Here is a 115343-nt window from a genome sequence, read left to right on the forward strand (position 1 = left end):
AAATGTGTGTCGTACGCCCAGCGCTTCGGGCGCGGTCCCGACGAGCAGGTAGCCGAATGGCATCGTGCCGTTGTAGGCCATCCCGTACATGCCGACGAGCCCGCCGCGCACATGTTCCGGGCATTGCCGCTGGATGGTCGCGTTCGTCGACGTGGCTGCGAACGTGAGGCTGAAACCGAGTGCGTAAAACGCCGGCACCGTGGCTGCCGCCTCGGATGTCGCGGCGAGCGACGCGAGCGCGCCGACGGCCGTCCACGGCGCCCACGCGATGAATCTTCGCGACGCCCACGTGCCGATCGCTGAAGAAAGCAGTATTGCGGCGCTCAGCGAACCCGCGCCCGCGCACGCGAAGAACACGCCCGTAAAGCGCGCCGCGTCGTGAAACCCCTGGTCCGCGAGCAGCGGCACGAGTGTCTGGTAACTGCCGGCGAACAAACCGATGCACGCAAGAATGGGCAGATAGCGCGCGGAAAACGCATCGGACATCACGTAGCCGACTGCGTCGCGCAGGCTGCTGTCCGCGCGCGCGGGCCGAGCCGCCGAGGCCGTTCTGATGGAACGCACGCAGGTCGCCATGAAGCAGAGCGCCACCGCATAAATCACAAACGATGTTCTCGGTCCGAGCGTCGGATAGACGAAACCGGCAATCGTCGGACCGACCATCCGGCCGACGTTGTAGACCATCGTGTTCATCGCCACGGCGTTTGACGTATGCGTCGGATCTTCGAGACTCGTCAGCAGCAGAACCTGGCGCGCGGGCGTCTCAACGGCGCTCGATACGCCGATGGCGAGCGCATGCGCGAGTATCAGCTTCACGCCGAGCACGCCGACCAGCGACAGCGTGAAGAGACTGGCCGTCAGCACCAGCGACGCCGTGAGTACGCACAGCGTCGCGCGCTTCGCATTGGCCGAACTGATCCGCGAGCCGGCGATCGGTGCGACGATCAGTTGCGGTCCGTACAGCAAAAAATTGAGCAGCGCGAGAATGGCCGCCGACCCCGACAGGTGATACACGAGCAGATTCAGCGTGACGTTCTGCGTCCAGCTACCGAGCACGGACGCGACCTGTCCGCTCAGATAGCGTCGCAGCGACGCCTCGGCAAGCGCCGGAAACAGTCTGCTGACGAAACCGGTTTGCGCGACCATGCTCATGACAACGCCTTGCCGCGCGTTTCGGGTGCGAAGAACACGACGACGGCGGCGGCGACAAACGCGACGATGGTCGTCGCGAGTCCGAGCACGAATCCGCCAGACGTCGATGCGAGCGCGCCGATGATCAACGGCGCGATGAAGCCACCCAACCGGCCGCCGTTATACGCGAGGCCCATCAGAAATCCGCGCGACGCAGTATTGCCGATGATCTCCGCGAGGAACGGACCGGCTCCCGCAAAAATACCGTTGACGCTGAAGCCGGTCAGGAAAATCGCGACCATGAGCAGCAGCGCATTCGATGACACGATGTACACGCCCACGGCGGCAGCGCCAACGAGCAGGTAGGCCAGAAACATGGGCCGTCGGCCAAGCCGGTCGACGAAAACCGAGAACAGCAGGAAACCGGTGATCGCGCCGAACTGCAGCGCAAGCACGAACTTCAGGCTATGCACGAAGTCGAGATGCTTCACCGTGACGAGGAACGTCGGTGTCCACGTAAAGACGCCCCAGTACAGGTACTGCAGAAAGAAGATGAAACCGAATGCCGTCAGCAGTCCGCGTACGTTGAGCTTGTCGCCGCTAGCCGCCGCAGTGCGCTGTATCGACGCCTTCGCGTGCTTGCGCTCCAGCCAGATCGGCGATTCAGGCGTTTTTCGCGTGACCCAGAAGAGGATAAAGAACGGCAGGGCACCGATCAGAAACAGCAGGCGCCAGCTATTTCCGCCGAGCCCATTGTTCACGCCGCTGACCACACCAGAGACGGTGATCGCGAGGATTGCGCCGATGGGCAAGCCCATCTGCATCAGCGCGCCGCCCTTGCCGCGCCGGCTCGCGTGCCATGTCTCGGCGATCAGCGCGGCGCCCGCCGTCCAGGTGCCGCCCATGCCCAACGCGCCGAAGAAGCGCAACGTCGCGAACCAGTGCTCGTTCGGCGCAAATGCAAGCAGACCCGAGAACAGCGAATAAATGCCAACGCAGAGCAACGCGGTTCGCACGCGCCCCAGCCGGTCCGACACATATCCGAACAGAATCCCGCCGACGATCTGCCCGGCCGCCGTGATGCTTGTGAACAGACCGAGTTGCGCCTTGCTCAAGCCGAACTGAAGGGCGAGCGTCGGCAGCAGAAGCGAAAGCAGGAACGAGTCGTAGCTTTCGAACGTCCAGCCGAGTCCCGCAAGTGTTAGCGAACGCCACTCGGTACCTGTGATATTCCTGACTCCCCTGGCATCCGCAGCGTCCTCGAATTCGGTTGCTGCAATCGTTGGACTCGTCTTCATGTGTTGTCTCCGGCAATCGCGAGGCGATAGGTTGCCGCCGCAGTCCGGCTGAACAGGGCGGCTTTTTCATTGGCGGACATCGCGGACGCGAGTCGTTTGAAGGCGTTCCACAGCACGCCGTAACTGAACATCCCTTTGTCGACCGGAAAGTTGCTTTCGAACATGCAGCGATTCACGCCGAACAGTTCGACGCAGGTGTCGAAATACGGCCGCCATGCAGAGGCCAGTTCCTCGGACGAAGGCGGCACTTCGCGCGCGGCGAAGTCGAAGCCGAATACGTTCATGCCCGCGCCGCCGAGCTTGATGCGCGTGTTGGGCAAACTCGCAAGGCGCGCGAGTTTTTGCTGCCATTCGGCGTGAACCGCCGCGCGTTGACCGGCGTGCGGACCCACGCCCAGCGGTCCGCCAAAATGATCGATGACGACCGTCACGTGATCCGCAGCACGCGCGAGTTCATACAGATCGTCGAGTTGCGTGTGATAGACCCATGCGTCAAGCGCAAGCCCGAAGCGGCCGAGCGCCCCGACACCTTGCCGGAAAACCGGATTCGTCATCAGATCGCGCGGCGGCGTCACGGGGCTCGAACTCACTTCCGGGCTCGCATGCCACGCGAGCGGATTACGGATGCCACGAAGGCGTCCGCCGGATACCTGCAACATCGCTTCGAGCACCGCATCGAGTTCCGCACCAAGCATCAGATCCGCACCGCCGACGATCGCTTCGCAGCAGCGCGCCCGTCCGTACGCGCCGCTCGCGAACATCGCGGCGATGCCGTTGGCGAACTCCACTTCGCCAACGGGCTTCATCGCCTCGGGACCGTCCTCGCGCAGCATCGAACGGCATTGCACGTAGACCGTCGACACGACCCGGTGCCCGCTCGCCACGTCGTTGCGGAATTCGTCCGCGAGGTACCGCCCGGTCTGGCGGTCCCACAGATGATGATGCGCATCGACAATCGGCAGATCAGGCTCGAGAACAGGCTCCTTTCGCAGGGCAAGCCACTTTTCTCGAACCGGCAGATGGGGCGCATGGACTATCTGCACAACGCCCTCCCGTCAGAACTTCTGGCGCATGCCAATCGTGATGCCCGTCTGGTTATATCCGGGCGCGACCGTACCGTAGCCATTGACGCCCAGCGTGGATTTGTCCTTGTTGTGAGCGAAGCCCGCGGTTGCGTAAAGATCAGTGCGCTTCGACAGGAAATAGTCCGCGCAGAGCACCGCGAGCCATGGGTCGGCACCCGTCGAATGCACGTCCTGGTAGTAGCCGGTGGCCGTCACAACGAAAGCGGGCGTCACGTTGTACTGCGCACCCGCCCAGTAGAGGTTTGCAGCGCTGGCTTGCGAGCCGTTTGCAACGACGATCGGGTTCACGGGCAGGAACGCATTTGACGCACGCAGATAGCGATAGCCCGCGAAGCCTTTCACGGGTCCGATTACATACGAAGCCGCTGCCGTTGCGCGACGCTCGGTGCCCGTGTTGGTCGCGATCGTGTTGCTGTTGCGCTGCTCGTACGACACGCTCGCCGCGAACGGGCCTTGCGCATAGGTCACGGCCCCACTGAAAAAGCGCCCCGTGATTTCCGCGCCCGGCACTTCGGCGCCGTAGCCCGTGTCGTAGCGCGTGCTATACATCGCCTGCGCGGTCAGCGGGCCGAACACGCCCGTGTACTTCGCCGAGTTGTCGATGCGTCCGGCCATCGCGTAGTCGAGCGACAGCGCGGAGTAGCGCGACGATGCGCCCATCGGATCGAACGCAACGGCCTGTTCGTAGAGCAGCGAGTTCTGCCGGCCGAACGTCAGTTGCTGACCTTTGTACGAAAGACCGACCCAAGCCTGTCGGCCAAACAACCGGGTGGTCGTTGCAGCGTTAGCGCCGAGACCTTTAGTTGATTGAGCGGTCGTGCCGTCATTGATGTTGAAACCGCTTTCCAGCTGGAAAATGGCCTTCATGCCGCCGCCGAGATCTTCAACGCCCTTCAGTCCCCAGCGGGAACCGGACAGGTTGCCCGACACTTCGCGCGTTTGTGCGCCGCCAGCGCTCGTATTGTTGATGTGCTCGATCCCAACGTCGGCAATCCCGTACAGCGTGACGCTGCTTTGCGCATGTGCAGCGCCGCAGGTCAGACTGACGCCTGCGGCAGCGACTGCGCCGAGCATGAAACGGACGTTCGTGTTGACGTTGTGGCTGGCTTTTTTGAACAGCATGGAGTCTCCAAACAGAGTTTTATGGATTGGTTTTGAATGCGTGGATCAAACTTTGTGGGCCGACGGCGCTTCGCCTGCGTCGGCGCCGGGATCACCGAGCCAGGCGATGGTGAGCGCGCCGAGCAGCAGCACGCCCGACACGGCGAGCAGCGGCACGGTGAACCCGCCTGAGAGTTGCTTGAGCGCGCCGATCATCGACGGACCGACGAAGCCGCCGAGGTTGCCAACCGAGACGATGAGCGCGAGGCCCCCGGCCGCGGCCCGTCCCGTGAGAAAGCCGGACGGAATGGCCCAGTAGGTCGCCTGGAAAGCGAGGATGCCGCTCACCGTGAAACAGAGTGCGATCAGCTTCAGCACGGGCGCGTCGATGAAGGTGCTTGCGCACAGCGCGGCGGCCGCCACGACCAGCGCACCGGCCACATAGGGAATACGGTTTTGCGAGCGATTCGCGACGCGCGCCCACCAGAGCATCGCGACTGCGCCGATTGCATAGGGAATCGCCGTGAGCCAGCCCACTACCGTGTGCGTGACGCCGAATTGCTTGATGATTTGCGGCATCCACAGGCCCACACCCAGCGACCCGACGATGCCGCAGAAGTTGACGAACGCGAGCACGAACACGCGCCCGTTGGTCATCGCGTCGCGCAGCGTGCTGCCGTGACGTGCGCCGATGTCGCCCTGTTCAAGCGCAAGACGCTTCGCCAGAGACGACTTCTCTTCATCGGTGAGCCATTTTGCTTTTTCGGGGCGGTCGGCCAGCACGAACAGACAGGCGATGCCGAGCAACACGGCCGGTCCGCCTTCGATCAGCAGCAACCACTGCCAACTGCGCAGGCCATGCAGGCCGCCGAGTTCGAGCAACGCGCCCGAAACGGGAGAGCCGATCATATTCGCGACGGGGATGCCGACCAGGAACGCAGCCGTCACTTTCGCGCGCCACTTGCCCGGGAACCAGTGCGTGAAATACAGGTAGATCCCGGGCGTGAAGCCCGCTTCGGCGATCCCAAGCAGAAAGCGGGCGGCGGCAAAGCTCTTTGGGCCGACGACGAACGCAGTCGCCATCGAAAAGAGACCCCACGTGATCATGATGCGTGCGATCCACACCCGCGCCCCGACCTTATGCATGATCAGGTTGCTCGGAATCTCGAACAGGAAATAGCCGATAAAGAACAGTCCTGCCCCGAAGCCGAACTGTTCGGACGTCAGACCGAGGTCCTTGTTCATCGTCAGCGCGGCGAACCCGACATTGGTCCGGTCGAGATAGCTGATGACATAGCAGATGAAGATGAACGGCAGGATTCGCCGGAACGCCTTGGCGAGCGTGCGCTCACTGGCCGCGTAGTCCTCGCTGGCGATGCCGGCGACGGGCGGCGTTTCTGTCTGGCGCGTGGCACCGTCGGCGCGCAGGGTGTGCGACATGGTCATGCTTGCTCCTCCATCGCGCTTCTGTCGGCGCAAATGTATTGATGTATCGCGGGCGTTCGCGCCCGCTGCGCCATCAGACGGTTCGCCCGGCCTGCTTCGGAAGCGGCCCCGCAACCGTCATTTCAGCTTTGAGAACCGTTCCCGAAACGGACTCGGTCATGAACAGCGTCTTCATGTCCGCGCCGCCGAAACAGAGATTCGTGAGCGAAGCGCCTTCCGGGCTCGTCAGAATTTCGACGGGTTCAGCGCGATGGTTCAGCACCCACGCGCGACCAAGCCCCGGATTCGCGACGAAGAGTCGCCCTTGCGTGTCGATGGTCAGTCCGTCCGGACCGCTCGGGCCATACGACGTGAAGAACTGCCCGACCTTACTGACGGAACCATCCGCCTGAAGCGGCACGCGCCACACGCAGTTGCCGCGCGTCATACCGACAAAGAGAATCTTCTCGTCGGGCGACAGCACGAGTCCGTTGGGACTCGGGCAGTTGCCGAGCAGCAAGTCGAGCTTGCCGTCCGCGGACAGCCGGTACACACGGCCCGTCGGATCGTGCAGTCCCGTTTGCCCCTGATCGGTGAAGTACAGGTTGCCGTTCGAATCGAACGTGAGATCGTTCACGCCCCGGAAGCGCTCGGAATTGCGCCGCTCGAGAAACGGGCGCACTTCGCCGCGCGCGATATCGAGCAGCATCAGGCCGTTGCGATAGTCGGTGATGAGCAGATGCGCATCGTCGAAGCGCTTCATTCCGTTCGGCTCGCCGTCGTATTGCACGACGAGTTCCCACTCGCCCGACGCCGAAATCCGGAAAATGCGGCCATGCGGGATGTCCGTGACGAACAGATAGCCCGCCGGGTCCCACACGGGGCCTTCGAGAAACGAGTCCGTGGCGAGGCCGCCGCGATTGGCGCGCGCCCAATCGGTCTGGACGTCGGCTTTGCGGAATTTGTCCGGCATACGCGTGAAGACTTCCGCGGTGCGTACTTCGGGCGAGAGGAGATAGAACATGATGGAGCTTCTCGTGCGGCCGTCAGGCTGCGTTGCGGGCGTGTTCCTCGACGACGGCGAGAACATTGGCGGCGGCGCCCTTACCCATGTTCACGTACGCGGCATCGCTCACGCCGCCGATATGCGGCGACAGGATCGCGTTCGGGATCTGCTGGAACGGATGCGGGTGCGTTATCGGTTCGACGTCGAAGCTGTCGAGACCGGCAAAGCGCAACTGACCGCTGGCGAGCGCCTCGGCGAGCGCCGCTTCGTCGATCAGACCGCCGCGTGCGGTGTTGACGAGAATTGCGCCGCGCCTGAATCGCGCCAGCGTGTCGCGGTTGAGCATCCGGCGGTTTTCCGCTGTCAGCGGGCAGTGCAGCGAGACGATGTCGGAAGCGGCGTACAACTCGTCGAGCGACACCAGCTTCACGCCGGCGGGCGCTTCCTTCGCATACGGATCGAACGCGAGCACGTTCATGCCGAATGCCGCGCCGATCGCTGCGACGCGCCGGCCGATCGCGCCCAGTCCGACCAGGCCGAGGGTCCGCCCGTCCAGTTCGACGGACTTGTGCGTGGATTTGTCCCAGTGGCCTTCGCGCATGCGTGCATCCAACTGCGGCACCGACTTCGCGCACGCGAGAATCAGCGCCCATGCATGCTCCGCGACGGCGGCCGCGTTGGCGCCAACGGCGGCGCGCACCGCGATACCGCGCGCGGCCGCCGCTGCCTGATCGATCACGTCGATGCCGCTGCCATGCTTGGAAATCACCTGGAGGTTTTCGGCGGCATCCATGATGCGGGCGCTCACCTTGCCGTATCGGACGATGATCGCCACCGGCTTGTGCTGCTCACAGAGCGCCACGATGTCGTCTTCGGTCGGCTGCTTGCCCGCGAATACGACGTCGAATTGGGTCAGCATATCGAGCGCTTGCGGCGCGAGATCGGCAGCCGTCACGAGGACGACGGGTTTATGCGAGGCCGTCTCCATCACAGCGCCTCGCCTTCGGCCAGCATGCCCGTTGCACGCAGTTCTTTCTCGACCCAGCCCGGACGCACGTCGCCCCTGTGAATCGCCGCGATGCGCGCCGTTTCCATGTCGAGCTTTTTCTGCGCGAGATCGATGATGCGTGCGACGTCGTTACGCGGAATCACGACTACGCCGTCCGCGTCGCCAACGATGAGATCGCCCGGGTTGATGGCCGTGTTGCCGGCCGAAATTAGCGTGTTCACGAGGCCCGCGACGCTTTTGGTCGGGCCGCAGGGATTCAGGCCGGCCGCGAAGATCGGGTAGCCGCCGTTGGCCAGTTCGTGCGCATCGCGTACGGCGCCGTCGATGACGATGCCCGCGATACCGCTCGCCTTTGCCTGCGCGGCCATGATTTCGCCGATCAGCGCGCACGAGAGATCGCCCTTGCCGTCGACGACGATCACGTCGCCCGGCTTCGCGATGGACAGCGCGGCGTGAATGGCGAGGTTGTCGCCGGGACGCACTTCGACCGTGACGGCCGGACCTGCGACTTTCATCGTCGGCGACAACGGCTTGACCCGGCCATGCAGCGTGCCGCGACGGCCAGCGACGTCAGCGAGGATAGCGGCCTGAAAGCGCGCGGCCGCCTGGACCAGTTCTGGCGACACCCGTTCGATATTGCGATTGATAGCGGAAGAACCTGCAGGATTGGTGCTCATGGATTTCACCTCAGCTCGGGAAGTTGTACGGTGTACAACGATGGTGTACAGAATGAAATCACTATAGCCAGCAGGGGCGCGCCAAGCCACTAGCGTTTACCCTTTTACGGTATAAACCAGTGTTTTACTGTGTACAATTTCGGGAAACGAATTGCGGGAGGTAGGAATGGGAAACGAAGGAGTTGTCGCAGTCGAGAAGGCGCTTTCGCTGCTGGACTGTTTCAAGCCGGGGGCGGAATCACAGTCACTGGCGATGCTTGCGCAAGCATCCGGCATGCACAAGACGACGGTCTATCGACTGATGAACTCGCTGGAGCGGATGGGCTATGTCGTGCGCGCTCAATCCGGCAACTATTCGCTCGGTCATCGCGTGCTGTACCTGGGCAAGCTGTACGAGCAGTCCTTCCATCTTTCCACGGTGGTGGAACCGGCGCTGCATGCACTCGCCGCGGTGACGAAAGAAAGCGCATCGTACTACGTTCACGACAACGGGCAGCGGCTGTGCCTGTTTCGGGTCGAGCCATCCGAAGGTCTGCGTGAAACGCGGCTCGCCGGAACGGCGCTGCCGCTCGACGACACGGCCATTAGCCAGGTGATCCGTTTCTGGGGACTCGGTGAACCGATCTACGACAAGCCGCCGGCACTGCCCATGTTCACCGCGGGTGCGCGCGACGTGCACACAGCAGCGTTCGCTCTACCGATCTTCGGCGCCGGGGACAAGTTCATGGCGGCGCTGACGCTTTCCGGTCCCGCGTCGCGGCTCAGCGCGGCGCACACGTCGGGCGAGTTGGATCGGCCGCAACTGGATGCGGCCGCTGATCTGTCCCGGAAGCTCGGCGCCAGTGTTGCATTGTGCGAGAAGATCTACGCCATTTGATCCTCGCGTCGGCGGACGGTGGTTTCCGCTGCGCGGGAACCGGTTGTTGGGACGCCGCGTCTGTTTATGCGTTCGTTGTGGGCTTGGCTGACGTATGTTTGCTCGGGCTGCGCTTCGTGGCTGCTGGCGTTTCCTTCGTCGCTATTTGTGATGCCTCGGCAAGTAGGCGCATTGCACGGTTCGCGGTGATGCGGCTTTGAGGGATGCCCTTCGCATCGAGTGCGATCACCTGATATAGCTCACGGTCACACTCCAACTCCCGCTGATATTGCTCTGCTGTGTCGACGAGCAATTCAAGCATGGTCTGCTGACGTCGTCTTTCGTCACTCGTGATGGCAGGATTTCTACATATTGAGGACCCAAGTGTGATCAATGTGTTGAGCTGGCTCAACTGCCGGTTGCATAGATCGAAGGTGGAAAGCGCAAGCTTTTCGTACTGAAGCGCGTCGACAGGCGGGCGTGAAGCGGGTTGAGATTGTTTTGTGGGTTTGCTGCTCATGGTGCGACCTCCCTGGTACTTCCTGGATCGCCCGACACTCGCTTGCTTGGGGAAAGGGGTGAGCGGGCACGTGGCGGGTTTGGAAGACCGGTGTTCTAACGAGCCGGCGAGCCTTGCGGCTCCCCCACCACAGCCCGCCCATTGAAAACAACAGACGTGCAGGGGTAGACGCACTCCCGCCTAAGCGGGTGTGCGGTTAGAACAACAGGCTTCCACACCTGACCGTCGGGTGTTTTCCGACGGCTTGATGATTATAAGTCATGGCAACGTTGAAGCGATCAACCAGGCGGGCTAAGTGTTTGCGTTTGGCCAATTGGATAAGACATCGGCGGGATGCGATGGCTTGTCGCTAAGCCAGGGATCGCGAATGAGCGCGCGGCTAGTTGCTTTAGGGCTGACGGTTGGCACTAACCCGTACCGGGTTTCGTCAATGCACGGGCCTGACAGTCGACGGCGGTTCGTCGGCCAAAGCGGTCGTTTAATCCATGAGTGTTTCGACCGGCTGCGAGTGTCCGCTTTGAACTGACGTGATCGACCGTAGTCGACCCTGAGGAGACATACAGCTTCCTCGATAAGAGACGTTCGTGCGGAACTAGCGAGGGTTACGCCTCGTCGCAATCTTACATCTAGAGCAACATCGGGTGGGTCAACCACGCAACAGCACGTTGCGTGGCAACGGGATCCTCCGCGACGACTAGCCCTGTTTAAACAATTCCAATGACAAGTGTAGTCTTGGAAGCTGGAACGCCTCTTACGATCAAATCGGGCAGGCGTTGTGGATCAGACCAGTGCGCGCCCGATCAGACGAACTCGCGACACCCCTCCGTCCGGCAGAATATTGAAGCGCACATGGGTAACCCGCGTTATCCGTTCAGGCGAGAACGAACGTAAGCAGTCCATTTCCAGCTTCTGCTCGTCGAGCAACACGGGCCAGAACATCGATTGGGTAATGAGCGACTCGTCGGTGCCTGCCGTAACGAATGCGCCTTGAAGCGAGCAACGGTCCGCGAAATTGCCTTTGAAATGCGCGGTGTCGACATCGATCCTGCTGATTTCGCCAGCCACCGCGAGTTCGACGATGCACCAGTCACAGCCCGGTTCGCGACGCCGACGGGTTTCCCAGCCTTCGCCCATGTTGGCTGCACGCGTGGGCAAAAGCAGATTTGACGCGAGGCCGTAGTGCTGGTTGTTCGCCGCAACGATCCGCGCACCGTTCATCGCTGACGCGAGATCGAGTTCGGCGCCCGGCGCGAGTTCGCGGCGCGGCCGGCCGAACACGCGCAATCGCGCGATACCGCCGTCCGGGTAGATATTCAGGCGTACGTGCGTGTAGACCGCGCCCTCGGCCGCCTCGATTGCGCGAAAGTGATGCGCGTTTCCGTTCAGCGCCATCGCGGGAAGCACTTCGGTCCATTGCGCATCGGCGGGCGGAATGTCGTCATCCGAGCGACACGCGTCTATCGATGCCGCCGGAGGAAAGTTGCCGGTGAAATGGCTCGTGTCGATATCGACGCCCATCAGTTCGCCCGCCGTGCCCAGCTTGACGATACAGAAATCGTGGCCAGTCACGCGCTTGCGACGCGATTCCCAGCCGTCCATCCATTTGCCGTTGTCATCGTATTTGCCGGGTATGAACACGGCCGGCTCCGGATTGAGCATGCGAGCCATCGGCGCGAAAAAATCATCACTGGTAAGCACAGCTTGCGCGCCGAGACGTGGGTCCGCGAGATTGATGCCTGTGCGCGTAAAGGCCGGCGCGTTCGGGTCGAGAGTGGGAATGGCCATGTGTGTGAGCGTCTATCTGAGATTGTTGAAATGATGAACGCTCAGGCGTCCGGAACCCACGGTTGCGTGCCTTGCAGATCGGATACGAAGTCGTCGAGCACGGCGATGTCAACCGGTTTCGGCGTGTTGTCGGCTTGCCCCTGAATTTTGACGATGTCCTGCGGACACGCAGAAAACGCAACGAAGCAATCCATTTCGGCGCGCAGCGTGATGTACTCGCCAGGCTTTGTCACGGTAGGCAACGTATGCAGCGTGATACCGTCCGGTTGCACGCGGATATTCATGAAGATGTTGAACGAAGCGAGGTTCTGGCGCGGCGGCGTTATGCCGAGTTCGAACATACCTTCGAACATGTTGTCGCAACAGTTGCGGTGGTAGCCGCGCACGCCCAGCAGCTCATAGCGTTTGCGATCGCAGGCCGCCATGAAGGTGTCATGGACACCGGGCGTCGTGTCTTCCACGACGGTCAGCACCGGATTACGCTGGTTGGTCACGAAGCTGTCTCCAACCACCGGATTGAGCCGCTGGTTCCAGACGCGCGTGGTCTCCATGCACATGTATTCGTTCAGGTCGTACGCGTTCCAGGCCCAGCAGTCTACGACTTGCGTGCCATGGGTATTGATGACCCGTACGGCCTGGCCCGCTTTCAGTCGGACTGCTTTGCCGTGGCCGGCGGGAACGGTTACTGCAGGTTGATCTGTATAGCTCATGAGCGTGATTTTTCCGGAGTAAAGCGATAGAGAAATTGCTGGAGTCGTGGCGACGAGGGTGTGTCGAGCACCTGCGCGGGCGGACCTTGTTCGACGATGCGTCCGCCGTCCATGAAGACCACGCGGTCCGCGACATCGCGCGCAAAGCCGATTTCATGCGTGACGACAATCATCGTCGTATCGTTCGCAGCGAGTCCGCGCATCACCGTCAGCACTTCGCCGACCAGTTCGGGATCGAGCGCGCTGGTCGGTTCGTCGAACAGGATGACTTCCGGCGCCATCGCGAGTGTGCGGGCAATGCCGACACGCTGCTGTTGGCCGCCCGAGAGGTTCGCGGGCATCGACGTGTGCTTGCCGCCCAGCCCAACCTGGCTCAGCGCTTCGACGGCGAGGTCAGCGGCGGCGAGACGGTTCATCCGTTTGACCGACAGCAGCCCTTCCATCACGTTTTCGAGCACCGTCATATGCGGCCACAGATTGAAACTCTGAAACACCATGCCGATGCGGCTGCGCTGCGCCCGTATCTCGCGCTCAGGCCGCGGGCTCGTCGCGCCGTTCGGATTCTCGCGCAAGCCGATCCGCTGGTCGCCGATCCAGATGGCGCCTTCGTCGGGCGGCGAAAGCCAGTTCAGGCAGCGCAACAGCGTCGATTTTCCGGAGCCCGACGGACCAAGTACGCAGACCGTTTCGCCGCGCGCTACGGTCAGATCGACGCCGTCGAGGATGCGGTTCGCGCCGAACCACTTGACTATGCCGCTCGCCTTCAACGCTACGGGCGGCGTGCTGTCGGATAGGTTCATGCTGATCACCGGGGCTGGGCGACCCGATGGTCGCGGCCGAGGCGGCGCTCCCAATGACGGGTCGAAAAGTGGATGACGGACGTCGCGGCCCAGTAGACCATCGCGACGACGAAATAGACTTCGAGCGGCGCGTACGTGTCGGACACGACGGCCTTCGCGGCGAACATGAATTCGTGCACAGAGATCACCGATAGCAACGCGGAATCTTTGACGAGACCGATCAGCAGACCCGTCAGCGTGGGCAGCAGCAGCGGCAGCGCTTGCGGCGCGATGATGCGGCGCGCGATCGCGACCGGCGACATGCCGATCGCGACTCCCGCTTCGACGGTTCCAGCGGGCACGGCGGCAACAGCAGCCTGAATCACTTCTGCGACGTACGGGCCGTAATAGACCGCGAGCGTGACCGTGCCGACCAGCGGCGCGGGCAGCAGCACGCCGAAATCCGGCAGTACGAAGAACATGACATACAGCAACACGAGCAGCGGCAAGCCGAGCGTCAATGCCGTGTAGCCGCGAATCACCGCAGCCAGCCACGGACCGCCGCGTCGCTGGCCGACCGTCAGCAGCACGCCAAGCACGCCCGACATTCCTGCGCCGGCCGCACACAACCAGCCCGTGCTGCCGAGCCCTGCTGCAAGCTCCGGCCAGTAGCCGGACAGAACGCTGAGATCGAAGGTCATCGCGCAACTCCCGTCGCGACCTGCTCGACGCCTGGCGCGCGCGGCGAACGCTGTGCGCGCCGCGCGGCATAGATAACCGGCAACGCGACCGCCAGATAGCCGACGCTGACCAGCAGCATCACTTGCGTCGACGTGTAGGTTCGCGCGATCACCATCTGTCCCGCGTACGTCAGTTCGGTGACGGCGACGACCGACGCGAGCGGCGTGGTTTTCAACAGGATCGTAAATTCGCTGATGAGTGCGGGCAGGCTGGCCTTCAGCATCTGCGGCAGCGCGATCCTCAACGCGATGCGCCACGGCGCCATACCGAGCGCAGTCGCGGCTTCGTACTGGCCAGGCGTGATCACCCGCAGATTGCCTCGCACGATTTCCGCTGTGTAGGCGCCGCTGTTCAGGCCGAGCGTGAGCGCGGCTGCCAGCATCGGACGGCCGCCCAGCCCGATCAGCGGCAACGCGAAGAACAGCACGAACAGTTGCACGAGGGCGGGTGTGCCGCGCATGAAGCTGATATACAGTCGCGCGGCCCAGCGCAACGGCGCAACGCGTGTCAGTTGCATCGCGAGCGCGAGATGGCCAAACACGAGACTGCCGGTTGCGCCGAACAGCGTCAGTTCCACGGTCAGCAACCAGCCGTCGATGAGTGTCGGCAGGCTGTGGATCACTTGCGGGTCAAAGCCCATCACGGCTGGTTCCCGGAATCAGAGTTGGTCGAGGTCTTCGACCGCCGACAGTTCGAGCGCGCCTGGCACGTCGTTGCCCGCAATGCCGGTGCAGCACGCCGATACGATGAACACCATGTCCGTCACCACCCGGCACGCGACGAAATCGCCGGCTCGCGTGACGTTGGGCAGCGGTTCGATGCGGCCATCCTGATGCAACGCCACGTGCATGAAAAGGTTGATCGGGTCGGGCATTTTGGGCGGCTTCAGGCCCAGCGATTGAATCACCGCGCCGACCGATTCGACGCAGCCGGTCTGTCCCGCGTAGCCTTGGTCCGCGAGATACACGGTTGTCGATGCCGGGAGCAGCAGATCGTGTTTGCCGTTCGAATCCTTACCGAGCACCATCAGCGCGCGGCGGCGATTGCTGACGATCCGCATGCCCGCCTGCAGAACGTACGAATTGCTGAACACGCGTGTGTGATGAACCGACATGTACACATCGTCGTTGATCCGGCTGAAGCCGAACATCGACGCGACCGCGCCCGGTTCTTTCGCCTCGATACGCAGGATCTGGCCTGCCTTGACGTCGATCGCGCGCGATTCGCCCGCAGGCACGGCGACGGTTCGCGGGGGCAGCGGTGCGCGCGAAGGCGGTTCTTTGAGAAGCAGCATGTTGAGTCCGTTCAGGCGGCGACAGGCGTCGCGGGCAGGATGGAAATGGCGATGTCGGTAACCTTCAGGCCGTTGCCGGGAATGATGTCCTGTGGACACGAAGACACGGCACACACCAGGTCTTCGAGCACGTCGAACGTGATGTAGTCGCCCGGCTTGCTGGTCGGATCGGTGACCTGCATTCGGCAATCCCGCGTGACCGGGCCGTTCTGAAACAGGTTGAACGGCTCCGGTACATCGAACGGCGACAGCCCGTACAGAGCCAGACCCGCGTGCATGTTGTCGAGGCAGTTGCGATGCCCGGTCACGTTGAAATCGACCGTGAAACGCGTGTCGTCGCAGGCGGGCACGTTGGCATCGTGAATGCCGACGGTGTCTTCGACTACCCGCAACAACGGGCGCCCCAGCGATGAATACAGCGCGTCGCCGACGTTGAAAAACAGCGTCCGAAGCTGGCGGCGCGTATGCGTCGGCGACAGCTTCTCGCCATGGTTCGACTTGAGCACCGCGACAAAGTCGGCGGCCTGCTGCCCCTCGACGTCCATGATGGTCAATCGTTGGCCCGCCTTCACTTCGAAGGTACGTCCATGTCCTGCCTTGACGGTGAGAGTCTGTACTGGATCTGTCATGTGATTCGGTCTGCTCTGTTTACTGCGCGGGGATGAAATCGGACGTTGGTGTATCGAAGCTCACGCCCAGGCTGGCCTTTTGCAGGCGAGCGAGTTCGCCGGACTTTTTCATCGCGAGGATCTGGTCGCTGATCGCCTTGTTCAGACGTATATCGTCCGGGCGAGTCGCCCAGGCAATCCATTGCGAAGGTCCGAGCTCACCAGTCGATTTCAGCTTGCCCGGATTCTGTTTGATAACGCCCGCGAGCACGGTCATATCGTCGAACACGAAATCGGCGCGACGCGTCATCAATGCAGCCACTGTCTGATCGACGCTATCCACGCTGATCAGCTGGATCGGCGCAAGACCTTTGGCTTTCAGCGTCTCGTTGAACTGCTTGAGGATCTGCTCGGGCGCGCTCGCGCTCTTGACCGCAGCGGTCAGTCCGGCGAGAGACTCGATGGTGGCCTGCTGCGGAATTTTTTTGAAATCGGCGCGCACCAGAGCGCCATTCACGGTCTTGCTGGTCGGCACTATGTAAGCGAGACGCTTTGCACGTTCGGCGGTTACGTTCAGCGCAGAACCTTCGACATCGAACGAATGCGCGAGCAGGCCCGGGATGATTCCGCTGAATGCCATGCGCTGATACTCGATCTTTACTCCTAGACGCTTCGCGACCGCAGCCATGACGGCCGGATCGAAGCCAACAATGTTGTTGCTGGCGTCGGTGTATTCATACGGCGCAAAGGTCGGATCGATCGCGACGGTCATCGTGCCGCGACTCTTGATGTCGTCGAGTGTATCGGCATTTGCGGCTACCGAGTGGACCAACGCGCCGCACGGAAACAACGCGGCGAGGACGATGCTGGACAGGCGGCGTTTTGACATCAGGGAACTCACGTAGAGAGGTGGACGAACCCGTCTGAAGGCATGATCCGTGCCAACCTATGCGTGAAACTTAGGTTTCACGAAGCAAACGATGAAAACACATGTTTCTACGAGGACTTTAGAGAAACAAAAATTTCGCGATCCACGGTACGATTTATAGTGACGTCATCGCAGGATGACGACTGACCGCACCTGCTGCGTGCAAGAAAATAGCGATGCACGTTCGCGGTGCCGACGCTGCACCACGGCGGGCGCTCCACTTACTCACAAGCATCGAAATGTCAAAACCTCAAACGAAACAGCAAAAGCGCGCACCGCAGTCGATCGAGAGTCGCATCGCCGAATGCTATGACGAACTGTCCGAGATCGATCAACGGTTGGCCGATGTCATTCTCAGCGCTCCGGGGCAACTGGCGATGCAAACTGCTACGGAACTGGCGGCGACCGCGCAGGTGTCGAAAGCGACTGCGACACGTTTTTTTCAGAAGCTCGGATATACGTCTTATGACGACGTGCGTGCGATTGCGCGCGCGGCACAGGTCGGCGGTTCACCGTTGTATCTACAGAATCGAGGTCGCAAGAATGCGAGTACGAAACTCGACGACGTGATTCAGGCGCATTTGCAGCATGAGGTCGAGAACCTGGCAAATACGTACCGGTCGCTCGACACGCGCGTGCTGAGTGAGGTGGTCGAGGCAGTTGCACACGCGAGGCGCGTGGTGATCATCGGGTATCGGCATAGTCACACAGTAGCCACGATGATCAGGCGCGAACTGATTCAGGTGCGCTCCGACGTCATGTTGTTGCCTGCGCCGGGCGACACCATGGGGGAATATCTCGGCGACCTGACCGCGAAGGATGTCGCGATCATCGTCGGCTTACGGCGCCGTGTGCCGGCGGTCGGTCTTGCCGCAGTTTCACTCGCTGAGGCCGGCGTGCCGATTGTGTATATGTCGGATGTCATTGCAGGGAAGCCGGCGCGATTGGCGCGCTGGGTAATCCGTTGCCACACGGATGGCCTGATGCTGTTTGACAGCAACGTCGGCATGACGGCGGCCGTCAATCTGATCTGCTCACTGGTTGCCGAGCGCCTGCTCGAAGGGGGCAGCAACCATTTACAGCGGGTCGAAATATTGCACGAAAGTTTGCGTGAGTTCGAGTGAAGACGTAGAGAGTTATCTAAAGATCCTGCCGCACCTGTTAGGCAGAGGTAATATTTCCACGAGTAATGTTGAGGGGATGAACACCGATCGTTGACAATTTTCGTCGCTTGTCGAACGTCTCAAGCTGGCCGATCACGATCCCACGCTAGCTGCATATACCGCGTGCCAGAGATCGATTTGCATCGGACCGTGGTCGACCCTGAGCGGTCAGTCGAGTTTCGGCAGCCCCGTGTTCCGATTTTCGAAGAGAAGCGGCCAGTCGATGACCCTTCCGATGAAGATGCAAATGGCAGCGCGAGGCCGGGAAGCAAAAACCGCTGAGCCGGGGCGATCTGGTCCATCTGTGCGAGCCCGACATTGAATGACGGATGCAGCCGCTCTTTTATAGCCTTGCGTTCCGATCCCACGGCGGTTCATCGCCAAACGTCCCGGCAAGGTAATCGACGAACCGGCGCACTTTGAGCGGTATGCGCTGCGCGCTCGGATAAACCGCGTGAATCGCCAGATCAGCCGCGCGGTAACCCGGCAGCAGTGCCACAAGTTCGCCCCGCCGTAGATGCTCGCCGAATACGAAGGTCGGACCGTACGTAATACCAGCCCCCGAGAGCGCGGCGGCAAGAAGCATCTGCGTATTGTTGGCTGTCATCCGGCATGGTCCGTCGATCACATGCGCGCGGTTTCTCGCATCGAGCAATGTCCAGTCGCCAGACGACACGGCTTCGCTGAAGGCAAGCCGCTGCGCGAGTCGTAAGTCTTCGGGTTTGCGCGGCGCTCCGTGGCGCTCGAGATACGCGGGAGACGCACATACGACCATTCGGCAGGGCGCCAGCCTGCGCGTCACCAGTCGTGGGTCCGTCAACCGTCCTATCCGGATTGCCACGTCAACGCCCGCATCCATGAGATCGACATAGCGGTCTCCGAGCAGCACTTCCACGTTAACGTGCGGATGGTCCTCCAGATAGCGGGCAACAACGTCGCCCAGGTGCATGGCGCCGAACGTGACCGGCGCAGCGACGCGCAGTACACCATGCGCCGTGCCTTGCGAATCGCCCGCTTCCCGATTCGCCTCGTCGAACGCTTCAAGGATCCGCTTACAGCGCTCATAGTAAGTGTGGCCGGCATCGGTCAGACTCAACCGCCGCGTAGTGCGCTGCAGCAGTCGCGCATTCAGATCGGCTTCGATTGCGCTGACATGCTTGCCGGCCATCGCTGGCGATAGCCCGAAGCGGCGCGCCGCAGCAGCAAAGCTGCCTTCCTCGACAGCCGCGACGAATACGCCAAGGCTCGTCAGTCGATCCATTATATGTACTCCAATTCGATAGCCCCATTATCGACTGAATACACCAATCCGGCAATTATCAAACTGGCGACATGAATCTACCATTGAGCCACTAACCAACCGGCAGGTGGCATGGAAATGGACATCGACTCAAACGGTACGCGGATTCACGTCAAGCAGCGAGGCAGCGGCGAGCTGGCGCTGGTGTTCCTGCACTACTACGGGGGCTCGTCGCGTACGTGGGACAGGGTAGCAAGCGAATTGTCCGACCAGTACCGAATCGTTGCCACCGATCACCGCGGCTGGGGCGATTCCGAGGCGCCCGCCGACGGCTACCGCATCGCCGATCTTGCCGCCGATGCCGAAGGCGTCATCGAGGCGCTAGGTCTGCAGCGCTATGTTCTGGTCGGTCATTCGATGGGCGGCAAGGTCGCACAACTCATAGCATCGCGTCGGCCACGCGGGCTCGAAGGCCTTGTGCTCGTCGCGCCGTCGCCTCCGTCGCCGATGCTGCTGCCGGACGAGCAACGTGCGACGTTGACCGGCGCGTACCAGTCGCGTGAATCGGTCGAATTTGTTATCGATCACGTCCTCACCGGAAAATCGCTTGACGCTGCTCTTCGGGAGCAGGTCATCGAGGACAGCTTGAAGGGCGCACCGCAGGCCAGGGCGGCCTGGCCAAACGTGGCCATGCGGGAAGACATTACTGCGGCGGTGGCATCAATCGATGCGCCGACCATCGTCATCTCAGGTGAGCTTGACCAGGTGGATCGCGTCGCAACGCTGCAGGCGGAATTGATGCCTCGTATTCCGCACGCGGCAATGCATATCCTGCCTGGAATTGGACACTTGTCGCCGTTAGAGGCACCGATCGAGGTGGCGCGGGTTATTGCGCGCTTCGTCGCTGCGATCGCAAACAGGTCCGCCGTGTGCAGCACGCCCGAGCAGGTCCCCATCGCTTTCGACGCGGCGCTCAACGCCGGCGATCTTGATTCCCTGCTCGGTATGTTTAGCAATAAAGCCACGATGCGGATGACGGACGGCAAGGTGGCGCAAGAAAGCCCCGCCTATTTGCGCAACGGCCTGGCTCGGCTACTGACACTGCGCCCGCGCCTTCACAACGAGGTGCGTCGCGTGTTGACCAGCAGCAACATAGCGCTCGTCCTGCTCGACTGGACCTTGAACGTGACGCTACCGGACGGCAAGGAGCACGAGGAGCGCGGCACCGCCACGCAGGTCATGGAAAAGGGCCTCGACGGCGGGTGGAGGCTGCTGATCTCTAATCCGCTTGGGTTGAACTGAAGGGTACAGGGGGAACGACGCCATGAACAACCGACAGGAAGCACATCATGAATAAGCCTACCATCATTACGGTTCCGATCCTGCCGTTCGGCATGGTCCACTCCCACCTCATCATCGGTGCAAAGGGCTGCGTCCTCGTGGACACCGGCACGCCGGGCTCTGAGAACAAAATTGAGCGCGTCCTGAAGAAGCACGGTCGAAGCTTTCGCGATGTCACCTTGATCGTGGTCACTCACGCGCACACGGATCATGCCGGTTCGGCTGCGCGACTGCGCGAACTGACGGGCGCGCCAATCCTTGCTCATGCCGGAGATCTGGACTACTACGAGCGGCGCAAGGAAATGACGTATTGCGTTACGCATTGGTGGGGGCCGCTCTTTTTACGCTCCGGCCTGCCCGGCGAGCCATACTTGCCGTTCACACCGGACATCCTGCTTCAGGACGGCGCCACCATCGATCTAAGCGGTTACGGAATCGAAGGCGTGGCTAGGCACACGCCAGGCCACACAGCCGGCTCCGTGTCAGTTGAACTGGGCAGCGGAGATGCGTTAGTCGGCGACCTCGTCGCCTCGGGTGTCTTTCTAGGCGGATTGATACGTAAGGGGCACGCCATGCGCCCGCCGTTCGAGGATGACCCGCAGGCTGTCAGTGGTGAATTGATGGGTATGGTGGAGGCCGGCATGCAACGCTTTCACATGGGTCACGGTGGTCCGCTGGCCGCGAAAGAAGTGCGCCGGCACGCTCTCTCACTGCGGAACGTGAAGCCCGGGCGCAAATATGGGATGCAGGCCATCGGGTGTGCCTGCTCTGAGCCCAAGCTAGCTGAGCCGGTTAAATAAAGCATGGCGCGCGGTTCAGGCGCGTTTCTCCCATGAATTAATTGAAGTCGGTTCCGCTTCGCTAACCAGGAATGGATTGCCATGCCTCTCGTTCATCCGAAATATAAAGTCGCTGTTGTTCAGGCTGCTCCAGTCTGGCTCGATCTTGACGCCGGCATCGACAAGACCATTGAGCTGATCAACGAGGCCGCCGGCAACGGCGCCAGGCTGATCTCCTTCCCGGAAACCTGGTTGCCTGGCTATCCATGGCATATCTGGATGGGCGCGCACGCGTGGCAGGTAAGTCGGGGCTTCGTACAGCGGTACTTCGACAACTCGCTGGACTACGACAGCCCAGAGGCATTGCGGCTCAGCACCGCTGTCCAGCAGGCCGGGATCACCGCGGTCATCGGCGTTTCTGAGCGAAGCGGCAGTAGCCTTTATATGGGGCAGTGGATTATCGGCGCCGACGGCAGGACCATCGCTGCCCGCCGCAAGCTGCGCCCCACTCACGTCGAGCGCGCCGTGTTCGGCGAGGGCGATGGTTCGGATCTGGCAGTGCATCAGGTTGAGGGTCTGGGAAGGCTCGGCGCGTTGTGCTGCTGGGAGCATTTGCAGCCACTGTCGAAATACGCAATGTATGCGCAGAATGAGCAGGTGCACGTCGCAGCGTGGCCAAGCTTTTCTAACTATGAGCCATTTGCCCCGGCGCTCGGAAGCGAAGTCAACAATGCCGCGAGCAGAATCTATGCGGTGGAGGGGTCGTGCTTTGTGCTGGCACCTTGCGCGGTCGTGTCCAAAGCGATGATTGACGAGTTGTGCGATACACCCGAAAAGCGTGAGTTGAACCACGTTGGTGGTGGTCATGCTGTCATCTACGGGCCTGACGGAAGCGCGCTAGTTCCGAAGCTGCCAGAGGACAGTGAAGGTATCCTGTACGCGGACATTGATCTTGCCACCATTGTCATGGCCAAGAACGCCGCCGATCCTGCCGGCCACTACTCCCGCCCCGATGTCACTCGGCTTTTGATCAATAAGACCCGTATGCAACGCGTAGAAGCTTTCGCGCTGCCTATCGACAGGTCCGAGAATGACGATTTGGCGCACCGGGAAGAGATGTAGGCACGCCGATGTACCTTCGTCGCGCGAAACGCAACGAGCCCTCGCACTGCAGAACCTCAAGCATGGACGCAAATAGGGGATGCAGACCGTCGGATGCGGCTGCTCGAGGCGCAAGCCGGCTGAGTTGGGTGAGTAAGGCTAGTCTTGGCCGATTGCTTGTCGGGCTGCTCGCATCCAAGATGAAGGAAAAACGTCGCTATCAACCCTTCCGAAACTCTCGAGGCGTTTTGCCGAAGGCCATTTTGAATGATTGACTGAAATGCGTGAGATTGTTGAAACCCCATGAGGAGGCTATATCGCCAATGGCGCGATTTACCTGTCCCGGGTCTTCGAGATCGCGAGCACACCTGGCCAATCTTCGCTCCCAGATGTACCGTTCAACCGACTGGCCGTCACTGGCGAATACCGAACTCAGGTAGCGCTTCGAGATTCCCAGATGCTCAGCAACGTCGGCGGGCGCCAACGAATGATTTCGCAAATTCGTTTCGATAAAAGCGCGACCACGATAGGCGAGCATAGCTCTCGTCACCGTGTTCGTCGGCGCTGCTGTAGATTTGTCCTCCGGTCGCGACATGAATGCCATCATGGCCATGTCTATCGCCTGTGCGGTTAAGCGTTGCGCGATATCCGCACTGAAGCTCTCGAAGTTCTGGGCCAGCGAGTTGACAAAATCCCTTGTCATATTGCACAGCGGATTATCTGTCGTGACGATGGTCGCCGTGAGGTGTTCGATGGCGCCAACCTGCTTGCGCACGAGCGTTCGTGGAATCTGCAGAACTAATTGGGATGTTGCCTCGGGAAACTCGGCGCGGAATGTCTTCGATGTATCCAGAAAAGTGATATCGCCTTGACGAAGAACATTGCGCCGGTTGTCCTGTTCGACGATGGCCTCTCCTGTCACCTGTATGCAGACGAATACCTGCTCTTCTCCGATCTGTGAGATTTTCGGCTTGATCCGAGCTATCGTATGCGATGCCGCTACGATTTCGATCAGGTTGATTGGACTCGAAAGATGAGCGGTAATCGACCCGGAAAAGCCTTCATCGACAGCGCTCGAACATTCCAGATGAGTCAAAAGATTTGCGACGTTGGTTTGCCAGAAGGCTAGTCTGGCGTTAGGCGCCACGCGCTCAGTGGAAATTAGAACGGGGGCTCTGTTCATCGTCGTACCGGTCATGCGTGTCCGTCAGAAGAATCATCCCCGTGGCAGGGATGCACCGATCGTCTTGTTGTGCAGCCGCTCAACGCATTGTGATGATAGCCGATGTCAAATTTCCGCGCGACTGACCCGAAACTTTCTTGAAACGGAATAAAGAATGTAGTCAAGCGGCACAGGCATCGCACAGCGTGCGCGCTCCGTTACACTTCGAGCACGTTGCGATTCAAGGTTGGTCTCGACCAGCGCAAGACCAGTTGCACAAATATCAGCACACGCGATACACAGCGCCAACCGCCATTCGCGCTTGAACACATAGAACACAGCATTAACGCGGACCGCACATATCGCGAGAATGTGCTCCGCGCGTCCTCTCAGCCTGACGAGCTCTGCGCTGCAATCGTCCGGCCGCAGATCCAAAAAAGCGAAGCAAGCAAAGTGCGCACGAGCAATGGGCTGCCATGCGCGTGTTGTGTGCCCGAATCACCATCCGTTCAATGCCTTGATGTTCTTTCAGCGTTCGAAGAAGAAACGATGGATATGCATGCGTCGAGGTCCCGGGTTTCATATTTCAATGGCAGGTTGGGCCAATCGCTCAAGGGCATCAATACTTGCCTGGTTGTTTGCTTCAGAAATACCCCTGTTTTTCCGCTTGTAATTCGCGTCTTCTCTCAACTGCATGTTCAACAGCATTCGTTAAGGAAACGACCATGAGTCAATCTGTTACCGCCGTACTCGTCCATGGAGCATGGGCCAACGCCGCGTGCTGGTCCAAAGTCATTCCGCTACTGCAGGCGGCCGGATTATCCAGCGTCGCCGTGCAATTGCCGTTGACCTCGCTCGAGGACGACGCCGCTGCAGTCAATCGGGCGCTCGCTTTGATTGAGGGGCCGGTGGTGCTGGTCGGCCACTCCTACGGTGGCGTCGTCGCGACTGCTACAGGCAATGATAGCCACGTGCAAAGCCTGGTGTTTGTTGCGGCTTTCGCGCCGGACGAAGGCGAGTCAGCAGGCTCGCTCGGGGCCGGGGCGGACCCGGCACCACTCGGTGCAGAGATCCGGCCCGATTCACAAGGCTTCCTCAAGCTCACGCGAACCGGCATTGATGAGAGCTTCGGTCAGGACTTGACGGAAGATGAACGGTTGCTGGCCTTCGTGACACAGGGCCCGACGGCCGCAAAAGCGCTTGGGGACACTGTATCCAAGCCCGCATGGAAATCGAAGCCGTCCTGGTATGTAGTCGCCGAACAGGATGGTGCGATTCAACCTTCGTTGCAACACAAAATGGCCGACAGGGCGAAATCGCAGAAGGTGTCCGTGGTTTCCAGTCACCTTGTCATGCTCTCTCACCCACAGAAAGTGAGCGAGGCGATTCTGGCGGCGGCCGAGTAGGCATCACGCAACGGAGTAGCCCGGCGCACATGTGGTCGAACCACGCGCCGGCTTCCGTTTTTCGCGCGCGCTGTGCTGCGCTCTCAAGCCTTACCGATACCCCACGGAGAATGCAATGAGCAAACTGACGACCGCGTTTGGAGCCCCTGTACCTGACAATCAGAACACGCAAACGGCTGGACCACGGGGGCCGGCGCTACTTCAGGATGTTTGGTTTCTCGAGAAACTGGCCCACTTTGACCGCGAGGTGATTCCGGAGCGTCGTATGCATGCCAAGGGCTCGGGCGCATTTGGCACGTTCACGGTCACACACGATGTAACTCAGTACACTCGCGCAAAAATTTTTTCCGACATCGGAAAATCGACCGAGATGTTTGCCCGGTTCTCCACGGTTGCGGGGGAGCGGGGCGCTGCGGATGCGGAGCGGGACATTCGCGGTTTCGCGCTCAAGTTTTATACCGAAGAAGGTAACTGGGATCTCGTGGGGAACAACACGCCCGTTTTCTTTTTGCGAGACCCGCTGAAATTTCCGGACCTCAACCACGCGATCAAGCGCGATCCGAGGACGGGACTCCGCAGCGCGGAGAGCAACTGGGATTTCTGGACGCAATTGCCGGAGGCGCTTCATCAGGTCACCATCGTGATGAGTGACCGCGGCATTCCTCGCACGTTCAGAAACATGCACGGATTCGGCAGCCACACTTTCAGTCTCATCAACGCTGCCGGCGAGCGCTTCTGGGTGAAGTTTCATATGCGCACGCAGCAAGGCATCGAGAACATGAGCGACGCGGAAGCGGTAGAGCTGGTTGGCTCCGACCGCGAAACCCATCACCGTGACCTATACGAGTCCATCGAGAAGGGGGCGTTTCCGCGCTGGACCCTGTATTTCCAGATCATGCCCGAGAAAGAAGCCTCGACATACAAGGTGAACCCGTTCGACCTGACCAAGGTCTGGTCAAAGAAAGACTATCCGCTGATCGAGGTGGGCTACTTCGAACTCAACCGCAATGCGGAGAACTGGTTTGCCGACGTCGAGCAGGTGGCTTTCAATCCGGCAAACGTTGTCCCCGGCATCAGCTTCTCACCGGACAAGATGCTGCAGGGCCGCCTGTTTTCCTACGGTGACGCACAGCGATACCGTCTTTCCGTCAACCATCACCAGATTCCTGTCAACGCGCCGCGTGGTGCCAGCCACTACAACAGCTATCACCGCGACGGCGTCATGCGCGTCGACGGGAATCACGGCGGGACAACGCCTTATAACCCCAACACAAAGGGCGCCTGGGTCGATCAGCCCGACTTCAGCGAACCTCCTCTTTCTATCGAGGGCGCGGCTGACCATTGGAATCACCGTGTCGACGACGATTATTTCTCACAGCCGGGTGACCTGTTTCGGCTGATGTCGGAGGCGCAGCGTCAGGTTCTGTTCGAGAACACGGCGCGTGCGATGCACGGCGTTTCCCAGGCAATCAAAGACCTGCATGTCGAGAATTGCAGCAAGGCTGACCCGGCATACGGGGCCGGCGTACGACACGCCATTGAGAGTCTTGAAGCGCCGGGGACGACCAGCGAATAAGTGCATCGCAACCCAAGCCTCACCCAACCTGATTAACTAGAGATAAAAAATGAAAATGACGTCCCGCCTCAGCCGTATCGCCAACGCGCTCACTCTTTCGACCGCGGTGTTTGGGTCAACTGCTGCTATGGCAACGCCGATCAGAAATGTCGTCCTCGTTCATGGCTACTTTGCGGATGGATCAGGTTGGCAAGCGGTCGCAAAGATCCTGACGCGCGATGGCTATAACGTCACCGTCGTTCAGGAACCGGAAACGTCCTTCGCCGACGACGTCAAGGCAACAAGCCGAGTCGTTGACGCACAAGACGGCCCGAGCATTCTTGTTGGCCACAGCTACGGTGGCGCTGTGATCACAGAAGCTGGTAGCGATGCAAAGGTTGCGGGACTGGTTTATGTCGCCGCATTCCAGCCTGATGCGGGCGAAAGCGCAATGGATCTGGCCAGGAAAATGCCCGGAGCCTCCAAGGCAATCAAGGCGACCGCTGATGGCTATCTATATCTGGACCCGGCAAGCTTCCACGCCGATTTTGCGGCAGACGTTCCGGCTGCTGAAGCACAATTCATGTCGGTGTCCCAGGTTATGCCGGCAGCAGCGTCCTTTGGAACGCCCATCTCGACACCCGCCTGGAAAACCAAGCCGAGCTGGGCAGTTGTCGCAACTGCTGACCGGGCCATCAATCCCGACCTCGAACGGTTCATGGCGAAGCGTGCCGGTAGCAAGACCATCGAGCTTAATTCGAGCCATGTGGCGTACATCTCTCACCCGAAGGAAGTGGCGAAGTTGATTGAGCAAGCAGCAGAGAATTCGGGCAAGTAACAAAGAATCAAATACATTGCGCGGGAATGGCTCTGATGAGGAGCTATTCCCGCGTGGTTGTCCCTTTACACGGATAGTTCTATCCGATCGAAACACGGCAAGATTCGGAGGATTTCAGTAACAAAACTACCAAGTGACGCGGAAGAGGCAATGTCAACGGGATGGCATATGGGCGATTACTATTCCGGCAAAGATCCTTGGGCTCACATAGTGAAAAATCTTCCCTTATCGACCCTGAGCCGCCATTCGGACCCGCGCAGTCGTAACGGCCGGTCCCGAGGGCGTAACTGCCTTTGAGCCGGCTAGTCTCTCCGCTCGGAGCTTCATGCACTCAGGCGAAGGGCCGTCGATAGGAGCGACGTGTATCGCGAGAGATCTCGTTGTCCTTATGCTTTCTGGTGGCGGTGCTCACCTTGCGACAAGCGCCAGCGGAGCAGATCGTCTGCACCGGGACCTTCCGTGATAGCCACGTCTGCGGCGCTGAGCTGCTCACCTGTCTCTTGATCGATAAAGCTCCACCGCACCTCAGCCCCGGTATTCCGATTTACGAACTTCATCGGCGGCGCCGACGCTCCGGAAACGCCCAGGTTGTCCCCTATCTCGGCGAGCACCGGCATCACTGGAGCGATCTGCCAGCCCTTCCGGGTCAAGCGATATTCAAATCGATCCGGATTTACCTGATAGCGTCTGCGCTCGACGAGGCCATTGGCCTCCAGATGCTTGAGTCGATCGCTGAGCGTCGCGTTGGTGATGCCCGACGACTGGCGAAACTCATCATATCGGCTGAGGCCGAGGACGAGATCGCGCAGGATCAGCAAACCCCACCGGTCACCGATCGCCGCCATGGCTCCGGCGATCGAGCAGACCATTCCGTCAAAACCCTTCGAACGCATGTGCTGTGTCCCTGATAGTCCGACGATTGTCGCCGGGTAAATCTCATTATAAGAGTGGCGATGGCCACGCAGAACCATTCCACGAGGCGGCACGGGCTCGTCCTTGTTCCGGGAACTGGAAAATACTTGCCGGGCAGGCCACTAACTCTTATTATAAGAGTTAGTGGCCTGCCCGGTGATGGACGCTGCTGGTCCGGATGCCCGTTCAACTCAACTTGAGGAAACAACCATGACTTCTCACGCCGCGTCCCGGATTTTCGTCGTTGGCGGCACTGGCGCCCAAGGCCTGCCCGTCGTCAGCGCACTCGTCGCCGATGGCAAATATTCTGTCCGGGCTTTGAGCCGGGACCCAGATTCCCGGCGGGCCAAGGCGTTGCTCGCACTCGGCAACGTATCAATTGTGAAAGGCACATTCGCCGACGAAGCCGTCCTTCGGGAAGGCTTCCGTGGTTGTGATGGGGCATACATCAATCTCGACGGATTCAACACCGGCGAGAAAACGGAGATCTATTGGGCGATTCGTTGCTACGAAATCGCGCTGGAAGAAGGCATCAAGTTCTTCGTGTACGGCAACCTCGACTACGCACTCAAGAAAGCCGGCTACGACTCCCGCTTCCGCGCCGGCCACTATGACGGCAAAGGCCGCGTAGGCGAATGGATCCTGTTCCAGAACCAGACGAACCGGGACCGCATGGGCGCGGCCGTATTCACCACAGGGCCGTACATGGAGATGGCGATTTCGGCCATGACGCCAATGATGCCGATGGTGGAGGACGGCGTGCTAACCTGGCGCGTGCCACTCGGCAACGGCTCTGTGCCCCACGTCGCATTGGACGATTGCGGCTACTACGCACGCTGGCTGTTCGACCATCCCGAGCGCTCGAACGGCATGGATCTCGAAGTTGCGATCGAGCAGGTCGAGTACCACAAACTGGCCGAGGCGTTCGAGCAGGCGACCGGGCATCCGGCACGCTATATCGACACGGGTCTGGACACGTACTGGAACGGCCCGCTCAAGATGGCTGCGAGCCTGCCTGCCGGATACAACGCGGATCCGAACGACAAGAGCACGATGAGCTTCCGAGACAATTTCACCGGGTTCTGGAACATCTGGAAACACGGCGTGATCCAGCGTGACTACGCGCTGCTCGACGAAATCCATCCGAACCGCGTCCGGACCGTCGAACAGTGGCTCCGGCGTGAAGACGAGCGCGGCCGGCAGCAAGGTAAGGGAAGCCTCTGGGAGCGTATGCAACCGGAAAACCTGTTCAGGTCGACGCCGCTTCTGAAACTATCCGAAGACGGTAGAAAGGGCGAACTGTAACGCTCCGACATCGCCTCCAGAAGGTGCCGCAAGCGGACCAACAATTTAGTTTAACTAATGGGTATTGACGATGAATCAGGTAGTTGAAATCGGAAAAAGCAGCGGGCCGCGCGTTTTGCTGGGGGTGCTGGTCGTCTGGGGACTGGCTGTTGCCGCCGCTGCCGAGGCGGGTGTCTATCGTGCCGTCTACCCGCTGTCGCTCGCCGGTCTCATCGCTTTGGGAATCGCGGCGCCGGTCGTCGTGTACGCACTGTCCAGAAGGTTTCGCGCATACATCGAGGCCGTCGGGCTGCGGACGCTGACAGCATTCCACATCTGGCGCATCGCGGCCGCGCTGGTGTTCTTCTGGTACGGCGCGCATGACCTCCTGCCGGAGGCCTTCGTGCGGAACGCGGGATGGGGCGACCTCATCGCAGGATTGCTGGCGCTCGGCGTCACGCTGCTGCCGAAAACGCGCAACCGGTATCTGGTGTTCCACCTGTTCGGGTTTGCCGATTTCGTCGTGGCAGTTGGTACCGGGTTGACCTACTTCCTGCTTAACGATCCCCGCATGTCCGGCATCCAGACGCTGCCGATGGCCTTGATCCCGTTCTACGGCGTCGGAATTTCGGGGGCGAGCCACATCATGGCGTTCGACCTGCTGCGTCGCCGGCCAGGCCTGTCCAACGCCAGGTAAGCATGCTGCTGTAATGGCATGAGCCGAATCGAGGCGCACACGCCTTTCCCACCCAAGCAAGGAAATCATCATGAAGTCTCGTTGTACCCGTGCCGCAGCCAGCGCGCTGTTTGGCTTGCTGGCGTTCGGCCCCATGTTCGCGGGTATCGCATCGGCCCAATCCAATGCACCGTCCGCCGCATCCGCCAATGCAGCTGCGCCGTGGGACCAGCGCGTGAATCCGGCGGCTGTTCAGGCCGATGTCTGGTTCGACAATTACACATTCCGGGACGGCGAGACGCTGGCCCGGTTGAGGCTTCACTACGCAACGCTCGGCACGCCGCATCGCAATGCGCAGGGGACCGTCGACAACGCCGTCCTGGTCTTGCACTGGACGGGGGCGGACAGCCGCACGCTGCTGAGTCCCACCTACACGAAGGCGCTGTTCGACCCGGGCCGTCCGCTCGACGCGAACCGCTACTATCTGATCTTTCCCGACAACGTAGGCCACGGCCAGTCGAGCAAACCTAGCGACGGACTGAAGGCGAAGTTTCCGAACTATGATTACGGCGATATCGTCGATCTCCAGCACAAGCTGGTGACCGAAACATTGGGCATCGGCCATCTGCATGCGATTCTGGGTATGTCGATGGGTGGCATGAACGCATGGCAATGGGCCGAGACGTATCCCGACATGATGGACGGCGTGATGCCGGTGGTCTCGCTGCCGATTACAGTCTCGGGCCGCAATTTGCTCTGGCGGCGTATGGTGATCGACGCGATCCGCTCCGATCCTGACTGGAAGAACGGGGACTATACGCAAACGCCGCGCGGCTGGATCGACGGTTTCAGGGTACTGCGGATGATGATCGACAGCGCGCCCGCGCTGCAGCAGGAAATTCCCGACGGCGCGGCGGCGGACAAGTTCCTCGCGACCGCCCGCTTTCAGGCCGAACACGTCGATCCGAACGACATCCTGTATTCACTCAAGTCGTCATTCAGCTACGATCCCGAGCCAGCGCTTTCGAGGATCAAGGCCAAACTCTTCGCCCTGAATTTTTCCGACGACGAGTTCAATCCCGACACGCTACAAGTCCTCGAGAGACTTGTTCCGACGCTTCAGCAAGGCAGGTACGCGGTGCAGAAGGGCACGTCTTCGTCGCCGGGACATTTCACCATGACGCGTCCCGACCTCTGGGCGCAGCATGTAGGCGAATTCATGCGGTGGCTTGGCGATGTGCCCTCACAGGCAGGCAGTACCAATACCCAGTGACCCAGGTTATGTCCACGATGTACGGATCTGTAACGCCCGATTTTGAAAGCCTATGGGACAGTTGAACGTGGCGATAGAAAGGTCGGCCAGTGGCAGGTACTGGCCGACGCCGGTCCTGCTGTAAGTGCTAGCGAGCCCGGGCGCTACGTATCATCGCAGCCAGGATATATCCGGCAATTCGCGGATTCTCCTTAATTCGCCGCGTGCTGTAGCCATACCAGTCATGACCATATGGCACATAAACGCGGACGTGAAATCCTTGCGCAAGCAAGGCGTCACGCTGCGGTTCGCACACGCCTAGCAACATCTGAAACTCGAATTGCGAGCGGTCAACTCGCTCGCGTTGCAGCCAACTGGTCAACGCATCGATCAATTGTGCGTCGTGCGTTGCGATGCCCACAAACGATCCCGCACGTATCGCGCTCGATACGTGCCGAACGAAGTGCGCATTGATCGCGGCCCGATCCCTCGACGCACCGTCGACGAGATGCTCGGTTGACTCTGCATAAATGCCCTTGCAAATTCGCATGCGGCTCTTGCGCGCCTGCAGGGGAACGATGTCGTCATTCGTGCGCGTCAAATAGGCTTGCAGCGCGATCCCGACTGGATAACCGTCGGCTTCGAACTCCTGGAACGCGTCGAGCGTTTTCTGAGTGCAACTGATGTCTTCCATGTCGATGCACGCGCCGATTCCGTGCGATGCTGCCGCTCGCAAAACCATAGAGACGCGTGCCATGCACGCGTCTTCGTCGAGATGCAGTCCGAGGGCGGTCAATTTTATCGATAGCTCGGTGGGTTGATTTTCTGCACCTAGCGCTTCGACGAGATTGAGATAGTCGCGAGCCATCGAATCCGCCTGCTCGGACGACGAAGCAGTCTCGCCCAGCACATCGACGGTTGTACGGAAGCCTGCTGCGTGGAGCGCGCGGATGCGCGTGCGAGCATCGCAGAGCGTTTCACCAGCGATATAGCGGCGGGAGATTTTACGGATTAGCGAACGGGGAACGAGCGGGATGGCGCGAGCCGCCATCGTATTGAGAATACGCATGTTGTGGTCTCATGAAAACGCAGTCGCACGAATCTGGATACAAGAAGTCGATTCGAGCAACATCACCGGACTGCCTATCACAACAGGTCCGGGACGAATGCCAAAGTGGATGCAATCACTGCATCGACACAGGCTTTCAGTGCGTTTTCGAGGGAGGCCAGGCAGCTGCGTACATTGTTCGAGCGAAGTCTTTTGCAGTTAACCACGGGGTGAGTCAAAGCCCGATTTCTCTACGTCAGTCAGGCATCGGGGATCGTAGCATGAACGAACAAACGGCGGTGACGAACCAATCCGGGCTGCACCGAAGCTTTGATTGTTGACGATTGGCGCATCCCTGTCGAGTGTCTCGAAGGCGCCGGTTGCAACCGCCGGGAAATGACGCTACTAAGCCGCCGCTGGCCTGGGGTGCAAGCTTTTGAACGGCGGCTCACGGTGAATGGGCCGAACGCGTAAGGTCGGCCAATAGTTGCCGTTCGCGCAACACACGAAGCCATCATTCCAACGGCCGGTCCACTCGGAACCGGCCATAACTGAAATTGAAGCAGGCCAGGTTTTACGCCACCTATGTGGTGGATCGCTTGCCCGTGGCGTTGTCGCGCAGTCGGCCGGCTGCTTCCCCGGTCAGTGCCATGCCGCTTTCGACCCCCATTCGGCAACTGTTCTATCGATCGTGTCCGTCGCTTCAATTTGCGAGCTGCCTTATCGCGGCATCGCCACCCAGCTAACTACCCTGATAAATATCGCAGGAGAGGCCCACTACGCACGGTTGACCGTCTCGGGTTTTGCCGTAACCGTTTCGTCCGCCCGGTTGGGCTCCAGAGTCCCATGTACTGCCGCCACCCATCGGCATCGCCTGCTGTGAGGAAGGGATTGGCTGCTGACTGGATGACTGGCTAGTGACGTCTGACGGTTGCATCTCCTGAGCGTCGGCCGCGCCGGCCGCGGTGAGCAGGAACAGCACGACGGTTGCGGCCGAGGGTTGTACTTTCATTTCTTCACCTTTTCATCATCAACGGGTTGCATGGCTCTCGTGCCCTCGGACCTTGGTTAGCTCCCGCCGAAAAAAACGTTGCATTGTGGGTCCATCCGGCACGGTCTGGCATTTTTTGCACCAGCTTGTACCCGTGTGTCGGGCGTACCGCCGTATGCTTCCATCCCGGCAGTCGGGTCGGATGCTTGTGTAGCGGCGTTTTCTTGGGGCGCGGGTTGAGAGGCTTGCGGTGTGCCTTGCGAATGCGCAACGCCGGCCATGACAAGCAGCACGACAGCGGATGCGACTATCAGTGGAGATTTCACGTTGGTTCCTTCATCTACGTTGAGTTTTCCATTCGTGCGATTCGTTATTCGCGTTGCGCACGAGTCAGGGCCGGTTCAGCTCATCACGACGAGCAACCGCTCCGGGTGCATTCGACGAATGCCCCTCGGCGTTGCTGTCATATTGATTCTTGATCAGGCGAAGGGCCGTCGCAACGCACATGTGTAGGCGGTGGACAGCAAAGGTCGGCGAAAGATGTAGGTACTGTGATCGGCCGATCCCGGTGACATGCCGGGTCGCGATCGATGGAAAGCAGGCTGACCGAAGTCAGTCGGTTGATTGTCCGCCGGCAGCCGGCAAGCTTCGGTCAAGCACCGGATCCGTGACCGGCGGGACGCCGAGCTTGATCCCTCTATCCGCCAGCATGACGATGAGTTCGGTACGGCGCCGCAGATTGAAATGCGCAAGCAGATGACTGATGTATTTCCGTACCGTAATGTCTTCGAGCCCCATTCTCAGGGCAATCGTCTTGGACGGAAGTCCGCGCACCAGCCACGCCAAGGTTTCGAACTCTCGCGGTGTGAGTCCCAGTTCGGATGCATAGTTCGTTTCGGATTTAACTCGCGGCTGCGCATCCTCAGGTCCATTTTCGGCAGCCTTGTCAGTGTTCATATCACGACTGAGGCTGGCAATGCTGGCGGCTGGCAGGAACACGCCGCCGGCAAGCACCGCGCTTACCGCCGCACGAAGCGCTTCAGGCGGCGACGATTTGGGCACGTATCCCATGGCGCGAAGCTGGATGCATCGACTGATCGTTTCCACTCGCTCGTCGGCCGATATCACGATTACCGGTAACGACGGTCGCGACGCTTTCAATTCGGCAAGCGCATTGAAACCGTTGCCGTCGGGTAGGTCGAGATCGAGAAAAACGATATTCAGTAGCTCGCCAAGCGCATGACCCACGCCTTGGGACAATGTGCTCGCGTGCAGCAACTCGATGTTCGGAAAGAGCTCCGTGAGTAGAAGCGCCAATCCGGCTCTGAACAGTTCATGGTCGTCGACGATCAGTACGCGCACTCCATCGTCTCCTGGAACTGTCTTCGCGCCGAGCTGCGATTGCGCATCGGAGGATGGCTAAACCGGTCGTGATCGTCCGATGTCTTCAGATCAGATAGTACACAGTGGCGGTGGATCTATATGGCGTCGCCTGAAAAGTGGCGGTTTTCGCCTATCATTAGACGAATCAAGCGTAACACGCGTACCAGCAGGACCACCGCGCGCAGGACGCTTGCAGTTACTGAACCTTCGCGAGATCGAGCTTCATCTTCCGCTGAGCGCTCATGTACCGGCTGACGTCCGCCAGCAGGTCGTTAGGGGGGGATGACTTACGCAATAGTACGAACGGTTCCGGGAAGTCGCGAAGGACCCGATCGGACAGCAGCTCACCGGTGATGAATGCGACGGGGATAACGCCCGCCCACGCGAAATGACGCCTGATCCGATTCGCAACCTCCTTGCCGGTAGCTCCGTCGCGCAGACGAATATCGGCGACGATGAGATCGGGAGTGCGACTGTCATCGGCAAGGATGGCCTCGAATCCATCCATCGACTCTGCGGCGTACACGAGCGCGCCCGCGCTTGAGAAAAGACGCCTCAACCCTTCGAGGACAGTAGGGTCATCGTCGCATAGGAGCATGAACGTGCCAGTGAGATCGGGTGTGTAGACGTCGCCACCCTGAACATGAGCGCCGACGCTCGGGGTTGATGTCGAAACCGTCGCGTAAAGGGAAAAGCGCGATCCGCGCCCTTCCACGGAGGCGAGACTCATGCCGTGTCCCGGCAGGATATGGATCGCACGCTGCACAATCGACAGCCCCAGTCCCAGCCCTTTCGAACGGTCGCGCCCCGGATTGTTGATCTGATAGTACTCGGAGAAGATCGCGTCCCGATGGGCGGGCGCAATGCCGATGCCGGTATCCCATACATCGACGCGCAGCCGTTCATTCAGTTGCACCCAGCCAAGCACAACGCCACCCGATGAGGTGTTCTTGATCGCGTTCGATACGAGATTCGATACGGACCGCTTGAAGAGCGATCGATCGGTTTCGATGGACGGCGGGTACCTTCGCCGCCCGGCGATTCTTAGATCGATGCCGCGCAATCGCGCCGTCTCCCTATATTGCTCGAAGACCTCGGTCAATAGACCGTGGGTATCGACCGGTACGACATGGGGAACATATGAGCCCAGTTCACTGTAGTCCTGAATGTCCTTGAACATTTCGAGGATGTCGGATGCGGTCTCCTCGATGACATCGAGCTCGCGATCCACGGCGTATCCGTCCCTCATCCTCGTCCGGGCGCTTCGAATGAAAAGATTGATTGCGGCGAGAGGCTGCTGGATGTCGTGATACGCCGACGAAAAGAATCGCTCTTTCTCCTTGACGAGCTCTTGCATGCGTCTGTTCTGCTCGTTGACCGCGCGCGAGGCCGCTTCGACGCGCGCCTTGGCCGCGCGCAAGGTGCGCCGGTACATGAATTCGCGCCTCGCGGCACGTTCCAGCGGGATGCTGAGCAGCACGCCGACGACAGCCATCAACGGCACCATCGTGGCGTGCGCAGCCACCGACTCCATGCGCAGTTCGACACTCCCGCCGACGGGTTTGAAATAAAGCATGACCAGATAGCTGCAGACGCATATCCCCATTAGCCAGGCCGCCGTGATGACCCGAAGCCGAAAGGCCATGAATATCAGGAAAAGGGAAAACAGCAGCACCGGATAGACTTCCCGCCAGCCAAGGTCGCCCGGATAGAACTGCAGCATTCTGAGGGTGGCGAACCAGCAACTGATCGTCCAGACACTGAGCAGCCCGACGGCCCAACGCTCATCGAGTGCGCGCGGGGTCCAGAACAGCACGGGAATCGCCATGCCGATCGCTGCGGCGACTCGCAGCAGAATGAGCTCGTTGTGATGCAGATGGGCGGGATCGAGTACGTTTAACCGGGGGAAGTCGCGGATGGAAAATAGGATCCACAACGCGGTGAAGATTGCGATAGCGAGTCTGCGCTGTCCAGAGAAGCGCCGTGCGTAGTCCCACCGGAACGCGCGTTCCTGAGCCCCCGATCTGAACTTGCGCACCCTGAGGCCTGACGATCTCATGACGACGCTCGATCAGGAAATTCGCCGCCTGCGGATAGGGGCAGCGTGCAATCGACACAGAATAGCAGGGTGTCATCCGAAGTTATATACACAAATGTAGCGTCTCGATGTGCCTGCCTGATCAGGAGCGCCTACATTCTTCCAGACTCGACTCAGGCACCCGGTCGGCCCTGACGCCGTGGCCACCCACGGCGTTCAAGGAGATGCTTATGAAAACAGTGCTCGATACGCCGGTGCGACCTGCGCGCCGACTATTCCGTGCCGGCTCAGGGCGGCAGCAACGAAACCGGACCGTTTCATTTCCTCGACAAAGTCGCACAGCACTTTCGCCGCTTCGGCGCCGCGCGTCTTTGGTGTACCCATCGCTTGCTGGATGACCATGAAACGCTCGTCAAGCAGCCGTAAGCCGGGCGTGACGCTGGCATCAGCCTCGAGTTGCTGCTTGACTCCGGCCGCAACGTCGAGATTCTGCTCAATGAAGGTTTGAACGACCGCCGGCGACGTTGGAGCACGGACGATCTCTGCGGACTTCAACGCTCGCGACAGGAACAGGTCATAAGCACTACCTTTGCCAACTGCTACGCGAATGCCGGGTCTGTCCACGTCTTTGTTACTCACAATCGGCGACGTCTCGCGAACGAGATAGAAGCCCTCGATCAGCACGTAGGCCGCAGTGAAGGCGATTGCCTGTCCACGTACCGGATCAAGCGCAAAAAAGCCGATGTCGGCACGGTCGTCATTGACCGTCTCCACGGATTTGCCGGCCGCATCGTGGACGGCCAGTTCCAGCTTTACCGACAGCCTTTCCGCAAACGCACGCGCAAGATCGACTGATACGCCGGTGACTTCGCCTGTCACCGCATCGCGATTTGCGAGGATTGGATTTCCCAGATTGATCGACGCGCGCAGCTTTCCCGTAGGCGTGAACGCGTCGATGACAGAGTGATTGATGTTCATTGGTTTACCGATTCTGCTGCCTTTGTCGACGGCTGTTTTGTCCACCGGCGGTTTCCATGCGTCTCGGGCATCTTGACATAGACGATTAGCGAGATCGCAGCCCAGACGGATACATACCAGTAAAAATAATGTTCGTGTCCAATCGCTTTGAGCCGCAGCGCGACAAATTCCGTGGTTCCACCGAGAATGGCGGTCGTCAGCGCATACGGCAATCCGACTGCTAGCGCACGGATGCGCACGGGAAACATTTCCGCCTTTGCCAACATGTGGACCGAAGTAAATCCGCTCAGCATCACGAGTCCAGCAAACGCGAGCGTGAATGCGACCCATGGGCTATGGGTCACGCTTAACGCGTTGAACAGAGGCACGGAAAACAGCGTCGTCGAAAGTCCGAAGCAGATCAACACCGGACGTCGACCGAAGACATCGGATGCGTAGCCGAACAATGGCTGCAGGAACATGTAAAGCAGCAAGGCGCTAGTCGACGCGAGCGCCGATGTTTCCTTCGATAGTCCGACCGTGTTAACGAGGTACTTCTGCATATACACGGTGTAGGTATAGAAGGCGACCGTTCCACCGACCGTGATGCCAATTGCAAGTGCAATTCGACGCCAATGGGCCAGCAGTTGCATCGAAATCGGCGGCGCAGCCTCCTGCTGGCTGGCACGAAAAGCATCCGATTCCACGACGTTCCTTCGCATGTACCAAGCGAAGAGAGCTAGCGCTCCGCCGACGAAGAATGGAATCCGCCAGCCCCACGCATCGATTTGCGCGGACGACATTGCGTGCTGCAGGACGAGCATGAGCGCGAGAGCGACCAGCTGTCCGGAGACAACGCTGACCTGTAGAAATCCCAGATAAAAACCGCGCCGGTTGGCCGGCGCAATTTCACTCAGATAGGTCGCGCTTGTGCCGTATTCACCGCCCATGCTCAGACCTTGCAGCAGCCGGGCGACAATCAGGATGATCGGCGCGAATACACCGATAGCGCTATAGCCCGGCGTAAGAGCAATCATCAGCGAGCCGACACACATCGCAGCGACCGACCGCGTTAGCGCTGACTTTCGGCCGTGTTTGTCAGCCCACAACCCCACGAGCCAGCTACCGAGCGGCCGAGCGACATAGCCGACGGCGGCAATTGCCGCGGTGTTCATCAATTGCACAGTGGGCTTGTCGCTCGGGAAAAATGACTTCGCAAAGTAGATCGAGAAGATGCTGTACGTCAGGAAGTCGTACCACTCAATCAGGTTCCCTCCCAGTCCAGCCGCGATCGATCGCATATGCGGTCGAGTCGCGCTATGGGTTGCCTCGAGTGCATCGCGGCCAATACTGCTATTGTGCGCAGGCGTCATATTGTCTCCAGCATGTAATGAGTTATTGTTGGATTGGCGAAGCGAGTCAGGAAAGGTGTAGTTCAGCGCTTTGGGCCTGCCGGGCGAGCCGGTCACGCAGCACGTACGGCAGAATTCCACCATGCCTGAAGTAGGTTTCTTCGATCTCCGAATCGATACGCGCTCGCAGGCGAACTGTTGCCGTTTCACCGTTGCCGCGATGAACCACGAGATCGAGCATCTGTCCTGCCCGGATTGCGCCCAGATCGCCGGGCAGATCGAACAGTTCGTCCCCCGTGAGGTGGAGGCTTTGCGCGCTGTCACCTTCTTCAAATTCCAGCGGCAAAATCCCCATCCCAACCAGGTTGCTTCGATGGATACGCTCGAAACTGCGTGCAATCACGGCGCGAACGCCTAACAGACGGGGTCCCTTCGCCGCCCAATCGCGACTTGAACCATTGCCGTATTCGTTTCCCGCGAACACAATCATCGGGACGTTTTCAGCCGCGTATTTCGTCGCGGCCGCGAAGATGCTCATGCGCTCCCCGTCCGGCTGGTGTAACGTCACGCTTCCTTCCTCACCCGGAACCATCAGGTTGCGAAGGCGGACGTTCGCAAAGCTGCTTCGTACCATCACACGGTCGTGGGCGCGCCGGGAAATGTAGCTATTGAAGTCGCGCGGCTCAACACCAAGCGAGATCAGGAATTTCCCCGATTCCGATTCGGGCGGGATCGCACCGCCTGGATTGATGTGATCAGTCGTGACCGAATCGCCCAGGATCGCGAGCGCGCGCGCACCGCGGATTTCCCCGGGCTGCGGGATTTCGCGTGTTACGCCGTCGAAAAATGGCGGACGTTGCATATAGGTGGAATCGTCGGTCCACGTGAAGAGGTCGCCTTTAGGCGCCGGCAGCGATTCCCACAGGTTTTGCTCTGCGGTTGTCGCGTAGAGATTGAGTACATTTTCTGCGTCTTGCGCAAATGGCGTGACCTCGGCCATGTCATCTGCGCTCGGCCAGATATCGCGCAAATAGACGTCCTCGCCTTGCAAACCCTTCCCCAACGGCTCGGTTTCGGGATCGAAGCCGATTTTCCCGGCGATAGCAAACGCCACAACCAGCGGAGGGCTCATCAGGAAATTCGCCTTGATAGCCTGGTGGATGCGCGCTTCGAAATTGCGGTTGCCCGAAAGCACTGCGGCAACGCTCAGGTTTCCGTTCTTGATCTGTTCGAGAACCTCCGGCGCAAGTGGCCCCGAGTTGCCCATGCACGTGGCGCATCCGTAGCCAACCGCGTTGAATCCGAGAGCATTCAGATATTGCTCGAGACCCGCCGACTTGAGATACGCGCTAACGACCCGCGACCCCGGCGTGAACGACGTCTTCACATGCGCCGCAGTTCGCAGTCCCTTCTGCACGGCATGTTTTGCGAGGAGTCCCGCAGCGAGCATCAGACGAGAATTGGACGTGTTGGTGCAGGACGTAATGGCAGCGAGCACAATATCGCCATGCTGCAGGCCGGTTCTGTCTTTATCGTCTCCGGTTTGAGAAGACGCAGCGCCAGGTAAAAGCGCGTGGACTGTTTTCTTCAGATTCGACAGCGGGATCCGGTCTTGTGGTCTCGACGGGCCTGCAACGCTCGGTACCACGGAGCCAAGATCGATACTGACTGTTTCGGTGTAGTCGATGTCGCCCCGAACGGGAATGCCGAACATGTTCTGCGCTTCGAAATAAGCCCTAAGCGAAGCCAGCTCGACGTCGGTTCTGCCGACCGATTTCAGGTACTGCAAGGTGTTGTCGTCGACAGTGAAGAAGGCGACGGTGGCGCCATATTCAGGCGCCATGTTGGCAATCGTCGATCGGTCGGGTGCAGCAAGGCTTGCCGCGCCTGGTCCGAAGAACTCTACGAATTTGCCGACTACTTTTTTTGCGCGTAACGCTTCGACGACGGTAAGTACGATGTCAGTCGCCAGGATTCCGGGAGCGGGCGTCCCCGTCAGTTCTACGCCAATCACGTCTGGCACAACAACGCAAACGGGCTGTCCGAGCATCGCCGCTTCGGCTTCGATGCCGCCCACCCCCCAACCAAGCACCCCGATGCCGTTGATCATCGGAGTGTGACTGTCGGTTCCAATGAGCGTGTCGAAGTACGTAATGCCGTCCTTCTGATGGACGCCACGAGCAAGCCATTCAAGATTGACTTGATGGATGATGCCGGTACCGGGCGGAAAGATACGGAACGATTCGAACGCGTTGTCGGCCCATTTCAGGAACGAATATCGTTCGGCGTTGCGTCGATACTCTACTTCCATATTCAAGCGGAGTGCTTCTGGCGAGCCTGCGTGTTCTACCGAGATCGAATGGTCGACGACCAGGTCAACCGGCACCAGCGGTTCGATGGTCGCGGGCTCGATGCCAAGTCCCGCAGCAGCTTCGCGCATCGCGGCGAGATCGGCCAGAAGCGGAACGCCGGAAGAGTCGGGCGCGACGATTCGGGAAACGACAAATGGCACTTCGTTGGTACGTTTGCCATGCGGCTTCCACCCTGCGACTTCGTGAAGATGGTGTTCGTGCACGGTCGTTCCGTCGAGATTCCGTAACAACGACTCGAGAATAATACGAACGGAATGTGGAAGTCGCGAAATGGTGCCGAAGCCTAGCTGTTCGAGCGCGCTGAGCGAAAAAAACTTGCTGTCGGGAAGTCCCGCGAGGGGCAGGGGGCGCAATGCGTCTTTAGATTGAAAGCTCATGTATGTGCTCGTTGAGTGGGTCCAGGTGCTCGCCAATACCGGGATCACCGATTCAGAGTGGTGTCGGTCGAGTTGCTACGGCGTGGTCGGCCATCCGAAGGACATGATTGAGCAGTCTAGGCAAAGACCTCCCTGGCGTCTAATATATTGAAATTGCACTCTCAATACATAATATGTATGGACCTACGGCATCTCCGGTATTTCGTGGTCGTGGCAGAGGAGCTGCATTTCACGAAAGCAGCGCAGCGCATCGGTATCGCGCAGCCGCCGCTGACGTTCCAGATCAAGGCGCTCGAGGCTGAACTGGGCGTGCAGCTGTTCGACCGCCAACCGGGGCGGGTTGCGCTGACAGAGCCCGGCAAGATTTATCTAGAAGAAGTGCGCGCAATCCTGGAGCACGTGCGGATGGCGACGCTCCGCTGTCAACTCAGTGCACAGGGCGTGACCGGCCGGCTCAACATCGGCTTTACCGAGTCCGCGTCGTTCCGCGGAGAAGTAACAAGCACGCTTCATCGATACCGAAGTCTTTTCCCCGGAGTCGATATTTCACTCGAGGAAAATCGCACTGGACCGCTTCTGGATTCGCTGCGGCAGGGACGTATCGACATTGCTTTCGTGCGTCCGCCGACCAACAGTGATGACGAAATCCGCTTTGTTCTGCTTTCGACGGAGCCTATGGTCGTTGTCGTTCCGAAAGGCCATCGAATGGAAAGCCGCGATGCCGTTTCGCTGGAAGAACTGCGCGACGAGCTGTTTGTGCTTTATTCGCGCACCACGCGCTCGGGGCTTCCTGAGATGGTGCTTTCGGCATGCGAAGCCAGTGGCTTCAATCCGAAAGTGGTGCAATACGCCCCGCAAATCTCGTCGACGATTAATCTCGTTGCCGGTGGGCTCGGTATTTCAATTGTTCCTGCCTGCATGCGCAGCAGCCGTTCCGACGACGTTTGCTACATCCCGCTGAGTGGCGATGGTGCCAACCTGGTTGCGAGCCTGGGATTGGCGCATCGGGTCAAGGGACTATCGCCGGCTGCACAGAATCTGTTGAAACTGATCCCCGGCGTTGGTGTTCACGAAAGCCACTAGCCATGTTCACAGGAATGTTAGCGGCCAAGACGCCGGGATGACGCGCTAACCATAGCGAGCGCGCCGGCAGTCGAGCACCGGCAGCGACGCGCCGCACCGCGCTCAACCTACTGATTCACGCTCAAGCATATCGCCTCTTGCGCGCCGTTTCGCCAGCCAATGCGACAGACGGTCGAACCACAGATGCACGACCGGCGTCGTGAAGAGCGTCAACATCTGCGAAACAATCAGGCCGCCGACAATGGCGATGCCAAGCGGCACGCGCAATTCCGCGCCTGCACCGTGGCCAAGCGCGAGCGGCAGTGCGCCAAACAGCGCGGCGAGCGTTGTCATCATGATCGGCCGGAAGCGCAGCACGCACGCCTGACGGATCGCCTCGCGCGGCGATAGGCCTTGCTCACGCTCGGCCACCAGCGCGAAGTCGATCATCATGATGGCGTTTTTCTTCACAATGCCGATCAGCAGAATGATGCCTATCATCCCCATGATCGAGAGATCCTGGCCGCACAGCATCAGCGCCAGCAATGCTCCCACCCCCGCTGAAGGCAGCGTCGAAATGATGGTGAGCGGATGAATCGCGCTCTCGTACAGGATGCCGAGAATCAGGTACACCACGACGAGCGCGGCCGCGATCAGATACGGTTCGCTCGAAAGCGAGGCCTGGAAGGCCTGCGCCGTGCCCTGGAACGAACCCGTCAGACTGTCGGGCTTGCCTGCTGCGACTTCGGCCTGGTGAATCGCCGTCACGGCATTGCCGAGCGATTGCCCCTGCGCCAGATTGAACGAGATCGTTACAGCCGGGAACAACCCCTGGTGATTCACAGAAATTGGCGAGACGTTGTTTTCGATCTTTGCGAGCGTGTTGAGCGGCACAAGTTCATTCGTCAACGGTGAACGAACGTAGAGATGCGCGAGCGCGTCGGTGGTCAACTGGAAGCGCGGATCGACTTCCTCGACGACGTGGTACTGATTTAGCTGCGTGAACAGCGTAGCGATCTGCCGTTGGCCGAACGCATCGTAGAGCGTGTCGTCAATCGCTTGCGCGGTAATGCCGAAGCGTGAGGCGGTACTGCGGTCGATCACGAGCGTCGCGCTGGTCGCGGCAGCTTGCTGGTCGGACGTGACGTCGGCGAGTTGCGGCAGCTTCGACAGCTTGTCGGTCAGTACGCCCGCCCAATGATTGAGTTCGTTGATATCCGGGTCTTGCAGGGTGTACTGATACTGCGCGGCGCTGATACGGCCGCCCACCTGAATATCCTGGCGGACCTGCATCGACAGGGAAATGCCCATTACCGTTGCCAACTGCGGCTTCAGGCGATTGAGCACCTGCGCGGCGCTGTCCTTGCGCTGACCGAACGCTTTCAGGTTGATCATCACGCGGCCCTGGCTCACGGTCGGATTCGCACCCATCCAGTAATAGACGTTATCAACGGCAGGATCGGCTTCGATAATGTTACCCAGTTGCTGCATTTTCAGAGACATTGCGCGCGGGGAAATGTCCGGCGCGGCCTGCGCGACGCCCATGATCAAACCAGAGTCCTCCTGCGGAAAGAAACCCTTTGGGATCGCGATAAACAACGCAACTGTCGCGACAATCGTTGCGATCGTCACACCAAGCATCAGCCTCGCCCGATCCAACACCCAGTCGAGACCTCGCTCATAACGCCGCTCCACCGCGACGAAGCCTTTTTCGAGCCACGCTTCGAGCTTGCGCATGCGCGCTGCTTCATCGGGCTCGGGCAAACGGATCAGCCAGCCGCATAGCATCGGCGTAACCGTCAGCGAGACGAGCGCTGACATCAGGATCGCCGCGCTCACTGTCACCGCGAATTCGCGGAAGAGGCGTCCAACAATGCCGCCCATCAGCAGGATCGGAATGAACACCGCGATCAGCGAGGTCGTCATCGAAAGAATGGTGAAGCGCACCTCCATTGCGCCGAGCAGGGCGGCTTTCATGCGGGGCACGCCTTCTTCGACATGCCGCATCACGTTTTCGATTACGACAATCGCGTCGTCCACCACGAAACCCACCGCGATGGTCAACCCCATCAGCGAAAGATTGTCGAGGCTATAGCCGAGCAGATACATCACGCCGAACGTGGCGACCAGAGACAGGGGGATCGTGAGGCTCGGAATGATCGTCGCCCATACGTTGCGCAAAAACGAGAAGATGACCATGACGACGAGCGCGATCGTCAGCATCAGCGTGAACTGCACGTCGTGCACCGATGCATTGATGGTCTGCGTACGATCACCCACCACGTGCAGATGCGCAGCGGCAGGCAGCGTTGCTTCCAGCGCAGGCAGCTTTGCCTTGATGTTGGCGATCGTCTGCACGACGTTGTAGCCGGGCTGCTTGTGAATATCGAGGATGATCGCGCGTTCGTGCTGAAGCCATGCGGCCTGCTGGTTGTCTTCGGCGGCATTCAGAACAGTGCCCAGATCGGCAACGCGAATCGGCGCGCCGTTCTTGTACGCGACCACCAGATCGCGGTACGCCGAGGCGGTCGTGATCTGATCGGTCGCGTTGAAAATCACCGAACGGTCCGGGCCGTTCAGGCTGCCCTTCGGCGCATTCACGGTCTGCAAGCCGACGATCGAACGCACGTCTTCCAGCGTGAGGCCGCGCGCGGTGAGCTTGTCGGGATCGAGCTGAATGCGCACGGCTGGCCGCTGCTGGCCGTGGAAATCGACGAGACCGACGCCTGGCATCTGCGAGATCTGTTGCGCCAGATAGTCTTCGGCGTAACTGTCGAGTTGCGTGAGCGTGAGCGATGGCGATGTCAGCGCGAGCGAAAGCAAAGTGAAGTCGGCGGGGTTGACCTTTTCATAGGTCGGCGGGTTCGGCAGATTCTTCGGTAGAGTGCCGCCCGCCGCATTGATCGCCGTCTGCACATCCTGCGCCGCGCCGTTGATGTCGCGCGACAAGTCGAACTGCACCGCGATGTTGGTCGTGCCCAGCGAGCTCGACGATGTCATCTGCGTGATGCCCGCAATCAACGAAAGTTGACGCTCGAGAGGCGTCGCCACCGACGTCGCCATCGTCTCCGCACTCGCGCCCGGCAACTTCGCCACGACCTGAATGGTTGGAAAGTCGACTTGTGGCAAGGGCGCGACCGGCAACAGGAAATACGCCACCGCGCCCGTCAGCAGCACCGCGATAGCAAGAAAACTGGTTGCAATGCGCCGGTTGATGAGCCGTTCCATGAGGCTCATGACGGATTGTCCAGGTTGGCCTGGCTACCGGCTGTCTCAGCGGTGCCCGGTGCCTGGGCCACGGTCGGGACCGTGGTGGCCGCCACGCGCACGCCCGGGTTCAAGCGGCTTTGTCCGTCGAATACGACCAGATCCTTAAGGGCGATGCCGCCGCGAATTTCCGTCATTCCGTCGACCGTCACGCCCGTTTGCACCGGACGCATCTGCGCCGTGCCATCCGCGTTGATCACATAGAGCTGCGTGCCGTTCTGCGTGTTCACCACCGCGCGGCTCGGCACGGCGAGCCGCATCGTATCGGTGCGCAGCAGCACGCGCGCATTCACCAGCTCGCCCGGCCACAGCTTGCGGTCCTTGTTGGTGAATGAGGCCTTGAGTTTGATCTGGCCCGTGGTGGGATCGACCGTACTGTCGACGAACACGAGCGTGCCGTCAGCAAGCGCTGTGCTGCCGGAACGCGTGGTGACGTTGACTGGCAAAGGTGCGGCCGCCTGATTCGTGAGCAAGTCGGGGAGCACATCTTGCGGCACGGAGAACAGCACGGTAATCGGCTCCATCTGCGTCACGGTGACGATACCGGTCGTATCGGTGGGATGCACGATCGCGCCGATGTCGGCCTCGCGCGCACCGACGCGGCCGGTGAACGGTGCAAAGAGGGTGGTGAAGCTCAGTTGCAGGCGGTCGCTCTGCACCAGCGCTGCATCCGCCGCGACAGTGGCGGCGAGTGCCTCGACTTGCGCCTTCGCGGTGTCCACAGCTTGAGCGGTTGCCGCACCAATGCCGACGAGCTTCGAGTAACGCGCCAGGTCGAGTTTTGCGTTATCGAGCGACGCCTGATCCTTGCGTTGCGCCGCTTCCGCCTGATGTAGTTGCGCGGTGAGCGGCCCCTGGTCGAGCTGGGCGAGCAGCTGTCCTGCCTTCACATCCTGCCCTTCAGTGAAGGCTACGCGCTGCAACTGGCCATCCACACGCACTTTGACGTCCACGGTATTGAGCGGGAGGACCGTACCCACCGCCGCCACTCGAATCGGAAAGTCACGCTTCACCGGATGGCCGGCGTTGACCGGCACCGCAGCCGCGGGCTTCACCGCCTGGTGCTTCGGCCAAAACCACGCGATAAGAATCGCGACAAGGACGGCGAATACCACCACGAGCGGCGCGTGACGGCGCCCGCGGAGCGCTTCGTGGTTCGGAGAGTCAGCAGGTTTCATGAGTGGGAAGGCGCAGGAGTGGAAGCGGTGTTGCTATCGGTCACGCCGAAGCCGCCGCCGAACGCGCGAAACAGGCTCACCGAAGCTTGCAGGCGCGCGAGCCGCGCCTGTACCAGCGTGTCTTCGGCTTGATAAAGCGTGCGTTGGGCGTCGAGTACGGTCAAGAAGTCGATCGTGCCGAGCTTGTATTGGGTTTGCGCGAGTGTGGCGGCTTTACGGGCGGCATCGGCGGCGGTCTGGTCGGCGGCCTCCGCGAGCTGCTGCTGTTGCGCTGCCGAGAGCGAATCTTCGACGTCCTGCAATGCAGTTATCACGGCTTGCCGGTAATCGGCGACGCCCTTGGCTTCGGCGGCTTTGCTTGCGTGCAACTGGCCGCGCAGCGCGCCGCCGTCGAACAGCGGCGCGGCCAGAGACGTGGCGAGGCTCGCAAACGGACTCGACAGGAAATGCGAAAGGGACTTGCTGCTGAGGCCGCCGTCGGCGGTGAGCACGATGTTCGGCAGGAAGGCCGCGCGCGCCGCACCGACGCTCTCGTTAGCCGATTGCAGCTGCGCTTCCTTCGAGCGGATATCGGGGCGTGTTTCCAGCAGGCTGGCCGGCAGATTCGGGCGCGGCTGCGGAATGGTGATACTGACGAGCGCGGTGTCGTCGACTGTGAACTGCTCGGGCGCGGTGCCCACCAGCACGGCGAGCGCATGGATATTGATGTCCAGTTGCTGTTGCAGCGCCGGCACCGCCGCCTGGAAGGTGGCGAGCGCATTGCGCTGCTGCTGCACCTGCAACTCGGTCGCGACGCCCGCCGCCTGTTGCGCGAGCAACAATTGCAGAATGTGCGCGGCATCGTCGGAAATGGACTGTGCGATCGCCAGACGGCGGCGCAGGCTCTGCACCTGGAAATACGTGTCCGCCACCGACGCGGTCAGCGTCAAAGCCACCGTATCGCGATCGAATCCGGACGCGCGCGCAAGCAGGTCGGCCGCGCTGGCGTTGGCGGCGTTGAAGCCCCAGAAATCGACCTCGTAACTTGCTTCGGCGAAGAGGCTCTGGGTTTTGGTGGTCGAGCCACGCCCCTGGTGAGCGCGGTCGAACGTGGCGCCGAGCGTCAGCGACGGATACTGCGGCGCCCCGGCTTTTTCGGCGTTGCCGCGGGCCTGTTCTACGCTCGCAATCGCGGACGCCAGTGTGAAGTTGTTTTGCAGACTCCGATCGACCAGCGCATCGAGCGCGGGGTCGTGATATTCACGCCACCAGCCGCTTCTGACGGGGACGGTATCGGCGAGCGGCGAATTCGCGACGCCGTCGAAGCGCGGCGCGAGCGGCGTACCCGGCCGCTGATAGGTCGGCACGACGGAGCACCCGGCTAGCACGGTGAAACCCAGCGCACATGCTGCGGCATAGACGGCGGCGCGTACACCGGGATGAGGTGCACGAGGACTGACGACGCGCGAGAATGACGCCGAACGGGACAGTCCTGACATTGGAGAACGCTCCGGCAACATGGGAATGCCACCAGATTAATCAGCGGGTCCTGTCAGTGCTTTCGCCCAATGATTAAAAAAATTTAATGCGCCGCAACCCGCCTTCGGAGCGGGTGTGCGCGAGGTCATCCCTGTCGCCGGGAACATACTAAGGCGCCGGGTTCAGCACATAACCGGCACCCAGCACGGTATGAATCAGCGCCACCGGAAAATCGCGATCCACCTTCGCCCGCAGCCGATGCATGTGCATATCGATGATATTGCCGCGTGGCTCGAAATCGTAGTTCCATGCCGCCTCCAACAGCATGCTACGCGTCACGACCTGGCCCTCGCGACGCGCCAGGCATTCGAGCAACAGAAACTCGCGATGCTGCAGGCGCAGGTCGCGGCCGCCCCGGGTCGCGGTTCGCGCTCGGGTATCGAGTATCAGATCCGCGCATTCGAGCCGCTCGCTCATTCTGCTGCGATCCGCGCGCCGCGCGAGCGCCTCGATTCTCGCCAACACTTCGACGAAAGCATACGGCTTCACAAGGTAATCGTCGCAACCGACGCGGATACCCTCCACGCGTTCGTTCAGCCCGCCAACCGCGGACAGCATCAACACCGGCGTGGTATTGCCACCCGCGCGCAATTGCTGCACGAGGGCGATTCCGTCGAGCGCCGGCAGGAGCCGATCGGTCACAATCACGTCGTAAATGCCCTCACGCGCGTAGGCTAGCCCGGTCGCACCGTCGGCTACGGTGTCGACAATGAAACCGCTCTCGCTCAGGCCGCGCGCAAGGAACTGGCCGGCGCGCGTATCGTCTTCGATCAGCAGAATTCGCATACGCTAAACGGGTTGATGAAGGCTTGCATTAAAATTCTTTAATGTTGGCGCGAAACGCCTGTACAGCTTCGCGCGGCATACTCGGGACATCAAAGGTACGAGCGTAGTGTATATGGCCGGCTCGTACAGGCTCACAGCGCGCTCACTTCTGGAAGAAACGCATGTCGAACGTACTGATCGTCGAAGACGACGAGCAAACCTTCGCGGAGCTCGTTGAAGCACTGACCGATCACGGTTGCAAGGTGCAGGGCGCGCGCACGGGCCGCGACGGTTTGATGCTTGCGGTCGCCAACAGTTACGACGCCATCGTGCTCGATCGCATGCTGCCGGGTGGACTCGAAGGGCTCGGCATGCTGGCGGCGTTGCGCAGTGCCGGCGTGCTCACGCCCGTATTGATTCTGAGTGCGCTCTCCGCGGTCGACGAACGTGTGCGCGGTCTGCGCGCCGGCGGCGACGACTATCTGACCAAGCCGTTCGAGTTCATCGAATTGACCGCCCGCCTCGACGCGCTGATGCGACGGCGGGGAGCGACGCCCGGCGTGCAGGAGTATCAGGTCGGCCCGCTGCGTCTTGACCCGCTCAAGCGTGAAGTGAGCTTTGCCGGCCGTCCGGTTCTGCTCCTGCCACGCGAATACCGGCTGCTCGAATACCTGGTCCAGCACGAAGGGCAGGTGGTGAGTCGGACCATGCTGTTCGAAGCGGTATGGGATTACCGGCTCGACGAGCGGACTAATGTGATCGACGTGCACATCAGCCGCCTGAGGAAGAAGCTCGACCCGGACGGGACGGCTCCGATGATCGATACCGTGCGCGGTTCGGGGTACATGCTCCATGCGCCTGGCTGATCTGCACCGCACCACCGGCTTTCGGCTCGCGACACTGTTCCTGATGCTGTTCGGCGTGATCGCGATACTGCTGTTCGGCTACCTGTATCACGAGATCACGGGCTTCGAACAGGAGCGCATCGACGATTGGCTGATACGCGAACACGCGCAGTTGACACGCGAAGAGCCGGACGAACTGGTGGCGCGATTCGAACATCAAAACCAGTTCGATCCGCGCCACCAGCGCCCGTTCGGTCTGTTCGACGCAAATGGCAAACATCTAGCCGGTGGCTACGCGGGCGATCAGCCGGCTATCCCAATCTTCGACCAACCGTTTTCCATGCGGCTCGCGAGGCTGCCCGGCCACCCGCCCGCACGTTGCATTGCCGCTCGCGTGCCGGATAGCCGCGTCGCATTGCAATGCCAGAACACCCGCGAACTCGACCACTTCGACGAGGAACTGCTGCACGCGCTGCTGTCCACCGCGATGATCACGCTCGTGATCGGTCTGGTCGGGGCGAGTCTGATCGGCATATCGGCGATGCGGCGGCTGGATGCGGTGACGGCCTCGATCGAGGAAATCGTGGCCGGCAATCTCGGCAGGCGTTTGCCGGTGCAATCGAGAGGCGACGACGTGGATCGCCTCGTCGGCGTCGTGAACGGCATGCTCGACGAGATCGAACGACTCATGAACGAGGTCAAGGGCGTGTGTGATGCGATTGCGCACGATCTGCGCACGCCGCTCACCCGGATGCTTAGCGGACTGGAACGTGCGCAGCGCCGCGCCAAATCCGAAGAGGAGTATCAAGCGGTAATCGATGAAACCGTTATGGAGATCGGTGGACTGCTCCGTACTTTCAACGCGCTGCTGCGCATTTCAGAAATTGAAAGCGGTGTGCGCCGCGCAGGATTCACGACGGTCGATCTGGCTGCGGTTGCCAACGACGTGTTCGAGTTTTACGAGCCGACAGCGGAAGACAACGCGCTCAGGTTTGAACTTCAGAAAATGACGTCCGGGCCGCTCGAGATCCAGGCCGATCCGAGCCTGCTGTTCGAAGCACTCGCCAATCTGGTCGACAATGCAATCAAGTTCGCGCCGCAAGGTGGCCTTGTGACGGTGACACTGCGGAACGACACAAGCGGTATCAGCGTCTCAGTCACCGATAGCGGCGCCGGCATCAATCCTGCGGAGTATGAGGCCGTCGTTCGTCGCTTTTATCGCGGTGAAGCGAGCCGCCATACACCCGGTAGCGGCTTCGGCCTGAGCCTCGCGGCCGCGGTGGCAAATATGCATGGTATGCGGCTGCAGTTCAGCGATACAACCGATGGCTTCGAAGCCTGTCTATTCCTGCCGCGCGATCGCGATGCCCAACACCTGTAACGTGGGCCAATGGACTTGAGTAAAGCGGTTTTCCTTATGAGAGTCTGAAGGGTGTTGCTGCGTCAAATTGTTCGCGACGCAGCAATGGTGGTGTGCAGTCACATCAGGATCATGCCTACATCAGTCTGATTTCCTTAGCAACTATTCGGTGATAGGCCGGATCGACGTGCCCGCGGGCCAACTGAAAGCCATGCCCATCGATCATGCGACGCACCGCCTGTTCGTGAACATGCGCGACAAAAACGAAGTTGGCGTGATTGATCTGCGCACGCGCAGATTGACGGCCGTCTGGCGGGTTCCCGGCCCGAGCCGGAATTCGGCCATGGCCTTCGATTCGAAGAGCGGGCGCCTGTTCATCGGTGCGCGCGACCCCGGAAAATTGTATGTGATGAATGCGAGCGACGGCTCGATCATCCAGTCGCTCGACATCGTCAACACGTCGGACGACATGGCCGTCGACCCGGCCCATCATCACCTGTACATCACCGGGTCGACCGGTCTGGATGTCGTCGACCCTGTCGGGGCGGACCAATACGCGGTCAAACAGCATGTCGACGCGTTCGGCGGGAAGACCTCGGTTTACATCCCGTCGCTCCAGCGGTTCTATGTCGTTCATACGAAAGGCCGTGACGCGGCGATGGCGGGGCTTCAGGTATTCAGTGTGCGCTAGCATGCCAAGTCGCTCTGCGGCTCACGAGCGGCGAGACGTCGCTCGCGATTCAGAAAAATGAGCAGGTTGCATTTGATACCCCTTTGAGTGTCAAGCCAGTATTAAAGTCAGCGAGCCGCATCACCGCTCAGAACATACGCGCCCCAAAAATACGGATGACGATAAAGCGCCCCATCTTTGCCGGCGGCCATATCGCGCTCCGCGCGCGCAAGTGCATCGGCCTTTGACAGCGACGGATCGCCGGCATAGGTTCGGAACACGCCGGTTGTGATCTCGGTTGCTGAGCGCGATTCAACGGCCCATTGAGTGACGAGCATCGAACGCGCGCCTGCCGCGAAAAAAGCGCGGGACAACTCCGAGATTGCATCGCCAGCGGTGCCGGTGACAAATCCTGTATTGCAGGCGGACAGAACGACCCAGTCGGCGTTCAACCGCAACGTCACGATATCGTCCGCAGTGAGAATGGAATCGGTCAGCCCGCTTCCCTCATAGGCCATGGCGAGACCCGCCTTGCGCCATCCCGGCACTTCACCCGCTACGATGCCGTGTGTCGCGAACAGCACGACGCGGTCGTTCGACAGGTCAGCCTTCATCGCCTCACTACGGGAAGCGCGCGTACCCCGAAGCACACTTTGGTCAGAGGCACCGAGCGCCGTGGCGATAGAGTGCGCCTCGGCCATCGTTTCGGGCAACGGCATCACGCGATGGTAGTCGAACGCCGGAGCATCTGTGTCGACAGGAAAGGCGCGCGCAACAACGCTGCCGGCTGGCGTGCCGACAGCTTGCGAGTCGTGGCCGTCGAAACTTGGGTCGGCGAAAGCGATCAGCGGTTCGTTTGCGTGCGCGGCCGGATGACTCCGCGTGAGTGCGAGCGCAGAGGCACTCGGTACACGCACGGGTGTTGCCGTGTCGATCCACCAGCTGGCGTCCGCGAGACTCGACGCTGTACGCGTAGTCAGCACGTCAAACGGGATGCTCGCGAGGACTCCACTTGTTGCGATGTAGACCGTTGTCGCCGCGTGAATATCGTCGTGCAGCGGGGCAATTAGCGCCTGATACAGGCTTGCCGCCGCGCCTAGATCGAAGCCTGCCAGATCGCCCGCGTGCTGCGGTGGAACCCCTGCATCAAAACCGGCTCGCAATGCCTTCACCTGTCTCGCGAGCTCGGCACGTGTCACGCTCAGGCGGACCGCGCGGAAGGCCCCACCCGGACGAACCACGAACGCGTAGCTGGCATCGCGCCCCGCGTAGAAATCCACATAGACTTCGCCTTCGTGAAGTGACTTGCCGAAGGCGTCGGGTGTCGGAATTTCTGGCGACACCAATTGACGATAGAGCGGAAATTGCGCGGCGATCTGCTGACGCAGACTGGCCAGCTTTCCGTCAACCGCCTTGATGGCGTTCTCTTCATGTTCGACGTTTGCACTGGCAACATTCTGCCGCCCTTGTGAGCCGCCTTGCGTTTGCTCCGCTTCGAGCCGGTTGGTCGAGCGTGCCAGCGCCAGGTGTGCGGTGTTCTGCTCGTGGCGCAGCAATTGTTCCTGCTCGATCAGCGCGCGCAACGCTGGCGTCGAAGCCGCGAGGCGCGCCGCGCCATCGGCCATCGCGCCCTGGGTTGCGTTCATATGGAACAGCTCGGCGATCTGAAACGCGAGGACCTGGCCCTGCTCACCTTCGCTCATCGCGCGGTTCAGCGATTGGGCCAGCGCCCCGTCTTCGTCGTAGGCGCCCCGCGTACTCGAGTCGTTCCAGTCGTCCTGCGTGCCAACGAGGGGTTTGACATAGGCGGCGATGTCCGCCTCGCCAACGTTGCTGGCGGGATCTTCCAGCCGGTACAGCATCAGCATTGCGGCCTGGTACTTGTAAAACGGGCTTTCGGGCCCTTGCCTCAGCAGATTCTTGGTCATCGCTGCCGTGATCCGCCTTTCGGCCTCCTGCCAGTTTCCATGTGCGGCGAGTATCAGGGATTCGCGTTCGTCGTCGGTTACGGTGTGGGCCACTACGGGATTGACGCTTGCCGCGTACTCCCAGGCGTCCGCGTCCGCCTGATAATCGCCGATGTGTTTTATTGCAAGCGCAAACATCAGACGAAGCCGCAGTGCTCCCGCCAAGTTCCATGAATACGGAGCGACATTCTGCTTGCGGAAGGCTGTGATCGCGGCGTTGACGGCCGCAATCGCACCGTCGTAGTCGTCGTTCGATGCAAGCGCTATTGAGCGGCCGAGCTCAATCTCGGCACGCTGGATAGGACTCGGCTTCATGTCGGACCGGTTCTCGATATCCCATCGAATCTCGTTCGCATAGCTCAACGCCTCTGTCCGGCGATTGTTCTGGACCATCAGGCGGATCAGTTCGGAGGAGTTGTCGAGCAGTTCGTTGACAGCGGCCTTCCGCCGTCTAACGCTGAGTGCCGGGTCGTTGATGTTACGCCAGGCAAGTTCCGCGCTCTCCCGGCGCTTGAGCAGCCCGAGGTCATGCCGGTTAAGGTACCGACGGTCGATTTCCGCTTCGGCGGAGAAGTAAGCATAGGATGGCTCCCGCGGCAATGTCTCGAGTTCCGCCGGAGTTGTGTCGCGCGCGAGCGCCCGGGCGCGTCCGAGCAGGCGCTCGCTGCGCGCGTAGTCAAAGCCCTGGGCATACCCTCCGGCTAGCGACGAAGCGATGAGCGAGCGTCGGCCAGCCGGAATACGCGAATCCTCGACGATCTGCTCGCGGATCCGCATCGAGTCCGCCACCATTCCCGCACGGAAATAGTCCGACGCCAGACCGTCGAGCAATGCGTAACGTGCGTCACCATCAGTCGTGTCGCTCAACTGATGTAGCACCACCTGTTCACGGTCCCGTAGCGTTTGTTGTTGGGGACCCTGTGCAGCCGACGACCCGGGCGCCGATGACGCGAGGGAGTTGTCGGTTTGGGACGCCCGGTCCGAGCCGTCCGACGCCCACGACAGCTGTGCCAGCGCGAGCGGGATCAGCGGGATCAGAAGGATCATCCGACGGTAGCGCATCTCCATGTCCCTGTCTCCATAGGACTGGTCCGGCTTCGCTATACAAGACGATGGTCGGCCGCTCTAGCGGTGCTTGTATTGAAGCAGCAGTAAAGTAGGGATGCAAGGCGTAAAGCGCGCTGAATTGACGGGTACTCCTTCCGACGGGCACCACACTACTTGGATTCGTCAGCAGGGCCGGATCGCGGCCACGGTTGCGTTGGGTCGACGCTGGGATGAGAGCCATTCGGAAAGATGCTGCGTGTGGCGGGCGGCGCGCCACCCTGGTCAGGGTTCGAAGCGGCACCGCTTGCTGCGGATGCCGGTTGTGCATACGCGGCGCTGGACGGAATCGGCGCGCCTGCTTTTCGAGCCGCCGCCTTTCCTGATGTAGAGGGATTTGTTTCGGGCACCTCGGCCTGCGTGAGAGCCGACAAGCAAAATAGCGCAGGTAGCAAGACAAGAATGCCTCTGCTGTGTTTCTTGACTATCATTATTTTGCTCCGCACGTGTACGGGGGAACCATGGAACGCGAGAACCATCCAGTCTGGGCAGTTTATGACAAGCTTCGTACTGCTCGGCTCAATGTTCGATATTACAGTGAACGGCTGCGCCGTCTGGAACTTCTGGATAAGGCGATGGATCTGGCGCTCGTCATCGCGGCCCCGACATCGGCCGTCGCCGGCCTATGGTTTTTCAAAACTGACATCGGCAAGCACGTATGGCAAGGCCTAGGAACGGTTTCCGCCTTCATTGCTGCCATCCGGCCGGCCATTCAGTTCAGAAAAACGCTGAAAACGTATGAAATGACGATCGTTTCTTATCAAGCCCTCGAGTACGACCTCGAAACGATACGCCGCAAAGTCGAACAGCGCGGGGTTTACGACGAGGAGTTAAAGGCTGACTTTTTGCGTGCGCTCGAACGACAGCGCCACATCGACATTTCCAGTCCGGACAAGATCGCCAATTCACGGCTTCTGAAAACCTGCACGACCGCAGTGCTTTCTGAAATGCCATCGAGTGCTTTTTTTATTCCGGAACGGTAATGGCGACGCTACGGTCTTCGCGCTGACAGAAATCCGGTATTAACGCCAGGCCGGATGATCGGCACGTCCCGTGCCATTGCGAACGTCGGCTGGGGTACAACGGGCCAAGGTTCAAAGCGCAAGTAAAACGATGACAAACAACAGAAGCTGGCCGATAACGTATAGCTTTGTTTGTCTGTTGCAAGCTAATGTTCGTCCTTGAACGGCTAATGTCAGATTTCCGCCTCTGTGCTGGGTGCTCCCTGGTCAGCGGGACGTGAAGCGGAGGCAAGGATGGCCATCGGATCCGGGAATACATCGCATGTCGTGGGCCGGTGTCTAAGGACTATGTTGTGCTTCTTGTCGGCGGCGATTGTCGGGTCCTTTTGCGGGTTACCCCGGACTTCGATGGCGGGTGAGCTTCAAGGTGTGAATGGGTCCGTCGAAAAAGTCTACACGGCGTCTGGGCAGCCCTCCGTCGCCGATGAAGAGAGGGCCATTCGCAAGCGACTCGAACAGACTTCGGACGGAGACACGCGGCTTGCACTGCTGATTTCACTCGTTCAGGATTACTACAACGCTGATGATGCCGCCGGCGCAATGGGGGTCTTGGAGAGCATTGTGTACGACGGGCAGATTTCGCCTGGCCAGCGCTCGCTCACCGCATCAGGACTTGCCATAGCGTATGCGGTTCAAAACGACTTCGTGCGAAGCCAGAGGCTGGTGAATCAGGCGAAGAAACTGGCCGACCAGACGAGCGCTGCCGAGCTTGAAACCCTTCCGGAAGAACCTGCCTACGGGTATCTCTCTGCCGAGGCGGAGCTTGCGCGCCGCGCTTTGAATCAACATGACACGGCGTTGTTCAAGGTGCGCGAGGCGGCCGATCTGGCGAGAAAAAATCTCGATGATCCGTCGCTCAGTGAACATCGTCACCAGGAAGCCGCTAACCAACTGCTCGATGAAGTCGATCATCTCGTGCGCTTGCAAACGCAGAACAATCGGCGCACCGAGGCGTTGAACTACGCGAACGGGATGCTTTGGGACATCGACCACGATCCTCGACTCAAACCGACCCCCTCACAGCGCGCCCGCGTTGAGGTCGCAATGTCGATCGCGCTCATGTCCAACGACGACTACGATGGCGCACTCGCCTGGACAGACAAAGCCATTAAGGGGTATCAGGATGCCGGCGTGCTCCCCTATTCGTTCACCTACGCGGATGCGCTGCGCATGCGTTTGATGGTCGCGCTTGCGACAAACCGCCTTGCCGACTTCAAGGCCGACGCTGACGGTTTGGAATACGCGGCTTCGATCAATCCGGTCGCGGCTAAAACACCGAGTTCAGACGAGCGCGAATCTGTGATATTCGGGACGCAGGGGAACTGGTCGGCAGCCGAGTCGAAGCTTTCACGCGTGCTGGCGTACAACGTGAAGGGCCAGGGTGCGCAGAGTCCGTTCGTCAAGTATCAGTCTGCAATGTTGATGCTCTATCGCCTCGAGGATCCCGAGAAGAAGGTCAGCGAAAGCGAGATCGCCCGATACGTGACGCCCATGCTTGGCCAGAACGACGACTGGGACGCCTCCAGTACCGCGGGCGCTTATGTCGAGGACGGTGCCCTTGCAATGTGCCTGAGCCGTCTCATGGACGACGGCGCAGAAGGTCAGGCACTCGCCTTCCGCATCGCCGAGTTGTTTCACATGAATGCGACCCAGGGCGCGATGAGCGATGGTGCTGCGCGATTGGCGGCGGTCACACCGGAACTGCGCAGCCTGGTTGAGCAGGAGCAGATGGCGCGTCGTGCCCAAAATATCGAACGGATGGGACTCTCGGGACTGAGCACACGCCTTGCCAAGGTCGACACGGAAAATACCGGAGATAAAGGGAGTGCAATCGCTAGTGTCAAAGATGCCGAGAGGGCCATGAATGCCTCGGCCGAGGATCTGGCCGCGCTCCACGAGCACATCAACAAGCAGTTTCCGGAGTACCGGCAACTTGTATCGCCCGCCGTTCCCACGCCGGAGCGGGTGGGTGCGGCCCTGCATTCGGGTGAGGTCTATGTCGATTTCTACGTCGGGCGCGATGCGACCTACGCATTCGTCGTCAACGCCGAAGGCTCGCTGCATGCGACACGACTCAACGTAACGCGTGCAGACCTGAGAAAGAAGATCCTGACGCTTCGCAACGTGTTTGACGCGGGCGTTCCGCCACGTAAGGCGGGTGAGCTGACCGGGTTCGACACAACAGTGGCCTCGGATCTCTATCGCTTGTTGATCTCTTCGATCCAGCCCGACCTCGAAGGGGCGACAACCGTGTACATCGCCACAAGCGGCATTCTCTCGAGCCTGCCGTTCAATGTGCTCGTGACGGCACCCGCAACGGATCTTGCGAATGCACACTGGTGGATCGCGAGGACAATGCCCGTACGTATTCCGAATGCCGCGGCCCTCATGCTCGCCCGCAGTCATCCGGCAGCGCACGCCGGCGAGGCGCTGATCGCGTTCGCAGATCCGAGCTTCAATGGCCGCGACTCAACCACGATTGCGGTCCCACCCGTGGATAGAACTCCCGCGCGAGCCTTTCCGGTTGATGCGAGTACGGCTTCGTTCGACTACCATCGCGTCGCACCGTTACCTGAGACGCTCGACGAAGCGACCTCAATCGCGAAGACGCTCAATGCTTCCGAGCACAGCGTGCTGTGGGGAACGAGCGCCTCGCGTAGCGAAGTCATGAAGCGGGATCTGTTGAACGATCGGGTTGTTCTGTTCGCTACGCACGGCATCGTCGCGGGCGAAGTGCCGGGCTGGCACAAAGCGGGACTCGCGTTGGCCTATGAGGGAAACGGGCTGCCAGATTCGGTTCTCACCGCGGACGACATCGTGACCTTGCGGTTGAATGCCGACTGGGTGGTACTGTCCGCCTGCAAGACGGGACTCGTCACCGGTAACGCGGGAGATGCGATGTCGGAGCTGTCCCGCGCCTTTTTTGCAGCGGGGGCGCGCTCGATTCTCCTCACCCAGTGGGCTGTGGAATCTCGATCGGCTACAGAGGTGACAACAGGTGTATTCCGGACTTATGCCAGTGATCCCTCGCTGTCAAAAGCCGAGGCTCTGGCGCGTACAGAGCGCGACATGGCCAGCGGCAAGGATGGAGAACTCTACCGTCACCCGTATTTCTGGGGTGCATACGTTCTCGCCGGTGACGCGGCCCGCTGACCTTTTACACTGTGTCCTTAGTGGGAACTTCAGGCTGCACCCCGTGTGATCAACAGTAATCGCATGACGAGTAACTGTCGTAATTCACCCTTCAGCCGCCGCGCGGCTGCTGCTCGCGCGTAGCGACCCTTCATGCTTTTTTGCCCGCGCGGGACACAGACCTCTTGCTAGCACCTTTCGAAAAGCGATGACGATTACCGAGCAGCGCAACCAGCCGCGTCTCGCATTCGGAAAACGAGTACCCACGCCGCTGCGAGATCATGAAGGTGAGGGCGCGCATATGCGAGGCGCGCCGTTGAAGTTCGACAAGTGTTCCGTCCGCGAGATCTTGCGCAACCACATGATGCGGCATGTGCCCCCAGCACAAACCGCCCCTTAGCAAATCGTGCTTCGCGCCGAGGTCATTGACCAGCCACTGGCGTCCACTGGCGACGCCCTGTTGTGTCTTTTCCGCATCGGGCTGATTGTCGGTGACGACGAGCTGGATGTGCCGGCCAAATTCCTCCCGCGGGATCGGCCCCGCGACCGCGGCCAGAGGATGCGATGGCGCACAGACGGTCACCATTTGCGCTTCACATAGATGCTGCCGTTCTATGGTAGCCGGGCTCAGCTCCGGCACGTCGCTGATCGTCACCGCCAATGCGCACGTTCCGTCGAGGACCAGGTGCTCGCCGCCTTGCATGGTCGTCATGCGCAGATTGATTGCAACGGTTGGAAAGTCCGACTGCAGCCTGCGCAGGCATTCAATCAGGTGCGCGCGCGGAAAATAGGTATCCACTGCAATCGAGACCTGTGGCACCCCGGCTTCAGCAATCGCAACCGCGCGCATCTTCATTTCCTCGGTGCGTGAGATCACCCCACGAGCATCGGGCAGGAGGCTACGGCCCGCCGCTGTCAGCGTGGCTTTGCGGGCGTTGCGTTCGAACAGCAACACATCAAAGGCACTCTCGAGCGCGCTGATCGCGTGACTAATCGCTGACTGTGCGCGCCTCAGTTCCCGTGCGGCCCCGGAAAAGCTTCCCTGGTCACACACGGCAACGAAGGCACGAAGTTGATTGATGGTGACGTTGTCGAGCATATATCTAAAAAGTAGATGGTACCTATAGATATTCGGTCAATTGGCTTCATGGATCAAGAGGGCCAAAATTGTCTTTCTCGCTTCTGTTTCGAAGGATGAATGACATGCATAGACTGAATGGAAAGACCGCAGTGATCACCGGTGGCGCTACCGGCATCGGTTTTGCCGCAGCAAAACGCTTCATCGAGGAAGGCGCGTTCGTCTTCATCTTCGGCCGCCGGCAGGACGCACTCGATGCCGCTGTCGCCGACCTCGGGCCCAATGCCCGCGCAGTCAAGGGTTCGGTTTCCGATGAGGCCGACCTCGACCGGCTCTACGCGGCGGTGAAGGCCGAGCGCGGCACTCTCGACATCGTCTTCGCCAACGCCGGGGCGGGAAGCCCGCTTCCGCTCGGGCAGATCACCGCCGAGCACATTGACGAAACCTTCGACACCAATGTGAAGGGTACGATCTTTACGGTCCAGAAGGCGCTGCCGCTGATGAGCGCGGGCGGTTCGATCATCCTGACCGGATCGAGCGCCGGGACCACGGGCGCCCCGGGATTCACTGCCTATAGCGCGAGCAAGGCAGCGGTGCGCAACCTCGCGCGGTCATGGGCGCATGACCTGAAGGGCACGGGCATCCGGGTCAATGTGCTCTCGCCCGGGGCGACGGCGACCGAACTGGCGAAGAGGTCGCTGGGCGAAGAGGGCCAGAAAGCCTATGGCGCGATGACTCCGCTCCTGCGTATGGCCGATCCGGCAGAGATCGCAGCGGCGGCCGCCTTTCTCGCGTCGCCGGACAGCAGCTTCATGACCGCCAGCGAGGTTGCCGTCGACGGCGGCCTTGCGCAACTCTGACACGCTAAGCCCGCCGGTCACTCCGTTCGATATTCGGAGCCGGTAGGGCGTCGCACACCCAAGGAAACTATATGAGCTACGCAATTATTGGCTTCGGCAAGATCGGCCAGGCGCTTGCCAAGGCGTTTGCACGAAAAGGCATCGAAGTATCCGTTGCAACCACTCGCGACCCGGAAAGCTTTGCATCCGCTGCGGCCGCTATCGGACCCGAGATCATTCCCAAAACTCTGGCGGAAGCGGTCAAGGCGGACATCGTCTTTCTGGCTGTTCGTTTCGAGTCGCACAAGGATGTCGCGAAGGCGCTGCCGAGCTGGCAGGGCAAGACTATCGTCGATGTCACCAATGCCTACGGCGTGCCCCCTGAGGAAGTGGGTGGGCAACCTGCTTCCAGGGCCGTCGCGCAGGCCTTCACGGGTAGCAGGCTGGTCAAGGGCTTCAATCACTTGGGCGCTCGCGTCCTTGAGCAGGACCCGGGCGTACACGGTGGCAGGAGAGTCGTGTTCCTGGCGAGTGACGATGATGGCGCCGCAGAGGAGATTGCTGCGCTTGCCGAAGATCTCGGTTTCGCGCCGGTCAAACTTGGCGGCCTGTCGGAAGGTGGACTGCTTGTGCAGGGACTGGGAGATAGGTGGGGTCAACTGATCTTTAAGGACCTGGTCAAATTCGACTGATTAAATGTGGTCGCAAGTTTCGATGCGATCCTGTCTCGTGGACCAAAGGCCAGCCGAGCAATATTGCTAACGACTCGTACGTCTATCGGCCGCTGTGTACTTGACGGCGAAACTTACGCGAAGGGGAGTGGACCTTCGAAACGTTCGACGTAACACAAGTGGGAGACCGCCGGCTGACCTCGACCTGTCCACCGATGCAGCATGTATGCGGGTGGTTCGAGAAAAGAAGCGGGCTGCGCGTCCGCTTCGACGCGCAGCGCGATCTGTGTGGTCGTGCTCGGGCACGTGAGGACGGGAACGTGTCCGAGACGCGTCTGCATCGACCGATGGACGTGTCCGGCGAGAATTCGATCTACGTTGTTGTGGCGTGCAAGAACCGTTGCGAATGCATCCGCGTTTCGCAACCCGTAGATGTCCAGATAAGGAATGCCCGTCATGAACGGTGGGTGGTGCATGACGATGACCACCATCCGATCTCGATGCTCAGTGAGTTCGGTGTCGAGCCAGGTTAAGGTTTGGGCGTCCAGTTCACCGTGATGCAGTCCAGGAACGGAAGTGTCCAACGCCACGAGGCGTAGTTCGCCCACGTCCAGCGCGAACGAGAGTGCGCCCTCGTTCGGAAGCCACGCGTGATCGGGAAACGCGGCCCGTAGATTGCCACGGTCGTCGTGATTACCCGGCAGGACCACGAACGGTCGTCTCAGCCCGGCAAGTAATTCGCGAAGCTTTTGATACTCATCCTCGGTACCGTAGTCCGTCAGGTCGCCGGAGATGACGACCAGGTCCGGCTCGGGTTGGATGCGGTTCAGCGAATCGACGGCTGCCGAAAACATTGCATTCGAGTCCACGGCGTCTTGATACAGGATGCCGTGAGGACGGACATGAATATCTGAAACTTGCGCGATGACCGTCACTCGGCTCTCCGTGGGATTCGACCGGCTCGTATAGGGACCGGAACGATTCTAGACCGGACAAAAATCGCTTATCAACGGAGCTCGTATTAGGCTGACTTCGTTTGGGTTTGTAGGATGCCTGCCCACATTTGCTTGTGGCGCTCGCCTATGCTCGTGACGGAGGGCAGGCATCCTGCAAATCTGATCAACTTACGTTGTTCGCCTTCTTGATGGTTAGTGCTGCGCGCGGGAGCCCTTTGTTGGGGCGCCGCGTCCGTTTATGCGTTCGTCGTGGGTTTGGCTGACGTTTGCTTGCCCGGGCTCGGCTTTGTGGCTGCTGGCGTTTCCTTCGTCGCTATTTGTGATGCCTCTGCAAGAAGGCGCATTGCACGGTTCGCGGTGATGCGGCTTTGAGGGATGCCCTTCGCGTCGAGTGCGATCACCTGATATAGCTCACGGTCACACTCCAGCTCCCGCTGATATTGCTCTGCTGTGTCGACGAGCAATTCAAGCATGGTCTGTTGACGTCGCCTTTCGTCACTCGTGATGGCAGGATTCCTACATATTGAGGAGCCAAGTGTGATCAATGTGTTGAGTTGGCTCAACTGCCGGTTGCATAGATCGAAGGTGGAGAGCGCAAGCTTTTCGTACTGGAGCGCGTCGACAGGCGGGCGTGAAGCGGGTTGAGATTGTTTTGTAGGTTTGCTGCTCATGGTGCGACCTCCCTGGTACTTCCTGGATCGCCCGACACTCGCTTGCTTGGGGAAGGGGTGAGCGGGCACGTAGAAGGGTTAGCAGACCGGGATTTCACCAAAACCGGCGAGCCTTGCGGCTCCCCCCCTACGACCCGCCCATTGAAATATAGACGTGCAGGGATAGACGCACGCCCGCCTGAGCGGGTGTGCGGGTGAAATCACAGGCTGCTAAACCCGACCACCGGGTGTTTCCCGATGGCTTGATGATTATAAGTCATGGCTGCGGTGCAGCGATCGCGTGGGCGAGTTAAATGGCCGAAGTTCGCTCATTGGATAAGGCGTGGCTCGACCAGCAGGTCGATCGTGACAGTTGGCGTTGGACTGTCTACTAACAATCGAGTACGTCGTCGGTGATCTCCCAACCGCAGCGCTGTTTGTGCAGAAACACCAACACATTGATTTGTTTTTCGAGCCGAACGTAAACGGACGATCGCCCGGTGTGTTGCAATGTTGTCAGATCAGTTTGTTCGTCTAGTCCTGAACCTTCGCGAAATAGTCAGCCTCGCAAGGCAGCCTTTTACGGCGATACGCCCCTTGCGGGGCGGGTGCGGACTTCGCTAAGGTAGCTGGCCTGCGCAGAAAGCCACACCGTGCGTCCTCATTTTGCTTAACTTGTCGAAGCCTGCTCGCTAGTTTCACTTGCAGCCTGTTCTAGATTCCACTCCCGGACGCTTTGTATAGGGCCTCCGCCTGCCACCTCGTCAACAAGCCCTAGAATCTGCGCGTCGCGCGGAGAAATCGAGTGTTCGCCGTTGAAAAGCTCCCGGCACAATAGTACGCAAAAATGCCAAAAAAGACGCGCGGTAGGCAACGCTTCGTCAAGAGCGGCCTGTTTGATTTCCGGATCATCACTGTTTAATCTAGTCAGTCCGTCTTCTGTGAAAAAAGTCCGCTTATAGCGAAGCAAGTTTTTCGTGGCGGTTTGAAAATGTCGTTTGTGATTTATCGATTCCATCAATTTGTAGTCGTCGATGGATTTTTCTAATATTTCTGAGAAGTTAAGATCGCTTGATTTTTCGGTCAGGACGAGTTTTTCCGTCAAGATGGTCAAAATTAACTTTAAGTGCGGTCCCGCTTTTTCCAGAATATCCAAGCCGTTGTCACGATGGCTGATTTTGCGCATCGATCCAAATAGTGCCTTTGTCCCGTCGAGCATCCCCGGTCGTCTCGATCCCTTGGCGCGGAATTCCGGCGCACTCTCCGCAAGTGCACTCATGATTCCCCATTGCCCTAGGTGATCCATCGCATTGTCGATTAGGGATTCGGCAGCCGGCGAAACAGATGCAAACAGCGCAGTTGCAAAGCCTGCAACATCTGCCTTGCTGGTTCCTGGTGCAACGCGACAGCACTTCTGTATCAGATGAGTATATTTTTCGTTAACTCGACGAAATTTTTTATTAATTGATTCGAAATTTGATTCAAGCTGAATGTAATTCCATGTTAGTCGCCGAAAAACGTAATTCGCTAGTCTTAAAGAGAATCGCTCATTGGCATTTTGCAGTTCGGCGGCGGCAATGCGTGCGGTTGTCGGCGTGACATCTTGTATGCCGCCATATCTAACGTCGTGGAAAAGGATCTCGCTATGTGGCAAGGCCACCGAGTATTGACCAAAGGCGAGGAGATTTGCCGCTGCGCTATATGCGTTTTGTACTGCAACCGTAATTGCTCGACATCTTTTGTTGTCTTGGTCAGGACCAGTGACAAGGCCTAAGAGGGTGTCGAGTGATGTTAGAGATCCGCCGGGGCTATTGATCGCTATCGTAATCGGATCGTTACTCAATTGTCGGAGCGCTAGGATGTCGGGGGTCAGCGATCGAACCAACTGGTCATCTATGACGGTGTCCACATGAATGCAACGATTCCAGTTAATCGTCATCTCGAAAATTTCGGTCGGCATGGTCTCTCTGGCCTATGTTACGACGAGCAAATATTATCAAACGTGACCTTTGAAGGAACGATTTACGCACAAGATGGCATAAAACCGTTCGTGAGTCGTTTTCTAACAGAAAACGAATATTACAGCAGGCACACACGCAGAACCGATGTGATACCGGCGAGATACCTCTAACGCCCGTTGCCCATGGAAAAGTATTCAATCGCAACAGCTGACGAATGCCGCAAGAGGAGGACTTTCGCCGCGTAATCGATATTCTGGGGGCTACTTGTCGGTGCACCTCTGTAACTTCATACAGATTCGCTAGGTTACTTAAGGTTTCCCTTCAGCCGTCGAACGAAGGGTGGGCGCTGCAGCCTTTGCTTCCTGCTGCTCCTTCGCCCTCGCCTCATCCATGGATTTCAATGTTTTCAATGTATCTTCAAAGGAGGAAATATCTTGGGCTTTCAGTAACCCAGGTAAGACTTTATCGCCCGTTTGATTCGGTAGGTAGGCGGAAATAGTCCCCACAATCTGCGGAGGTTTCTCATCAAAGTCACGAAACACCGGACCACCACTGACGCCGTTAATCGCCACGCCATCAATGAGATACGAATCGTCTTTTGCTATAAATGCACTGACGTGCCCTGCGAAAAAACACAATTCCGGATAAGCGACGGACGGGAAGCCAACCCAAGCTAATTCAACTCCTACCTTCATAAATTTCGAAGAATCGATGAGCGTCAATACTTTCTTCGGAAAGGGCAGCAGCTTCGCCTGGATCAAGATGCTGGCTGAATCGCGCTCACGATCCAAGAAAATTGCCCTCTCGGCGTCGGTCAGAAAGATGTCTTTCCCGGTTTCGTAGTGAAGAATTTTAATTGGTTGTTTCCAGTCGTGGGCCTCCTCCACCACGTGCGAGGCCGTAGCTATTGCTGCAATAGAGTTATTTTCATTATATGCAAATAGAAAGCCTGTCCCCGATCCTGTCTGGGTTTCAATTCTAACAATGTACGGTTTTATTTGATTATGAGCGGCGTGCCAGGTCATTATTCATCACATAAATCAGGTTACTTGCGAAATTTTTCATACTTGCTTCTGATTTCCTGTAGTGTCTTCCCTGCAAGGGAGCTGACGGCGGCATTCACTTCTACGTCATCTCTTTTTGCACTAAGATCGACAAAGGCAGACCCGCGAAGGACTAGATTTTTCTTTTCCATCTTCATCGTCAGCCTCCCGGGGCGGGAGCTTTTGCTCTTCATCGAGGAAAGCTTTGCGTTTGCACTGGCATCGCGTCTAAAATCGACTTTTTGGTTATTTTGTTTGACCATATTACACCTCACCGATAAATATGCGCAGGATTTTCCTTGGGACCTTCAATGTACGCGGGCACGGAGCCTTCCGTTGACACCGCCCCAACAGATTTCCAAGTCGATTCGTCTCTTGTATAGTAATAGGTAACGATGGGATCGTTACTATATCCATCGAATACTAAAGAAATTGGCACATATCGCTTTGTGCTGCAAAACCGCTTAAGGGCTCTTTGGGTCGCAGAAAGTCTATCCACTCGAATGAGCGTCAGATGCACATCGTATTTATGACTAATAAGGAGGTCGCGGAGAGTTTTTATTGAGTCAACGCTGGCGCCAATCTTGGGTATGACAAGATTGATGCCCTCGGCAACGCAATATTCCAATACATTAGGTTCGTCGGAGTACTTCCTTCCTGTATGGCCGAAAGTTATTAATGTGGACTCCTCGTGAACAACGGCTGCGCCGTATTCTTCCGTATATTCTGGAAACTTTCGCTTTGCATAATCTGAATCAATAATATAAGCGCCGTACATATCTGCAATCTTGTTCGAGATCGAAGATTTTCCAGATGCTGGAAGTCCGATGAGCAGAAATGCCTTTTTCTCTCGTTTAACCCCACCCTCGGTCAGTGGAAGCATGCCTCCGACAGTAGGCGCTATGTCGTCATCATTAGGCGGCCGCGGAAGTGTTATTAATTCTTTGAATATTTCCTCTCGCAACCGGGCGCGCTCGGAATCGGTGCAATAAGTCGGGTGTCGATATTTTCGGCTGGTTAGCGTATCGTCACCGGTCATAACAGACAGCAAGACTTCAGCTTTCGCGACTTTTACAGCGAGATTGCTGGTATCCAAGCACTCTTTATAACCAAGGACCCTTGTGAGGAACTGAACGGTCAACTCGTTAGTAGCGAGAGGTCTCGCATAGTTTGTACTCACACTTTCCCCACCGCAGATTAGCAAATCAAGTTTTATACAAGCAGCCACGAATAGCTAGTGGGAAGGTTGAGCAAGTCCGCAACGATAGCCTCAACTATGATTTCCAACCCTTCGTTCGATCGGCTGATCACGGAGCTGTTCCCCTAGCGTACGTCCATTTTATCGCGTTGAAGAGCGCGCCGGCGTGAAATTTGTGCATCTGTCGGCTTCGTCTACAGCGGATTGGCGATTGGAGAGGCAGCGGTCAAGCTGCGCGAAGGCCGTCAACGTCAGGGCTACATGTCTAATCCGGACGAGGATGCGGCGCGCTTGCTCACGACGTTGAAGACGATCCCCGTGAACCGTTCTGCAATGGTCTTGCGTGAACCGATCCAAGGCGCAGTGGTCGCAGCATTCTTCAGCGCTTCAGATCGGGTGGGGGATGCGTTTTGCATATTCGGCACCGGCAGGTGTATCACCGATGGGCGGCCCGTAGGTTATTGAGTTTAGTTAGATGCGGGGTAAGAAACCTTCGGTAAATGTTTGGGCTGCAGGCGCAGCAGGCTACTTCACCGCCCCCAACGCCAACCCCTTCACCAAGAACCTCTGCAACCAGGCAAACACAATAGAAACCGGCAAAGTCGCACAAAGGGTAGCGGCCATCACCAGATGCCACTCCACAACATACTTCCCAGCGACCATATCCGTCACCTGCACGGTCAAAGTCTTATTCTCCGGCGACCGAATCAACGTATAGACCACCGCAAACTCATTCCACGCATTAATAAAAGTAAAGATCGCGGTAACAACAATCGCCGGCACAGCCAACGGCAAGAACACCTTAAAAACAGCCCTAGTCCTCCCACACCCTTCCAACCAGGCCGACTCCTCAAGATCCCTCGGCACAGTCTGAAAGTACGAAGACAACATCCAGACCGCGAACGCGATGTTAAACGCCGCATAAGAAACGATGACGCCAATCTTGGAGTCAACCAGATTCCCATCCCCATAAGGAATCATCGCCGCCAACCGGAACAACCCAACAACCAGCAGGATCGGCGACAGCATCTGCGTCACTAAAAGAAACTGCGAATAAAACCCCTTCCCGCGAAACGGAAACCTCGCCAACGCATAAGCCGCCGGCAAGCTCACCGCCAACGCCAACGCAGTCGACAAAAAGCTGATCACACAGCTATTCCGCAGCGCCACACCAAAGTTAGCCGCAACCCACATATCCGAAAAGTTGCTCCACTGCCAATGCACCGGCAACCACCGCGCCGGATAAACAAAAATCTCCGTAGCCGGCTTCAAAGCAGTAAACAGCATCACAGCAAACGGAAACAACACCGCGACAATCAGCGGCGAAAGTGCCAACCAGCACCACAGCGAGCGCTTCATCTTGACGCTGAGACTCATGACGTCTCTCCTTCTTTCGCGGGCTGCAGGCGCAGATAGATCATCGAGAAAACGAACAGCATGACGAGCATGATCAGCGACACCGCCGCAGCTTCGCCCGGACGTCCCAGCCGGAACCCAAGCTCATAGAGATACGTAACGAGAATATGCGTGCCGTTATCCGGCCCGCCTTGCGTCATCACCCAGATGATCGGGAAAGAATTGAACACGTAGATCACGTTCAACAGAATCGTCATGTTGATGAACGGCCGCAAGAGCGGCATCGTCAGCTTGCGAAACTGCTGCCACGCACTGGCGCCATCCATGCGCGCCGCTTCGTAAATGTCACCCGGTACCGATGACAAGCCGCCCAGCAGAATCGTCACCGTAAACGGAATCGACACGAGAATACCCACCGCGATCTCAACCGGAAACGCGAGTTCCGGCGTAGCGAGCCAATGAATCGGACCGTTGATCAACCCGAGCCGCTGCAACGTGACGTTGACCATGCCGTAATCATCGTTGAAGGCCCAGCGCCACACCACGGCGGTCATCGTCAGCGAGACGGACCACGGCAGCATCACAATCGTGCGGGCCACGCCACGTCCATAGAAATCCTGATTCAGGATCAGCGCAACCGGCACCGAAATCAGCACCGTGCCGCCCACCACACACACGGTCCAGACAATCGTCCGCTTGGCGGCAGCGAGAAACGCGGGGTCGGTGAAAATCGTAATGAAATTCTGCAGACCGGTGAAATCGCGGATCGCGCCGAAACGCGAGACATCGTGCAGCGATTGCCACACGATGTTGAAAATTGGATAGCTGATGATGAAAAGCGCCAGCACCAGACTCGGCGCAATCAGTAACCAGGGCGCCTGCAGGCGCGAAGAAGCGGAACGGCTCATGCGTGCTCGATCGTAAGACGCGTCCCCATTAGAAAAGAGGCGCGACGGGATGGGCCGGATAGTGCGTTACATCCATGACAACCGAAACGCGCGCCGCCTTGGCAACGGCGGCGCGCGTTCCGTGTTCAGCAGATCACCTCGTGACTACGCGTTTCACTTACCGAGCGACTTGTTCGCTTGCGCCGCCGCGGCATTCAATGCGTCCGCCGGCTTCGCCTTGCCCAGGTAGATCGATTGCATTGCATCGGTCACGGCCTTCGCCGTGTCTTCCCAACCGGTCACGGTCGGTGCGAAGTGAGCCGTCGGCAGCAGCGCGACGAAAGCTTTGGTATCCGGATCGTTGAACGCCGGATCGGTCGCCTCAGCCTTGGTGGTCGGCAGGAAGCCTTCGGTCGTCGTGAACTCGACACGCGGTTCCTTCGTGAACAGATAGTCGAGGAACTTCCAGGCCGACTTCTTCACCTTCGAGTTCTTGAACATCACGATCGAGTCGGTCACCGCATACGTGGCGTGCGTCGTGCCCATCGGGATCGGATCGATGCCGTACTTCAGATTGGGCGCTTCCTTCTTGATCTGCTTGGCGAGGAACGGGGCGGAAATCATCATCGCCACGCGGCCTTGCTTGAACAGGTTCTGCACGTCTTCACGGCTGTAGCCGGTCACGCCAGGCTGCGTCAGGCCCTCGTCGATCATCGTCTTGTAGAGCGTAGCGGCCTTGATGCCGGCCGGCGAATTGAACGCCGCCTTGCCGTCCTTGCCCACTACGTCGCCGCCATTGGTCCACAGCGCGTAGTAATAGTAGACGTCGGTTTCGATTTCCTTGCCTTGCAGACCGAAGCCGGCAACGCCCTGTGCCTTCAGCTTCTTCGACGCGTCGATTACGTCATTCCACGTTTTCGGGCCGTCGGGATAGCCGACCTTCGCGAGCAGATCCTTGTTGTAGTAGAGCGCGCGGGCGGACGCGGCGATCGGCAGGCCGTACACCTTGCCGTTGATCTCGCCCGGTGCGAGGAACGGGCCGATGAAGCGGCTCTTGAAGCTCGCGTCCATGTAGCCGTCGAGCGGCTCGGCCACGTCGTCCTTCACGAAGTCGAGCAGCCAGCGCGTGCCGACGATCGCCAGGTCGGCGTTGGCGCCGCCGGAGATGTCCGTTTGCAGTTTCTGTTGCAGCGTGTCCCAGTTCACGTCTTCGATCTTGATCGTCGTGCCGGGATTGGCTTTCTCGAAGTTGCGGGCCATCTTTTCGAAGTACGGCGCGGTCGCATCGCTGTAATGCGCGACCGTCACGCGAACCGTGTCGGCGTGCGCCGCGACGGCGATACCTGCAAACGCGAGCGCCACGGCAACTTTGCCGAGCGCGAGTGAAGCACGGGCATGCAACGACATTTCTCTCTCTCCTGTGTCGATCGGAGTTAGCGTTTTAGCGCGTAGTCCGGTCCCATCCGATGATGGTGGGGGGTGGTCTGCTGCCGTCGCCGGCCGCGTTGGTTGAATTGTTTGAAAAAATCCTACATGACGCAAAATAGCTTGTCACGTAGGGTCTGCCATATTTTTTCCAAGCGAGTTTTGTGCATAAGATGCTGTAAAGCAGGGGTATTCTGCGTAACGCGAAGTCACGGATACCCAATCTTCGGGATGACTAGACAAGTGCGCGGCGGCCGGTTTGTAGGAAACTTACACGCCGGAATGACGGTGCGGCGCGGTTAGGAGCGAGGGCGGACATGAATCGTGTGGTGTTGGTGACGGGCGCTTGCGGCGGGATTGGCAGCGTGCTCTGCAAGCGCTTCGTGGAGCAGGGCGACACGGTGCTGGCGCTCGATATCGACGCGGCCGCGCTCCGTGCGCTGGTGGCGCAACTCGGTGAGGCGCACGTCACGCCGGTCGCGGTCGATCTGGGCGATGCTGCCGCAGTGCAGCAAGCCGTTGCCGACGCGGTGAAAACGCGGGGTCCGGTGGACGTGCTGGTTGCCAACGCGGGCGCCGCCAAAGGACTGACGCTCGCCACCACCGATGCCGCAAGTTGGCAGCGCGATATCCATCTGAATCTGAACGGCACGTATCACACGGTGGAAGCGGTGCGTGCGTCGATGATCGAACGGCAGAAGGGCGCACTGGTGCTGATCGGCTCGGTGAACGGCATGGCCGCGCTCGGGCATCCGGCGTACAGCGCCGCGAAGGCCGGGCTCATCAGCTACACGAAAGCGCTGGCGATCGAGCTGGGCCGCTATGGGATTCGCGCCAACATCGTCTGTCCGGGGACGGTGAAGACGCAAGCGTGGCAGGCGCGGGTCGACAAGAATCCGCAGGTCTTCGAAGATCTGAAGAAGTGGTACCCGTTGCGCGACTTCGCGACGCCCGACGATATCGCCGATGCGGTGATGTTCCTCGCCTCGCCGATGGCGCGCGTGATCACCGGCGTCGCGTTGCCGGTCGACGGTGGCCTGATGGCCGGCAACCGCCTGATGGCGGAGGAGCTGACGCTGGAATCGCTTTGAACCGGTTTGAACCCGATAGCGCGCCGTGCTCCTTGCCCGAACACGCAAGACGGCACGGCAGCAAGACGATGCAGTAAGACGATGAGGACAGCATGGCAGCAGTGCAACTGAGTGGCATCTTCAAACGCTATGGCGACACGCAAGTGGTGCACGGCATCGATCTCGACATCGACGACGGCGAGTTCGTCGTGCTGGTCGGCCCGTCGGGTTGCGGCAAGAGCACCTTGATGCGGATGGTCGCGGGGCTGGAGGAAATCAGCGGCGGCGATCTGATGATCGGCGGCACGCGCGCGAATACGCTTGCCCCGCAGCAGCGCAATATCTCGATGGTGTTCCAGAGCTACGCGCTCTATCCGCATCTGTCGGTCTACGAAAACATCGCGTTCGGGCCGCGGATTCGCAAGGAATCGTCCGCGAGTTTCAAGCCGCGGATCGAAGCCGCCGCGAAGATGCTGAACCTCGGCGGTTATCTGGATCGCCTGCCGCGCGCGCTGTCGGGTGGTCAACGTCAGCGGGTGGCGATGGGCCGTGCAGTGGTGCGCGAGCCGTCGTTATTTCTGTTCGACGAACCGCTGTCCAATCTCGACGCCAAACTGCGCGTGCAGATGCGCACGGAGATCAAGGCGCTGCATCAGCGTCTGAAGAATACGGTGATCTACGTCACGCACGATCAGATCGAAGCGATGACGATGGCCGACCGCATCGTCGTGATGAACGCGGGACGGATCGAGCAGATCGGTCGTCCGCTGGAACTGTACGACCATCCGGCAAACCTTTTCGTCGCGAGCTTTCTCGGCTCGCCGTCGATGAATTTCGCGGAAGGGGTGCTGGTCAATCGGACGGAAGGGCGCGGCCTGGCATTGAAACTCAGCGACGGTGGCGAGATCGTGGTGGAAGGCGCGCCGGCGTCGGCGGTGCCCGGCGCGAAGGTCACCCTGGGTATCCGTCCCGAACATATCGAAACCATGGCTGACAAGCCGGACGCCACGATGGAAGTCGAAGTGGTCGAGCCGACTGGCGCCGAGACCCACTTGTACGGGAAAATAGGCGGCAGCACGTGGTGCGTGACGACTCGCCAGCGCTCGAAAGTCGAGCCCGGCCAGCGGGTCACGCTGCGTCTGCCGGCCGGCCATATTCATCTGTTCGATACGGAGAGTGGACGCAGGCTGGTCTGAACCGCGTGTTGCCGCTTGAAGTCGATTCAAGCTGATTGAAGGATTGAAGCTGCGACGCGACGCGGATTCATTTAACCCTTAAGGAACACCGGGTGTCCGCACCGAACTTGATTCCCCACATCCGCGGCGCACTGGCCAATTTGCGGCCCGCCGAGCGCAAAGTCGCCGACATGGTGCTGAGCGACGTCGACTTTGCGATGCGCGCGAGCATCACCGAGCTTGCGCAGCGCGCGGACGTGTCCGAGCCTTCCGTCACGCGCTTTTGCCGCGCGATCGGCGCGCATGGGCTGCGTGACTTCAAGATGCAATTGGCGCAAAGCGTGGCGGGCGGCGTGCCGTATGCATCGACCGCAGTGGCGCGCGACGACGATGTGCGCACGTTGATGGACAAAGTAGGCGAAGCCGCCGTCGACGGGATTACCCATGCGTGTGCCGCACTGGACCCGGCGGTGTTCGAGAGCGCGGTTGCGGCGTTGTCGAGCGCGGGGCGGGTGTTCTTCTTCGGCGTGGGTTCGGGATCGGGACTTGTCGCGCAAGATGCGGCGTTGAGGTTCTTGCGGCTGGATATCGCGGCTACCGCGTTTACCGACGGTCATTTGCAACGTCTCTACGCGGGTCTGATGGAACCCGGCGATGTGGCGTTTGCGATTTCACACTCGGGCCGCAGCGTCGAGGTGAACGAAAGTATTCAGATCGCCAAGGAGCGTGGCGCGACGACGATTGCGCTGACCAATGTCGGCTCGCGGCTGGCGTGGCTGGTGGATATTCCGTTGCTGCTGCGCGTGCCGAGCCCGATCGATCCGAATACGCCAGGCGTGTCGCGGCTGGTGCATCTGTGCATCATGGATACGCTGGCGATCGGCGTCGCGTTGAAGGCGCGACCGAAAACCCTCGAAAAGATGCGGCACGCGAAGGCGCGGTTGTCGTCGCATGAGCCGGAGGCGGCGGGGGATTGATCCGGAATCGCCGAAAAACGCGCCATTAGAAATAGCGGACGGCCGCCTGCTTTGGCGCGCTGACGCAAACAGGCAATCAACGCTTCCTGCGTAGCCTGATCCAGCCCCTTCCTCCGCCATGTCGATCACGAGCACGGCAGGCCGTTCGGACTCCAGTCCGGCGAGCGTGCGTTGCGGCGTCATTGGCAGCGCGGCAGCGTTTTCGCGTCATCGTTTTACAACGAACGGCGCGCACCATAAAATCCGCCGGACTGGCCGAATCCGCCAATGCACCGCGCATTGTCGAAACGCATTGCCAAAGATACCCCGAAGGGAAAATGAAAAAACTCATCACGTCGGCCCTGTTGTGCCTGCCTCTATTCGCTCACGCCGGTACTGACGCCGCCGACTGCCAGTCGCATCTGTCCACGTGGATGAAAACCTTGCACCCCGGCCGGCAACTCGACACCGAGCACGCGGCATGCAAGGTCTGGCCGGCGGACCCTTCATTGACGCTGGCCGTGCAGCCGCTGCCGAAAGCGGGCAACACCGACGACGAAGGCGAGTACGACGTCGAAGTGCTGGTCGCCGACAGCAAGTCGGGTGCAATCATCGCGCATGCCTATGAAGCGGCTGAGATCAGTTCGGACGCGATCCGCTTCAGTCAGATCGACCTGGACACCGCCCGCTATCAACTCACCCCGCAATTGCGTGCATTCGGCGTTCGGGTGACTTACGAGGGTGCGTCGCGCGTCAATCCGTACGAGGCACAGGCGTTGAGCCTGTATGTGCTGGACGGCCACACGCTGCGCCGCGTGGTCGACGATCTGACCGTCGAGAACAACACCGGGGAATGGGACGGCAATTGCGCCGGCACGTTCTCGGCCATCACGCGCACGCTCGCGCTCGGTCCGGCCAACAGTGCGGGTTACGCGACGTTGCGCGTCGGCGAAACGTCGAAGGAAACCGTCAGCAAGCAGACGAGCCAGGACTGCGTATCGACCGATCGTTCGTTAAAGCGCAGCACCACGACGCTCGAATACGACGGCACCGCTTACCGCGTGCCCAAAGCCTTGCACTATGAATGACGGCTGGGCAGCGCCGTTGCGGCGGCGGGTACGTGGCGCGTTTGCCGCTTGCGCCGTGTCGCTGCTGGCGCTGGCGCTGACGTTCGTCGGCGCTTGCAGCAAGCCGCCCGCACCGTTGCCGAACGACGCCTATCTCTGGCAGCGTAAATGGACGCCGTCCGTTGCGTCGGCGCTCGAACAGAGCCGCGCTTTCGTGCAGACGTGGCATGTGCTGGCCGCGGAAAAAGACAGCAAGGATGATTGGACCGTCGTCTCGCCCGATTGGACGACCCTCGCCGCAATCCACGCGCCTGTAAGCGCGGTCGTCCGGATCGACGGCCAACTCGACGATCTGAACACGCTGCCGGTCGCGCGCATCGTCAAGCTCGCGGCGGACTGGAAGCAGCATGGCATCCCGCTCGCGGCGGTTGAAATCGATCATGACTGCGCGACGTCCAGGCTCGCCGGCTATACGCGCTTTCTCGCCGCTTTACGCGCGCAACTCGATCCCTCCGTCAAACTGACGATCACCGCGCTGCCCACCTGGCTCGACAGCCCGGCGCTCGACGCGCTGCTGGCGCAAGCCGACGAATCCATCCTGCAGGTGCACGCGGTCATGAACCCGGTGCGCGGCCTGTTCGATCCGGCGCAAGCGCGCGCATGGCTGCGCGAATACGCGCCACGCACCCGGCGTCCGTGGCGCGTCGCGTTGCCGACTTACGGCTCGCGCGTGACATGGGGTGACGACGGCCGCGTGGCCGGCATCGAAAGCGAGCGGCCGATGTTGCTCGCCAACGGCTCGACCCAGGGTGTCGTGCATGAACTTGTCGCGCAACCCGAGCAGATCAGCGCTTTTGTCGCGCGGATCGAACGCGATGCGTTGCCGGGACTCAAGGGCATTGTCTGGTTCCGTCTGCCCACCGATGCCGACGAACGCGCATGGAGTTTCGCCACCTGGCGTGCCGTGCTCACGCGCGCGCCGCTGACGTCCGCGATCGCCGCCGACGTGCGCCCAAGCGCGCAGCAGCCGGGTCTCTTCGACGTCTCGCTTGTCAGCGGCGGCAACACCGACGCACCGTTGCCCGCGACCGTGCGCGCCGATGCCTCATGCGCAGCCGCCGACGGCATCAACGGCTACGCCCTCGACTACGACGCGCGCGGCATGCTGCTGCGTCGCGTTCAACCCGGTTTGCTGCGCGCGGGCATGCGCCGCGATATCGGCTGGCTTCGCTGTGGCGAAGTCGATAACAAAAAGGTCTCTGTTCATGTTGAGCCGTAAATATCTTGCGCTCGGTGGCGGGGTTGCGTTGCTGGCCGGCGCGGTTATCGTCTACGCGTGCGGTCCGTTTTTCCCGCTGCAATTGCTCGATAATCGCGCGGGCACGCTATCCGGTACGCCGAACAATTCGTTTGCGTATGAGGTTTCGCATCTCGTGACGCCCGCCGATCATCTGCTCGCGCCTGAGGCCGTGCACGTTCCGGCGGGGCAGCAACCGGTCGATCCTGCCAAAGCGATGTTGGCGGGCCTCTCGCACGAACAGATCGCCACACTGGCCGCGATGGCCAAGGCCGCGGATGGCGACGCGGCGTACGCAATGGGAGCGGGCGTGCCGGAGGCGCAACGGCTCTTTGCAGCCGCGGACGTCGATTTCGGCCACGCACTGACGGCCTGCACGAGCGCGGCAAGTGCGGCGCCGGATGCGCCCGCATCCGGCGCAAATCCAGCCGCCGCGGACGCAGACGCATCCGACGCTTCGCCCGCGACCCATGCAGCAGGCACGACAGCCGCGCAGTCCACCTGCGCCGCCCGCGAACCGCTGCTCGGCCGCGCGGCCACCCGGCTCGACGCGGTCCTCGCGTTGCCTGCTGCAACCGGCGCCCCACGCGCGGTGGCCGCGGCAACCGAACTCGCGGCGATCGCCCAGGCACGGGCGGACGACTGCAAGAGCGGCGACGCGTGCGCTACCCTCAAGGCCGCATTGCCGGCCGCTTACGCAAAACCGCGCACGCTCGCAGCGAACGGCGCCCCCGATCCCGAAGGTCTGGCGGTGGCCAGTTTTGGCGACGAAGCGCTCACCTATCTGCAGGACAAACAAACCGGCAAGCAATGCGACTACCGCAGCTTCCTGAACAGCACGCCATGCGCGACGGCGATCGCACCGGCGGATCTCAAGCAGGCGATCAACCTGTACGCGCAGCAGGCCGCACGCGGTGGCAATAGCGGCCTGCAATCCCTGCGCTTTATCGCAGCGTGGGCGCTGGAGGGGAAGGCGCGCGTCGCGTCGCTGATCGACGATCCGCTCGCGCAACGTTTGCTGGTTGCGTATGCGCTCGCGCGCGAAGGCGACATCGTGAACGATCAACCGGCGAGCGCGTTCGAATACTACGGCGGCTACGACAACAGTTACGGCCCGACTGGCTATGCCGATGCGGCTCGCGGCGACAAGGGCATCAAATCCAATCCGGCGTTGGTGTCGCTGGTCGAGGCGATCCAGCAACGGGGCATCGATCATGTGGCGGGCGCCGACCGTCTCGCCGCGCTGGCGTATCGTGTCGGCCGTTACGATTTCGCCGGTACGCTGGCGGCGCGCGAACACAGCGCGCTCGCAAGCTGGGTGAGCGCAAAACTGGCCTTGCGCCGCGGCGATACGGCGGCTGCCGTGCAGGCCTATGCGCAGGCATCCAAAGCATTTCCCGCCACCGATGCGAGCGTCGAACCGGCTGGCGCACTGTTGATTAAAGGCGAGCAGGCGGTGTTGACGCTGTCGCGCGGCCAATATATCGAGGCGCTCGGCTATCTGTTCGACGCGGCATCCCGACAGGACAAGACCGGCCTGGACGACGACTCCGTCTCCGAAGTCGCCTACGGCAGCGACATGGCCTATATCGCCGAGCGCGTGCTCACCACGGACGAACTGAAGCACTTCGTCGACTTGCGCGTCCCGGCATCGGCGGTGCCTCCTGTGCCGGCGTCCAATGCGGGTGCGGATGCCTACTATGCGTTGCACCAGACCGCCGCCGATTCGTTGCGTTACCTGCTCGCGCGCCGTCTCGTGCGCGATGGCCGGATCGACGATGCACTGCCGTATTTCCCCGCCGACAACGACCCGCGCTACAGCACCTTTAGTTGGGAAGGCGGCCAGACGACCCGCAAGCAATTGCAGCTTCGCAAGCTCGCGCGCGACTATGCGGCCGCGCTGGACGAGGCGCAGCATGCATGGTTGAGTGCGAACCGCGCGCATGGCTGGTTCGACGCGGCGACGCTCGCGAAGCAGTACGGCATGGAGTTGATGGGTTACGAGCAAGGACCGGATTATCACGACGTCGACGGTGCGTTCGCGGGCGGATCGGGGCGTTCAGGTGTGATCGGTGCGCGGGGGAGTGGTGCTTCCAATGCCGGTGCGGCCAGCGCGCCGGCGACACCGGATACGCCGGCGGCGCGCGCCGAGGCGGATCTGGCCGGACCGTTCGTGACCGCGGACGAGAAGCGCCGCTACGCGGCCAGCGAGAGCAAACCGTTGGTGCGCTTTCACTACCGCGAAATCGCCGCCGACTACATCGCCAAAGCGGCGGACGGGTTGCCGCCGCGTTCGCAGGCATTCGCTGCCGTGCTTTGCCGTGGGACGGACTGGACGCACAACGACGATCCGGCGCGCGCGCTCGCGTTCTATCAGCGCTATGTCAAAGAGGGCGCTTACGTGGACTTCGGCGGCCCGTTTGGCACGCTGTGCCCGACACCGGATTTCCGCGCTGCGGCGACGTTCACTTACACCCAGGCCTGGCGCAACGTGAAGCGCGATGCGGGGCGCAATAGGAAACCTGTGGCATTGATTGGCTTGCTGATCGCCTTGGGTTTGATCGGCGTGGGGGTCTGGCGCTATCGGAGGGGGAGAGCGCAACGTACCGGCGCCGACGGCAAGTGATCGCGCTTTCAGGCCTCGCCTGCCGCCGCCATCCACCCAAAGCGCCGCGACAGCCTTAGCGTGGCGGCGCGCAAAGTCTGCGCCGGGCCGCCCGCGAGTTCGCTGTCGAAGCTGCCGCTCGGCCCCATCACCGCGAGCACCAGGCAGATGCTGCCGGTATGGTCCAGCACCGGCGCGGCCAGCGTGTCGATGCCTGGCACCGGCCGGCTCAGTGCGGTGTCGATGCCGTCCGCGCGGATTTGCGCGAGGCGTTCGGTGTAGGCCTTTGTCTCCTCGGCCTCGGTGCCGGCCAGCCGCAAATGATCCTGCGCCAGCAGGCCGTGGCGCACGTCGTCCGCGACATAAGCAGCAAACACGCGCCCGATAGCGGTATTCACCAGCGACATCACCGTGCCGACCCGCAAGCTCACATGCAGCGGCCGCGCTGATTCTTCCAGACGTACGACGGTCGGCCCGAGCGGCCCGAGCACTGCCATCGCGACACTCATTCCCGTCGACGCCGCCAGTTCGACCACTTCCGGTTCGGCCTCTCGCGTGGGCGACAAACGCTGCAAGCCGATCAAGCCAAGCTCCAGCGCTAAAGGCCCGGCTTCGAAGCAACCCGCGGCATCGCGATTCAGCAAGCCGATCTTGAGCAGACTCACCAGATGCGGAAACGCCTTGGCCGGCGGCATGCCGGCCGCCGCCGCAAGGTCGCGCAGGCTCAACGGCCGTGCGGCTGCTACCAGCGCGCCAAGCAACTCGCCGGTGCTATCGAGCGACTGGATGCCGCGCTGCGGTTTCGCATCGGCGGAAGCGGAGGCAGAAGCAGCAGAAGCGCCGATGCCTGTGGATGAGGTGTCGAACGAATCGGTCACGATGCGGATGAAGCTAGTAAAGAAGGCGCTGCCGCCAGTTCGGCGGCGATGTCATGAGCGGCGGCAAGCAGTGCGCGAGCCGTCGGACCATCGGCGGCTACGTCGATCGCGCCCGTCGAGCCGATCACCGTCAGTGCGAGGCACAACTGGCCGCCGGCATCGAGCACCGGCGCGCTCAAACTGCTGATGCCCGGACTCGGCGTGTCAACGCTGAATGCGAGTCCGCGCGCGCGGATGTCGTTCAAGGCGGTCTCGAACGCAGCGCTCTCGCCAGATGGCGTCATGGCGCTACCACGCGAGCCCGACTGATTCGCCCACATCGCTGCCAGCGCTTCGCGTGGCAGGTAGGCGCAAAACACGCGCCCCGTCGACGTAGCCGGCAGCGACATCACCGTGCCCACATGCAGATTCACATGCAGCGGAAAGCCCGCATGTTCATAGCGGACGATGGTCGGCCCTTGCGGCCCCGCAATACAGATCGCGACGCTAAACCCGATTGCCTCGGCTAACGCCGCCACGCGCGGCACGGCGGCGCGAAACGCCGGCTGGTTCTCCAGATGCATCAATCCGAGCCGCAACGACAACGGACCGGGTTCATAACGGCCCGACAATTCGTCGCGTTTGATCAGACCTAAGCGGCTCAAGCTAACCAGATAGGCGTGCGCTTGCCCCGGCGCAATCTGCGCGGCGGCGGCAAGATCGGACAACGCGAGCGGACTGCGCGCCTGCGCGAGCGCCAGCAACACGCGGCCGCCCACTTCGACGCTCTGAATCCCGCGCTGCGTCTTGCCGCCGTCTGCCGTCTCGCTGCCGCCCGCGCCCTTGCCGGCGGCCGATTTCGCTGCTGTGCTCACACCCGCGCTCGTCCGTAAAAAGGGTCCATGTTAGCCGATGCCCCGCGCGAAAGCCCGCGCCATCCAGTCCTTATCTTAGACGCTCGGAGATTTGCGTATAGCGATACATTTCGCTATTGACAAATAAACTGACGCGGCCATAAGATGCATTCACCCCGACATACCGGTGCAGTCACAGAGTCAAAACGGGGCGAGACAACCCCCAATACCGTCAGCCCGCGCATCTGAAATCCGTACGCGCAGCCGGCCGTCTCGCCTCACATTCCACTTTTGAGGGAGACAAGCATGGCAAAGGCATTCGCATCCCAGGCCGACCTGGAAGTCAAGAAAGTCACGTGGACCAAGCTGTCCGAGAACGCTTACGCGTACACCGCTGAAGGCGATCCGAACTCGGGCGTGATCATCGGCGACGACGGCGTGCTGATCGTCGACACCACCGCCACGCCGGCCATGGCGCAAGACCTCATCGCGAAGATTCGCAGCGTCACCGATAAGCCGATCAAATACGTCGTGCTGTCGCACTACCACGCGGTGCGCGTGCTGGGTGCGTCGGCGTATTTCGAAGAGGGCGCGCAGGAGGTGATCGCCAGCCGCGGCACCTACGAGATGATCGTCGAGCGCGGCGAAGCGGACATGAAGTCGGAAATCGAACGCTTCCCGCGTCTGTTCGCCGGCGTTGAAACCGTGCCGGGCCTGACGTGGCCCACGCTGGTGTTCGAAAAGGAAATGACGCTGTTCCTCGGCAAGCTGGAAGTGCGTATCGCGCATCTGGGCGCGGGTCATACGAAGGGCGACACGGTGGTGTGGCTGCCGTCGCAGAAGGTGCTGTTCTCCGGCGACCTGGTTGAATACGACGCAGCGTGCTATTGCGGCGACGCTCAACTCGAACAATGGCCGGCCACGCTCGAAGCATTGCGCGCGCTGAAGGCCGAGAAGCTGGTGCCGGGCCGCGGTCCTGCATTGACCACGCCGGAAGACGTCAACAAGGGCCTCGATTACACGAAAGACTTCGTGACCACGCTGCTCCAGCAAGGCCGCGAAGCCGTCGAACAGAAGCTCGATCTGAAAGCCGCAATGGCGCATACGCGCAAGGCAATGGACCCGAAGTTCGGCCACGTGTTCATCTATGAGCATTGCCTGCCGTTCGACGTTTCGCGTGCGTTCGACGAAGCGAGCGGCATCACGCATCCGCGTATCTGGACCGCGCAACGCGACAAGGAAATGTGGGATGCGCTGCAAGCCTGATTGAAAATCTGACCACCGCATAGAAACGCCGGAACGCGTCAAGCAGAGCAGAGAAGGACGGAGACACAAGATGAGCATCAACTACCAGACGCTGTCGTTCGAGTATCGGCCGTGCCGTGAGCAAAGCGGCGCGGAGCAGGCGCGTTATCCCGTGATCGTGGTCGGCGCGGGGCCGGTGGGCCTCGCTACGGCGATCGATATCGCGCAGCAGGGCGTGCCGGTCGTACTGGTCGACGACGATTGTTCGTTGTCCACCGGTTCGCGGGCGATCTGCTTTTCGAAGCGTTCGCTCGATATCTTCGACCGGCTCGGCTGCGGGCAGCGCATGGTGGACAAGGGCATCAGCTGGAATGTGGGCAAGGTGTTCCTGAAAGATGAACTGGTGTACACGTTCAATCTGCAGCCGGAGGCGGGTCACCATCGGCCCGCGTTCATCAATCTGCAGCAGTACTACGTCGAAGGCTTTCTGCTCGAACGCGCGCAGGAGATGCCGAATCTCGAGATCCGCTGGAAGAGCAAGGTGGTCGGCGTGCAGCAGAGCGGCACGCCAGGTACGCAGGACGCCAGCGTAACGCTGACGATCGACACACCTGATGGTCAATACCCGTTATGCGGCCGCTATGTGGTGGCCGCCGACGGTTCGCGTAGTCCGATGCGCAATCTGATGGGACTCGACAGCAAGGGCGTCACGTTCAAAGACCGTTTCCTGATCGCCGACGTGAAGATGGAAGCGGAGTTTCCGACTGAACGCTGGTTCTGGTTCGATCCACCATTTCATCCGAATCAATCGGTGCTGTTGCATCGTCAGCCGGACAACGTGTGGCGAATCGATTTTCAGTTGGGCTGGGACGCGGATCCGGTGTTGGAGAAAACGCCGGAGCGGGTGATTCCGCGTGTGCGCGCGTTGCTCGGACCGGATGCGAAGTTCGAGCTGGAATGGGTCAGCGTCTATACGTTTTCGTGTTTGCGCATGGATCGGTTCCGGCACGGCAACGTGTTGTTCGCGGGCGATTCCGCGCATGGTGTGTCGCCGTTCGGCGCGCGCGGCGCGAATAGCGGCGTGCAGGATGCGGAGAACCTCGCATGGAAACTGGCGATGGTGCTCGACGGTAAAGCGTCCGATACACTGCTCGACACGTATGCAAGCGAGCGCGAATTCGCCGCGGATGAAAACATCCGCAATTCCACGCGCTCGACCGATTTCATCACACCGAAGAGCCCCGTGAGTCGCGTGTTCCGCGATGCGGTGCTGAAGCTCGCACGGCATCATCCGTTCGCGCGGCAGTTGACGAATAGCGGGCGACTGTCCGTGCCGGCGGTGCTGCGTGATTCTCCGCTGAATACACCGGATAGCGAAAGCTTTGAAGGTGCGATGGTGCCGGGCGCATCGTGCGTCGATGCACCGGTTCACGCAGACGGGCAACCTGTGTGGCTGTTACCGCAACTCGGCCAGCAATTTACGGGCGTGCTGTTCTGCGGCCCGCAAGGCATGGATCAGTCGACGCAAGCTGCGCTGGACGCATTGCGAAGCGGCCCGGTTCCGCTGAAGCTCGTCGTGGTGACGAGTGGCGATGCGCAGGTCGCGTTGGCTTCGGATGTCAAGGTGGTGCATGACGTCGATGGTCTTGTCGCCGCACGTTATGACGGCCAACCCGGCACGTTCTATCTGATCCGCCCCGATCAACACGTTTGCGCGCGTCGTCGGCAACTCGATGTGAGTTTTGTGCACGGCGCATTGAAGCGGGCATTGTGCGTGGAAGGCACGGCCTGAAGCGGGGCGCACGCAGCGCATCGGCAAAAGAAAATAGCAGGAGACAGTCATGGCATTGAACACGCAACCCAATCTCGCCCGCCCCGACGATTTCTACGAGGCGCTGATCGACATGCATCGCGATCTGGACGACGCGCAGAGTCAGTCGGCCAATGCGCAACTGATCCTGTTGCTGGCCAACCATATCGGCGATCACTTGACACTGCTTGAAGCGATGCGGCACGCCCGTGAAGGCGTGGTTGACGTTTCGCTGCAAGGTACACAGGCACATTCACTGGCCGCCTGAACATCGGTTACGGTAAGCAGCAGTAGTAAAAAACGCTTACGCGCGTGGCCGTTCGAGCCACGCGCAATTCACCATGGCAAGTGGCGTACCTATAGCGCCGCATGCCGTTCCGTTCCCGTAGCAAACAGACAACGCGGCGCATCAAGACGCCGGACCCAGCGGGTCCGTTGGACCCTCACGTTTGGAGATAATCGATGAGCCAATCCCTCGCCCCCACGCTCGCGCCGGGCGCATCCGGTGCTGTGCAAGACGACGTGTTGTATCGCAAGGTCTCGATGCGGATTATTCCGTTTCTATTCCTGTGTTACGTGGTGTCGTTTCTCGATCGCATCAATATCGGCTTCGCGCAATTGCAGATGAAGCACGACCTCGGTTTCAGCGACGCCATGTACGGTTTGGGGGCGGCGGTTTTTTACATCGGCTACGTGCTGTGCGAGGTGCCGAGCAACATGTTGCTGGCGCGTTTCGGCGCGCGCCGAACGTTCACGCGGATCATGCTGCTGTGGGGCATCGCGTCGGTCGGCATGATGCTGGTGTCGAAGCCCATGCACTTTTACGTGCTGCGTTTCATGCTCGGCGTGTTCGAAGCGGGTTTCTTTCCCGGCATCGTGCTGTATCTGACCTACTGGTACCCGGCACGGCGGCGCGCGGCCGTTCTGTCGATTTTCTTCGCGGGCGTCGCGGTGGCGGGCGTGCTCGGCGGCCTGGTGTCCGGCTGGATCATGCGCGATATGGGCGGCGTGATGGGGCTGTTCGGCTGGCAGTGGATGTTCGTGATCGAAGGGGCGCCGGCCATCGTGCTGGGCTTGATCGCCGCGTTTTATCTGCTCGACGGCCCGCAGCAGGCAAGCTGGCTCACCGCCGCCGAAAAGGCGCAACTGATCGCGCAGCGCGATGAAGATCGCCGCGCGGCATTCGACGCACATTCGGACGCACATTCATCGCGCTCTGTCATGCAAGCGCTGCGCAATCCTCGGGTGTATCTGTTTGCGTTCATCTACTTCTCGCTCACCTGTGCGTCGCTGACGCTGAATTTCTGGATGCCGTTGATGATTCGCGACTTCGGTGTTCACGATGTGCTGGCGATCAGCCTGTACACCGTGATTCCGAATGCCGTCGGCGCAGTGGGCCTGATTCTGATTGCGCGCCACTCGGACCGCCGTGGCGAACGACGCCGGCACTTCGCGGTTTGCACGATCGGCGGCGGTATCGCGCTCTCGCTTCTGACACTCCATCTGAGCAGCTTTCCGGCGATGCTCGCGATTCTCTCGGTGGCTGCCGTACTGATCTTCGCCGCGTTGCCGATTTTCTGGACCGTGCCGTCGGGCTATCTGTCCGGCGCGGCTGCGGCCGCCGGGATTGCGCTGATCAGCAGCATCGGCATTACGAGCGGGATTGTCAGCCCGTGGGTGATCGGTCTGATCAAGACGCATACCGGCAGCATGGATAACGCGCTGTATTTGCTGACCGCGCTGTTGTTCGTCAGCGGCGTGGCGTTGCTGCTCGGCGTACCGAAGGAAATGAAGCGTGTCTAAGGGCGTCCCTTGCGAGGCGCCGTTCAGGCGGATGGCGCCGGTTTGAACGTCATATCGGGTAGAGTCGCGTAAAGTCTCGCGCTTGTGCGTGTCCAACATCCGGATCCTCGCGATGTATTCAATCGAACCTGTTCCACTACCGCATGAAGGCCCATCCGATGTTTCGTTGTGGCGGGTCGATTTCGCTTTCGAAGCATCGTTGGAAGATGCCGCGTTCGCCGCGCTAAGCAGCGACGAACGCACGCGCGCCGGCAACTTTCACCGCCACGAAGACGCGCTGCGTTTTGCCACCGTGCGTGTGGCGTTGCGCGAGCAACTCGCGCGATATCTCGGCATGACGGCGCATGCCGTCCGATTCAAACTCGATGAAAACCGCCGTCCCTGTCTCGCCGATTCCGACGCCTGCGACTTCAACGTCTCGCATGCGGGTGCGTATGGGCTGATCGCGATATCGCCGCGCCGGCGTGTCGGCGTCGATATCGAGCAATGCAGCGATACCTTCGATTGGCGTTCGATCGTATCGCTGACGCTCGACGCGAGCGAGGCGGCATGGATCGAGCAGTTGGACGCCGCACAGCAGATCAGTGCGTTTTACGACGCGTGGGTCGCGAAAGAAGCGCTCGTCAAAACAACGGGCGTGGGCATCACGCGTGGCTTGCAGCATCTCACGGTGCTGCCGCGCGACGGCCTTCAAGTGACGCTGCGCAAGCAGATTCCCGACGACATGCGCGAGCTTGCCGCGCATTGGATCGCGGCGCCGGAAGGCTATGTCGCCTGCGTGGCGTGGTCGACGAAAACGTTCGCGTAATACAAGGCGCGCGTGGCGCCAGACACGTCTAGTTGCCGGGTTCGCCAAACACCATCGCTTTCGGCCATCCAATCGCCTGCACATGCGTGACGGGCTGCGCGAGTGCAACTGCCGCGCAAATCTTCCCCGACATCGGTAAATCGAGCACATGCCAGCGGCCATGTTCCGCCAAATCGAACGCGCCGACGGCGGTATCGCTCGACAGCAGATCCAGGTCGATATCGACGGGCGCATAGCGCAACGCATTGCACAAGCTCCCGTAACGCGCGCGTCGGCGTGAGCCTTCCGGCGTGTCGTCGGGTGTGGCGCCAGGCGAGGGGACGACGACGCTCAGACCGAGCGTGGCCGATGCAAGACCGATCACGATCCAGATGCCGGCGTACGCGATATCGATTGTGATGCCGCGGCCGTCCTGCGGATGGCGCGCGCGCAGTTTTTCATGGCCGTCGTCCTGCAAATCGACGGCTTGCGGTTCGCAGTCGAACAGATTCCCGACGATCCAGCGCGTCACCACGCGCGCGCTGATAAAGCGTTTGCGCAGCGGCGAGTTCGGATGAAGCCGTGCACGTTCGCGCTCGACCTTCGAGAGCCACGTTTCGCCTTCCTGGACCGGCACCGGCAGCCACTCGCAACGAAACCGCCACACCTGCAACTCACCCGCGCGCGGTGCGGCGACGCTGGCCGGATAGTGACGCGTCAGCGGACGCGCGACGAATTCCGGCGCGACGGCATGGACGACAGTGTGGGTGCTTCGTGCAGATTGATCGGCGCGCGGGACGTTGGCGCGATTGGCCGTCTGCGGCTCGATGCTGTCGCGCCCATGCGAGGACGGGCGATAAGCGAGTTCCATCGGCATACGCTTGGGCCCCTCAATGCATATACGTGACGCGGCGCGCTTGCACGTCGAGTTCGACTCCGGCGTCGAGCAGGTCGATGGCGAACCAGCGAATCAGCTTCAACACCCCACTGACGGCCGGCGCCGGCAACCATTCGTTCAGCATGCGCAAGGCCGCGCCGCTGTGGGTTTTTTGCAGCAGCGCGATGGTTTGCAGAATCACGGCTTCGTCCTTGCCGAGATCGCTGGCGCAGCGGCATCGCATGTCGAGCGGGCGATAGGACACGTGCATCAGCGACCGCATCAGCAGATCGAAATGTTCGATGCCGTCCTGCCGCAGGCCTACGCCGCTCAGGATGTCGCGCCAGTGCACGCCGCCGCGCGCCGTTTCGCACGCCGGCCGCAGCCAGGTGCGTACTGCGCTGAGGACCGTGCGATCGGGCGCATCGGCGGTGTCCCCGACGTGGTCGTCGACCAGTTCGGGACGGCTGCTGTATTGAGAGCGGAAGTTCATCGATGCTCCTGAATGGACACGGTCCAATGAGTCGCGCCGGCCTGATCGGATGAGAGCCGCGTCGCAGGCCAGCGCATGTCGCTTGCGACGGATAGGCGATGACGCAGCATTTGCGTCAGGGCGTGCTTCAAGTCTTTGCGGGTTGTGCCGGCAGCCATTCGCGTACGTGCTCGCTGCGCGCCGGACGTGCCGGTGCCTGGCCGGGCGTTTTCGGCGTGCCGACAAACAGGAATCCCACTAGCTGCTCGTTCGGCGCGAAGCCCAGCGCCTCGCGCAGTCGGGGTTCGTAGCAGTCCGGTCCGGTGGCCCAGAAGCCGCCGTAGCCGAGTGCGTGGATCGCATTCAGCATGTTCATCGTGGCGGCGCCCACCGCCAGCAACTGCTCGGTTTCGGGCACTTTCGGATGGGCCGAGAGCGCCGCGCCGAGCGCGATCACGAGGGGCGCCGCAAAGGCCTTCTGGCGCCGATGCGCATGCGCCGAGCGCGGCTCGCCAGGCGAACGGGCGCAGGCGAGGTCGACCAGCACGTCGCCGAGCTGGCCGCGTGCGTCGCCGCGGATCGTCACGAAGCGCCACGGCCGCAGATTGCCGTGATCGGGCGCGCGCAAGGCGGCGTCGAAAATCAGATCGAGCTCGGTGCCTGCCGGTCCCGGCTCGGTGAGCGGCCAATGAGACTGGCGCGAGAGCAGCACTTCAAGCGCGGCCGCCGCCTTCGCGCTGGCGGCGGACGGAGGCGCGGTTGCTGTGCGTTCGCTGGCGGTTGCAGGACGGCTGATATCGAGCGTGCTCATGATTTTGGTGTTCGGCTGATGGTATGGGCCGTATGATGAGCCAATTTTCACGTAAATGCAAATCATTCTCATTTAGAAAATGAATTGGACAGCGCATGGCATCGTGGATGGGTACGCGCTGCGGGTGGTGTAGAGGGCTTGCAGCCGAACGCTGAACTCAGACTTGCAACTAACGGTCAACCGCGCGAGGCGCCCCCGGCTATGATGGCGACATGCCGCAGCAAGCCTGCGCATCCTTGTCTACCCACGCTAGCCAATGTCAATAAAAACTCGAGACATCGCATCGACCTCGCACCCCATTGAGGCGGCGCAGCGCCTGCCTACCTTGATGCTGGCCATTGGCCTTTCGTTAGGCAGCGCGATCGCGCTGGGCCTTGCCCGTTTTGCCTACGCGCTGCTGTTGCCGTCGATGAAACTCGACCTCGGCTGGAGCTTTGCCGAGGCTGGCGCGATGAACACCGCCAATGCGCTGGGCTACCTGCTGGGCGCGCTCGCTTTTCCGCAACTCGCGCGCCGCTGGCCGCCCGGAGTACTGTTCGGTGCCGGCTGCGCGGTCACCGCGCTTCTGATGGCGATCAGCGGTTTGTTGGCCGACACACATTCGCTGCTCGCGTTGCGTGTAATTACCGGCGTGAGCAGCGCGGCGATTTTCATCAGCGGCGGCGTGCTCGCGGCGCGGCTTGCATCCGCGAGACCGCACGAGGCCGGATTGGTGCTCGGCCTGTATTACGGCGGGACCGGCTGGGGCATTGTCGCTTCGTCGGTGCTGGTGCCGTTGACGATTGTCGACGCCGTGCATGGCTGGCAGTTTGCGTGGTTCGCGCTCGCGGCGGCGTGTGCGGCATTTGCCGCGATTGCCGTCGGCGCCGCCAGGAAGATCGACAAGGTTCATGCGCCCGGCTCGTCCGCCGCACATGCTGCCGATACCGCTGAAGCGCCGCGCTGGCCGCGTTTCAGCCTCGCGCTGGCGGGCTATGGATTGTTCGGGGTCGGCTATATCGGCTACATGACGTTCATCGTCGCGCTGCTGCGCAACGCGGGCATGAGTGCGGCGGTGGTGACCGGCTTCTACCTGTTGCTCGGCGTGGCGACCGTGGTATCGGCGCGGCTGTGGTCCGGTTTGCTCGACCGCATGCGCGGCGGTCATGCGCTCGCGATACTCAACGCGTTGCTCGCGGTGGCAACGCTGCTGCCCGCGTTGTTCACGCAACCCTGGGTGGCGTTCGTCTCCGGCGTGCTGTTCGGCGCGACGTTTCTCTCGGCCGTGGCGTCGACCACGGCGTTCGTGCGCCACAATTTGCCGGTGAGTCACTGGGCCAAGGGCATTAGCGCATTCACGATCGTGTTTGCGTTCGGACAGATCGTCGGGCCGATGGTGATCGGCTGGGTCTCGGATGGCGCGGGTCTCGCCCGCGGGCTGGTTTATTCCGCGTTGCTGCTGGCGGCCGGTGCGGCGCTGGCGGCTTGCCAGAAGCCTTTACGTAAATCGACGTGAAGCCTGACTGAATTGTCCTAAGGAATTACCGGAATACCGGGCGACTGTCTCCACAACGTACACTCGGTCCCTTGTTCCCTGCGCAGAGAGAAATCGTGCCCGTCATCACCTGCATCGAAGATTTACGCGTGCTCGCTCGACGGCGTGTGCCGCGCATGTTCTACGACTACGCCGACAGTGGCTCGTGGACTGAAAGTACCTACCGCGCCAACGAGAGCGATTTCCAGCGCCTGAAGCTGCGCCAGCGCGTGGCGGTCAACATGGCCGGCCGCAGCACGCACACGGAAATGATCGGTCAGGCGGCCGCCATGCCGGTGGCGATCGCGCCGACCGGTTTGACCGGCATGCAGCACGCCGACGGTGAAATCCTCGCGGCGCGCGCGGCCGAGAAGTTCGGCGTGCCGTTCACCTTGTCCACGATGAGTATCTGTTCGATCGAGGACGTTGCCGCGCAGACCACCAAACCGTTCTGGTTCCAGCTTTATATGATGCGCGACCGCGATTTCATTGTGCGGCTGATCGAGCGCGCTCGCGCGGCAGGGTGCAGCGCCTTGATGTTGACACTGGATCTGCAGATTCTTGGGCAACGTCACAAGGACATCAAGAACGGGCTCTCGGCGCCGCCCAGGCTGACCCCCGCGAATCTCGTCAATCTCGCGACCAAGCCGCGCTGGTGTCTCGGCATGCTCGGCACCCGGCGGCGTACCTTCGGCAACATCGTCGGTCATGCGAAGGGTGTCGGCGATCTGTCCTCGCTGGGCTCGTGGACCGCCGAGCAGTTCGATCCCACGCTGAGTTGGGCGGACGTCGAGTGGGTCAAGAAGCAGTGGGGCGGCAAGCTCATTCTGAAAGGCATCCTCGATGCTGAAGATGCGCGTCTTGCCGCCGACAGCGGCGCGGACGCGTTGATCGTCTCCAACCATGGCGGACGTCAACTCGACGGTGCGCCCTCTTCGATCGCGGCGCTGCCCGAAATCGCACGCGAGGTCGGCTCGCGCATTGAAGTGTGGATGGACGGCGGCATTCGCAGCGGACAGGACGTGCTGAAGGCGGTTGCGCTCGGCGCGAAAGGCACGCTGATCGGGCGCAGCTTCCTCTACGGCCTGGGGGCGATGGGCGAGGCGGGCGTTACGCGGTGCCTGGAGATCATCCACAACGAACTGGACATCACCATGGCCTTTTGCGGCCACACCGACATCCGTCAGGTAGACGAGCGAATCCTGCTGCCTGGCACGCGTTGAAGGCCGGTGGCTGACGACGACGCCATCCCGCGGCCCGCGCTTTCGCTGATGGCGGGTTCGTACCAGGCTTGATTGGGGAAGGCAGCCGCAGGCCGCGGAAACGAGACGAATCGTGGAACATCCACATCTCCAGGCCGGCACCCTGTGGCCGGCTATCCTGCACCAGACCGAGCATGCGCTGCGGTGTGGCGCGTTGCGGCCGATCGAGACCACCCAGGTGCTGATCGAAGACCACGGCGTACCGTTTCTCGTTCGCCAGGTTTCAAGCCTCGCTCGCAAGGAGGCGGCGCGCCAGGCGCCCAAAGACAACAAGACGGTTAAGACCGATGGAGCGGCGACGCGCAGCCCGGTCAATCCGTTCCTGCCTTATGATCCAGACCTCTTTGTGGCCGATCTCTCGGACACGCACATCGCGTTGCTCAACAAATTCAACGTCATCGATCATCATCTTCTGATCGTCACACGTTGCTTCAGATCGCAGGAAACGCTGCTCGATCTGGCGGACTTTGCTGCCTGGTTCACCTGCCTGGCCGAGTGCGATGGCGTGGGTTTCTACAATGGCGGCGCGCAGGCGGGCGCGAGTCAACTCCACAAGCATTTGCAGATCGTGCCGTTGCCGCTCGCGGAATCAGGTCCGCCGCTTCCCATTGAGTCCGTTCTTGGGTCCGTACGCATGGAAGGTCGGATTGGCAGGCTACCCGGCCTGCCGTTCCGGCACGCCATCGCCTATCTGGAACGCGCGCCTGCCGAATCAAGCCAAGCCGCACAGGAAGCGCTCGATTGCTACCACGCATTGCTCGACGCGGTGGGCCTGCGCGCAATCGAAGCGAGTGGCGAACTGCACCCGTCGGCACCGTACAACCTGCTTGTCACCCCGCAATGGATGCTGCTGGTGCCACGGACCCTGGAGCGAGTGGAGGGCATTTCGGTGAATGCACTGGGTTTTGCGGGATCGCTCTTTGTGCGCGACACAGCACAGATGCAGATCATCAGAAGGCTGGGTCCGATGACCGTGCTGGAACGCGTCGCGGTTCCTATCGTCATCGGGCAATGAAAGCAGACGTCGCTATTTCTCCAGTCGCCTAAAATATAAGCATGGTTTCGCCTCAAAGGAGGTTGCCATGACTGAATCGATGATGAGTTTCGTAGTGGGAATCGTGGTGGTGTGCTGTCTCGTGATCTTTACAGCGGTACGCTACCGGCGCGAACACAGAGACCAGTTGAACGACCAGCCGGTTTCCCGCTGGTTGCACGCCCATCCGCTCAAAGACTGGCTGCACCATAAGCACTGAAGACTTGGGCGTTCCGATGCGCGGCAGGTGGGCGCCGGCGTAGCGGCAACGCCCCCGGTCGAGAAACCGGCGGTATCCCGCTTAAATCCTCAACTCAGACAGAATCTGTTCAGCGAGAAAATCGCAGGGCGGCCGTGCTGAGCGGGCACTGCGCGCAAGGACCACTTCAAGTTCGTTCAGGGGCGGCAAGCCTTCATTCTGCGAGAGCTGAACAAGGTGCGCCGGCACGCTGCATCGCGCCAGCGGCGCTATCGCGAGCCCGGCTTCGACCATGCTGATCAGGCCCAGCAAACTCGGGCTTTCGTAGGACATCCGATACTTGATATTTTCACGCTGAAGCGCGCTGACGGCATAGGCGCGTGCCGTACTGCCGTGTTCGAAAACGGCAATGGGAAGCGGCCGCTCCTTCCACACTTTTCTTGCGGGCGATCCGGCCCATACCATCGGCTCGAAGCGAATAAATTCGCCCACCACGCCCCGCGTTTTCGTGAAGCAGGCCAGGTCGAGCGTATTGTCTTTCAGCAAGGGAACGAGCGCATTGCTGGGCAAACCGATGACGCGAATTTCCACACGAGGATGCGCGATCGCGAACTTTCCCAGAACCGGAGGCAGCAACGATGAAGCGTAGTCGTCGGGCACGCCGATCGTGACGCGGCCCTTCATCTCCGGGCGAACCACCGAAGCCCACGCTTCCTCCCGCATGGCAAGCATCCGGCGGCCATAATCCAGAAGCGTCTTGCCCTCGGCGGTAATCGCGACGTTGCGGGTGCTTCGCACGAAGAGCGGTTTCCCCAACGCATCTTCAAGTGCTTTGATCTGCATGCTCACCGCCGACGGCGACCGGTGCACGGACGCCGCCCCTCCCGCGAACGAACCTGTATCGGCGACCGCCGCCACCATTTCCAGCACGTCGAGATCGAGTTTTTTCACTTTGAGCTGTTTTCAAATTCGTCAGAAAATCTGAGTAATGGGTTCAGTTTAATTCGTTTTACTGGCGTATGCATATCGGCCGATACTGATGCCACTCATGCTGAGCCCTTGAAGGGAGCCCGCGACAATGCACGGTACGGTATCGATTTACGGATTTCTGGCGGTCGGCGGCATGCTTGCAGTGACACCGGGTCCGAACATGGTCTACGTCATGTCGCGCTCGATCGCGCAGGGACGCACGGCCGGGCTGATATCGCTGGCGGGCGTCATGCTGGGATATCTCTTCTATATGTTCGGCGCGGCGTTCGGCATCACCGCGCTTTTCCTGAGCGTGCCTTATGCTGCCAGCGTGCTGGGTGCGGTGGGGGCGGCGTATCTGTTCTACCTTGCGTGGCAGGCCGTGAAGCCGGGTGGCCGTTCTCCGCTGGAGGTCCGTGATCTGCCGCGCGAACGGCCGCGCCGGCTTCTGGCGATGGGGGCAACCACCAGCCTGTTGAATCCCAAACTCGCGATGATCTTTCTATCGCTCCTGCCGCAATTCATCGACTATCAGGACGGCAGCGTTTTCAGGCAATCGCTCATGCTCGGTTCACTGCTGATTGTGGCGTTCGCTTCGGTCAACGGGCTGGTGGCAATCTGTTCCGGCAGCATGGCGACGTTCCTCTCGCGTCGTCCAGGATTTCTGCTGGCTCAGCGCTGGATGATGGGCATTGTTCTGATCGCACTCGGCGCGCACATGACCGTCGACGCATTGAAGCTGGCAGGCATCGCCTGATCAGATCGCGATCGACGGAATGCTCTTCATGCAGCGGAGGGCAAACATCGAGCGGCTGTGGCGGATGCCGGCGATCTTGTAGAGCTTCTCGCGTAGAAAGCGTTCGTAGCCCGCCGTGCCGTCGACCGCCACTTTCACCAGGTAGTCGTAGTCGCCCGACACCAGATACGCTTCCAGTACTTCCGGCAACATCGCCAGTTCGGCGCCGAAGCGCGCGAGTGCATCGTCGTCGTGACGGTTGAGCGTGACTTCGAGCAGCACTACGTCGGCGAAGCCGAGTTTCTGCTGATCGAGCAAGGCGACATAGCCCCGGATATACCCCTCGGCTTCCAGTTGACGCGTGCGATTCCAGCACGCCGTAGTCGACATGCCGACCAGTTCAGCAAGTTCGGCATTGCTCAGGCGCGCGTTCTTCTGCAATTCGCGCATGATCTTCCGATCCTGGTTGTCCAGTGGGCGATTTCGGGTAGACATGGCATCGACGGAAGTTAATTCAGATAAATGCCATTATAAAGGAAGATCATTCTGCGTGCGGCGGATGATTGCACCGCTTTAAGAAGCATATCCAGCCTGCCTCCGGGTATATTTTCAGGGTGCATTCATGCCCGGGACAACCGTCCGGGCCGCCGGCCCTAGGCCAGCGGTCTTGCGCGGCCACGAGCTGCCATCCGGTGTCTCGCTGCCTTCACAGGAAGACAGCACGCGGGCGAATTCCGGCGTCACCCGCGCCGGAAGACGCGCTCGCCGGGCATGGTGCATTTTCTTAACCGAATGCTTGCCGGCACCGGCCGTCCATCCGTTGTCCTTGAACGGTCTTCGAGCGCGGCGGTGACGTTTGCGTTGGTGAGCAGTTTGCTGGTCGGCATGGGCGCCTTGATGGCGGCGGTTCGCTGACCCCGTTCAACTGGGTTTGCCCGGCACTCTGAGCGCGCTTTGTACAGCGACACTGCGATAGGCGTCGCGACAGAATTGCATGCCGCCTTCATGCGTGCCGTTGACGGCAGCCGCGATATGCACGGAGCGTTCCGGACTATCGACCCGTTCCGGCGTCGCGGGATTGACGAGGGCTGCGTTGATGGCGAGCGGATCGGTAGACGAAGCGCGCATGATGCCGATGCCCTTGATCGTCACCGCGAGACAGGGGTCCGGTACTTGTGGGCCATGAGTGGCGGCGACGTTGAAATTGATGTTCAGCGTCCAGAAGCCCTCATGTATGTTCTGATGAATGATCACTGCCCTCACTACGTCCTGATGTGACAGCGTGTATTCGTTGCTTGCCATCGGTCCCTCCTTGCTCGTACGCAGTCTGTGCGTGCGTGTGCAGATATGGCATTTTGCGCGGACTAGGGGACCTAGTTTTACGCACCGTTTTGTACAGTGCAAGTGAAAAGGAATGAGTGCCGATCCATTACTGCTATCGATGGATGGCGACATGGAGGGGCGAGGCCGTCGGGAAACGCGGCGTGCCCGGACAGGCAGCGCCGCGCGGACCGATCTTCAGGTGAACTGTCTATGCTGCAACGAGTTAATGGAAGATGAGGTACAGGATAATCAGTACGATAAGTGGGACGCCGAGCAGCCAGCCGAGAAGATAAGGCATGATGTGTCTCCTTGAATATCAACGATTGAATACGCTGGAAACTTAGCATCCGGCATGCCTGACGTGATTCGCCGTCGCCGCAGACCTGCCGCCAAGTTTCAAACCCTCGCTTCAAACCCCGCGAATCAAGGCAAATTCTCCCTCAGCACAATACTGAACTGCACAGGTTTAACGTCACTCATCGCCTCGCGTTTTTCCCGTACGTTGCGGAAAATGCGCAAACAATTCCCCACCATGGCCTGCGGTGTTTGTGTGATCAATGCATCCATGGTCCCGTCGATCAGGAGGGCTCTCGTGTCCGGCGTCAATCCGTGCCCGACAAACAGGATCTTCTGCTCGGCACGGGCTTCGACAATCGCGCGAGCGACCCCGTCAGATCCACCGCCACTGTTGTAAATTCCCGCGAGATCAGGATGCTGTTCCAGCAGCTTGCGCGTCTGCGCATAGTTGCGCTCGCTATCGTCGTGCCCCTCTCGCAAGCCGATGACCCGCACCTGCGGAAACGTCGATTCGATCAGGTGCAGAAAACCGATCTCGCGTTCTTCATGGCCACGATAGTTGAGGCTGCCCGCCAGCATCGCGATTTTCCCACTTGGCCGTGGACCCATGAAGCGTCCCAGCAGCAACGCTGCCGTTCGTCCGGCTGAGCGATTGTCGATGCCCACGTACGCCAGTCGCCGCGCGTTCGACAAATCTGAAATCAGCGTAATAGCCGGCACGCCTTGATCGGCGAGCGTATTCACCGCATCGCGTACGACGGGATGCTCGAGCGCCATGAACACGACACCGTCCGCACGTTGTCCGTAGTGCAGCAGACGGTCCGCGAGTTCTTTCGGGTTGAAACTCTCGACGTAGTGGACGCGGCATTTCATGTCCAACGCATTCCACTGATCGTGCGCGAAGTCGATGTAATCGCCGAGCATGTGCAAATAGCGATTGGTGCCGGCGGGCAGAAGAAACGCAATGCGCATGGGTTTTGAAGCAGACGCCGCGGGGGTTTCCGGCGTGAGCAGATAACCGAGTTGCGCGGCCGCCTGAAGCACACGTTGCGCGGTGACCGCGCGTACGCCTTCGCGGCCATTGAGTACGCGATCCACCGTGGCGGTCGAGACGCCGGCGGCGCGCGCAATGTCGGGAATGCGCGCCCGCGTGGTTGCGGTGACGAGAAGCGGTTCGGACATAGCCGTCCTTCGCAGAGTGGAAGTCCATCAAAAACCATCAAGTTCGCGGTTTGACAGCAATTGCCGCGCACGCCTAGTCTTGCAGCTATCGCACGACGGCTGATACGCAGTGACCGGAAATCAGAGCGGTGTCAGCGAGCGATGATGGTTTTTGATGGATTCGACAGTCACATCAATTATAAGCAAGGAGACACCCAAATGACCAACCTCGCGAGACGCACGTTGCTGCGTGCCGCTGCCGCCATGCCGGTAGCCGGCGCGCTGGGCTTTCCGGCGATCGTGCGCGCGGCGTCCGGCCCGGAATTCGTGTTCAAGTACGGCAACAATCTGCCGCTCACGCATCCGCTGAACGTGCGCTCGCAGGAAGCGGCCAACCAGATCAAAGAGGCGTCGAAGGGGCGCATGGAGATCCGGATATTCCCTAACAACCAGTTGGGCGGCGATACCGACATGCTTGCGCAGGTGCGCAGCGGCGGCATTGAGATGTTCACGCCGTCCGCACTGGTGGTTTCTACACTCGCGCCATCGGTCGCGATCAATGCGGTTGGATTTGCGTTTAGCGACTACAACCAGGTATGGAGCGCGATGGACGGCAAGCTCGGCGCCTACGTGCGCGCCGCGATGCAGAAGGCCGGGCTCGAGTCGTTTGAAAAGATGTGGGACAACGGTTTTCGTCAGACCACGACCAGCAACGGGCCGATTGTCAGCGCGCAAAACATGCGCGGTCTGAAGATCCGTGTGCCGGTGAGTCCGCTCAGCATCGACATGTTCAAGGGCCTGGGCGCCGCGCCGACCAGCCTGCAATTCAGCGAAGTCTATTCGTCGTTGCAAACGCATATCGTCGACGCACAGGAAAATCCGCTGCCGATCGTGCAGGTCGCGAAGCTCTACGAGGTGCAGAAGTATTGCTCGTTGACCAACCACATGTGGGACGGCTACTGGTTCGTGCTGAACCAGCGCGCGTGGCAACGTTTGCCGAAGGACCTGCAAGCAATCGCCAGCGATGCGTTCAATCAAGGCGCGCTGAAACAACGCGACGACGTTCGCAAGCTCAATGAAGCCGCCGTCGCGGATCTGCAAAGCAAAGGCCTCGCCATCAACCGTCCGGCGCCGGACACGTTCCGCGCGGCGCTGCGCCAGGCGGGTTTCTACGCCGAATGGAAGAGCAAGTTCGGCACGCAGGCGTGGGACCTGCTCGAACAATCGGTCGGCAAGCTGGCTTAACCGCAAGCGGCGAACCTTGAGTTCCGACCGTGCGGCACATTGGTGAGCATGACGCGAAGCGCGGCGAGCGGCCGCGAGGAGGCATCCGTATGTCGAATCACGCATTGAATCCGGCCGAGGCAGCCGTCGCGTTGCACGCGACGAGCCTGCCGCGCCGCTGGCTGCGAAGCTTCGATCGCGGCTTGATCGCGCTCGTCGAGGTCTGTGCGGCGGCGCTGCTGGCGGTGGAGATCGTCGTGCTGCTGGCGGGCGTGATCTGCCGCTATGCGCTGCACCAGCCGCTGGTGTGGTCGGACGAACTTGCCGGGATTCTGTTCCTGTGGCTCGCCATGCTGGGCGCCGTACTTGCGTTGCGGCGCGGTGAACATATGCGGATGACGGCTTTCGTCAGCCGTCTTTCGGCGCAGCGGCGCGCATTCGTCGATACACTGGCGATCGCTGCGTCGATCGCCTTACTCGCGCTGCTGATCGGACCCGCTTACGACTATGCGTCGGGCGAGGCAGCGATCGTCACACCCGCACTGGAGATCAGCAATGCATGGCGCGCGCTCGCGTTGCCGATTGGCGCCGCGCTCATGCTGACCGTCGGCCTGATTCGTCTTGCTCAGGTGAGTCGCTTGCGCGACGTGCTGATCGTGCTCGCGATTGCCGCGCTATTGGGCGTCGTGGCTGTATTCGCCGGTCCGTGGTTCCAGACGCTCGGTAAGGCCAACCTGGTAATCTTCTTCGTCGGCGTAGTGGCGATCGGTATTTTTTCAGGCGTGCCCATTGGCTTTTCGTTCGCGCTTGCCACGTTCGGCTATCTCGGGCTCTCGACCTTCACGCCGCTCGAGGTCGTAGTGGGTCGTATGGATGAGGGGATGTCTCATCTGGTGTTGCTGGCGGTGCCATTGTTTGTGTTTCTCGGCTTGCTGATCGAAATGACCGGGATGGCGCGCGCGATGATCGAGTTTCTCGCGAGCCTCGTCGGGCACTTGCATGGTGGTTTGTCGTTCGTGCTGATCGGCGCGATGTATCTGGTATCGGGCATTTCCGGTTCGAAAGTCGCGGACATGGCGGCGATCGCGCCGGTGCTGTTTCCGGAAATGAAAAAGCGCGGCGCTTCAGAAGGCGACCTGGTTGCGCTGCTTGCCACCACCGGCGCGCAAAGCGAAACCATTCCGCCGAGCATTGTGCTGATTACAATCGGGTCGGTGACCGGCCTGTCGATCTCCGCGCTTTTCACCGCGGGGATGCTGCCAGCCGCCGTGCTTGCGTTGATTCTGTGCGTGGTGGTGTGGTGGCGCTACCGCAAGGAGGACCTGAGCGGCGCGCAGCGTTTCAGCAAGCGGCAGATCGGGCGTCTGTTTGTTGTCTCGCTGCCGGCGCTCGCGCTGCCGTTCGTGATCAGAATGGCGGTGGTCGAAGGTGTGGCGACAGCGACCGAAGTATCGACCATCGGCATTGCGTATTCGATGGTGATCGGGCTGCTCGTCTACCGGCGGTTCGAGTGGAAGCGCCTTGGCCGCATGCTGGTGGACGCGGCGACCCTGTCCGGTGCGATCCTGTTCATTATCGGTTGCGCGACGGCCATGGCGTGGGCGCTGACGCAATCCGGCTTCTCGCAGGACCTCGCGCAACTGATGGGCTCGATGCCCGGCGGCGCGTATGGCTTTCTCGCCGTGTCGATCGTCGTATTCGTGATGCTCGGCAGTGTGCTCGAAGGTATTCCCGCCATCGTGCTGTTCGGACCGCTGCTGTTCCCGATCGCACGGATCGCGGGGGTCAATGCAGTGCACTACGCGATCGTCGTGATTCTTTCGATGGGTGTGGGTCTGTTCTCGCCGCCGTTCGGAGTCGGTTACTACTCGGCGTGTGCGATCAGCAAGGTCAATCCCGACGCGGGGATTCGTCCGATTGTCGGTTATATGGCGGCTTTGATCGTCGGCCTGATTCTGATCGCGGCGATTCCCTGGCTTTCTATCGGTTTTCTCTAAGGTCTCTTTTAAGTCTCGGTACGGGTTCGACATTCGGGCGCTGCGTTCCCGTTGCGCCGGGGCGCCGCTCGTCTTTCAAAACTGGCAGCATCGGGAGAGTTTCATGAGTCGTTTCTTTGGCGACATCCGTCAGGCGGGTTATGTGGTGCGCGATATCGAGGCCGCGATGGACTACTGGAGCCGCGTACTCGGCGTGGGTCCGTGGTTCTACAACGAACGCGTGCCAATCGAGAATTACACGTACCGTGGGCAAGCGTACGACGTGCATAACTCGGTGGCGCTGGCGAACTCGGGCACGCTGCAGGTCGAGCTGATCCAGACCCGCAACGATGCGCCGTCCATGTATCGCGACTTTCTTGCTGCGGGACACACTGGCTTGCAGCACAACGCTTACTGGACCACTTCATTCGATGCCGATCTTGCGCGTTTGCAGGAGCAAGGCTTCAAAGTCGCGATGAGCGGCGAGGTGGGGCGTAACGGTCGTTTCGTTTACTTCGACACTGAAAATCATCCGGGCACGGTGGTCGAGTTGTCGGAGATCGCGGGGCCCAAGGGCAAACTGTTCGACATGATCTATGCGGCCTCGCGAGATTGGGACGGTCGTGATCCGGTGCGCCGCTTCCCCGATCTGAGCACGCTATGAACACGATATTGCAGGCGCAGACCGTCGCCGACGAGTGCCTCGAAGCCGACTATCTGATCGAGACGCCGCTCGATCCCGCGCGCGTGGCCGACGTGATGGCCGGCGAGCAGTCGAGCGGCACCTTCGTGCGGGTCGCGAATGAATCCGACGCGCTGCGTGCGCGCAGCCGTGCCAGCGTGGTGCGAATCGACGAGCTCGAACCGGCTTCGCAGCCCAGCTTACCGAGCGCATGGCTGGCGCGTCAGGGCACGCCGGGGCCGTGGCGGCGCGCTCGCGTCACGTTGTCGTTTCCGTTGGCCAACATCGGTGTGAATCTGCCGACGCTCGCCGCGACCGTTGCCGGCAATCTGTATGACCTCGGCGAAGTCACCGGCATGCGGCTGTTGTCGCTGCGCTTGCCGGCCTCATATCGTGCGCGCTTTGAATTGCCGCGTCATGGCGTAGCCGGTACGCGGGCGCTGACGCAAGTCGCGGACAGGCCGATGATCGGCACCATCATCAAGCCGAACGTTGGTTTAGGTGCCGAAGAAACCGCGGCGCTGGTGCGCGAGTTGTGCGAAGCGGGTATCGATTTCATCAAGGATGACGAAGTGTGCGCGAATCCCGCGCATGCTCCGCTTGCTGAGCGCGTGCGCGCGGTGATGAAAGCAGTGCGCGACTATCGCGAGCGCAGCGGCCGCCCCGTCATGGTCGCGTTCAATATCACCGACGACCTCGACGCGATGCGCCGTCACGCGGAACTCGTCGAGCAGGAAGGCGGCAGTTGCGTGATGGCCAGCATCAACTGGTGCGGCTTTTCGGCGATCCAGACACTGCGCCGCGCAACGCCGCTCGTGCTGCACGCGCATCGAAACGGTTTCGGCATGATGTCGCGCGATCCGGCGCTCGGCATGTCGTTTCAGGCGTATCAGACGCTCTGGCGATTGACGGGTGTCGATCATATGCACGTGCACGGTCTCGCCGGCAAATTCGCGCAAAGCGACGCCGAGGTGATCGAATCCGCGCGCGATTGTGCTACGCCACTAGCACCTGGCTGCGACGATGCCGTGTTGCCCGCATTCTCGTCAGGACAATGGGCGGGCACCGTGCCGGCGACGTTCGATGCCGTTCATTCCACCGACGTATTGTTCATGTCGGGCGGTGGCGTTCTCGCGCATCCCGACGGTCCTGCGGCTGGCGTCACCAGTGTTCGGCAGGCATGGGAGGCGGCGCAGGCACACACGCCGCTGGAACGTTACGCCGAGCACAGGCCGGAACTGCGGCGTGCGCTGGAGTTCTTCGGCAGCCGGGCATGAGTGACACGCGGGAGGTGAATGGCATGAGCGACGTGAGCCCCGCTTATGGTTTCTACGGCGACGACTTTACGGGCGCGACCGACACGCTCGCTCATCTCGCCCGCGCCGGCTTGCGCACCATGCTGTTCTTCGCTCCGCCCGATGCCCAACGGCTGTCGATGCTGGGCCGGCTCGACGCAGTGGGTATCGCGGGCGCGGCGCGCACCATGCAGCCTCATGCGCAACAGCAGGAGCTGGCACGGGTGGGGGCCGCGTTCGCCGCGCTAGGCGTGCGCGTGATGCACTACAAGGTGTGTTCGACCTTCGACAGTGCGCCGCAGACCGGCAGCATCGGGGTGGCAATCCGCACATTGCGCGAGTACTGTGCGAACTCGCTCGTGGCGGTGGTGGGGGGGCAACCGAGTCTGCGTCGCTATTGTGTATTCGGCGAATTGTTTGCGGCAGGCGGTGAAGACGCTCATCAACAATCGGTCTACAGAATCGACCGTCACCCGACCATGAGCCGTCATCCCGTCACGCCGATGAATGAAGCGGACTTGCGAGTTCATTTGCAACATCAGGGATTGAAGAATGTGCAATCGGTCGATTGGCGTTGTTACGCGCGTGGGGACGCCGCGTTGCAAACCGAACTGGATTGCCTGCTCGAATCGAAGCCAGATGCCGTGCTATTCGACGTACTCGACGACTCGCATTTGCAAGCGATTGGCGGTTTGATCGCCCGTCATGCCGCGATCCACTCGCCACTGCTTGCGGTTGGGGCGAGTAGTGTGGCGCAGGCTTATGCCAGTGCGCTCAATGATGTGGCGGACCGAGGAGAAGTCAGTGCCGTGCCTGCGCCGCTGACACGCGCACGGGGCCCGGTGTTCGTGCTGGCCGGCAGTCTTTCCCCTCTGACGGAAGTGCAGATCGCCGCGGCACAGTCTTATCTGCGCGTGGAACTGGACGCGCAGGAAATGACCGGCAATGCTGCGCCGGATTATCTGGCTGAACGCGTCGCGGCAATCGTCGGGCCGTTGCGCGATGGGCGCAATGTGCTGGCTTTTACGACCCGGCGCGTGGCGCAGCCCACGGCCGACGCTGCACGCAGCGTGATGCCGCAACTCGCCCATGCGAATGCCGCATTGCTGAAAGCGGTGCTTGGCAAGGTGAGACTGCAGCGCATCGGGATCGCAGGTGGGGATACATCGAGCTTCGCCGTTCGCGCGCTCGATGCATGGGGGTTGTCGTATCTTGCTCCCTTGTCGGCGGGCGTCACCGTTTGCCGTTTGCACGCCGAGCGGAGCGAACTCGACGGCATGGAAGTCATGCTCAAGGGCGGTCAAATGGGCGATGCCGATCTGTTCGAGCAACTGCTGAACGGCTATGCCGGCGATGAATCAGCCGACAGCTAGCCGTGCTTAAGCTGCGCAATGCCGGCTATATGACGCCAGTGAGGACCAGCACAATCACGACGATCACCACGAGTCCGAGACCGCCTGTTGGCCCATAACCCCACGCACGGCTATGAGGCCACGTCGGAAGCGCACCGATGAGAAGAAGGATCAGCACGACCAGAAGAATAGTTCCCAACATATTAATTACCTCCGCTTGGATTGACAGGACCTATCTGTCACGACAGCCGTGCGGCCCGCAGTTGAGCGGGCTCGCGAAAGGCAGTATCGCTGCCGTCGGTTCAGCAAGGCATGTGCCCAATAGCGGAGTCGGAGCGCGTATCTGTTTAAAACGAACATCCGCGCCTGCGTGCAACGCCGCTCCGAATCATTGGAAGTGGCGACGCTCCGACCTCTCTCCTGAGTTTTTCTCCTGCCGCACCAAGCACTTCTTTGCCCTGATTTCTTCAGACGTTTGTAGCGTTGCGCGCGCTCCGTTTCTGTTCCTTATCGACGGGGGCCGTTACGGCGGCGTTACGTAACGGCCGCGTTACCGGACACGGTTTAAAGGCCGTTTTGCGTTTTATTTGCCGACTCTGCGACGAGTCGCGTAAGAGAAAAAACGTATGTGAGACAAGGGTTTGCCCCATATATCCAAGCTGATTGTAAAAAATATCTAACGATTGGCATGGTTGCTGCTTTAAAGGTTGCGCGGTGCACAACACAGACAACACAAGCAGTAAGCAGTAGCGAAGTTCGAGTCAACGACTGACCTGGTCGGGGGTTATCAGGTCAGTCTCCTCAACGCACAAACGGTTTGATCTCTGTTTCGGATTTGATCGTGGCGGCGTTTTGCCTGAGTGCCCAGGTTCGACGGGTGCAAGCGGCTGGCTGTACATCCCCCATCGTTGTTCAGGAACGTCCGGTCGTGTCGTTTCGCGCTGGATGGATCAAATCCAGATTGTTTTTGTATTGCGCGCTTCTTCGCGTGCCGGGGCGGTTTTGTTGTCGCGAAGAGCGTGGTGGTTGAAGTACGAGAGACATGGGCTGCTGAAGCGAACACAAGTTGAGCAGCTCCACAAGAACGTTTGGCGCGAGAGACCAGCGCGGGGATAAGTATGGATACGGCGAATTTTGCGCAGCAAAGAAAAACGGTACCGGGGTTGCAAGGCCTGATCGTGCGCTTGTTCGATGTGATGCTCGTCGTCCTGGGGGCGCTGGCTGCGTCGCAAGTGCGATTTGAAGATCTGACGCAAAGCCGTATCGATACCGCGTTCGTTGCGTTTGCCGCGGCCTCTACGCTGGTTCTGTTCCCCACCTTCGGTGTCTACGGATCGTGGCGTGGGCGGGCGATGTTGCGCATGGCCGGTCAGGTGTCAGTGGCGTGGTTCGTCGTTCAGGGCTTTGGCCTTGTGCTGATGTTTTCGCTGCATCGCACGGATTTCATCTCGCGTCTCTGGTTTGCCTACTGGATGGCCATGACGGGCGGTGCGTTGATTGTTTCGCGTCTGCTTGTGCACGCTGTGCTGGCGCGTGTCAGGCACGCGGGGATGAATCTGCGCAGGGTTGCAGTGGTGGGATGTGGGTCGCATTGCCACCAGGTCGTGCGCAATATCGAAGGCTCGAGCGCGAGTGGTTTTCGTGCAGTGGCGGCCTTTGATGTGCGGCCGGTGACGGGAACGATAGGTTCAGGCGTGCCGGTGTACGACGACATCGTCAAGTTCGCCGCCTACGTGAGATCTCACGACGTGAGCGAGTTGTGGCTGGCATTGCCGCTCTCCGAGGAACGCACGATCTCGCGCTTTGTCGCCGAGTTTCGCGACGATCTCGTGAACGTGCGTTTTGTGCCTGATATGCGCAGCGTTGCGCTGTTCGATAGCGGCATGATCGATTTGATCGGTATGCCTGCGATTAACCTGGTTGCGTCGCCGGTGCCGGCTCGCGCGTTGGTGAAGAAAGAGGTTTTTGATCGGGCGTTTGCGGCTTGTGCGCTGATTGCGCTTGCACCAGTGCTGGTGGCGATTGCGGTTGCCATCAAGTTCTCTTCGCGAGGGCCCGTTTTTTTCACGCAGAAGCGCAAGGGCGCGGATGGCCGCATCTTCAAGATCTACAAGTTCCGCTCAATGCGTCCTCATGCCGTTGAAACAGGCGTGCTGAAACAGGCGACGCGCGGCGATCCACGTATTACGCGAGTCGGTGCGTTTCTCAGGCGAACCAGTCTGGATGAGTTGCCGCAATTCTTCAATGTGCTGCGGGGCGATATGTCCGTGGTGGGGCCGCGGCCGCATGCGATCGAGCACGACGAGCTTTATCAGAAAGTCGTGAACGGCTATATCCATCGGTACCGAATCAAGCCAGGTATTACGGGGTGGGCGCAGATCAACGGATTCAGAGGGGAGACAGATCAGATCGAGAAGATGCAAGGGCGTGTCGAACATGATCTGTATTACCTTCGCAATTGGTCGTTCGGGCTCGACATGCGGATTGTCGCGGCGACGATAGCGAAAGGGCTGATCCATAGCAACGCGTATTGACACTTACGCACAATAAGAAAACACATGGCCACGAGACTACGCGGACAACTAGTCGTATTGGCGCCGACAGCCGTTGCAGTCGCTTCCTTTCTGGCATTTTCGGTATCGGTACAAGCGGCCGAGCCGGCGTTGAATGCGCTGGGCCAGGCCGGTGGCCTGGTGATTCCCTATGCATTTGCTTTGCCCGAAGGTACGGGAGAAGTTCAGTACAACAACTACATCGACCCACGGTACGGAAAACAGGCGACCGGCTCAGAAGTCTATTGGGGCGCTTTCGGACTGCTGCCTTACGTTGAAGTTGCGGGCGGGCTGGCCAACTATCCGACGGTCAAGTCGGTTCAGTTCACCGGCGAGGAGCATTTCGTATTTCGGCATCTGATGGCCAACGTCAAGGTCGAAGTACCGAAGTTCTTCAAGTATCAGCCGAGCATTGCGTTCGGTGTGACGGACATTGGTGGTCAGACACATTTCTTCCGTTCGAAGTACGGCGTGGTGTCGCAAGCGTTCGGACCGGTGACGTTGACGGCCGGTTACGGCCGGGGCGATCGACTTGACGGTTTGTTTGGCGGCGCGCAGGTCTCGCTGTGGAACACGGGGCTGTCGCTGCTCGCGGAAGATGATTCGAAGACACCTTATGCCGGTGTACGTTATCAATCGCCACGAATTAGCTGGCTTGCCGATGCGAACGTGATCGGCACGTTCATGCGCTCGATTCGTTCGACCGATGGCGTGGCGCCGCGCACTTCGTTCTCGGTGGGCATTCAGATTCCGCTGGGCAAGCGCTTTAGCGGTGCGCGTTGTGCAGAGGGCTTGTGCGACGGGCCGCAAGTACCCGCAGCCCAAGCCGCGGATGCCGACGATGACAGCGCCATCCGCCTCGCCAGCCTGCAACCGGTGGATCCACGCGCTGCCAACGCTGGGCACAGTGCACTGGCCGCCGCGCCGATCACGTATGTGCCGCCTTTGCAGTCGTATGCGTCCGTGATGCTGAGTGATGTGACAGCGGGTAAATCGTCCGACACGCCGTCTGCCGCCATTCCGGAAGCGCTGGATACCTCCGCGCTCGATGAGATCGCCGCGCAACTGTTCGCTGCCGGACTCGAACGTGTGCGTGTCGGGGTCAGCGGTCGTGATCTGGTGGTCGAGTACGAGAACCATCGCTACAACCAGAACGAAGCCGATGCGCTCGGTGTCGCGCTCGGTGTCGCAAGTGTGAATGCACCCCATGGCACCGCCAGGATTCACGTGGTCATCAAGAAGGCCAATGAACCAATAGGCGAAGTCATTGTGGACCGCGACGCATTTGCGCAGTTCATTGCGGGCGGCGCGCCGACAGCCGCGGGTGCTTCATTGACGATGCGTACGCGTCCAACCTACGACGCGGATTCGATCGCATGGCATGGCAACGAACACACGCATGGGTTGACGCGGATTCAGATCGAACCGGTTGTCAGTTACCTGTACGGCACCGAGTACGGTGTCTTCGATGTTTCGCTGGGCGCCAACATTGAAGGATTCGTGCCGCTTTGGCGGGGTGCGGAGTTGTACGCGAGCTATATCGCGCCGCTCTACAACACCAAAAACATGGACGAGGGCCGGGTGTTCAGCGATTACCGCTTGCGCGGTGGCCTGAATGCGGTCGCCTTGGCGCAAAGCTTCTGGATCATGCCGCAAGTATTCAACGTGGCATCGATCGGGAAGTTCGACTACTCGTACGTCGGTGTACAGAACGAAACCACGGTATTCGTGCCGGGACGACCCGATCTGATTCGCTTGCGGCTCGCCTATTTGCACCATGAACCGGGGCATGACGCATTACCGAGCGAGAAGAATGCCGAGCTGACTTACCGCTGGGTTCAGCCGTCCTGGAAGCTGTGGATCGAAGCCGGGGTCGCGCGTTTTGTTGGCGGAGACAAGGGACCGGTTGCGACACTGACGCGCTGGTTCGACGACGTATCCGTGAGTGTGCATGGCGAGCATAGCGGCCAAGGCACCTTTGTGGGGGCAGCAGTCAGCTTCCCATTGACGTTGCGCCAGGGCATGAAACCGGGGATCAGCCAGGTGTATGGCTCGGAGCAGTTCGGACTCGATTTCCGCACGCGGGTGGGCTCGACGAATTACCTGTCAGCCAATGCGGCGGAGAACATGAGTTTCCCGTATAGCACACAGCAGTATTTGTTGAATCAGGGCCGCTTTAGCGGCGAGTACTTCTCGACTCAGCTTTACCGGATGCGTGATGCGTATCTGCGTTATGGGCGGCCGGCGAGTGACGGTACTGACGGCACCGACCGCACGAAACAGAAACCGCAAGTGAGTGTGCCTGCCGTATCGACGGGCGCCGTGCTTTCACGGGGCATCTGCGGAAACGGCTTGCAGGGTGTAGGCGATGGACGGGTTTTGGCACCGGTCAATTGTGAATGACTTTCTTTGGAGATAGGCGATGAAGCTTCTAAACGGCGCCACGCTGCGCTCGCTGCAGTTCGGATCGATCGTGCTTGCCACCAGCGCTCTGGTCGCATGTGGTGGTGGAACCAGCACCGGCAGTTCGCCGGTTGGGACGGTAAACGGCACGGCCGCTGTTGGCGCGGCACTCGCTAACGCAAGTATCACGCTGGCCTGCAAGAACGGTTCGGGCAGTGCAACGGCAAATTCGAACGGCGCTTATACGGCGACCTTCGCGTTTGACGGTCCTTGTGCGATTACCGCGACCGGCGGTGCGATCACGATTCACTCGTTTGCTGCCGGTGCGGGTACTTTCAATGTGACGCCGCTGACAGAACTGTTGCTGGACTACCTGGCGGGGCAATTGGGTACGACTGTGAGCGGCCTGCTAGCGGGGATTTCTTCTAACTCTTCGTATCAGAGCGCGCTGTCAAACAGTACGGTGATTGCGAATGCTCAGGCGGCGGTGGCGACGCTGATCAAGAACACGTATGGAATCACGCTTTCTTCCTCGTCGTTCCTGACGGTTTCGTTTACGCCTGGCGCTCCGGGCGCGGATGCGGATCTCGACACCTTGTTGAAGGCAGGCGCGATTACCAGCAACGGTCAACCGGCGGCGTCGCTCTCGAGCGCCGCAACGGCAGCGGGCGCAGCAGCACCGATTTCCGGCGGAAGCGGCAGCAATGGATCGACCGGCGGTACCGGCGGCACCGGCGGGACCGGCACAACGACTAAATGAGTGCGTGCGTTAGTGCTTGAGAGGCAGGACATTCGATCATCTTTACGCGTTACGGCAGGACGTTACGTAACGCAGGTCGGGGTCCTCCTTCCTGCCGACTCAAATTGGACGCGAGACAGGAAGAGGACCCGCTTATATCGGCACTTATCCAACTAAACGTTCTCGGAAGCGATCGGGAAAGCGGCTGAACTGTTTGGCACGGTTAATGCTCGATAAAGGCGGTCGTCCAGGACGCATCGCAGCGGTAGCGGAAATCATGATCGATGGTCGTTGCGAGCACAACAGAATTGACAGACAACGTTTTCCGATTGAATCGGCTAGTTGGGAAACGGCAGTTCATTGAGGTGAAGGATAGTTGACCCGCGAGATCTGTCTTTCTCGATCGTCGCCATGTAGTACGGCGTGAGCCTCATCCGAAAAATAAATTGTCCCGCGAGTGCGGGATACACGGGGAAACATCGTATGTCCAAGCGTTCCATATGCTTTGCGCAAAGCCCAAAAGGATTCCAACGACTATTCGTGCGTCTCGGCCTGATAGTCCTGCCGGCCTTCACCATGTTGTCCGCGTGTACTGTCGCTCCCGGGATGAAGATGTCCACGCCGGCCGTGGTCGCAGTCAAAGACGGTAGCGACACTCAAACACCGACTACCGATCTCAAGATTCCGATTACCGACATCGATCTTTCGACGATCCAGGCGGCGCGCGAAACAGAAGATAAGCCGGCGTTTTTACGGTTGGAAAACGCAAGTGCTACGACCGATCTTTATACGGTTGGCCGTGGGGACGTGCTTCAAATCACCGTATGGGACCACCCTGAGCTAGCGCTTGCGCAGGGAGCGCAGCCACCGGCCACGACGCAAAAGGCGGCAGATCCCGGGTCCGGCTTCGTTGTGGATCAGTCGGGCAATCTGCAATTTCCGTTTGCGGGTCGTCTGCGTGTCGAGGGGCTGGCGCCGCAGGAGATTCAGTCAAAGCTGACTGCCGAGTTGGCCAAGACGTTCAACGATCCGCAGGTAACGGTGCGTGTGTCCTCGTATCGTTCGAAACAGGTGTACATAGACGGCGAGGTCCGGGCACCGGGTGTTCAGGTTCTGAATGACGTACCAATGAACCTGTACGAAGCGATTAACCGCGCTGGAGGATTTAGCCCCACCGCAGATCAAAGCCGGCTAATGCTCGTTCGAAACGGGGAGTCGTTTCGTATTAACTTGCCGAAGATCCTTCAGGAAGGATACAACCCCGCGAGGCTCGTGCTTCGTCAAGGAGACCTGCTGCGCGTTCTGTCACGCGAGGATAGCGGCGTATTTGTCATGGGCGAAGTTAACAAGCCGACAGTTGCCGTGCCCTTGCGCGACGGCAGGCTGACATTGAGCGACGCCCTGGCGCAGGCGGGTAGTCTGAACACATCGAGTTCCGACCCGTCGCAGGTCTACGTCATCCGTGGATCCGCCGAGAAGAACTTCAAGGTGTTTCACCTCGACGCGAAATCGCCGGTATCCATGCTTCTCGCCAATCAGTTCAACCTGCAGACCAATGACGTTGTCTACGTCGACGGCAATGGATTGGTGCGGTTTAGCCGTGTTCTGAGCTTGCTCATTCCGGCCATCAATGCAGGTCTGACGGCGGCGATCGCGACTAAATAGTCGTGTCAATACGAAGTTTGCAAAACCTAACGAAATGCTTCAGGCAAAAATGAGCACATCAGTACTTGTCCTTTGCGATGGAAACCTGTGCCGTAGCCCAATGGCCGCTGGAATTCTTGCGCACCGCCTGCCGGAGCTGAGTGTCGCGTCAGCCGGCATTGGGGCGGTAGTAGGCCATCGCGCCGACCCTCTTGCGCGAGAGCTTCTAATTGAGCGGGGCATCGACATCGATGGACATATCGCTCGTCAGGTAACCCTGAGCATGGTCACGGATGCAACGGTGATATTCGTAATGACCGACGTCCAGAAGCGATTCTTTGAGTCTCGTTACCCCTTCTCCACGGGACGGGTTTTTCGGCTTGGACACCATCGCGGGATTGATGTGATCGACCCGTATCGTAAAGACCGTTCAGTTTTCGAACACGTCTTGTCTACTATCGACACTGCGCTTGACGACTGGTATGTGGCGCTGCGCGAAATGAACGCAACGGTAATGTGAAAATGACAAATTTAAAAGACATTCGGCTCCTCGAGGAAAAAACAGACGATGATCTGAGCATCGGCGAATATATCGCTGTGCTTCAGAACAACAGGAAGTTGATCTTGATTGTCACGCTTGTTGTAACCGTGCTGAGCGTGGCGTACGCGATCATTGCGAAGCCTGTCTACCGCGCAAACATGATCGTTCAGGTTGAGGATTCCGATACCTCCGCCGCGCTATTAGGAGACCTGGCACCTCTGCTTGGTGCCAAGTCGGAAACGACGGCGGAAATCGAGATCCTTAGATCGCGGCTCGTACTTGGACAGACGGTTTCAAAACTGAAGCTGTACATCTCGGCAAAGCCGAAGTACTTCCCGGTCGTCGGTCGCTGGTTTGCGCGCCGCGCTGAAGATCACGAGCTGGCAAATTTGCCGGAGGGTTCTCTGGCCAAACCGCTACTCGGCCTCGAAAGCTTCGCGTGGGGTGGCGAAAAAGTAAAGGTAGAGCGCTTCGACGTTCCGAAAACCTATGTGGAAAGTAAATTCACTCTGGTTTCAGACGGGGGCGGAAAATACCATCTGCTGGACAACGATAACGATGTCGTGCTGAATGGCGTAGTGGGTCAGGAAGCCCACGGTCGGGTCGATGATGGTCCGGTTACGTCTCTGGTGAGTGAGCTCAATGCCCGCCCGAACACGAAGTTCAATCTCTTGCGCTATTCGGAATCAGAGCGTGTCGAGGATCTCCAGGACAAGCTGGTGATTGCGGAGCAGGGCAAGCAGTCTGGGATTCTTGAGACTACTCTCGACGGCACCGATGCTGAAGAGACCAAGGACACGCTAAACGCGATTGCCGACGAGTACGTCTATCAAAACGTTCAACTGAATACCGCCGAGACCGAGAAGACGCTGGTCTTTCTGGATCAGCAACTTCCTGCACTGAAGAAGGAACTGGAGTCGTCAGAAGAGCGATATAACAATTTTCGGAACCGCAGCGGGACAGTTAGCTTGAGCGAAGAGGCCAAGCTCGTTCTGCAACAATCGGTGGATGCCAACTCTACGCTGCTTGAGTTGAAGCAGAAGCGCGTGGAGCTCTTGCAGCGCTTCAATCCCGCAAGTCATAACGTCGCGACGATCGACAGCCAGATTAGCGCGGCGCAGGATCAGGTCGGAGCTCTGGCGCGCCGCATCACAGCGCTGCCTGATCTTGAGCAGTCCGCTTTGCGACTCATGCGCGATGTTACTGTCAATACCGACCTGTACACGGGTTTGCTGAATAGCGCGCAGCAACTCAAAGTTCTTAAGGCAGGAAAAGTCGGCAACGTGCGGATCGTGGACCGTGCCGTCCAGCCGGATAAACCTGTCAAACCGAAGAGGCCACTGGTCGTTGCACTGGGCGTTGTCCTGGGTTTGATTCTGGGTACCGTTGCCGCATTTATCAACCGGGCTATTGTGCGCGGCGTAGAGGATGGCGATGTGATTGAGCGTGCAACGGGCGTGAGCATCTTCGCGGCAATCCCGCAAAGCGAGCAACAGTCGGCGTTGGAACACTCCATGCGAAAAGGCGAAGAGGGAATATTCGCTCTCGCCAAAGTTCGGCCGGACGATCCAACCATTGAGAGCGTCCGCAGTCTTCGGACCTCGTTGCAGTTCGCCATGCTCAATAGCACGAACAATATTGTGGTGGTTACCGGCCCAAGCCCGGGCGTAGGAAAGTCATTCATTGCCTCTAACCTGGCGGCAGTACTGGCTACAACAGGCAAGCGCGTTCTGTTGATCGACGCGGACATGCGCCGAGGCCACTTGCACCAGTTCTTCGGCACGCCCCGGGAGAATGGGTTGTCGGAGTTGATCCTGGGCACCCATACGGTGGAACAGACGACCCGGCGGCAGGTACTGGAGAACCTCGACTTGATAACAACGGGGACCGTTCCGCCGAATCCAGCCGAATTGCTTCTCGCTGACCGTTTTGCCAAGCTGCTTCATCAATTGGCTGCGTCGTACGACATTGTCCTCGTCGACACGCCACCCGTGCTTGCGGTGACGGACGCAGCAATTGTGGCGAAACTGGCGGGCACGACGCTCCTCGCGCTACGTCACGGACAGCACCCGCTGCCGGAAATTGCCGAAGCGGTAAGACGGCTGCGGCAAGGAGGCGCTGTGCTGAAGGGGGCTATCTTCAACGGCATTCCCCGCAGGGTTATTGGCTACGGCCGATATTACGGCGGGTACTACACGTACCAGTACGGCCGCATCAAGAAGTAGTGGCGGCGAGCAGGACGTGTGTAAGCGGCGAAGGCCACGAATGCGTGGATTTTCGAAATCGGATCGAATTTTGCCGGGAAACGGTAGCGTGGCCCTAGAGATAAAACATGCTTAAGAAAATGGTTGGATTCTTGGCATTTGCGATGGCGATTCTGTCATTCGGCGCATACATCGGCTTGATCAAGGATGGCGGGGCGCGCGACCAGGGCCTGGACAATGCCATTCCCTATAACGGTCCTCTGAATGCGTTGCCCATTGTCTGGGGCGGCGTGACGTTGGCGGTCGTATTTTTTGTGTGGATTGTCTGCAGGTTCAAAATCCGGCCGCATTGGGCCTTGCTGGGTCTCGGCACGCTATCGATCTGCTCCGCGTTGTGGGCCGAGGTGCCCAAGGCATC

At 60.3% G+C, this 115343-nt stretch carries 99 protein-coding genes (2 of these 99 running past the window's edge); 47 read left to right on the forward strand and 52 right to left on the reverse strand.

Annotated features, from left to right (window positions below):
- The 8 genes from AC57B6_RS37810 to AC57B6_RS37845 all read right to left on the reverse strand — a co-directional run.
- Positions 1–1152: the 5' portion of an MFS transporter gene (locus AC57B6_RS37810; RefSeq protein WP_496423258.1), read on the reverse strand. It extends 87 nt beyond the left edge of the window; 1152 of the gene's 1239 nt are visible here — the first part of the coding sequence; its start codon is at positions 1150–1152; its stop codon lies beyond the left edge, outside the window.
- Complete coding sequence (locus tag AC57B6_RS37815; protein ID WP_496423259.1) at positions 1149–2429, reverse strand: MFS transporter; 1281 nt, start codon at positions 2427–2429, stop codon at positions 1149–1151. Before AC57B6_RS37815 ends, AC57B6_RS37810 begins: the two co-directional genes overlap by 4 nt.
- The gene (locus tag AC57B6_RS37820) at positions 2426–3472 is read right to left on the reverse strand and encodes an amidohydrolase family protein (protein WP_496423260.1); all 1047 of its coding nucleotides are present in this window, start codon (positions 3470–3472) and stop codon (positions 2426–2428) included. The genes AC57B6_RS37815 and AC57B6_RS37820 overlap by 4 nt, the downstream gene beginning before the upstream one ends.
- Before the next feature lie 12 nt (positions 3473–3484).
- Positions 3485–4636: a porin gene (locus AC57B6_RS37825; RefSeq protein WP_028195154.1), complete on the reverse strand. Its 1152-nt coding sequence runs from the start codon at positions 4634–4636 to the stop codon at positions 3485–3487.
- Between the two features lie 45 nt (positions 4637–4681).
- Positions 4682–6061, reverse strand: a complete 1380-nt coding sequence (locus AC57B6_RS37830) for an MFS transporter (protein ID WP_496423261.1) — start codon at positions 6059–6061, stop codon at positions 4682–4684.
- A 73-nt stretch (positions 6062–6134) separates the two neighbouring features.
- Entirely contained in the window at positions 6135–7064 is a 930-nt protein-coding gene (locus AC57B6_RS37835) for an SMP-30/gluconolactonase/LRE family protein (protein ID WP_496423262.1), read from the reverse strand.
- 22 nt (positions 7065–7086) lie between these two features.
- Positions 7087–8034 (reverse strand): NAD(P)-dependent oxidoreductase, encoded by a 948-nt coding sequence (locus AC57B6_RS37840; RefSeq protein ID WP_496423319.1) that lies wholly within the window; start codon positions 8032–8034, stop codon positions 7087–7089.
- Entirely contained in the window at positions 8034–8732 is a 699-nt protein-coding gene (locus AC57B6_RS37845) for an RraA family protein (RefSeq protein ID WP_028195150.1), read from the reverse strand. The genes AC57B6_RS37840 and AC57B6_RS37845 overlap by 1 nt, the downstream gene beginning before the upstream one ends.
- Positions 8733–8898: 166 nt before the next feature.
- Between AC57B6_RS37845 and AC57B6_RS37850 the strand changes: the two genes are divergently transcribed.
- A complete protein-coding gene (locus AC57B6_RS37850) occupies positions 8899–9609 on the forward strand; it encodes an IclR family transcriptional regulator (RefSeq protein ID WP_030099712.1) in 711 nt (236 codons plus the stop codon).
- A gap of 64 nt (positions 9610–9673) precedes the next feature.
- Here AC57B6_RS37850 and AC57B6_RS37855 read toward each other — a convergent pair whose 3' ends face one another.
- The 9 genes from AC57B6_RS37855 to AC57B6_RS37895 form a co-directional block, all read right to left on the reverse strand.
- Positions 9674–10108, reverse strand: coding sequence for a hypothetical protein (locus tag AC57B6_RS37855; RefSeq protein ID WP_278502119.1), 435 nt, complete (start codon positions 10106–10108; stop codon positions 9674–9676).
- A 780-nt stretch (positions 10109–10888) separates the two neighbouring features.
- Positions 10889–11893, reverse strand: a complete 1005-nt coding sequence (gene alc / locus AC57B6_RS37860; RefSeq protein ID WP_046572438.1) for an allantoicase — start codon at positions 11891–11893, stop codon at positions 10889–10891.
- A gap of 41 nt (positions 11894–11934) precedes the next feature.
- The gene (locus AC57B6_RS37865; RefSeq protein WP_028195147.1) at positions 11935–12603 is read right to left on the reverse strand and encodes a DUF1989 domain-containing protein; all 669 of its coding nucleotides are present in this window, start codon (positions 12601–12603) and stop codon (positions 11935–11937) included.
- Positions 12600–13403, reverse strand: a complete 804-nt coding sequence (locus AC57B6_RS37870) for an amino acid ABC transporter ATP-binding protein (protein ID WP_028195146.1) — start codon at positions 13401–13403, stop codon at positions 12600–12602. Before AC57B6_RS37870 ends, AC57B6_RS37865 begins: the two co-directional genes overlap by 4 nt.
- Positions 13404–13408: 5 nt before the next feature.
- On the reverse strand, positions 13409–14083 hold the full coding sequence (locus AC57B6_RS37875; protein WP_046572439.1) for an amino acid ABC transporter permease: 675 nt from the start codon (positions 14081–14083) through the stop codon (positions 13409–13411).
- Positions 14080–14763: an amino acid ABC transporter permease gene (locus tag AC57B6_RS37880; protein WP_496423320.1), complete on the reverse strand. Its 684-nt coding sequence runs from the start codon at positions 14761–14763 to the stop codon at positions 14080–14082. Before AC57B6_RS37880 ends, AC57B6_RS37875 begins: the two co-directional genes overlap by 4 nt.
- Positions 14764–14781: 18 nt before the next feature.
- Entirely contained in the window at positions 14782–15417 is a 636-nt protein-coding gene (locus AC57B6_RS37885; RefSeq protein ID WP_028195144.1) for an urea carboxylase-associated family protein, read from the reverse strand.
- Between the two features lie 11 nt (positions 15418–15428).
- Positions 15429–16046: a DUF1989 domain-containing protein gene (locus tag AC57B6_RS37890; RefSeq protein ID WP_028195143.1), complete on the reverse strand. Its 618-nt coding sequence runs from the start codon at positions 16044–16046 to the stop codon at positions 15429–15431.
- 19 nt (positions 16047–16065) lie between these two features.
- Positions 16066–16914 (reverse strand): transporter substrate-binding domain-containing protein, encoded by an 849-nt coding sequence (locus AC57B6_RS37895; RefSeq protein WP_028195142.1) that lies wholly within the window; start codon positions 16912–16914, stop codon positions 16066–16068.
- Positions 16915–17192: 278 nt separating this feature from the next.
- Here AC57B6_RS37895 and AC57B6_RS37900 point away from each other — a divergent pair, with 278 nt between their 5' ends.
- Positions 17193–18077: a MurR/RpiR family transcriptional regulator gene (locus AC57B6_RS37900; protein WP_046572441.1), complete on the forward strand. Its 885-nt coding sequence runs from the start codon at positions 17193–17195 to the stop codon at positions 18075–18077.
- A 382-nt stretch (positions 18078–18459) separates the two neighbouring features.
- Here the strand turns inward: AC57B6_RS37900 and AC57B6_RS37905 are convergent, their stop codons facing one another.
- Complete coding sequence (locus tag AC57B6_RS37905) at positions 18460–19377, reverse strand: LysR family transcriptional regulator (RefSeq protein ID WP_281662618.1); 918 nt, start codon at positions 19375–19377, stop codon at positions 18460–18462.
- A 117-nt stretch (positions 19378–19494) separates the two neighbouring features.
- Between AC57B6_RS37905 and AC57B6_RS37910 the strand changes: the two genes are divergently transcribed.
- The 3 genes from AC57B6_RS37910 to AC57B6_RS37920 all read left to right on the forward strand — a co-directional run bounded on the left by AC57B6_RS37910 (position 19495) and on the right by AC57B6_RS37920 (position 22598).
- Positions 19495–20658 (forward strand): alpha/beta fold hydrolase, encoded by a 1164-nt coding sequence (locus tag AC57B6_RS37910; protein WP_496423321.1) that lies wholly within the window; start codon positions 19495–19497, stop codon positions 20656–20658.
- Between the two features lie 47 nt (positions 20659–20705).
- A complete protein-coding gene (locus tag AC57B6_RS37915; protein ID WP_496423263.1) occupies positions 20706–21497 on the forward strand; it encodes an MBL fold metallo-hydrolase in 792 nt (263 codons plus the stop codon).
- 81 nt (positions 21498–21578) lie between these two features.
- Entirely contained in the window at positions 21579–22598 is a 1020-nt protein-coding gene (locus AC57B6_RS37920; RefSeq protein WP_496423264.1) for a carbon-nitrogen hydrolase family protein, read from the forward strand.
- Positions 22599–22797: 199 nt separating this feature from the next.
- Here AC57B6_RS37920 and AC57B6_RS37925 read toward each other — a convergent pair whose 3' ends face one another.
- On the reverse strand, positions 22798–23775 hold the full coding sequence (locus AC57B6_RS37925) for an AraC-like ligand-binding domain-containing protein (RefSeq protein WP_028195136.1): 978 nt from the start codon (positions 23773–23775) through the stop codon (positions 22798–22800).
- Positions 23776–24464: 689 nt separating this feature from the next.
- On the opposite strand from AC57B6_RS37925, the gene AC57B6_RS37930 reads away from it, so the two are divergent.
- The 3 genes from AC57B6_RS37930 (at position 24465) to AC57B6_RS37940 (ending at position 27538) form a co-directional block, all read left to right on the forward strand.
- Positions 24465–25145: an alpha/beta fold hydrolase gene (locus AC57B6_RS37930; RefSeq protein WP_028359563.1), complete on the forward strand. Its 681-nt coding sequence runs from the start codon at positions 24465–24467 to the stop codon at positions 25143–25145.
- 115 nt (positions 25146–25260) lie between these two features.
- A complete protein-coding gene (locus AC57B6_RS37935) occupies positions 25261–26721 on the forward strand; it encodes a catalase (protein ID WP_030099720.1) in 1461 nt (486 codons plus the stop codon).
- A 49-nt stretch (positions 26722–26770) separates the two neighbouring features.
- Positions 26771–27538, forward strand: a complete 768-nt coding sequence (locus AC57B6_RS37940) for an alpha/beta hydrolase (protein ID WP_496423265.1) — start codon at positions 26771–26773, stop codon at positions 27536–27538.
- Between the two features lie 386 nt (positions 27539–27924).
- Here the strand turns inward: AC57B6_RS37940 and AC57B6_RS37945 are convergent, their stop codons facing one another.
- On the reverse strand, positions 27925–28431 hold the full coding sequence (locus AC57B6_RS37945) for a winged helix-turn-helix transcriptional regulator (RefSeq protein ID WP_028195132.1): 507 nt from the start codon (positions 28429–28431) through the stop codon (positions 27925–27927).
- A gap of 163 nt (positions 28432–28594) precedes the next feature.
- Between AC57B6_RS37945 and AC57B6_RS37950 the strand changes: the two genes are divergently transcribed.
- From AC57B6_RS37950 to AC57B6_RS37960, 3 genes are all read left to right on the forward strand, one after another.
- A complete protein-coding gene (locus tag AC57B6_RS37950) occupies positions 28595–29755 on the forward strand; it encodes an NmrA family NAD(P)-binding protein (RefSeq protein WP_496423266.1) in 1161 nt (386 codons plus the stop codon).
- Positions 29756–29825: 70 nt separating this feature from the next.
- Positions 29826–30431: a DUF8737 domain-containing protein gene (locus AC57B6_RS37955; protein ID WP_496423267.1), complete on the forward strand. Its 606-nt coding sequence runs from the start codon at positions 29826–29828 to the stop codon at positions 30429–30431.
- Between the two features lie 70 nt (positions 30432–30501).
- The gene (locus AC57B6_RS37960) at positions 30502–31683 is read left to right on the forward strand and encodes an alpha/beta fold hydrolase (RefSeq protein WP_496423268.1); all 1182 of its coding nucleotides are present in this window, start codon (positions 30502–30504) and stop codon (positions 31681–31683) included.
- A gap of 127 nt (positions 31684–31810) precedes the next feature.
- Here the strand turns inward: AC57B6_RS37960 and AC57B6_RS37965 are convergent, their stop codons facing one another.
- From AC57B6_RS37965 to acnA, 7 genes are all read right to left on the reverse strand, one after another.
- Entirely contained in the window at positions 31811–32731 is a 921-nt protein-coding gene (locus AC57B6_RS37965; protein ID WP_496423269.1) for a proline dehydrogenase family protein, read from the reverse strand.
- Positions 32732–33452: 721 nt separating this feature from the next.
- Complete coding sequence (locus AC57B6_RS37970; protein ID WP_178370827.1) at positions 33453–33722, reverse strand: hypothetical protein; 270 nt, start codon at positions 33720–33722, stop codon at positions 33453–33455.
- A gap of 591 nt (positions 33723–34313) precedes the next feature.
- Positions 34314–35063, reverse strand: coding sequence for a response regulator transcription factor (locus AC57B6_RS37975; protein ID WP_030099726.1), 750 nt, complete (start codon positions 35061–35063; stop codon positions 34314–34316).
- A gap of 217 nt (positions 35064–35280) precedes the next feature.
- The gene (locus AC57B6_RS37980; RefSeq protein ID WP_496423270.1) at positions 35281–36912 is read right to left on the reverse strand and encodes a hybrid sensor histidine kinase/response regulator; all 1632 of its coding nucleotides are present in this window, start codon (positions 36910–36912) and stop codon (positions 35281–35283) included.
- 438 nt (positions 36913–37350) lie between these two features.
- Positions 37351–38100 (reverse strand): ABC transporter substrate-binding protein, encoded by a 750-nt coding sequence (locus tag AC57B6_RS37985; RefSeq protein WP_496423322.1) that lies wholly within the window; start codon positions 38098–38100, stop codon positions 37351–37353.
- On the reverse strand, positions 38097–39380 hold the full coding sequence (locus AC57B6_RS37990; RefSeq protein WP_496423323.1) for an MFS transporter: 1284 nt from the start codon (positions 39378–39380) through the stop codon (positions 38097–38099). The genes AC57B6_RS37985 and AC57B6_RS37990 overlap by 4 nt, the downstream gene beginning before the upstream one ends.
- 118 nt (positions 39381–39498) lie before the next feature.
- Positions 39499–42180: an aconitate hydratase AcnA gene (acnA, locus tag AC57B6_RS37995; protein WP_496423271.1), complete on the reverse strand. Its 2682-nt coding sequence runs from the start codon at positions 42178–42180 to the stop codon at positions 39499–39501.
- Between the two features lie 177 nt (positions 42181–42357).
- On the opposite strand from acnA, the gene AC57B6_RS38000 reads away from it, so the two are divergent.
- Complete coding sequence (locus tag AC57B6_RS38000; protein ID WP_496423272.1) at positions 42358–43263, forward strand: LysR family transcriptional regulator; 906 nt, start codon at positions 42358–42360, stop codon at positions 43261–43263.
- 102 nt (positions 43264–43365) lie between these two features.
- On the opposite strand, the gene AC57B6_RS38005 is transcribed toward AC57B6_RS38000, so the two are convergent.
- The 4 genes from AC57B6_RS38005 to AC57B6_RS38020 form a co-directional block, all read right to left on the reverse strand.
- Positions 43366–46479, reverse strand: coding sequence for an efflux RND transporter permease subunit (locus tag AC57B6_RS38005; RefSeq protein ID WP_496423273.1), 3114 nt, complete (start codon positions 46477–46479; stop codon positions 43366–43368).
- Positions 46476–47687 carry an efflux RND transporter periplasmic adaptor subunit gene (locus AC57B6_RS38010; protein WP_051743270.1) on the reverse strand — a complete coding sequence of 404 codons (1212 nt, stop codon included), beginning with the start codon at positions 47685–47687 and terminating at the stop codon, positions 46476–46478. Before AC57B6_RS38010 ends, AC57B6_RS38005 begins: the two co-directional genes overlap by 4 nt.
- Positions 47684–49165, reverse strand: a complete 1482-nt coding sequence (locus AC57B6_RS38015; RefSeq protein ID WP_496423274.1) for an efflux transporter outer membrane subunit — start codon at positions 49163–49165, stop codon at positions 47684–47686. Before AC57B6_RS38015 ends, AC57B6_RS38010 begins: the two co-directional genes overlap by 4 nt.
- A gap of 148 nt (positions 49166–49313) precedes the next feature.
- The gene (locus AC57B6_RS38020) at positions 49314–49991 is read right to left on the reverse strand and encodes a response regulator (protein WP_491564229.1); all 678 of its coding nucleotides are present in this window, start codon (positions 49989–49991) and stop codon (positions 49314–49316) included.
- Between the two features lie 161 nt (positions 49992–50152).
- On the opposite strand from AC57B6_RS38020, the gene AC57B6_RS38025 reads away from it, so the two are divergent.
- From AC57B6_RS38025 to AC57B6_RS38035, 3 genes are all read left to right on the forward strand, one after another.
- Positions 50153–50836 (forward strand): response regulator transcription factor, encoded by a 684-nt coding sequence (locus tag AC57B6_RS38025; protein ID WP_028195121.1) that lies wholly within the window; start codon positions 50153–50155, stop codon positions 50834–50836.
- On the forward strand, positions 50823–52196 hold the full coding sequence (locus tag AC57B6_RS38030; RefSeq protein WP_042274167.1) for a sensor histidine kinase: 1374 nt from the start codon (positions 50823–50825) through the stop codon (positions 52194–52196). Before AC57B6_RS38025 ends, AC57B6_RS38030 begins: the two co-directional genes overlap by 14 nt.
- Positions 52197–52263: 67 nt before the next feature.
- Positions 52264–52866, forward strand: a complete 603-nt coding sequence (locus tag AC57B6_RS38035; RefSeq protein WP_496423275.1) for a YncE family protein — start codon at positions 52264–52266, stop codon at positions 52864–52866.
- Between the two features lie 107 nt (positions 52867–52973).
- Here AC57B6_RS38035 and AC57B6_RS38040 read toward each other — a convergent pair whose 3' ends face one another.
- Positions 52974–55880: a CHAT domain-containing protein gene (locus AC57B6_RS38040; RefSeq protein ID WP_496423276.1), complete on the reverse strand. Its 2907-nt coding sequence runs from the start codon at positions 55878–55880 to the stop codon at positions 52974–52976.
- Between the two features lie 497 nt (positions 55881–56377).
- On the opposite strand from AC57B6_RS38040, the gene AC57B6_RS38045 reads away from it, so the two are divergent.
- Together AC57B6_RS38045 and AC57B6_RS38050 are read left to right on the forward strand one after the other, a co-directional pair.
- A complete protein-coding gene (locus tag AC57B6_RS38045; protein WP_028359591.1) occupies positions 56378–56899 on the forward strand; it encodes a hypothetical protein in 522 nt (173 codons plus the stop codon).
- A 387-nt stretch (positions 56900–57286) separates the two neighbouring features.
- Positions 57287–60091, forward strand: a complete 2805-nt coding sequence (locus AC57B6_RS38050; protein WP_496423277.1) for a CHAT domain-containing protein — start codon at positions 57287–57289, stop codon at positions 60089–60091.
- Between the two features lie 130 nt (positions 60092–60221).
- Here the strand turns inward: AC57B6_RS38050 and AC57B6_RS38055 are convergent, their stop codons facing one another.
- Complete coding sequence (locus tag AC57B6_RS38055; RefSeq protein WP_496423278.1) at positions 60222–61169, reverse strand: LysR family transcriptional regulator; 948 nt, start codon at positions 61167–61169, stop codon at positions 60222–60224.
- Between the two features lie 104 nt (positions 61170–61273).
- Between AC57B6_RS38055 and AC57B6_RS38060 the strand changes: the two genes are divergently transcribed.
- Together AC57B6_RS38060 and AC57B6_RS38065 are read left to right on the forward strand one after the other, a co-directional pair.
- The gene (locus AC57B6_RS38060) at positions 61274–62008 is read left to right on the forward strand and encodes an SDR family NAD(P)-dependent oxidoreductase (RefSeq protein ID WP_496423324.1); all 735 of its coding nucleotides are present in this window, start codon (positions 61274–61276) and stop codon (positions 62006–62008) included.
- A 71-nt stretch (positions 62009–62079) separates the two neighbouring features.
- On the forward strand, positions 62080–62679 hold the full coding sequence (locus AC57B6_RS38065; protein ID WP_028195114.1) for an NADPH-dependent F420 reductase: 600 nt from the start codon (positions 62080–62082) through the stop codon (positions 62677–62679).
- 113 nt (positions 62680–62792) lie between these two features.
- Here AC57B6_RS38065 and AC57B6_RS38070 read toward each other — a convergent pair whose 3' ends face one another.
- The 9 genes from AC57B6_RS38070 to AC57B6_RS38110 form a co-directional block, all read right to left on the reverse strand.
- Positions 62793–63593, reverse strand: a complete 801-nt coding sequence (locus AC57B6_RS38070) for a phosphodiesterase (RefSeq protein WP_496423279.1) — start codon at positions 63591–63593, stop codon at positions 62793–62795.
- Positions 63594–63850: 257 nt separating this feature from the next.
- Positions 63851–64285, reverse strand: coding sequence for a hypothetical protein (locus AC57B6_RS38075; RefSeq protein WP_496423280.1), 435 nt, complete (start codon positions 64283–64285; stop codon positions 63851–63853).
- A gap of 649 nt (positions 64286–64934) precedes the next feature.
- Entirely contained in the window at positions 64935–66224 is a 1290-nt protein-coding gene (locus tag AC57B6_RS38080) for an ATP-dependent Clp protease proteolytic subunit (RefSeq protein ID WP_496423281.1), read from the reverse strand.
- 309 nt (positions 66225–66533) lie between these two features.
- Positions 66534–67250, reverse strand: coding sequence for a S1 family peptidase (locus tag AC57B6_RS38085; RefSeq protein WP_496423282.1), 717 nt, complete (start codon positions 67248–67250; stop codon positions 66534–66536).
- A gap of 20 nt (positions 67251–67270) precedes the next feature.
- On the reverse strand, positions 67271–67531 hold the full coding sequence (locus AC57B6_RS38090) for a hypothetical protein (RefSeq protein ID WP_496423283.1): 261 nt from the start codon (positions 67529–67531) through the stop codon (positions 67271–67273).
- An 8-nt stretch (positions 67532–67539) separates the two neighbouring features.
- Positions 67540–68364, reverse strand: a complete 825-nt coding sequence (locus AC57B6_RS38095; protein WP_496423284.1) for a zeta toxin family protein — start codon at positions 68362–68364, stop codon at positions 67540–67542.
- A gap of 627 nt (positions 68365–68991) precedes the next feature.
- Entirely contained in the window at positions 68992–69843 is an 852-nt protein-coding gene (locus AC57B6_RS38100; RefSeq protein WP_028195111.1) for a carbohydrate ABC transporter permease, read from the reverse strand.
- A complete protein-coding gene (locus AC57B6_RS38105; protein ID WP_025647863.1) occupies positions 69840–70730 on the reverse strand; it encodes a carbohydrate ABC transporter permease in 891 nt (296 codons plus the stop codon). The genes AC57B6_RS38100 and AC57B6_RS38105 overlap by 4 nt, the downstream gene beginning before the upstream one ends.
- Before the next feature lie 153 nt (positions 70731–70883).
- Positions 70884–72116, reverse strand: a complete 1233-nt coding sequence (locus tag AC57B6_RS38110; protein ID WP_028195110.1) for an ABC transporter substrate-binding protein — start codon at positions 72114–72116, stop codon at positions 70884–70886.
- Between the two features lie 335 nt (positions 72117–72451).
- On the opposite strand from AC57B6_RS38110, the gene AC57B6_RS38115 reads away from it, so the two are divergent.
- The 6 genes from AC57B6_RS38115 (at position 72452) to AC57B6_RS38140 (ending at position 80325) form a co-directional block, all read left to right on the forward strand.
- The gene (locus AC57B6_RS38115) at positions 72452–73225 is read left to right on the forward strand and encodes an SDR family oxidoreductase (protein WP_030099747.1); all 774 of its coding nucleotides are present in this window, start codon (positions 72452–72454) and stop codon (positions 73223–73225) included.
- A 92-nt stretch (positions 73226–73317) separates the two neighbouring features.
- Entirely contained in the window at positions 73318–74400 is a 1083-nt protein-coding gene (locus AC57B6_RS38120) for an ABC transporter ATP-binding protein (RefSeq protein ID WP_496423285.1), read from the forward strand.
- A gap of 92 nt (positions 74401–74492) precedes the next feature.
- A complete protein-coding gene (locus AC57B6_RS38125; RefSeq protein WP_496423286.1) occupies positions 74493–75356 on the forward strand; it encodes a MurR/RpiR family transcriptional regulator in 864 nt (287 codons plus the stop codon).
- A 317-nt stretch (positions 75357–75673) separates the two neighbouring features.
- On the forward strand, positions 75674–76423 hold the full coding sequence (locus AC57B6_RS38130) for a PA3715 family protein (protein WP_496423287.1): 750 nt from the start codon (positions 75674–75676) through the stop codon (positions 76421–76423).
- Entirely contained in the window at positions 76416–77681 is a 1266-nt protein-coding gene (locus tag AC57B6_RS38135; RefSeq protein ID WP_496423288.1) for a DUF3142 domain-containing protein, read from the forward strand. The genes AC57B6_RS38130 and AC57B6_RS38135 overlap by 8 nt, the downstream gene beginning before the upstream one ends.
- Complete coding sequence (locus tag AC57B6_RS38140; RefSeq protein ID WP_496423289.1) at positions 77668–80325, forward strand: hypothetical protein; 2658 nt, start codon at positions 77668–77670, stop codon at positions 80323–80325. The genes AC57B6_RS38135 and AC57B6_RS38140 overlap by 14 nt, the downstream gene beginning before the upstream one ends.
- A gap of 8 nt (positions 80326–80333) precedes the next feature.
- Here AC57B6_RS38140 and AC57B6_RS38145 read toward each other — a convergent pair whose 3' ends face one another.
- Positions 80334–81182 carry an IclR family transcriptional regulator gene (locus AC57B6_RS38145; protein ID WP_496423290.1) on the reverse strand — a complete coding sequence of 283 codons (849 nt, stop codon included), beginning with the start codon at positions 81180–81182 and terminating at the stop codon, positions 80334–80336.
- Entirely contained in the window at positions 81179–82036 is an 858-nt protein-coding gene (locus AC57B6_RS38150) for an IclR family transcriptional regulator (protein WP_496423291.1), read from the reverse strand. Before AC57B6_RS38150 ends, AC57B6_RS38145 begins: the two co-directional genes overlap by 4 nt.
- A gap of 285 nt (positions 82037–82321) precedes the next feature.
- Between AC57B6_RS38150 and AC57B6_RS38155 the strand changes: the two genes are divergently transcribed.
- The 5 genes from AC57B6_RS38155 (at position 82322) to AC57B6_RS38175 (ending at position 87681) form a co-directional block, all read left to right on the forward strand.
- Complete coding sequence (locus AC57B6_RS38155) at positions 82322–83281, forward strand: MBL fold metallo-hydrolase (protein ID WP_028195103.1); 960 nt, start codon at positions 82322–82324, stop codon at positions 83279–83281.
- Positions 83282–83351: 70 nt separating this feature from the next.
- Positions 83352–85052, forward strand: a complete 1701-nt coding sequence (locus tag AC57B6_RS38160) for an FAD-dependent oxidoreductase (protein WP_496423292.1) — start codon at positions 83352–83354, stop codon at positions 85050–85052.
- 49 nt (positions 85053–85101) lie between these two features.
- Positions 85102–85338 (forward strand): DUF2783 domain-containing protein, encoded by a 237-nt coding sequence (locus tag AC57B6_RS38165; RefSeq protein WP_046572480.1) that lies wholly within the window; start codon positions 85102–85104, stop codon positions 85336–85338.
- 194 nt (positions 85339–85532) lie between these two features.
- A complete protein-coding gene (locus AC57B6_RS38170) occupies positions 85533–86873 on the forward strand; it encodes an MFS transporter (RefSeq protein WP_496423293.1) in 1341 nt (446 codons plus the stop codon).
- Between the two features lie 112 nt (positions 86874–86985).
- Positions 86986–87681 (forward strand): 4'-phosphopantetheinyl transferase family protein, encoded by a 696-nt coding sequence (locus tag AC57B6_RS38175; protein ID WP_106354441.1) that lies wholly within the window; start codon positions 86986–86988, stop codon positions 87679–87681.
- A gap of 28 nt (positions 87682–87709) precedes the next feature.
- On the opposite strand, the gene AC57B6_RS38180 is transcribed toward AC57B6_RS38175, so the two are convergent.
- The 3 genes from AC57B6_RS38180 to AC57B6_RS38190 form a co-directional block, all read right to left on the reverse strand.
- Positions 87710–88531, reverse strand: a complete 822-nt coding sequence (locus AC57B6_RS38180) for a 4'-phosphopantetheinyl transferase family protein (RefSeq protein WP_496423294.1) — start codon at positions 88529–88531, stop codon at positions 87710–87712.
- Between the two features lie 19 nt (positions 88532–88550).
- Complete coding sequence (locus AC57B6_RS38185) at positions 88551–89030, reverse strand: hypothetical protein (protein ID WP_496423295.1); 480 nt, start codon at positions 89028–89030, stop codon at positions 88551–88553.
- Positions 89031–89157: 127 nt separating this feature from the next.
- On the reverse strand, positions 89158–89820 hold the full coding sequence (locus tag AC57B6_RS38190) for a nitroreductase family protein (RefSeq protein ID WP_183797386.1): 663 nt from the start codon (positions 89818–89820) through the stop codon (positions 89158–89160).
- 256 nt (positions 89821–90076) lie between these two features.
- Between AC57B6_RS38190 and AC57B6_RS38195 the strand changes: the two genes are divergently transcribed.
- From AC57B6_RS38195 to AC57B6_RS38210, 4 genes are all read left to right on the forward strand, one after another.
- Entirely contained in the window at positions 90077–91315 is a 1239-nt protein-coding gene (locus AC57B6_RS38195) for a YbfB/YjiJ family MFS transporter (RefSeq protein ID WP_216751197.1), read from the forward strand.
- 95 nt (positions 91316–91410) lie between these two features.
- Positions 91411–92556, forward strand: a complete 1146-nt coding sequence (locus AC57B6_RS38200) for an alpha-hydroxy acid oxidase (protein WP_496423296.1) — start codon at positions 91411–91413, stop codon at positions 92554–92556.
- Between the two features lie 112 nt (positions 92557–92668).
- On the forward strand, positions 92669–93610 hold the full coding sequence (locus AC57B6_RS38205) for an ATP adenylyltransferase family protein (protein WP_496423297.1): 942 nt from the start codon (positions 92669–92671) through the stop codon (positions 93608–93610).
- 67 nt (positions 93611–93677) lie between these two features.
- Positions 93678–93848 (forward strand): hypothetical protein, encoded by a 171-nt coding sequence (locus tag AC57B6_RS38210; protein ID WP_167346804.1) that lies wholly within the window; start codon positions 93678–93680, stop codon positions 93846–93848.
- 81 nt (positions 93849–93929) lie between these two features.
- Here AC57B6_RS38210 and AC57B6_RS38215 read toward each other — a convergent pair whose 3' ends face one another.
- On the reverse strand, positions 93930–94778 hold the full coding sequence (locus AC57B6_RS38215) for a LysR substrate-binding domain-containing protein (protein WP_216751193.1): 849 nt from the start codon (positions 94776–94778) through the stop codon (positions 93930–93932).
- Positions 94779–94905: 127 nt separating this feature from the next.
- Here AC57B6_RS38215 and AC57B6_RS38220 point away from each other — a divergent pair, with 127 nt between their 5' ends.
- On the forward strand, positions 94906–95553 hold the full coding sequence (locus AC57B6_RS38220) for a LysE family translocator (RefSeq protein WP_496423298.1): 648 nt from the start codon (positions 94906–94908) through the stop codon (positions 95551–95553).
- Here AC57B6_RS38220 and AC57B6_RS38225 read toward each other — a convergent pair whose 3' ends face one another.
- From AC57B6_RS38225 to AC57B6_RS38235, 3 genes are all read right to left on the reverse strand, one after another.
- Positions 95554–96027 carry an Lrp/AsnC family transcriptional regulator gene (locus AC57B6_RS38225; protein ID WP_028195090.1) on the reverse strand — a complete coding sequence of 158 codons (474 nt, stop codon included), beginning with the start codon at positions 96025–96027 and terminating at the stop codon, positions 95554–95556.
- A gap of 426 nt (positions 96028–96453) precedes the next feature.
- Positions 96454–96834, reverse strand: a complete 381-nt coding sequence (locus AC57B6_RS38230; RefSeq protein ID WP_028195089.1) for a hypothetical protein — start codon at positions 96832–96834, stop codon at positions 96454–96456.
- 444 nt (positions 96835–97278) lie between these two features.
- The gene (locus tag AC57B6_RS38235) at positions 97279–98334 is read right to left on the reverse strand and encodes a LacI family DNA-binding transcriptional regulator (RefSeq protein ID WP_496423299.1); all 1056 of its coding nucleotides are present in this window, start codon (positions 98332–98334) and stop codon (positions 97279–97281) included.
- 198 nt (positions 98335–98532) lie between these two features.
- Between AC57B6_RS38235 and AC57B6_RS38240 the strand changes: the two genes are divergently transcribed.
- From AC57B6_RS38240 to AC57B6_RS38260, 5 genes are all read left to right on the forward strand, one after another.
- Positions 98533–99558: a TRAP transporter substrate-binding protein gene (locus AC57B6_RS38240; protein ID WP_028195086.1), complete on the forward strand. Its 1026-nt coding sequence runs from the start codon at positions 98533–98535 to the stop codon at positions 99556–99558.
- Between the two features lie 89 nt (positions 99559–99647).
- Positions 99648–101534 carry a TRAP transporter large permease gene (locus AC57B6_RS38245; protein ID WP_496423300.1) on the forward strand — a complete coding sequence of 629 codons (1887 nt, stop codon included), beginning with the start codon at positions 99648–99650 and terminating at the stop codon, positions 101532–101534.
- A 103-nt stretch (positions 101535–101637) separates the two neighbouring features.
- Positions 101638–102177, forward strand: a complete 540-nt coding sequence (locus AC57B6_RS38250; protein WP_491562843.1) for a VOC family protein — start codon at positions 101638–101640, stop codon at positions 102175–102177.
- The gene (locus AC57B6_RS38255) at positions 102174–103472 is read left to right on the forward strand and encodes a ribulose-bisphosphate carboxylase large subunit family protein (RefSeq protein ID WP_496423301.1); all 1299 of its coding nucleotides are present in this window, start codon (positions 102174–102176) and stop codon (positions 103470–103472) included. The genes AC57B6_RS38250 and AC57B6_RS38255 overlap by 4 nt, the downstream gene beginning before the upstream one ends.
- A gap of 23 nt (positions 103473–103495) precedes the next feature.
- Positions 103496–104863: a four-carbon acid sugar kinase family protein gene (locus AC57B6_RS38260; protein WP_496423302.1), complete on the forward strand. Its 1368-nt coding sequence runs from the start codon at positions 103496–103498 to the stop codon at positions 104861–104863.
- A gap of 25 nt (positions 104864–104888) precedes the next feature.
- Here AC57B6_RS38260 and AC57B6_RS38265 read toward each other — a convergent pair whose 3' ends face one another.
- Complete coding sequence (locus tag AC57B6_RS38265; protein WP_035519431.1) at positions 104889–105044, reverse strand: DUF3309 family protein; 156 nt, start codon at positions 105042–105044, stop codon at positions 104889–104891.
- A 916-nt stretch (positions 105045–105960) separates the two neighbouring features.
- Between AC57B6_RS38265 and AC57B6_RS38270 the strand changes: the two genes are divergently transcribed.
- The 7 genes from AC57B6_RS38270 to AC57B6_RS38300 form a co-directional block, all read left to right on the forward strand.
- Complete coding sequence (locus AC57B6_RS38270; RefSeq protein ID WP_444513900.1) at positions 105961–107376, forward strand: undecaprenyl-phosphate glucose phosphotransferase; 1416 nt, start codon at positions 105961–105963, stop codon at positions 107374–107376.
- A gap of 24 nt (positions 107377–107400) precedes the next feature.
- Positions 107401–109797, forward strand: a complete 2397-nt coding sequence (locus AC57B6_RS38275) for a YjbH domain-containing protein (protein ID WP_144193755.1) — start codon at positions 107401–107403, stop codon at positions 109795–109797.
- Positions 109798–109816: 19 nt separating this feature from the next.
- The gene (locus tag AC57B6_RS38280; RefSeq protein WP_454807056.1) at positions 109817–110557 is read left to right on the forward strand and encodes a carboxypeptidase regulatory-like domain-containing protein; all 741 of its coding nucleotides are present in this window, start codon (positions 109817–109819) and stop codon (positions 110555–110557) included.
- A gap of 462 nt (positions 110558–111019) precedes the next feature.
- Positions 111020–112201 (forward strand): polysaccharide biosynthesis/export family protein, encoded by a 1182-nt coding sequence (locus tag AC57B6_RS38285; RefSeq protein ID WP_496423303.1) that lies wholly within the window; start codon positions 111020–111022, stop codon positions 112199–112201.
- Between the two features lie 49 nt (positions 112202–112250).
- Positions 112251–112700, forward strand: coding sequence for a low molecular weight protein-tyrosine-phosphatase (locus AC57B6_RS38290; protein ID WP_025647772.1), 450 nt, complete (start codon positions 112251–112253; stop codon positions 112698–112700).
- A gap of 2 nt (positions 112701–112702) precedes the next feature.
- Complete coding sequence (locus AC57B6_RS38295; protein WP_496423325.1) at positions 112703–114946, forward strand: polysaccharide biosynthesis tyrosine autokinase; 2244 nt, start codon at positions 112703–112705, stop codon at positions 114944–114946.
- A gap of 107 nt (positions 114947–115053) precedes the next feature.
- Positions 115054–115343, forward strand: the 5' portion of a protein-coding gene (locus AC57B6_RS38300; RefSeq protein ID WP_496423304.1) for an O-antigen ligase family protein. Its footprint extends 964 nt past the window's final position; 290 of the gene's 1254 nt are visible here — the first part of the coding sequence; it begins with the start codon at positions 115054–115056; its stop codon lies beyond the right edge, outside the window.

It is taken from the genome of Paraburkholderia sp. BGA-UO-ETr-F12, from assembly GCF_059567945.1.

What these genes read in the sequence shown, in the direction of transcription:
- AC57B6_RS37815 (WP_496423259.1), bottom strand. Translation starts at nt 2,429, where the DNA reads ATGAAGACGAGTCCAACGATTGCAGCAACCGAATTCGAGGACGCTGCG.
- AC57B6_RS37825 (WP_028195154.1), bottom strand. Translation starts at nt 4,636, where the DNA reads ATGCTGTTCAAAAAAGCCAGCCACAACGTCAACACGAACGTCCGTTTC.
- AC57B6_RS37830 (WP_496423261.1), bottom strand. Translation starts at nt 6,061, where the DNA reads ATGACCATGTCGCACACCCTGCGCGCCGACGGTGCCACGCGCCAGACA.
- AC57B6_RS37835 (WP_496423262.1), bottom strand. Translation starts at nt 7,064, where the DNA reads ATGTTCTATCTCCTCTCGCCCGAAGTACGCACCGCGGAAGTCTTCACG.
- AC57B6_RS37840 (WP_496423319.1), bottom strand. Translation starts at nt 8,034, where the DNA reads ATGGAGACGGCCTCGCATAAACCCGTCGTCCTCGTGACGGCTGCCGAT.
- AC57B6_RS37845 (WP_028195150.1), bottom strand. Translation starts at nt 8,732, where the DNA reads ATGAGCACCAATCCTGCAGGTTCTTCCGCTATCAATCGCAATATCGAA.
- AC57B6_RS37850 (WP_030099712.1), top strand. Translation starts at nt 8,899, where the DNA reads ATGGGAAACGAAGGAGTTGTCGCAGTCGAGAAGGCGCTTTCGCTGCTG.
- AC57B6_RS37855 (WP_278502119.1), bottom strand. Translation starts at nt 10,108, where the DNA reads ATGAGCAGCAAACCCACAAAACAATCTCAACCCGCTTCACGCCCGCCT.
- alc (WP_046572438.1), bottom strand. Translation starts at nt 11,893, where the DNA reads ATGGCCATTCCCACTCTCGACCCGAACGCGCCGGCCTTTACGCGCACA.
- AC57B6_RS37865 (WP_028195147.1), bottom strand. Translation starts at nt 12,603, where the DNA reads ATGAGCTATACAGATCAACCTGCAGTAACCGTTCCCGCCGGCCACGGC.
- AC57B6_RS37870 (WP_028195146.1), bottom strand. Translation starts at nt 13,403, where the DNA reads ATGAACCTATCCGACAGCACGCCGCCCGTAGCGTTGAAGGCGAGCGGC.
- AC57B6_RS37875 (WP_046572439.1), bottom strand. Translation starts at nt 14,083, where the DNA reads ATGACCTTCGATCTCAGCGTTCTGTCCGGCTACTGGCCGGAGCTTGCA.
- AC57B6_RS37880 (WP_496423320.1), bottom strand. Translation starts at nt 14,763, where the DNA reads ATGGGCTTTGACCCGCAAGTGATCCACAGCCTGCCGACACTCATCGAC.
- AC57B6_RS37885 (WP_028195144.1), bottom strand. Translation starts at nt 15,417, where the DNA reads ATGCTGCTTCTCAAAGAACCGCCTTCGCGCGCACCGCTGCCCCCGCGA.
- AC57B6_RS37890 (WP_028195143.1), bottom strand. Translation starts at nt 16,046, where the DNA reads ATGACAGATCCAGTACAGACTCTCACCGTCAAGGCAGGACATGGACGT.
- AC57B6_RS37895 (WP_028195142.1), bottom strand. Translation starts at nt 16,914, where the DNA reads ATGTCAAAACGCCGCCTGTCCAGCATCGTCCTCGCCGCGTTGTTTCCG.
- AC57B6_RS37900 (WP_046572441.1), top strand. Translation starts at nt 17,193, where the DNA reads ATGTCAAAACCTCAAACGAAACAGCAAAAGCGCGCACCGCAGTCGATC.
- AC57B6_RS37905 (WP_281662618.1), bottom strand. Translation starts at nt 19,377, where the DNA reads ATGGATCGACTGACGAGCCTTGGCGTATTCGTCGCGGCTGTCGAGGAA.
- AC57B6_RS37910 (WP_496423321.1), top strand. Translation starts at nt 19,495, where the DNA reads ATGGACATCGACTCAAACGGTACGCGGATTCACGTCAAGCAGCGAGGC.
- AC57B6_RS37915 (WP_496423263.1), top strand. Translation starts at nt 20,706, where the DNA reads ATGAATAAGCCTACCATCATTACGGTTCCGATCCTGCCGTTCGGCATG.
- AC57B6_RS37920 (WP_496423264.1), top strand. Translation starts at nt 21,579, where the DNA reads ATGCCTCTCGTTCATCCGAAATATAAAGTCGCTGTTGTTCAGGCTGCT.
- AC57B6_RS37925 (WP_028195136.1), bottom strand. Translation starts at nt 23,775, where the DNA reads ATGACCGGTACGACGATGAACAGAGCCCCCGTTCTAATTTCCACTGAG.
- AC57B6_RS37930 (WP_028359563.1), top strand. Translation starts at nt 24,465, where the DNA reads ATGAGTCAATCTGTTACCGCCGTACTCGTCCATGGAGCATGGGCCAAC.
- AC57B6_RS37935 (WP_030099720.1), top strand. Translation starts at nt 25,261, where the DNA reads ATGAGCAAACTGACGACCGCGTTTGGAGCCCCTGTACCTGACAATCAG.
- AC57B6_RS37940 (WP_496423265.1), top strand. Translation starts at nt 26,771, where the DNA reads ATGAAAATGACGTCCCGCCTCAGCCGTATCGCCAACGCGCTCACTCTT.
- AC57B6_RS37945 (WP_028195132.1), bottom strand. Translation starts at nt 28,431, where the DNA reads ATGCGTTCGAAGGGTTTTGACGGAATGGTCTGCTCGATCGCCGGAGCC.
- AC57B6_RS37955 (WP_496423267.1), top strand. Translation starts at nt 29,826, where the DNA reads ATGAATCAGGTAGTTGAAATCGGAAAAAGCAGCGGGCCGCGCGTTTTG.
- AC57B6_RS37960 (WP_496423268.1), top strand. Translation starts at nt 30,502, where the DNA reads ATGAAGTCTCGTTGTACCCGTGCCGCAGCCAGCGCGCTGTTTGGCTTG.
- AC57B6_RS37965 (WP_496423269.1), bottom strand. Translation starts at nt 32,731, where the DNA reads ATGCGTATTCTCAATACGATGGCGGCTCGCGCCATCCCGCTCGTTCCC.
- AC57B6_RS37970 (WP_178370827.1), bottom strand. Translation starts at nt 33,722, where the DNA reads ATGAAAGTACAACCCTCGGCCGCAACCGTCGTGCTGTTCCTGCTCACC.
- AC57B6_RS37980 (WP_496423270.1), bottom strand. Translation starts at nt 36,912, where the DNA reads ATGGCGATTCCCGTGCTGTTCTGGACCCCGCGCGCACTCGATGAGCGT.
- AC57B6_RS37985 (WP_496423322.1), bottom strand. Translation starts at nt 38,100, where the DNA reads ATGAACATCAATCACTCTGTCATCGACGCGTTCACGCCTACGGGAAAG.
- AC57B6_RS37990 (WP_496423323.1), bottom strand. Translation starts at nt 39,380, where the DNA reads ATGCGATCGATCGCGGCTGGACTGGGAGGGAACCTGATTGAGTGGTAC.
- acnA (WP_496423271.1), bottom strand. Translation starts at nt 42,180, where the DNA reads ATGAGCTTTCAATCTAAAGACGCATTGCGCCCCCTGCCCCTCGCGGGA.
- AC57B6_RS38000 (WP_496423272.1), top strand. Translation starts at nt 42,358, where the DNA reads ATGGACCTACGGCATCTCCGGTATTTCGTGGTCGTGGCAGAGGAGCTG.
- AC57B6_RS38005 (WP_496423273.1), bottom strand. Translation starts at nt 46,479, where the DNA reads ATGAGCCTCATGGAACGGCTCATCAACCGGCGCATTGCAACCAGTTTT.
- AC57B6_RS38010 (WP_051743270.1), bottom strand. Translation starts at nt 47,687, where the DNA reads ATGAAACCTGCTGACTCTCCGAACCACGAAGCGCTCCGCGGGCGCCGT.
- AC57B6_RS38015 (WP_496423274.1), bottom strand. Translation starts at nt 49,165, where the DNA reads ATGTCAGGACTGTCCCGTTCGGCGTCATTCTCGCGCGTCGTCAGTCCT.
- AC57B6_RS38020 (WP_491564229.1), bottom strand. Translation starts at nt 49,991, where the DNA reads ATGCGAATTCTGCTGATCGAAGACGATACGCGCGCCGGCCAGTTCCTT.
- AC57B6_RS38025 (WP_028195121.1), top strand. Translation starts at nt 50,153, where the DNA reads ATGTCGAACGTACTGATCGTCGAAGACGACGAGCAAACCTTCGCGGAG.
- AC57B6_RS38030 (WP_042274167.1), top strand. Translation starts at nt 50,823, where the DNA reads ATGCGCCTGGCTGATCTGCACCGCACCACCGGCTTTCGGCTCGCGACA.
- AC57B6_RS38040 (WP_496423276.1), bottom strand. Translation starts at nt 55,880, where the DNA reads ATGGAGATGCGCTACCGTCGGATGATCCTTCTGATCCCGCTGATCCCG.
- AC57B6_RS38045 (WP_028359591.1), top strand. Translation starts at nt 56,378, where the DNA reads ATGGAACGCGAGAACCATCCAGTCTGGGCAGTTTATGACAAGCTTCGT.
- AC57B6_RS38050 (WP_496423277.1), top strand. Translation starts at nt 57,287, where the DNA reads ATGGCGGGTGAGCTTCAAGGTGTGAATGGGTCCGTCGAAAAAGTCTAC.
- AC57B6_RS38055 (WP_496423278.1), bottom strand. Translation starts at nt 61,169, where the DNA reads ATGCTCGACAACGTCACCATCAATCAACTTCGTGCCTTCGTTGCCGTG.
- AC57B6_RS38060 (WP_496423324.1), top strand. Translation starts at nt 61,274, where the DNA reads ATGCATAGACTGAATGGAAAGACCGCAGTGATCACCGGTGGCGCTACC.
- AC57B6_RS38065 (WP_028195114.1), top strand. Translation starts at nt 62,080, where the DNA reads ATGAGCTACGCAATTATTGGCTTCGGCAAGATCGGCCAGGCGCTTGCC.
- AC57B6_RS38075 (WP_496423280.1), bottom strand. Translation starts at nt 64,285, where the DNA reads ATGAGCAGCAAACCTACAAAACAATCTCAACCCGCTTCACGCCCGCCT.
- AC57B6_RS38080 (WP_496423281.1), bottom strand. Translation starts at nt 66,224, where the DNA reads ATGCCGACCGAAATTTTCGAGATGACGATTAACTGGAATCGTTGCATT.
- AC57B6_RS38085 (WP_496423282.1), bottom strand. Translation starts at nt 67,250, where the DNA reads ATGACCTGGCACGCCGCTCATAATCAAATAAAACCGTACATTGTTAGA.
- AC57B6_RS38090 (WP_496423283.1), bottom strand. Translation starts at nt 67,531, where the DNA reads ATGGTCAAACAAAATAACCAAAAAGTCGATTTTAGACGCGATGCCAGT.
- AC57B6_RS38100 (WP_028195111.1), bottom strand. Translation starts at nt 69,843, where the DNA reads ATGAGTCTCAGCGTCAAGATGAAGCGCTCGCTGTGGTGCTGGTTGGCA.
- AC57B6_RS38105 (WP_025647863.1), bottom strand. Translation starts at nt 70,730, where the DNA reads ATGAGCCGTTCCGCTTCTTCGCGCCTGCAGGCGCCCTGGTTACTGATT.
- AC57B6_RS38110 (WP_028195110.1), bottom strand. Translation starts at nt 72,116, where the DNA reads ATGTCGTTGCATGCCCGTGCTTCACTCGCGCTCGGCAAAGTTGCCGTG.
- AC57B6_RS38115 (WP_030099747.1), top strand. Translation starts at nt 72,452, where the DNA reads ATGAATCGTGTGGTGTTGGTGACGGGCGCTTGCGGCGGGATTGGCAGC.
- AC57B6_RS38120 (WP_496423285.1), top strand. Translation starts at nt 73,318, where the DNA reads ATGGCAGCAGTGCAACTGAGTGGCATCTTCAAACGCTATGGCGACACG.
- AC57B6_RS38130 (WP_496423287.1), top strand. Translation starts at nt 75,674, where the DNA reads ATGAAAAAACTCATCACGTCGGCCCTGTTGTGCCTGCCTCTATTCGCT.
- AC57B6_RS38135 (WP_496423288.1), top strand. Translation starts at nt 76,416, where the DNA reads ATGAATGACGGCTGGGCAGCGCCGTTGCGGCGGCGGGTACGTGGCGCG.
- AC57B6_RS38140 (WP_496423289.1), top strand. Translation starts at nt 77,668, where the DNA reads ATGTTGAGCCGTAAATATCTTGCGCTCGGTGGCGGGGTTGCGTTGCTG.
- AC57B6_RS38155 (WP_028195103.1), top strand. Translation starts at nt 82,322, where the DNA reads ATGGCAAAGGCATTCGCATCCCAGGCCGACCTGGAAGTCAAGAAAGTC.
- AC57B6_RS38160 (WP_496423292.1), top strand. Translation starts at nt 83,352, where the DNA reads ATGAGCATCAACTACCAGACGCTGTCGTTCGAGTATCGGCCGTGCCGT.
- AC57B6_RS38165 (WP_046572480.1), top strand. Translation starts at nt 85,102, where the DNA reads ATGGCATTGAACACGCAACCCAATCTCGCCCGCCCCGACGATTTCTAC.
- AC57B6_RS38170 (WP_496423293.1), top strand. Translation starts at nt 85,533, where the DNA reads ATGAGCCAATCCCTCGCCCCCACGCTCGCGCCGGGCGCATCCGGTGCT.
- AC57B6_RS38175 (WP_106354441.1), top strand. Translation starts at nt 86,986, where the DNA reads ATGTATTCAATCGAACCTGTTCCACTACCGCATGAAGGCCCATCCGAT.
- AC57B6_RS38180 (WP_496423294.1), bottom strand. Translation starts at nt 88,531, where the DNA reads ATGGAACTCGCTTATCGCCCGTCCTCGCATGGGCGCGACAGCATCGAG.
- AC57B6_RS38185 (WP_496423295.1), bottom strand. Translation starts at nt 89,030, where the DNA reads ATGAACTTCCGCTCTCAATACAGCAGCCGTCCCGAACTGGTCGACGAC.
- AC57B6_RS38190 (WP_183797386.1), bottom strand. Translation starts at nt 89,820, where the DNA reads ATGAGCACGCTCGATATCAGCCGTCCTGCAACCGCCAGCGAACGCACA.
- AC57B6_RS38195 (WP_216751197.1), top strand. Translation starts at nt 90,077, where the DNA reads ATGTCAATAAAAACTCGAGACATCGCATCGACCTCGCACCCCATTGAG.
- AC57B6_RS38210 (WP_167346804.1), top strand. Translation starts at nt 93,678, where the DNA reads ATGACTGAATCGATGATGAGTTTCGTAGTGGGAATCGTGGTGGTGTGC.
- AC57B6_RS38220 (WP_496423298.1), top strand. Translation starts at nt 94,906, where the DNA reads ATGCACGGTACGGTATCGATTTACGGATTTCTGGCGGTCGGCGGCATG.
- AC57B6_RS38225 (WP_028195090.1), bottom strand. Translation starts at nt 96,027, where the DNA reads ATGTCTACCCGAAATCGCCCACTGGACAACCAGGATCGGAAGATCATG.
- AC57B6_RS38230 (WP_028195089.1), bottom strand. Translation starts at nt 96,834, where the DNA reads ATGGCAAGCAACGAATACACGCTGTCACATCAGGACGTAGTGAGGGCA.
- AC57B6_RS38235 (WP_496423299.1), bottom strand. Translation starts at nt 98,334, where the DNA reads ATGTCCGAACCGCTTCTCGTCACCGCAACCACGCGGGCGCGCATTCCC.
- AC57B6_RS38240 (WP_028195086.1), top strand. Translation starts at nt 98,533, where the DNA reads ATGACCAACCTCGCGAGACGCACGTTGCTGCGTGCCGCTGCCGCCATG.
- AC57B6_RS38245 (WP_496423300.1), top strand. Translation starts at nt 99,648, where the DNA reads ATGTCGAATCACGCATTGAATCCGGCCGAGGCAGCCGTCGCGTTGCAC.
- AC57B6_RS38250 (WP_491562843.1), top strand. Translation starts at nt 101,638, where the DNA reads ATGAGTCGTTTCTTTGGCGACATCCGTCAGGCGGGTTATGTGGTGCGC.
- AC57B6_RS38255 (WP_496423301.1), top strand. Translation starts at nt 102,174, where the DNA reads ATGAACACGATATTGCAGGCGCAGACCGTCGCCGACGAGTGCCTCGAA.
- AC57B6_RS38260 (WP_496423302.1), top strand. Translation starts at nt 103,496, where the DNA reads ATGAGCGACGTGAGCCCCGCTTATGGTTTCTACGGCGACGACTTTACG.
- AC57B6_RS38265 (WP_035519431.1), bottom strand. Translation starts at nt 105,044, where the DNA reads ATGTTGGGAACTATTCTTCTGGTCGTGCTGATCCTTCTTCTCATCGGT.
- AC57B6_RS38270 (WP_444513900.1), top strand. Translation starts at nt 105,961, where the DNA reads ATGGATACGGCGAATTTTGCGCAGCAAAGAAAAACGGTACCGGGGTTG.
- AC57B6_RS38275 (WP_144193755.1), top strand. Translation starts at nt 107,401, where the DNA reads ATGGCCACGAGACTACGCGGACAACTAGTCGTATTGGCGCCGACAGCC.
- AC57B6_RS38280 (WP_454807056.1), top strand. Translation starts at nt 109,817, where the DNA reads ATGAAGCTTCTAAACGGCGCCACGCTGCGCTCGCTGCAGTTCGGATCG.
- AC57B6_RS38285 (WP_496423303.1), top strand. Translation starts at nt 111,020, where the DNA reads ATGTCCAAGCGTTCCATATGCTTTGCGCAAAGCCCAAAAGGATTCCAA.
- AC57B6_RS38290 (WP_025647772.1), top strand. Translation starts at nt 112,251, where the DNA reads ATGAGCACATCAGTACTTGTCCTTTGCGATGGAAACCTGTGCCGTAGC.
- AC57B6_RS38295 (WP_496423325.1), top strand. Translation starts at nt 112,703, where the DNA reads ATGACAAATTTAAAAGACATTCGGCTCCTCGAGGAAAAAACAGACGAT.